The sequence below is a fragment of the Sphingomonas sp. S-NIH.Pt3_0716 genome, assembly GCF_003950715.1.
GTDB classification, from domain to species: Bacteria; Pseudomonadota; Alphaproteobacteria; order Sphingomonadales; family Sphingomonadaceae; genus Sphingobium; species Sphingobium yanoikuyae_A.
The window spans coordinates 114,147-224,670 of record NZ_QLJK01000001.1 but is presented as its reverse complement, the minus strand read 5'-3'; the positions used below and the strand labels follow the sequence as shown (position 1 = coordinate 224,670).

Annotated in this window: 115 protein-coding genes and 1 tRNA gene (2 of these 116 only partly in view); 74 read left to right on the top strand and 42 right to left on the bottom strand. The window is 65.3% G+C overall.

The genetic code is table 11. From position 1 onward, the window contains the following. On the bottom strand, positions 1–317 hold the 5' portion of the coding sequence (locus BRX37_RS01075) for an enoyl-CoA hydratase/isomerase family protein (protein ID WP_125985200.1). 445 nt of this gene lie to the left of the window's left edge; only the first 317 of its 762 coding nucleotides appear in the window; it begins with the start codon at positions 315–317; its stop codon lies off the left edge, out of view. Then, positions 314–982: an HAD family hydrolase gene (locus tag BRX37_RS01070; RefSeq protein WP_206434089.1), complete on the bottom strand. Its 669-nt coding sequence runs from the start codon at positions 980–982 to the stop codon at positions 314–316. Before BRX37_RS01070 ends, BRX37_RS01075 begins: the two co-directional genes overlap by 4 nt. A gap of 154 nt (positions 983–1,136) precedes the next feature. On the opposite strand from BRX37_RS01070, the gene glmU reads away from it, so the two are divergent. The 3 genes from glmU (at position 1,137) to glmS (ending at position 5,229) form a co-directional block, all read left to right on the top strand. Beyond that, positions 1,137–2,429 (top strand): bifunctional UDP-N-acetylglucosamine diphosphorylase/glucosamine-1-phosphate N-acetyltransferase GlmU, encoded by a 1,293-nt coding sequence (glmU, locus tag BRX37_RS01065; RefSeq protein ID WP_313229935.1) that lies wholly within the window; start codon positions 1,137–1,139, stop codon positions 2,427–2,429. Then, a complete protein-coding gene (locus BRX37_RS01060; protein ID WP_125985197.1) occupies positions 2,426–3,289 on the top strand; it encodes a metallophosphoesterase in 864 nt (287 codons plus the stop codon). The genes glmU and BRX37_RS01060 overlap by 4 nt, the downstream gene beginning before the upstream one ends. A gap of 116 nt (positions 3,290–3,405) precedes the next feature. After that, positions 3,406–5,229, top strand: a complete 1,824-nt coding sequence (gene glmS / locus BRX37_RS01055) for a glutamine--fructose-6-phosphate transaminase (isomerizing) (RefSeq protein ID WP_125985196.1) — start codon at positions 3,406–3,408, stop codon at positions 5,227–5,229. Here the strand turns inward: glmS and BRX37_RS01050 are convergent. The 3 genes from BRX37_RS01050 to BRX37_RS01040 all read right to left on the bottom strand — a co-directional run bounded on the left by BRX37_RS01050 (position 5,216) and on the right by BRX37_RS01040 (position 9,565). Then, a complete protein-coding gene (locus BRX37_RS01050) occupies positions 5,216–6,481 on the bottom strand; it encodes an MFS transporter (RefSeq protein ID WP_318276547.1) in 1,266 nt (421 codons plus the stop codon). The two genes, glmS and BRX37_RS01050, sit on opposite strands and share 14 nt — an antisense overlap. Positions 6,482–6,611: 130 nt before the next feature. Next, complete coding sequence (locus tag BRX37_RS01045; RefSeq protein ID WP_004211166.1) at positions 6,612–8,225, bottom strand: bifunctional GNAT family N-acetyltransferase/carbon-nitrogen hydrolase family protein; 1,614 nt, start codon at positions 8,223–8,225, stop codon at positions 6,612–6,614. A 119-nt stretch (positions 8,226–8,344) separates the two neighbouring features. Continuing rightward, positions 8,345–9,565, bottom strand: coding sequence for an NADP-dependent isocitrate dehydrogenase (locus BRX37_RS01040; protein ID WP_004211167.1), 1,221 nt, complete (start codon positions 9,563–9,565; stop codon positions 8,345–8,347). Positions 9,566–9,768: 203 nt separating this feature from the next. Between BRX37_RS01040 and BRX37_RS01035 the strand changes: the two genes are divergently transcribed. Beyond that, positions 9,769–10,503: a phosphatidylserine decarboxylase gene (locus BRX37_RS01035; protein WP_029547694.1), complete on the top strand. Its 735-nt coding sequence runs from the start codon at positions 9,769–9,771 to the stop codon at positions 10,501–10,503. Between the two features lie 50 nt (positions 10,504–10,553). Continuing rightward, positions 10,554–11,267 (top strand): CDP-alcohol phosphatidyltransferase family protein, encoded by a 714-nt coding sequence (locus tag BRX37_RS01030; RefSeq protein ID WP_051035757.1) that lies wholly within the window; start codon positions 10,554–10,556, stop codon positions 11,265–11,267. 14 nt (positions 11,268–11,281) lie between these two features. Here BRX37_RS01030 and BRX37_RS01025 read toward each other — a convergent pair whose 3' ends face one another. Next, positions 11,282–11,518, bottom strand: coding sequence for a hypothetical protein (locus BRX37_RS01025; protein ID WP_125985195.1), 237 nt, complete (start codon positions 11,516–11,518; stop codon positions 11,282–11,284). Positions 11,519–11,775: 257 nt separating this feature from the next. Between BRX37_RS01025 and rpsB the strand changes: the two genes are divergently transcribed. The 12 genes from rpsB (at position 11,776) to rpmE (ending at position 23,147) form a co-directional block, all read left to right on the top strand. Next, complete coding sequence (rpsB, locus tag BRX37_RS01020; protein WP_010337471.1) at positions 11,776–12,534, top strand: 30S ribosomal protein S2; 759 nt, start codon at positions 11,776–11,778, stop codon at positions 12,532–12,534. A 105-nt stretch (positions 12,535–12,639) separates the two neighbouring features. Next, the gene (gene tsf, locus BRX37_RS01015; protein ID WP_010337470.1) at positions 12,640–13,566 is read left to right on the top strand and encodes a translation elongation factor Ts; all 927 of its coding nucleotides are present in this window, start codon (positions 12,640–12,642) and stop codon (positions 13,564–13,566) included. A 226-nt stretch (positions 13,567–13,792) separates the two neighbouring features. After that, a complete protein-coding gene (pyrH, locus tag BRX37_RS01010; RefSeq protein ID WP_004211175.1) occupies positions 13,793–14,518 on the top strand; it encodes a UMP kinase in 726 nt (241 codons plus the stop codon). A 2-nt stretch (positions 14,519–14,520) separates the two neighbouring features. Next, positions 14,521–15,078 (top strand): ribosome recycling factor, encoded by a 558-nt coding sequence (gene frr, locus BRX37_RS01005; RefSeq protein ID WP_004211176.1) that lies wholly within the window; start codon positions 14,521–14,523, stop codon positions 15,076–15,078. 43 nt (positions 15,079–15,121) lie between these two features. Next, positions 15,122–15,862 (top strand): isoprenyl transferase, encoded by a 741-nt coding sequence (locus BRX37_RS01000; protein WP_010337468.1) that lies wholly within the window; start codon positions 15,122–15,124, stop codon positions 15,860–15,862. Positions 15,863–15,867: 5 nt separating this feature from the next. Further along, entirely contained in the window at positions 15,868–16,644 is a 777-nt protein-coding gene (locus BRX37_RS00995) for a phosphatidate cytidylyltransferase (RefSeq protein WP_069336797.1), read from the top strand. After that, the gene (locus tag BRX37_RS00990; RefSeq protein ID WP_125985194.1) at positions 16,644–17,801 is read left to right on the top strand and encodes a 1-deoxy-D-xylulose-5-phosphate reductoisomerase; all 1,158 of its coding nucleotides are present in this window, start codon (positions 16,644–16,646) and stop codon (positions 17,799–17,801) included. The genes BRX37_RS00995 and BRX37_RS00990 overlap by 1 nt, the downstream gene beginning before the upstream one ends. Beyond that, a complete protein-coding gene (gene rseP, locus BRX37_RS00985; RefSeq protein WP_017499846.1) occupies positions 17,798–18,931 on the top strand; it encodes an RIP metalloprotease RseP in 1,134 nt (377 codons plus the stop codon). Before BRX37_RS00990 ends, rseP begins: the two co-directional genes overlap by 4 nt. Before the next feature lie 88 nt (positions 18,932–19,019). Next, positions 19,020–21,656 (top strand): outer membrane protein assembly factor BamA, encoded by a 2,637-nt coding sequence (gene bamA / locus BRX37_RS00980; protein ID WP_125985193.1) that lies wholly within the window; start codon positions 19,020–19,022, stop codon positions 21,654–21,656. Beyond that, positions 21,656–22,324, top strand: a complete 669-nt coding sequence (locus tag BRX37_RS00975) for an OmpH family outer membrane protein (protein ID WP_004211184.1) — start codon at positions 21,656–21,658, stop codon at positions 22,322–22,324. The genes bamA and BRX37_RS00975 overlap by 1 nt, the downstream gene beginning before the upstream one ends. 4 nt (positions 22,325–22,328) lie before the next feature. After that, positions 22,329–22,808 carry a 3-hydroxyacyl-ACP dehydratase FabZ gene (fabZ, locus tag BRX37_RS00970; RefSeq protein WP_004211185.1) on the top strand — a complete coding sequence of 160 codons (480 nt, stop codon included), beginning with the start codon at positions 22,329–22,331 and terminating at the stop codon, positions 22,806–22,808. Positions 22,809–22,922: 114 nt separating this feature from the next. Continuing rightward, positions 22,923–23,147 carry a 50S ribosomal protein L31 gene (gene rpmE, locus BRX37_RS00965; RefSeq protein WP_004211187.1) on the top strand — a complete coding sequence of 75 codons (225 nt, stop codon included), beginning with the start codon at positions 22,923–22,925 and terminating at the stop codon, positions 23,145–23,147. A 441-nt stretch (positions 23,148–23,588) separates the two neighbouring features. Here rpmE and aroB read toward each other — a convergent pair whose 3' ends face one another. Together aroB and BRX37_RS00955 are read right to left on the bottom strand one after the other, a co-directional pair. Next, positions 23,589–24,698: a 3-dehydroquinate synthase gene (aroB, locus tag BRX37_RS00960; protein WP_125985192.1), complete on the bottom strand. Its 1,110-nt coding sequence runs from the start codon at positions 24,696–24,698 to the stop codon at positions 23,589–23,591. Further along, on the bottom strand, positions 24,689–25,237 hold the full coding sequence (locus BRX37_RS00955; protein WP_004211191.1) for a shikimate kinase: 549 nt from the start codon (positions 25,235–25,237) through the stop codon (positions 24,689–24,691). The genes aroB and BRX37_RS00955 overlap by 10 nt, the downstream gene beginning before the upstream one ends. 94 nt (positions 25,238–25,331) lie before the next feature. Between BRX37_RS00955 and BRX37_RS00950 the strand changes: the two genes are divergently transcribed. From BRX37_RS00950 to BRX37_RS00930, 5 genes are all read left to right on the top strand, one after another. After that, positions 25,332–25,517, top strand: coding sequence for a hypothetical protein (locus BRX37_RS00950; RefSeq protein ID WP_004211192.1), 186 nt, complete (start codon positions 25,332–25,334; stop codon positions 25,515–25,517). A gap of 5 nt (positions 25,518–25,522) precedes the next feature. After that, entirely contained in the window at positions 25,523–27,352 is a 1,830-nt protein-coding gene (locus tag BRX37_RS00945; protein WP_125985191.1) for a hypothetical protein, read from the top strand. Between the two features lie 14 nt (positions 27,353–27,366). Beyond that, entirely contained in the window at positions 27,367–28,296 is a 930-nt protein-coding gene (locus BRX37_RS00940; RefSeq protein ID WP_125985190.1) for a tyrosine recombinase, read from the top strand. 11 nt (positions 28,297–28,307) lie between these two features. Further along, positions 28,308–29,252, top strand: coding sequence for an acetyl-CoA carboxylase carboxyltransferase subunit alpha (locus BRX37_RS00935; RefSeq protein WP_004211198.1), 945 nt, complete (start codon positions 28,308–28,310; stop codon positions 29,250–29,252). Positions 29,253–29,332: 80 nt separating this feature from the next. Further along, positions 29,333–30,811: a M48 family metalloprotease gene (locus tag BRX37_RS00930; protein ID WP_125985189.1), complete on the top strand. Its 1,479-nt coding sequence runs from the start codon at positions 29,333–29,335 to the stop codon at positions 30,809–30,811. Positions 30,812–30,887: 76 nt separating this feature from the next. Here BRX37_RS00930 and BRX37_RS00925 read toward each other — a convergent pair whose 3' ends face one another. Both BRX37_RS00925 and BRX37_RS00920 read right to left on the bottom strand, forming a co-directional pair. Beyond that, positions 30,888–31,049: a Flp family type IVb pilin gene (locus BRX37_RS00925; RefSeq protein ID WP_004211201.1), complete on the bottom strand. Its 162-nt coding sequence runs from the start codon at positions 31,047–31,049 to the stop codon at positions 30,888–30,890. A 133-nt stretch (positions 31,050–31,182) separates the two neighbouring features. After that, positions 31,183–31,368 carry a Flp family type IVb pilin gene (locus BRX37_RS00920; RefSeq protein ID WP_048937848.1) on the bottom strand — a complete coding sequence of 62 codons (186 nt, stop codon included), beginning with the start codon at positions 31,366–31,368 and terminating at the stop codon, positions 31,183–31,185. An 80-nt stretch (positions 31,369–31,448) separates the two neighbouring features. Here BRX37_RS00920 and BRX37_RS00915 point away from each other — a divergent pair, with 80 nt between their 5' ends. After that, positions 31,449–31,856, top strand: coding sequence for a (deoxy)nucleoside triphosphate pyrophosphohydrolase (locus tag BRX37_RS00915; RefSeq protein ID WP_125985188.1), 408 nt, complete (start codon positions 31,449–31,451; stop codon positions 31,854–31,856). A 127-nt stretch (positions 31,857–31,983) separates the two neighbouring features. On the opposite strand, the gene bfr is transcribed toward BRX37_RS00915, so the two are convergent. The 3 genes from bfr to BRX37_RS00900 all read right to left on the bottom strand — a co-directional run bounded on the left by bfr (position 31,984) and on the right by BRX37_RS00900 (position 34,090). Further along, positions 31,984–32,463, bottom strand: a complete 480-nt coding sequence (gene bfr / locus BRX37_RS00910; RefSeq protein ID WP_004211204.1) for a bacterioferritin — start codon at positions 32,461–32,463, stop codon at positions 31,984–31,986. A 160-nt stretch (positions 32,464–32,623) separates the two neighbouring features. Further along, complete coding sequence (locus BRX37_RS00905) at positions 32,624–32,794, bottom strand: (2Fe-2S)-binding protein (RefSeq protein ID WP_004211205.1); 171 nt, start codon at positions 32,792–32,794, stop codon at positions 32,624–32,626. A gap of 54 nt (positions 32,795–32,848) precedes the next feature. After that, complete coding sequence (locus BRX37_RS00900) at positions 32,849–34,090, bottom strand: DUF418 domain-containing protein (RefSeq protein WP_125985187.1); 1,242 nt, start codon at positions 34,088–34,090, stop codon at positions 32,849–32,851. A gap of 57 nt (positions 34,091–34,147) precedes the next feature. On the opposite strand from BRX37_RS00900, the gene BRX37_RS00895 reads away from it, so the two are divergent. Beyond that, positions 34,148–34,921, top strand: coding sequence for a methyltransferase domain-containing protein (locus tag BRX37_RS00895; RefSeq protein WP_125985186.1), 774 nt, complete (start codon positions 34,148–34,150; stop codon positions 34,919–34,921). On the opposite strand, the gene BRX37_RS00890 is transcribed toward BRX37_RS00895, so the two are convergent. The 5 genes from BRX37_RS00890 to BRX37_RS00870 form a co-directional block, all read right to left on the bottom strand. Continuing rightward, complete coding sequence (locus BRX37_RS00890) at positions 34,879–36,549, bottom strand: glycoside hydrolase family 43 protein (RefSeq protein WP_125985185.1); 1,671 nt, start codon at positions 36,547–36,549, stop codon at positions 34,879–34,881. The genes BRX37_RS00895 and BRX37_RS00890 overlap by 43 nt on opposite strands. 112 nt (positions 36,550–36,661) lie before the next feature. Continuing rightward, positions 36,662–37,135, bottom strand: a complete 474-nt coding sequence (locus BRX37_RS00885) for a hypothetical protein (protein ID WP_125985184.1) — start codon at positions 37,133–37,135, stop codon at positions 36,662–36,664. Between the two features lie 90 nt (positions 37,136–37,225). Next, the gene (purL, locus tag BRX37_RS00880; RefSeq protein WP_125985183.1) at positions 37,226–39,403 is read right to left on the bottom strand and encodes a phosphoribosylformylglycinamidine synthase subunit PurL; all 2,178 of its coding nucleotides are present in this window, start codon (positions 39,401–39,403) and stop codon (positions 37,226–37,228) included. Positions 39,404–39,482: 79 nt separating this feature from the next. Further along, positions 39,483–39,818 carry a glycine zipper 2TM domain-containing protein gene (locus BRX37_RS00875; RefSeq protein WP_004211212.1) on the bottom strand — a complete coding sequence of 112 codons (336 nt, stop codon included), beginning with the start codon at positions 39,816–39,818 and terminating at the stop codon, positions 39,483–39,485. Between the two features lie 178 nt (positions 39,819–39,996). Beyond that, positions 39,997–40,380 carry a hypothetical protein gene (locus BRX37_RS00870; RefSeq protein ID WP_004211213.1) on the bottom strand — a complete coding sequence of 128 codons (384 nt, stop codon included), beginning with the start codon at positions 40,378–40,380 and terminating at the stop codon, positions 39,997–39,999. Between the two features lie 190 nt (positions 40,381–40,570). On the opposite strand from BRX37_RS00870, the gene BRX37_RS00865 reads away from it, so the two are divergent. The 5 genes from BRX37_RS00865 (at position 40,571) to queA (ending at position 44,206) form a co-directional block, all read left to right on the top strand. Then, positions 40,571–40,828 carry an exodeoxyribonuclease VII small subunit gene (locus BRX37_RS00865; protein ID WP_004211214.1) on the top strand — a complete coding sequence of 86 codons (258 nt, stop codon included), beginning with the start codon at positions 40,571–40,573 and terminating at the stop codon, positions 40,826–40,828. 8 nt (positions 40,829–40,836) lie between these two features. Then, positions 40,837–41,742, top strand: a complete 906-nt coding sequence (locus BRX37_RS00860) for a polyprenyl synthetase family protein (RefSeq protein ID WP_125985182.1) — start codon at positions 40,837–40,839, stop codon at positions 41,740–41,742. A gap of 3 nt (positions 41,743–41,745) precedes the next feature. Next, positions 41,746–42,258 (top strand): pantetheine-phosphate adenylyltransferase, encoded by a 513-nt coding sequence (coaD, locus tag BRX37_RS00855; protein WP_010337450.1) that lies wholly within the window; start codon positions 41,746–41,748, stop codon positions 42,256–42,258. Between the two features lie 120 nt (positions 42,259–42,378). Next, positions 42,379–43,152, top strand: coding sequence for a peptidylprolyl isomerase (locus BRX37_RS00850; RefSeq protein WP_004211219.1), 774 nt, complete (start codon positions 42,379–42,381; stop codon positions 43,150–43,152). Between the two features lie 25 nt (positions 43,153–43,177). Continuing rightward, positions 43,178–44,206, top strand: coding sequence for a tRNA preQ1(34) S-adenosylmethionine ribosyltransferase-isomerase QueA (gene queA / locus BRX37_RS00845; RefSeq protein ID WP_004211220.1), 1,029 nt, complete (start codon positions 43,178–43,180; stop codon positions 44,204–44,206). 10 nt (positions 44,207–44,216) lie between these two features. On the opposite strand, the gene BRX37_RS00840 is transcribed toward queA, so the two are convergent. Next, positions 44,217–45,716, bottom strand: coding sequence for a glycosyltransferase family 39 protein (locus BRX37_RS00840; RefSeq protein ID WP_164522381.1), 1,500 nt, complete (start codon positions 45,714–45,716; stop codon positions 44,217–44,219). Positions 45,717–45,921: 205 nt separating this feature from the next. Next, positions 45,922–47,040, bottom strand: coding sequence for a BamA/TamA family outer membrane protein (locus BRX37_RS00835; protein ID WP_318276546.1), 1,119 nt, complete (start codon positions 47,038–47,040; stop codon positions 45,922–45,924). 429 nt (positions 47,041–47,469) lie between these two features. Here BRX37_RS00835 and BRX37_RS00830 point away from each other — a divergent pair, with 429 nt between their 5' ends. Beyond that, positions 47,470–48,315, top strand: a complete 846-nt coding sequence (locus tag BRX37_RS00830) for a bestrophin-like domain (protein ID WP_125985179.1) — start codon at positions 47,470–47,472, stop codon at positions 48,313–48,315. Here the strand turns inward: BRX37_RS00830 and BRX37_RS00825 are convergent. Continuing rightward, positions 48,312–49,184: a LysR family transcriptional regulator gene (locus BRX37_RS00825; protein ID WP_125985178.1), complete on the bottom strand. Its 873-nt coding sequence runs from the start codon at positions 49,182–49,184 to the stop codon at positions 48,312–48,314. The two genes, BRX37_RS00830 and BRX37_RS00825, sit on opposite strands and share 4 nt — an antisense overlap. A gap of 85 nt (positions 49,185–49,269) precedes the next feature. Here BRX37_RS00825 and BRX37_RS00820 point away from each other — a divergent pair, with 85 nt between their 5' ends. Continuing rightward, complete coding sequence (locus BRX37_RS00820) at positions 49,270–50,415, top strand: isovaleryl-CoA dehydrogenase (protein WP_004211231.1); 1,146 nt, start codon at positions 49,270–49,272, stop codon at positions 50,413–50,415. Position 50,416: 1 nt separating this feature from the next. Here BRX37_RS00820 and BRX37_RS00815 read toward each other — a convergent pair whose 3' ends face one another. Continuing rightward, on the bottom strand, positions 50,417–50,755 hold the full coding sequence (locus tag BRX37_RS00815; RefSeq protein WP_069336771.1) for a DMT family protein: 339 nt from the start codon (positions 50,753–50,755) through the stop codon (positions 50,417–50,419). Positions 50,756–50,794: 39 nt separating this feature from the next. Between BRX37_RS00815 and BRX37_RS00810 the strand changes: the two genes are divergently transcribed. Then, positions 50,795–52,396, top strand: coding sequence for a carboxyl transferase domain-containing protein (locus BRX37_RS00810; protein ID WP_125985177.1), 1,602 nt, complete (start codon positions 50,795–50,797; stop codon positions 52,394–52,396). A 26-nt stretch (positions 52,397–52,422) separates the two neighbouring features. On the opposite strand, the gene BRX37_RS00805 is transcribed toward BRX37_RS00810, so the two are convergent. Next, positions 52,423–52,935 carry a DUF559 domain-containing protein gene (locus tag BRX37_RS00805; RefSeq protein WP_318276545.1) on the bottom strand — a complete coding sequence of 171 codons (513 nt, stop codon included), beginning with the start codon at positions 52,933–52,935 and terminating at the stop codon, positions 52,423–52,425. On the opposite strand from BRX37_RS00805, the gene BRX37_RS00800 reads away from it, so the two are divergent. The 3 genes from BRX37_RS00800 to BRX37_RS00790 all read left to right on the top strand — a co-directional run bounded on the left by BRX37_RS00800 (position 52,934) and on the right by BRX37_RS00790 (position 56,120). Then, entirely contained in the window at positions 52,934–54,775 is a 1,842-nt protein-coding gene (locus BRX37_RS00800; protein WP_125985176.1) for an acetyl/propionyl/methylcrotonyl-CoA carboxylase subunit alpha, read from the top strand. The two genes, BRX37_RS00805 and BRX37_RS00800, sit on opposite strands and share 2 nt — an antisense overlap. 62 nt (positions 54,776–54,837) lie before the next feature. Beyond that, a complete protein-coding gene (locus BRX37_RS00795) occupies positions 54,838–55,290 on the top strand; it encodes a MaoC family dehydratase (protein ID WP_007704598.1) in 453 nt (150 codons plus the stop codon). After that, positions 55,287–56,120: an HpcH/HpaI aldolase/citrate lyase family protein gene (locus tag BRX37_RS00790; protein ID WP_125985175.1), complete on the top strand. Its 834-nt coding sequence runs from the start codon at positions 55,287–55,289 to the stop codon at positions 56,118–56,120. Before BRX37_RS00795 ends, BRX37_RS00790 begins: the two co-directional genes overlap by 4 nt. 46 nt (positions 56,121–56,166) lie before the next feature. Here the strand turns inward: BRX37_RS00790 and BRX37_RS00785 are convergent, their stop codons facing one another. Then, a complete protein-coding gene (locus tag BRX37_RS00785) occupies positions 56,167–57,090 on the bottom strand; it encodes a DUF2171 domain-containing protein (RefSeq protein WP_037517711.1) in 924 nt (307 codons plus the stop codon). A 257-nt stretch (positions 57,091–57,347) separates the two neighbouring features. On the opposite strand from BRX37_RS00785, the gene BRX37_RS00780 reads away from it, so the two are divergent. Further along, positions 57,348–57,423: transfer RNA gene (locus BRX37_RS00780), tRNA-Ala, on the top strand. A gap of 121 nt (positions 57,424–57,544) precedes the next feature. Here BRX37_RS00780 and BRX37_RS00775 read toward each other — a convergent pair. The 6 genes from BRX37_RS00775 to BRX37_RS00750 form a co-directional block, all read right to left on the bottom strand. After that, entirely contained in the window at positions 57,545–58,441 is an 897-nt protein-coding gene (locus tag BRX37_RS00775; RefSeq protein WP_125985174.1) for an aldo/keto reductase, read from the bottom strand. Between the two features lie 93 nt (positions 58,442–58,534). Continuing rightward, entirely contained in the window at positions 58,535–59,095 is a 561-nt protein-coding gene (locus BRX37_RS00770) for a YkgJ family cysteine cluster protein (RefSeq protein ID WP_037491139.1), read from the bottom strand. 78 nt (positions 59,096–59,173) lie between these two features. Further along, on the bottom strand, positions 59,174–59,926 hold the full coding sequence (gene yaaA / locus BRX37_RS00765) for a peroxide stress protein YaaA (RefSeq protein WP_125985173.1): 753 nt from the start codon (positions 59,924–59,926) through the stop codon (positions 59,174–59,176). A gap of 81 nt (positions 59,927–60,007) precedes the next feature. After that, positions 60,008–61,597, bottom strand: a complete 1,590-nt coding sequence (locus BRX37_RS00760) for an alpha/beta hydrolase-fold protein (RefSeq protein ID WP_125985172.1) — start codon at positions 61,595–61,597, stop codon at positions 60,008–60,010. Next, complete coding sequence (locus BRX37_RS00755) at positions 61,597–62,082, bottom strand: hypothetical protein (RefSeq protein WP_125985171.1); 486 nt, start codon at positions 62,080–62,082, stop codon at positions 61,597–61,599. The genes BRX37_RS00760 and BRX37_RS00755 overlap by 1 nt, the downstream gene beginning before the upstream one ends. Positions 62,083–62,118: 36 nt before the next feature. Next, on the bottom strand, positions 62,119–62,964 hold the full coding sequence (locus tag BRX37_RS00750) for an oxidoreductase (protein ID WP_125985170.1): 846 nt from the start codon (positions 62,962–62,964) through the stop codon (positions 62,119–62,121). A 50-nt stretch (positions 62,965–63,014) separates the two neighbouring features. Between BRX37_RS00750 and BRX37_RS00745 the strand changes: the two genes are divergently transcribed. After that, positions 63,015–63,608 (top strand): TetR/AcrR family transcriptional regulator, encoded by a 594-nt coding sequence (locus BRX37_RS00745; RefSeq protein WP_125985169.1) that lies wholly within the window; start codon positions 63,015–63,017, stop codon positions 63,606–63,608. 28 nt (positions 63,609–63,636) lie between these two features. Here the strand turns inward: BRX37_RS00745 and BRX37_RS00740 are convergent, their stop codons facing one another. Then, on the bottom strand, positions 63,637–64,518 hold the full coding sequence (locus BRX37_RS00740) for a helix-turn-helix domain-containing protein (RefSeq protein ID WP_125985168.1): 882 nt from the start codon (positions 64,516–64,518) through the stop codon (positions 63,637–63,639). Between the two features lie 151 nt (positions 64,519–64,669). On the opposite strand from BRX37_RS00740, the gene pobA reads away from it, so the two are divergent. The 3 genes from pobA to BRX37_RS00725 are packed head-to-tail and all read left to right on the top strand — an operon-like array spanning position 64,670 to position 67,410. Further along, the gene (pobA, locus tag BRX37_RS00735) at positions 64,670–65,851 is read left to right on the top strand and encodes a 4-hydroxybenzoate 3-monooxygenase (protein WP_125985167.1); all 1,182 of its coding nucleotides are present in this window, start codon (positions 64,670–64,672) and stop codon (positions 65,849–65,851) included. 56 nt (positions 65,852–65,907) lie between these two features. Further along, complete coding sequence (locus BRX37_RS00730) at positions 65,908–66,678, top strand: NUDIX hydrolase (RefSeq protein WP_125985166.1); 771 nt, start codon at positions 65,908–65,910, stop codon at positions 66,676–66,678. A gap of 3 nt (positions 66,679–66,681) precedes the next feature. Continuing rightward, complete coding sequence (locus BRX37_RS00725; protein WP_125985165.1) at positions 66,682–67,410, top strand: extensin-like domain-containing protein; 729 nt, start codon at positions 66,682–66,684, stop codon at positions 67,408–67,410. Positions 67,411–67,429: 19 nt separating this feature from the next. Here BRX37_RS00725 and BRX37_RS00720 read toward each other — a convergent pair whose 3' ends face one another. The 3 genes from BRX37_RS00720 to BRX37_RS00710 all read right to left on the bottom strand — a co-directional run bounded on the left by BRX37_RS00720 (position 67,430) and on the right by BRX37_RS00710 (position 71,385). Beyond that, the gene (locus tag BRX37_RS00720; RefSeq protein WP_125985164.1) at positions 67,430–67,807 is read right to left on the bottom strand and encodes a hypothetical protein; all 378 of its coding nucleotides are present in this window, start codon (positions 67,805–67,807) and stop codon (positions 67,430–67,432) included. A gap of 103 nt (positions 67,808–67,910) precedes the next feature. Beyond that, complete coding sequence (gene trpE, locus BRX37_RS00715; RefSeq protein ID WP_125985163.1) at positions 67,911–69,434, bottom strand: anthranilate synthase component I; 1,524 nt, start codon at positions 69,432–69,434, stop codon at positions 67,911–67,913. 1 nt (position 69,435) lies between these two features. Beyond that, entirely contained in the window at positions 69,436–71,385 is a 1,950-nt protein-coding gene (locus tag BRX37_RS00710) for a peptidylprolyl isomerase (RefSeq protein ID WP_125985162.1), read from the bottom strand. A 211-nt stretch (positions 71,386–71,596) separates the two neighbouring features. Between BRX37_RS00710 and tpiA the strand changes: the two genes are divergently transcribed. The 3 genes from tpiA to pyrG all read left to right on the top strand — a co-directional run bounded on the left by tpiA (position 71,597) and on the right by pyrG (position 74,816). After that, positions 71,597–72,340: a triose-phosphate isomerase gene (gene tpiA / locus BRX37_RS00705; RefSeq protein ID WP_004211255.1), complete on the top strand. Its 744-nt coding sequence runs from the start codon at positions 71,597–71,599 to the stop codon at positions 72,338–72,340. Between the two features lie 376 nt (positions 72,341–72,716). After that, on the top strand, positions 72,717–73,094 hold the full coding sequence (gene secG / locus BRX37_RS00700) for a preprotein translocase subunit SecG (RefSeq protein ID WP_010337428.1): 378 nt from the start codon (positions 72,717–72,719) through the stop codon (positions 73,092–73,094). Positions 73,095–73,184: 90 nt separating this feature from the next. Further along, a complete protein-coding gene (gene pyrG / locus BRX37_RS00695) occupies positions 73,185–74,816 on the top strand; it encodes a CTP synthase (protein ID WP_010337427.1) in 1,632 nt (543 codons plus the stop codon). A gap of 131 nt (positions 74,817–74,947) precedes the next feature. On the opposite strand, the gene BRX37_RS00690 is transcribed toward pyrG, so the two are convergent. Continuing rightward, a complete protein-coding gene (locus BRX37_RS00690; protein ID WP_125985161.1) occupies positions 74,948–76,060 on the bottom strand; it encodes an NADH:flavin oxidoreductase/NADH oxidase in 1,113 nt (370 codons plus the stop codon). A gap of 199 nt (positions 76,061–76,259) precedes the next feature. Between BRX37_RS00690 and BRX37_RS00685 the strand changes: the two genes are divergently transcribed. Next, positions 76,260–78,785: a TonB-dependent receptor gene (locus BRX37_RS00685; protein WP_125985160.1), complete on the top strand. Its 2,526-nt coding sequence runs from the start codon at positions 76,260–76,262 to the stop codon at positions 78,783–78,785. Then, entirely contained in the window at positions 78,779–79,600 is an 822-nt protein-coding gene (locus BRX37_RS00680; RefSeq protein ID WP_125985159.1) for a YncE family protein, read from the top strand. Before BRX37_RS00685 ends, BRX37_RS00680 begins: the two co-directional genes overlap by 7 nt. A 6-nt stretch (positions 79,601–79,606) precedes the next feature. Here the strand turns inward: BRX37_RS00680 and BRX37_RS00675 are convergent, their stop codons facing one another. Together BRX37_RS00675 and BRX37_RS00670 are read right to left on the bottom strand one after the other, a co-directional pair. Beyond that, a complete protein-coding gene (locus BRX37_RS00675) occupies positions 79,607–80,293 on the bottom strand; it encodes a pentapeptide repeat-containing protein (protein ID WP_010337423.1) in 687 nt (228 codons plus the stop codon). Positions 80,294–80,301: 8 nt separating this feature from the next. After that, the gene (locus BRX37_RS00670) at positions 80,302–81,450 is read right to left on the bottom strand and encodes a PQQ-dependent sugar dehydrogenase (protein WP_125985158.1); all 1,149 of its coding nucleotides are present in this window, start codon (positions 81,448–81,450) and stop codon (positions 80,302–80,304) included. A 162-nt stretch (positions 81,451–81,612) separates the two neighbouring features. Between BRX37_RS00670 and BRX37_RS00665 the strand changes: the two genes are divergently transcribed. From BRX37_RS00665 to BRX37_RS00595, 15 genes are all read left to right on the top strand, one after another. Then, positions 81,613–82,728 (top strand): GNAT family N-acetyltransferase, encoded by a 1,116-nt coding sequence (locus BRX37_RS00665; RefSeq protein ID WP_125985157.1) that lies wholly within the window; start codon positions 81,613–81,615, stop codon positions 82,726–82,728. A 23-nt stretch (positions 82,729–82,751) separates the two neighbouring features. Then, on the top strand, positions 82,752–83,570 hold the full coding sequence (locus BRX37_RS00660; RefSeq protein WP_318276544.1) for a proline dehydrogenase: 819 nt from the start codon (positions 82,752–82,754) through the stop codon (positions 83,568–83,570). A gap of 145 nt (positions 83,571–83,715) precedes the next feature. After that, positions 83,716–84,240 carry a ribosome maturation protein RimP gene (rimP, locus tag BRX37_RS00655; protein WP_048937897.1) on the top strand — a complete coding sequence of 175 codons (525 nt, stop codon included), beginning with the start codon at positions 83,716–83,718 and terminating at the stop codon, positions 84,238–84,240. 13 nt (positions 84,241–84,253) lie between these two features. Continuing rightward, positions 84,254–85,828, top strand: a complete 1,575-nt coding sequence (nusA, locus tag BRX37_RS00650) for a transcription termination factor NusA (protein ID WP_004211271.1) — start codon at positions 84,254–84,256, stop codon at positions 85,826–85,828. A gap of 6 nt (positions 85,829–85,834) precedes the next feature. Further along, a complete protein-coding gene (locus BRX37_RS00645) occupies positions 85,835–86,068 on the top strand; it encodes a tautomerase family protein (protein WP_037517753.1) in 234 nt (77 codons plus the stop codon). A gap of 63 nt (positions 86,069–86,131) precedes the next feature. Further along, positions 86,132–86,845, top strand: a complete 714-nt coding sequence (locus BRX37_RS00640; RefSeq protein ID WP_010337417.1) for a DUF448 domain-containing protein — start codon at positions 86,132–86,134, stop codon at positions 86,843–86,845. 9 nt (positions 86,846–86,854) lie between these two features. Beyond that, positions 86,855–89,482, top strand: coding sequence for a translation initiation factor IF-2 (gene infB / locus BRX37_RS00635; RefSeq protein ID WP_125985155.1), 2,628 nt, complete (start codon positions 86,855–86,857; stop codon positions 89,480–89,482). A 79-nt stretch (positions 89,483–89,561) separates the two neighbouring features. Next, on the top strand, positions 89,562–89,813 hold the full coding sequence (locus BRX37_RS00630; protein WP_125985154.1) for a type II toxin-antitoxin system RelE family toxin: 252 nt from the start codon (positions 89,562–89,564) through the stop codon (positions 89,811–89,813). After that, complete coding sequence (locus BRX37_RS00625) at positions 89,810–90,184, top strand: helix-turn-helix domain-containing protein (protein WP_125985153.1); 375 nt, start codon at positions 89,810–89,812, stop codon at positions 90,182–90,184. Before BRX37_RS00630 ends, BRX37_RS00625 begins: the two co-directional genes overlap by 4 nt. Before the next feature lie 2 nt (positions 90,185–90,186). Beyond that, on the top strand, positions 90,187–90,588 hold the full coding sequence (gene rbfA, locus BRX37_RS00620) for a 30S ribosome-binding factor RbfA (protein WP_048939454.1): 402 nt from the start codon (positions 90,187–90,189) through the stop codon (positions 90,586–90,588). A 31-nt stretch (positions 90,589–90,619) separates the two neighbouring features. Continuing rightward, a complete protein-coding gene (locus tag BRX37_RS00615; RefSeq protein ID WP_125985152.1) occupies positions 90,620–90,889 on the top strand; it encodes an AbrB/MazE/SpoVT family DNA-binding domain-containing protein in 270 nt (89 codons plus the stop codon). Positions 90,890–90,912: 23 nt separating this feature from the next. Next, a complete protein-coding gene (locus BRX37_RS00610) occupies positions 90,913–91,278 on the top strand; it encodes a type II toxin-antitoxin system VapC family toxin (RefSeq protein WP_318276543.1) in 366 nt (121 codons plus the stop codon). A gap of 23 nt (positions 91,279–91,301) precedes the next feature. Next, positions 91,302–92,198, top strand: coding sequence for an alpha/beta hydrolase family protein (locus BRX37_RS00605; protein ID WP_125985150.1), 897 nt, complete (start codon positions 91,302–91,304; stop codon positions 92,196–92,198). A 9-nt stretch (positions 92,199–92,207) separates the two neighbouring features. After that, on the top strand, positions 92,208–92,786 hold the full coding sequence (locus BRX37_RS00600; protein ID WP_004211282.1) for a thymidine kinase: 579 nt from the start codon (positions 92,208–92,210) through the stop codon (positions 92,784–92,786). A 5-nt stretch (positions 92,787–92,791) separates the two neighbouring features. Next, complete coding sequence (locus BRX37_RS00595; protein ID WP_125985149.1) at positions 92,792–93,334, top strand: GNAT family N-acetyltransferase; 543 nt, start codon at positions 92,792–92,794, stop codon at positions 93,332–93,334. Positions 93,335–93,337: 3 nt separating this feature from the next. On the opposite strand, the gene BRX37_RS00590 is transcribed toward BRX37_RS00595, so the two are convergent. Beyond that, the gene (locus BRX37_RS00590) at positions 93,338–94,033 is read right to left on the bottom strand and encodes an HAD family hydrolase (RefSeq protein ID WP_037491156.1); all 696 of its coding nucleotides are present in this window, start codon (positions 94,031–94,033) and stop codon (positions 93,338–93,340) included. A 62-nt stretch (positions 94,034–94,095) separates the two neighbouring features. On the opposite strand from BRX37_RS00590, the gene truB reads away from it, so the two are divergent. From truB to BRX37_RS00540, 10 genes are all read left to right on the top strand, one after another. Further along, positions 94,096–95,004: a tRNA pseudouridine(55) synthase TruB gene (gene truB, locus BRX37_RS00585; RefSeq protein ID WP_125985148.1), complete on the top strand. Its 909-nt coding sequence runs from the start codon at positions 94,096–94,098 to the stop codon at positions 95,002–95,004. A gap of 17 nt (positions 95,005–95,021) precedes the next feature. Beyond that, on the top strand, positions 95,022–95,291 hold the full coding sequence (gene rpsO / locus BRX37_RS00580) for a 30S ribosomal protein S15 (protein ID WP_010337408.1): 270 nt from the start codon (positions 95,022–95,024) through the stop codon (positions 95,289–95,291). Between the two features lie 202 nt (positions 95,292–95,493). Next, positions 95,494–97,809, top strand: a complete 2,316-nt coding sequence (gene pnp, locus BRX37_RS00575; protein ID WP_125985147.1) for a polyribonucleotide nucleotidyltransferase — start codon at positions 95,494–95,496, stop codon at positions 97,807–97,809. Between the two features lie 146 nt (positions 97,810–97,955). Next, a complete protein-coding gene (locus BRX37_RS00570; RefSeq protein WP_125985146.1) occupies positions 97,956–98,975 on the top strand; it encodes a sensor histidine kinase in 1,020 nt (339 codons plus the stop codon). 67 nt (positions 98,976–99,042) lie between these two features. Then, a complete protein-coding gene (locus BRX37_RS00565; protein ID WP_037492082.1) occupies positions 99,043–99,831 on the top strand; it encodes an outer membrane protein assembly factor BamD in 789 nt (262 codons plus the stop codon). A gap of 52 nt (positions 99,832–99,883) precedes the next feature. Next, complete coding sequence (gene recN / locus BRX37_RS00560) at positions 99,884–101,545, top strand: DNA repair protein RecN (RefSeq protein ID WP_125985145.1); 1,662 nt, start codon at positions 99,884–99,886, stop codon at positions 101,543–101,545. A 141-nt stretch (positions 101,546–101,686) separates the two neighbouring features. Beyond that, the gene (locus BRX37_RS00555) at positions 101,687–102,061 is read left to right on the top strand and encodes a putative quinol monooxygenase (protein WP_037511323.1); all 375 of its coding nucleotides are present in this window, start codon (positions 101,687–101,689) and stop codon (positions 102,059–102,061) included. 21 nt (positions 102,062–102,082) lie between these two features. Continuing rightward, the gene (gene ligA / locus BRX37_RS00550) at positions 102,083–104,194 is read left to right on the top strand and encodes an NAD-dependent DNA ligase LigA (RefSeq protein WP_125985144.1); all 2,112 of its coding nucleotides are present in this window, start codon (positions 102,083–102,085) and stop codon (positions 104,192–104,194) included. A 114-nt stretch (positions 104,195–104,308) separates the two neighbouring features. Beyond that, positions 104,309–104,626 carry a hypothetical protein gene (locus BRX37_RS00545; protein ID WP_004211293.1) on the top strand — a complete coding sequence of 106 codons (318 nt, stop codon included), beginning with the start codon at positions 104,309–104,311 and terminating at the stop codon, positions 104,624–104,626. Between the two features lie 77 nt (positions 104,627–104,703). Then, positions 104,704–105,732 (top strand): acyltransferase family protein, encoded by a 1,029-nt coding sequence (locus BRX37_RS00540; protein ID WP_125985143.1) that lies wholly within the window; start codon positions 104,704–104,706, stop codon positions 105,730–105,732. Here BRX37_RS00540 and BRX37_RS00535 read toward each other — a convergent pair. Continuing rightward, positions 105,729–106,121: a winged helix-turn-helix transcriptional regulator gene (locus BRX37_RS00535; RefSeq protein WP_125985142.1), complete on the bottom strand. Its 393-nt coding sequence runs from the start codon at positions 106,119–106,121 to the stop codon at positions 105,729–105,731. The genes BRX37_RS00540 and BRX37_RS00535 overlap by 4 nt on opposite strands. 110 nt (positions 106,122–106,231) lie before the next feature. On the opposite strand from BRX37_RS00535, the gene BRX37_RS00530 reads away from it, so the two are divergent. After that, positions 106,232–106,843 carry an NAD(P)-dependent oxidoreductase gene (locus tag BRX37_RS00530; RefSeq protein WP_125985141.1) on the top strand — a complete coding sequence of 204 codons (612 nt, stop codon included), beginning with the start codon at positions 106,232–106,234 and terminating at the stop codon, positions 106,841–106,843. A 136-nt stretch (positions 106,844–106,979) separates the two neighbouring features. On the opposite strand, the gene yghU is transcribed toward BRX37_RS00530, so the two are convergent. The 3 genes from yghU to BRX37_RS26565 form a co-directional block, all read right to left on the bottom strand. Next, a complete protein-coding gene (gene yghU, locus BRX37_RS00525; protein ID WP_125985140.1) occupies positions 106,980–107,849 on the bottom strand; it encodes a glutathione-dependent disulfide-bond oxidoreductase in 870 nt (289 codons plus the stop codon). A gap of 97 nt (positions 107,850–107,946) precedes the next feature. Further along, on the bottom strand, positions 107,947–108,384 hold the full coding sequence (locus tag BRX37_RS00520; RefSeq protein ID WP_125985139.1) for a universal stress protein: 438 nt from the start codon (positions 108,382–108,384) through the stop codon (positions 107,947–107,949). Positions 108,385–108,509: 125 nt separating this feature from the next. Further along, complete coding sequence (locus BRX37_RS26565) at positions 108,510–108,836, bottom strand: hypothetical protein (RefSeq protein ID WP_164522380.1); 327 nt, start codon at positions 108,834–108,836, stop codon at positions 108,510–108,512. 44 nt (positions 108,837–108,880) lie between these two features. On the opposite strand from BRX37_RS26565, the gene BRX37_RS00515 reads away from it, so the two are divergent. The 3 genes from BRX37_RS00515 to groL all read left to right on the top strand — a co-directional run. Beyond that, on the top strand, positions 108,881–109,234 hold the full coding sequence (locus BRX37_RS00515) for a hypothetical protein (RefSeq protein WP_125985138.1): 354 nt from the start codon (positions 108,881–108,883) through the stop codon (positions 109,232–109,234). 697 nt (positions 109,235–109,931) lie between these two features. Next, complete coding sequence (gene groES, locus BRX37_RS00510; protein ID WP_004211301.1) at positions 109,932–110,219, top strand: co-chaperone GroES; 288 nt, start codon at positions 109,932–109,934, stop codon at positions 110,217–110,219. Between the two features lie 56 nt (positions 110,220–110,275). After that, a protein-coding gene (gene groL, locus BRX37_RS00505; protein ID WP_004211302.1) for a chaperonin GroEL crosses the window boundary here: on the top strand, positions 110,276–110,524 show its beginning. It continues 1,395 nt past the right edge of the window; the window shows 249 of its 1,644 coding nt (coding positions 1–249); it begins with the start codon at positions 110,276–110,278; its stop codon lies off the right edge, out of view.

The following is a 110,524-nucleotide window of genomic DNA, read 5'->3' as shown; positions in this document are numbered from 1 at the left end:
TCGCCGTCGATCGCCGCGATCACCGGCTTGTCGGCATGGGCCAGCGCATATTGGGTGGCGCGGATCGCGGCCTGGTTGGCGGCGCGCCAGTCAGCGTCGCCCGAGCAGGCGGCAAATTCGTTGATGTCGGCGCCCGCGCAGAACAGGCCGGGCGTGGCCGAAGCCAGGATCAGCACGCGGATATCCGCATCGGCCATGGCGTCGGCGACCAGATGGGGCAGCGCTTCCCACATCGCCTGGGTCATGGCGTTGCGGCGATCGGCCCGGTCGATCAGCAGCCGGGCGACCGTGCCGTCCCGCTCCAGGCGCAAGCTCATGCCGGCCAGGCTTCCAGCATCGGCACCAATTCGTCGAAATGGTGGATCACGCCGTCGGCCTCCAGATTTTCGACCGGACCGTCGAGGAAGCCGAAGCTGACCGCTATGCTGGGAATGCCGGCATTGCGGGCGCCGGCAATGTCGTTGATCGTGTCGCCCAGGAAGATGGTGCGGCCGCCACCGGCCCGCTCGATCATCGCATGGATCGGCGCCGGATCGGGCTTGGCAATGCCGACCGTGTCACCGGCCACGACCGAGGCGAAGCGTTCGAACAGGCCCAGTTGGTGCAGCAAGGGAATCGTGAAGCGCTCCGCCTTGTTGGTGCAGATGGCGAGCCGCACGCCGCGCTCCGCCAGCGCATCCAGCATTGCCATCATGCCGGGATAGGGCAGGGAGTAGAGCGCCAGATTCTGCTCATAATAATCGAGCAGGATCGGCAGCGTCTGGTCGAGGATCGCTTCGTCATAGCCGCCCGACGCGTCGAGCGCGCGCTGCAGCATCACCTTGGCACCCTTGCCCACGAAGGGCCGGATGGAATCGACCGGGAAGGGGGCTCGGCCGATCGTGCCGATCGCATAATTGACCGCCGCGGCCAGATCGCCGCTGGTGTCGAGCAGGGTGCCGTCGAGGTCGAAGCCGACAATGTCGAAGGATAAGCTTGCCATGGCATCGCCATGCCGCGTCGGCGGTGGCAATGGCAAGGCAAACATGGCAGAGAGCCGTGATATTCCAGACCACTTGAACGAAAAGGACGCGCTCGCCGTGACCGCACCTCGCCCCCTCGCAGTCGTCATCCTTGCCGCCGGGCAGGGCACAAGGATGAAGTCCGGCACGCACAAGGTGCTGCACCCGATTGCCGGGCGACCGATGCTGCTGCACCTGCTTGCCAGCGTCGCGGACCTGCTGCCCGAGCGGCAGGTGGTCGTGGTCGGCGCCGGCCGCGAGCAGGTGGAAAAGGCGGTCGAGGGCAGCGGCGTCGCCATCGCTGTGCAGGAACAGCAGCTTGGCACCGGTCATGCCGTGGCGCAGGCGCATGATGCGCTGGCGGGCTTCGCCGGCGACGTGCTGATCCTCTATGGCGACGTGCCGCTGGTCAGCGGCGCGACCATGAAGGCGATGCTCGATCGGTTGAGCCGGGGCGACGAGCCGCGCGCGGTGGTGCTGGGCTTCCGCCCGGATGATGCCGCCGCCTATGGCCGGATCATCGCCGATGGTCAGGGCATCATCGAGAAGATGGTCGAGTTTAAGGATGCGAGCGAGGCCGAGCGCGCCGTCACCCTGTGCAACAGCGGCCTGATGGCGGTGCGGGCGAGCGACCTGTTCGTGCTGCTCGACCAGATCGGCAACAACAATGCGGCCGGCGAATATTATCTGCCCGACATCATCATGCTGCCCGGCGCAAACAGCGCCGTGATCGAGACGGAAGCGTGGGAAGTGGCCGGCGTGAACAGCCGCGCCGAACTGGCCGGCGTCGAAGCCGTGTGGCAGGACCGCCGCCGGGCCGAGGCGATGCGCGAGGGCGTGACCCTGGTCGCGCCGCAGACCGTCTTCTTCGCGTACGACACGGTGCTGGGCCGCGACGTGACGGTCGAACCCAATGTCGTCTTCGGTCCGGGTGTCACCATCGCCGACAATGTCGTCATCCATGCCTTCTCGCATCTGGAAGGCGCGACCGTGGCCAGCGGCGCCGACATCGGCCCCTATGCCCGGCTGCGTCCGGGCGCTGACATCGGCCCCAAGGCAAAGGTCGGCAATTTCGTCGAGATCAAGAAGGCGCGCCTAGACGAAGGGGCGAAGGTAAATCACCTGTCCTATATCGGCGACGCCAGCGTCGGCGCGGCGGCCAATATCGGTGCGGGCACCATCACCTGTAACTATGACGGCTTCTTCAAATACAAGACGCAGATCGGGGCGGGCGCCTTCATCGGCTCCAACAGCGCGCTGGTCGCGCCGGCGACGATCGGCGATGGCGCCATCGTCGCGGCAGGCAGCGTCGTGACCAAGCCGGTTCCGGCCGACGCGTTGTGCCTCGTCCGCCCGCAGCAGGAAAGCAAGCCGGGCTGGGCGGCGGCGTTCCGCACCCGCATGCGCGAGCGGAAGGCGAAGGCTTGAGCTTCATCCGGCGCCGGCCGTTTCTGTCCGCTCTGCTGCTCCTGCTGCTGATCGCGGTGGCAGGGCCGCTCTGGCTGTTGATGAATGCGCGCGCCATGCCGGTCGTGCGGCGCGCCGAGGTCGTGCTGCCTTTCCCGGCGGGCGCGCCGCAGCAGTCGATCAGGGTCGCGCTGCTGACCGACACCCATCTGTCCGGGCCGGACAACAGCCCGGCGCGGATGGCGCGGATCGTGGCCCGGATCAACGGCCTCAAGCCGGATCTGATCCTGCTGGGCGGCGACTATATCGGCGACAATAAATGGGGCGCGACCTATGATGCGCGCCACGCAATCGCGCCCTTTGCCGGGCTGCGCGCGCCGATGGGCGTGGTCGCGGTGCTGGGCAATCATGACAGTCGCAGCAGGAAGAACCGGGTGGCGCTGAGCGCCGATGACTGGCAGCGCGCCTTTGCCGATCTGGGCATCACCCTGGTCCAGGATGGCGCCGTGCGCCGCGGGCCGCTGGCGATCGGCGGCCTCAAGGATATCTATACCCGCAAGCCCGACATACCCGATACGCTGAAGGCGATGCAGGACATTGGTGGCGCGCCGGTGATCCTGTCGCATGGACCCGACGTCTTCCCGTTGCTGCCCGATGCGCCATCGCTGACCCTGGTCGGCCATACCCATTGCGGGCAGGTGGCACTGCCCTTTGCGGGAATCGTTTATGTCCCCTCCAAATATGGCACCCGCTATGCCTGTGGCCGCTATCAGGATGGCAGGAAGGCGATGATCGTGTCCGGAGGGGTTGGCACCAGTGGCCTGCCTTTCCGCATGCTGGCGCAGCCCGACATCTGGCTAGTCACCATCCGGCCACGATGACATTCTTTTCATGGCTCAGCCATGGCGCTGTCGCCCGACCGGCATTAATGGCATGGCGACAAAGCTGTCCTATATGGACGCTATCTGACTAATCTGGTTCGGCGGGGCTTTCCACCATGTGCGGTATCATCGGAATTATTGGTAAGGATCAGGTCGCGGAACGACTGGTCGATGGCCTCAAGCGGCTGGAATATCGCGGCTATGACAGTGCCGGCGTCGCCACCGTGCATGACGGCCGGATCGATCGCCGCCGGGCCGAGGGCAAGCTCAACAATCTGGTCAAGGAACTGGCCGCCTCGCCGCTGGCCGGCACCACCGGCATAGCCCACACCCGCTGGGCGACCCATGGCGCGCCGACCACCAGCAACGCGCACCCGCATGCGACCGGCGAAGTGGCGCTGGTCCACAATGGCATCATCGAGAATTTCAAGCCGCTGCGCGACGAACTGATTGTCCGCGGCCGCACCTTCGACAGCCAGACCGACACCGAAGTGGTCGCCCATCTGGTCAGCGAACTGGTGGAGCAGGGCGTGGCGCCGAAGGAGGCCGTGGCGCAGGTGTTGCCGCGCCTGCACGGCGCATTCGCGCTGGCCATCCTGTTCAAGAGCCATCCCGACATGCTGATAGGCGCGCGCCTCGGCTCGCCGCTGGTCGTGGGCTATGGCGATGGCGAGACCTTCCTCGGCTCCGACGCGCTGGCGCTGGCGCCGCTGACCCAGCGCATCGCCTATCTGGACGAGGGCGACTGGGTCGTCATCACCAGGGACGGCGCCGAGATTTTCGACAAGGATAATAACCCGGTCGAACGGCCCGTCACCATTAGCGGTGTGTCCGGCGCGATGATCGACAAGGGCAATCATCGCCACTTCATGCAGAAGGAAATCTATGAGCAGCCGGTCGTCGTGGCCCAGACGCTCAAGGCCTATCTGCAGCGGATGGATGACCGCGTGTCGCTGCCGATCCCGGATTTCGACCTGTCGACCATTCGCCGCGTCACCATCGTCGCCTGCGGCACCAGCTTCTATGCCGGCATGGTCGCGCGCTACTGGTTCGAGCAGTTCGCCCGCGTGCCGGTCGATTTGGATTTCGCCTCCGAGTTCCGCTACCGCGAGCCGGTGATGGAGGAGGGCGGCCTGGCCCTCTTCATCAGCCAGTCGGGCGAAACCGCCGACACGCTTGCCGCGCTGCGCTATGCCCGCGCCCAGGGGCAAAAGATCGCCGTCGTCGTCAATGTGCCGACCAGCAGCATGGCGCGCGAGGCCGACCTGCTGCTGCCGACCCATGCCGGCCCGGAAATCGGCGTCGCCTCGACCAAGGCCTTCACCTGCCAGCTGGCCGTGCTCGCTGCCTTCGCCGCCAATCTGGCGCGGGCCAAGGGCAAGCTCAGCGCCAAGGACGAGAAGGAAATCGTCCGCCATCTCGCCGAAGCGCCCGCTGCGATCAACGGCGCGCTCGCCTATGACGAGGCGATCGAGGCGATGGCCCATCATATCGTCCCGGCGCGCGATGTCCTGTATCTCGGCCGCGGCACCGACTATCCCCTCGCGCTGGAAGGCGCTCTGAAGCTCAAGGAAATCAGCTATATCCATGCCGAGGGCTATGCCGCCGGCGAGATGAAGCACGGCCCGATCGCGCTGATCGACGAACTGGTGCCGGTGATCTGCATCGCGCCCAGCGGCCCCTTGTTCGAAAAGACCGTCAGCAACATGCAGGAAGTGCAGGCGCGCGGCGGCAAGGTGGTGCTGATTTCCGACTATGACGGCGTGCAGGCGGCGGGCGAAGGCAGCCTTGCCACCATCACCATGCCCAAGGTCCACCCGCTGATCGCGCCGATGGTCTATGCCGTGCCGGTGCAGTTGCTGGCCTATCATGTCGCCGTACTCAAGGGCACCGACGTCGATCAGCCGCGCAACCTAGCAAAGAGCGTCACGGTGGAGTGATCGACGTGCTCCGCATCGACCGGCCTGCACACAGGGCGGAGATGAGGAGCGCCGGAATCGCCGTCGCCGCGATCGCCGACAGCAACCGCCCGCCAAGAGCGAGGTCGGACAGGCTGCCGGCGATCAGCGGACCGATCGCGCAGAAGATCGAAACGACGAAGCTCCAGACCGCGAAGCTGCGTGCGCGCAGCGTGGCCGGCGTCAGATCCTGCAACATGGTCGGCACCAGCGCATTGGCGGTGCAGGTCAGGAACAGGAAGGCGGCGACCAGGATCAGCGCCTGATCGATCCGGCTGATCGAAAAGAGCAGTACGGCGCAGGGGATCGAGAGCAGCGCGCCTGCACCCATGATCAGCGGCCGGGCGGCAAGCCCCATGCGCCGGCCGAGCAGCCGGTCGAGGAAGCCGGCGACGGGCAGGCAGCCGATACTGGTCAGCAAGGTGATGATGCCCAGTGCCTGGCCGATCACGCGCATGTCGGCCTGGAAGCGCCGCTCCAGCGCCAGAGCGATCAGTGGATTGAGCGCCTGTACCGCGATCATCAGGCTGCCGGCCACGCCGACGAACAGGCCGACCGCCTGCCAGCGTTGCCGCAGGAACAGCAGCAGCGATGCCGATGCCGGACTGTCGTCGGCGGTGATGCCGCGCGGTGGATCAAAGGTCAGCAGGCCGACCGCGACCAGCGGGATGCCGGCGAGCGAAAGCAGCAGGATCGCCTTGCGCCAGGGTTCCAGCGCGAAGGCAAAGACCATGTCGGCCTGATGGACCAGTACGTCACCAAAATAGAAGCCAGCACTGGCGCCGGCGGCCATCAGCGCGGCGAAGGACAGGTTGGCGGCGACGCGGTGGCGATCGGCGACCAGATCGGGGATCATCGAATAGACGATCGGGATCATCGCGAATTCGGTGACGCCCGATGCCGCGAGGTCGATGAAGAAGAGGGGGAAGTTGGGCGCCAGAGCGCTTAGCGCCATCAGCGCGCTCCATCCGATGATGAGGCCGATCAGCACATGCTTGCGCGACATGCGGTCGGCCAGTCGGGCGATCGGTACCGCAATGGCACTCGCGACTAATATGCCCGCCAGCCCCTGAAGCGCGCCGATCGTTGCGTCACCGACGCCGAAGCTGGCCTGTATGTCGGCCAGCAGGACCGACTGGACGCCGCGATCGCTCATCTGCACGCCGGCGGTCACGCCCAGGAACAGCACCGTGAACAGGGCGCGGGCGGACCAGGATCGATCCAGAACCGCCAAAGGCGTGATCGGGGTGGCGGGTGCGATAAAAGCGATGACATGTCTCCCCAATGGGACCGCCGAGGCGGCAAGGGGAAAATGAAGCGCTTTTGACTCGCGTTCGCAATGGATTTGTCGGGAAAGCGGGGCGTCAGCCGCCGCCGGGCGAATTATGGCCGCCGGCCGGCACCGGGCCACCGCTGGGCGCGTGGCTGTGGTCGGGATTGCTGTCCCAGTCGATATGATAAAGGTCGAAGCGGCGGTCGCGCAGGTTGCGGACCGTGCCTTCGGCGCGCGCCCAACTGAGGTCGGCCAGATTGACGTCCGCCATGGTCAGCGTCTCGACATTCTCGCTCGCCTCGGCCGCGATGCCGTCGCGGGCGAAGGGCAGGTCGCACGGCGTCAGGATCGCGCTCTGGGCATATTGGATATCCATATTGTCGACGTTCGGCAGGTTGCCGACATTGCCCGACATCACGACATAGCATTGATTCTCGATCGCGCGGGCCTGCGCGCAATAGCGCACGCGCATATAGCCCAGGCGCGAGTCGGTGCAGAAGGGGACGAAGATGATGCGCGCGCCCTGGTCGACCAGGCGGCGGGCCAGTTCGGGAAATTCGCTGTCATAACAGATCAGCACGCCGATCGGGCCGCAGTCGGTCTGGATCACGTCGAGCGCGTCGCCGCCCTTGATGTTCCACCAGAAGGCCTCGTTGGGGGTCGGGTGGATCTTCTCCTGGGTGTGGACCGATCCGTCGCGCAGCGCGACATAGGCGATATTCTGGATGTCGCCATCGTCGGCGCGGGTCGGGTGCGATCCGCCGATGATGTTGATATTATATTCCAGCGCCATCCGCGTCAGTTCCTTGGTCAGGCGCGGGGTATAGCCGGTCAGCTTGTCGATCGCTTCGATCGGCGACAGTTTCTTGGTCTCGAACGAGAGCAGGGGCAGGGTGAACAGCTCGGGGAAGACGATGAAGTCCGAGCGATAATCGGCCGCCACGTCGACGAAATATTCGATGTTGCGCACGAACTCGTCGAAATCCTTCACCGCGCGAGCCTGGAGCTGGCAGGTGGCGAGGCGAACGCTTTCAACGCCGCGCGGCACCCGCATTTCCGGCGCCTCGTCCGGGTCGACATAGGGGTTGCGCCAGACCAGGTGCGCGGCATGTCCGTCCGACTGCTTGTCTTCGGGCAGGTAATTTTCCAGCACGCCCAGCGGCTCGAACTGGTTCTTCAACTGGAAGCTGATGACCTGGTCACGCAGCTTGCCGCTGACCACCTTTTCCAGATAGTCGGCCGGGCTGCCGGCGCGGCGCTTGGCACGGGCATAGCCGGGCATGCGGCCCGCAATGACGATGCCGTGCAGGTCCAGCTCCTCGGCCAGTTCCTTGCGCTCGTCATAGAGGCGCTGGCCGATGCGCAGCCCGCGCAGCTTGGGATCGACCGCCATTTCATAGCCATAAAGCCATTCGCCCGCGGCGCTGTGGCGGGTGCCGAAACCGTTGGCGGTGATCTCCTCCCAGTCATGATGGGAAAAGGCCATCGCCTTGCTGACGCGCATGGTGGCGCAATAGCCCACGACCTTGCTGTCATAGAGGGCGACGAAGCAGCCATTGGGGAAATTGTTGATCTGGCCGCGGATGGTGGCCAGCGAATAATTGGGCATGCCGGGATAGGCGCGGGCGATCAGCCGCTGGATGCCGCGCACATCGCCGGGCACCGCCGCCCGGACTTCCAGGCGCTTCTTGGCTGTCGTGGTCATGCTTTGCTCCCGTCGCATCAATCCGAAAAGGAAAAGGCGGCGCCGGGATGCGGCGCCGCCTCGTTCCGTTTCCGTATTGAAAGCTTCAGGAAGCGATCAGTTCCGGTAAAAAGCCTTTATCAGGCCCACTTGGCCATTTCGGCTTCCAGATTGACGCGGATCGCCTCGAAGAACTGCTCCGTGGTCATCCAGGCCTGATCCGGGCCGATCAGCAGGGCCAGATCCTTGGTCATCGCGCCGCCTTCGACGGTCTTGATGCAGACCTGCTCCAGCGTCTCGGCGAACTTCACGACGTCCGGCGTGTCGTCGAACTTGCCGCGGAACGACAGGCCCTGGGTCCAGGCGAAGATCGAGGCGATCGGGTTGGTCGAGGTCGCCTTGCCCTGCTGGTGCTGGCGATAGTGGCGGGTGACAGTGCCGTGCGCGGCTTCGGCTTCCACGGTCTTGCCGTCGGGCGACAGCAGAACCGAGGTCATCAGGCCGAGCGAGCCGAAGCCCTGGGCCACGGTGTCCGACTGGACGTCGCCGTCATAATTCTTGCAGGCCCAGACGAACTTGCCGCTCCACTTCAGCGCCGAAGCGACCATGTCGTCGATCAGGCGGTGTTCGTAGACGATGCCGGCCGCCTTGAACTTGTCGGCGAATTCGGCGTCGAACACTTCCTGGAACAGATCCTTGAAGCGGCCGTCATAGGCCTTGAGGATGGTGTTCTTGGTCGACAGATAGACGGGCCAGCCGCGGTTCAGGCCATAGTTGAAGCTGGCCTTGGCGAAATCGCGGATCGATTCGTCGAGATTGTACATGCCCATGGCAACGCCGGCGCTGGGGAATTCGAACACTTCATATTCGAGTTCCTCGCCATTGGTGCCGACCCACTTCATGGTCAGCGTGCCGGCGCCGGGCACCTTGAAATCGGTGGCCTTATACTGGTCGCCAAAGGCGTGACGGCCGACGACGATCGGGTCGGTCCAGCCCGGAACCAGGCGGGGGACATTCTTGATGACGATCGGTTCGCGGAACACGACGCCGCCCAGGATGTTGCGGATGGTGCCGTTGGGCGACTTCCACATCTTCTTGAGGCCGAATTCCTCGACGCGCGCTTCGTCGGGGGTGATGGTGGCGCACTTCACGCCGACGCCATATTCCTTGATCGCGTTGGCCGCGTCGATCGTGATCTGGTCGCTGGTCTCGTCGCGCTTCTCGACCGACAGGTCATAATATTTCAGGTCGACGTCGAGATAGGGGAGAATGAGGCGCTCACGGATCCATTCCCAGATGATGCGGGTCATTTCGTCGCCGTCGATTTCCACGACGGGGTTTTTCACCTTGATCTTCGCCATAGCGCCTATTCGCCTTCTTCTCTTGGGTGGAATTATGGGGACGCCCTACGGCCTGCGCCGCCAATGTTCAACCGTCCAGCGCCGGATTTCCGGCCGATCATGCGATGCATGCGCAATACTGTTGTGCGATGCGCGTTCATGCCGGGAGCCAAGGACGGGGATCGTCGTTGTCAGGATCAATGTCTCCCCCTAAAGACATGCCCATGGAAAATGACGAGATCACGATTGCCGCAGGCGGCAATGTCAAATGGCGCTTCCCCTCGGTCCATCCCGAAGGGGTGAAGTTCGGCGCGATCGCGGCTGCGATCACCGGCCTGTTCTTCGTGATGGGCTGGGAAATCATCGGCTGGCTGATGCTGATGGTCACCATCTGGGTGCTGGCCTTCTTCCGCGATCCGATCCGCGCCGTGCCACAGGATGAGGGTGCGATCATCGCCCCGGCGGATGGTCTGGTGACCTTGATCCAGCGCGTGCCGCCGCCGCGCGAGATGGCCGGGCCCGATGGCCTGGGCGATCAGCCGCTGATCCGCGTGTCGATCTTCATGAGCGTGTTCGACGTCCATATCAACCGCACCCCGATCGGCGGCACGGTGAAGGCCGTCACCTATATTTCCGGCAAGTTCCTCAACGCCGATCTCGACAAGGCGAGCGAGGATAATGAGCGCCAGCATATCCTGGTCGAGCGTCATGACGGCCTGCGCGTCGGCTTCACCCAGATTGCCGGCCTTGTCGCGCGCCGCATCGTGCCCTTCGTCAAGCCGGGCGACATGGTCGCCGCCGGCCAGCGCATCGGCCTCATCCGCTTTGGCAGCCGCGTCGACGTCTATCTGCCCGCCGGCACCGCGCCGCGCGTGATCCTGGGCCAGCGTACCGTCGCGGGCGAGACGATCCTGGGCCAGATCGGCGATCGCCGCGTGATTGCGGGCATCCAGCAGTGAGGCGGCGTCGCGCCGTTCCGCGCGGGCTGCGGCGCGGCATCACGCTGCGCATGCTGGCACCCAATGCGGTGACGGCGATGGCGCTGTGCTTCGGCCTCACCGGCGTGCGCTACGGCATTTCGGGCGAGTGGGAGCGGGCGGTATTGTCCATCCTGTTCGCCGGCGTGCTCGACGGGCTCGATGGCCGGATCGCCCGGATGCTGCGGGGCGAGAGCCGCTTTGGCGCCGAACTGGATTCGCTGTCCGATTCGATCGCCTTCGGTGTCGCGCCGGCGCTGATCCTCTATCTCTGGTCGCTGCACGCCATGCCGAAATTCGGCTGGATCTTCGCGCTGGCCCATGCCCTGTCCTGCGCGCTGCGCCTGGCGCGCTTCAACGCCAATATCGATGTGGAGGAGCAGCCGCACAAATCGGCCGGTTTCCTGACCGGCGTGCCGGCCCCGGCCGGCGCTGGCCTCACCTTCGTGCCGCTCTATCTGTGGATGGTGACGGGCGAAGAGATTTTCCGCGCCTGGTATGTGGTCGCGCCCTGGACCGCGTTCGTGGCCTTCCTGATGATCTCCAGCATCGCCACCTATAGCTGGTCGGCGCTGCGGCTGCGCAAGCGCATCCGGCTGGAACTCATCGCCTTTGTCGGCCTGCTGGCGGCGGCGCTGGCGACCCAGCCCTGGTTCACTCTGCTGCTGATCTGCGGCGTCTATGTGCTGCTGATCCCGTTCGGCATCCTGTCCTACGCCAAGGTGCGCAAGCAGCCTGTCGGCTGAGCCGGATGTCCTGTTCAGGCAGCGAGCACGCTGCCGGGCAGGGCGGGGGCGGACAGGGTGGCGCCGCGGGCCGGCTGGCGCACGCGGTTCCGCGTGATGCGGATATGGTAGACGGGCGGGGTCTGGGGAATCGGCTCGAACAGCAGGGCTGCCGCCATCTTCTGATGATAGAGCGCAAACATCCAGGCAATGGTGCCGACCGCCAGCAGGAAGGCGGCGGAGAAAATGGTCGCTGCAACAATGGTGAACATGGCCGCTGACTTTCTATCTTGCCATTTGCACGCTTAGGCTCACTATGTCGGTGCATACGGGCGTTTAGACTGTTTGTTCCATCTGTTCACTTTATGTTCTCATATTGAGAGCGAGTCAACCCCTTGCGCAACGGGGTTTTGGGCGTTAAAGGCGCGCCCATTCCACATGGGAATCGACATATCCGGTGCCGGACGGGTCTTTGAGACCATCCAAGGTTCCTGATTCCCAGAGGTAGCAACCGGAAGGAGAAATGATTATGGCGACCCCCGTCGTCACCATGCAGCAATTGATCGAGGCTGGCGCCCACTTCGGCCACCAGACCCACCGCTGGAACCCGCGGATGAAGCCGTATATCTTCGGCGACCGCAACGGCATCCACATCCTTGACCTGTCGCAGACCGTGCCGCTCTTCGCGCGCGCCCTCGACTTCGTGTCGGCCACCGTCGCCGGCGGCGGCAAGGTCCTGTTCGTCGGCACCAAGCGCCAGGCCCAGGATCCGATCGCCGAAGCCGCCCGCAAGTCGGGTCAGCACTTCGTCAACCATCGCTGGCTGGGCGGCATGCTCACCAACTGGAAGACCATCTCGGGCTCGATCAAGCGCCTGAAGACCCTCGAAGAGAAGCTGTCGGGCGATACCCACGGCTTCACCAAGAAGGAAGTCCTCCAGATGACCCGCGAGCGCGAGAAGCTGGAACTGTCGCTGGGCGGCATTCGCGACATGAACGGCATCCCCGATGTCATGTTCGTGATCGACGCCAACAAGGAAGAGCTGGCGATCAAGGAAGCCAACACCCTGGGTATCCCGGTTGTCGCCATCCTCGACTCGAACGTCTCGCCCGACGGCATCGCCTTCCCGGTTCCGGCGAACGATGACGCCAGCCGCGCCATCCGCCTCTACTGCGACGCCGTTGCCGCCGCCGCCACCAAGGGCAACCGTGGTGCGCAGCAGGCTTCGGGCATCGACCTGGGCGCTCTGGATGAGCCCGAGGCCGAAGAGGTCGTCGCGCAGGCCTGATCCGCGGTCTTCGAACTGCAAGAATGACAGGCTAGGGCGCGGTCCATTACGGAACGCGCCCTAGTGCTTATCTGATTAAACCCCTTTTGATTTAGGAGCCTCAACATGGCCGAGATTACCGCTGCCGCCGTCAAGGAACTGCGCGACCGTTCGGGCGCGGGCATGATGGATTGCAAGAAGGCCCTCACCGAAGCCAATGGCGACATCGAAGCGGCGACCGACTGGCTGCGCGCCAAGGGTCTGGCTGCTGCCCAGAAGAAGTCGAGCCGCACCGCTGCTGAAGGCCTGGTCGGCGTTGCCGTCGCCGGCACCAAGGGCGTTGCCGTCGAAGTGAACAGCGAAACCGACTTCGTTGCCAAGAACGACCAGTTCCAGGACTTCGTTCGCACCGTGTCGACCGTTGCGCTGGAATCGGGCGCGGCTGACGCCGAAGCCCTGTCGGCCCAGCCGCACCCCGCCGGCGGCACCATCGCCGAAAAGCTCGTCGCCAACATCGCCACCATCGGCGAAAACCAGAATCTGCGTCGCGTCGCTCACGTCGAAGTGACCGAAGGCGTCGTCGTGCCCTACGTGCACAACGCCGCTGCGCCGGGCCTCGGCAAGATCGGCGTGCTCGTCGCGCTCGAAGGCGATGCCCCCGCCGACGTTCTGGAGCCGCTGGGCAAGCAGCTGGCCATGCACATCGCCGCTGCCTTCCCGCTGGCCCTGTCGGCTGACGACATCGATCCGGCCCTGCTGGAGCGTGAGCGCGCGATCGCCGCTGAAAAGGCTGCCGAATCGGGCAAGCCCGCCGAAATCGTCGCCAAGATGGTCGACGGTGCGGTCGCCAAGTTCGCCAAGGAGCAGGCCCTGCTCTCGCAGCTGTTCGTGATGGACAACAAGACCCCGATCGCCGACGTCGTCGCCAAGGCGGCCAAGGATGCCGGCAAGTCGATCTCGCTCAAGTCCTATGTCCGCTTCCAGCTGGGCGAAGGCATCGAGAAGGAAGTCAGCGACTTCGCCGCCGAAGTGGCTGCTGCCGCCGGCGCCTGATCGTCGATCGAGTGACAAGCAAAGGGAAGGGGCGTCCTGCGGGGCGCCCTTTTTCTATGAGAGCATGGTGCGTTCGGCGGTCGGCGCCGGTCGGGCCGGGCGCCATCGGTGCCGCTTTCTCCATGAAGAGGCTGGAGCGCACGACAAACGCCCCTTGGCATCGCGCTTTACCGCCTCTAATGTCCCGGCCGCTTCCCCTGCCAACCATCAAGGATTCTTGCCCCACATGACCCGGCCAGCCTTCAAACGCATCCTGCTGAAATTGTCGGGCGAGGTGCTGATGGGGTCCGGCCAGTTCGGCATCGATCCCGAGACCGTCGATCGCGTCGCTGGCGAAATCGCCGCCGCGAAGGATGCGGGCTTCGAACTGTGCGTGGTCGTGGGTGGCGGCAACATCTTCCGCGGCCTTGCCGGCGCGGCCAAGGGCTTCGACCGCACCAGCGCCGACTATATGGGCATGCTGGCGACCGTGATGAACGCGCTGGCGGTGCAGAATGCGCTGGAGAAGATCGGCTGCGACACCCGCGTCCAGTCGGCCATTCCGATGGCGTCGGTGTGCGAACCCTATATCCGGCGCAAGGCCGTGCGCCACATGGAGAAGGGCCGGATCGTGATCTTCGCGGCGGGCACCGGCAATCCCTTCTTCACCACCGATACCACGGCGGCCCTGCGCGCGGCGGAAATGAACTGCGACGCGCTGTTCAAGGGCACCAGCGTCGATGGCATCTATGATGCCGATCCCAAGAAGGTGGCGGACGCCACCCGCTATGAGGCGATCAGCTTCGATCAGGTGCTGACCGACAATCTCAAGGTCATGGACGCCAGCGCGATCGCGCTGTGCCGTGAAAATCATATTCCCATCGTCGTCTTCAACATCCGCGAGGAAGGCAACCTGGCCAAGGTGCTGGCGGGTGAAGGCACCGCGACGATCGTGCAAAATCAGGAGCGCTAATAATGGCCCAGTATAACAAGTCCGACCTCGAACGCCGCATGGCCGGCGCAATCGAAGCGCTGAAGGGCGATCTCACCGGTCTGCGCACCGGCCGCGCCAATGTGCAACTGCTCGATCCCGTCATGGTCACCGTCTATGGCGCCAACATGCCGCTGAACCAGGTCGCCACCGTGTCGGCGCCCGAGCCGCGCATGCTGTCTGTCCAGGTGTGGGACAAGGCCAATGTCGGCCCCTGCGACAAGGCGATCCGCTCGGCGGGCCTCGGCCTCAACCCGATCGTCGACGGCCAGACGCTGCGCCTGCCGATCCCGGACCTCACCGAGGAACGCCGCAAGGAACTGGCCAAGCTCGCCAGCAAATATGCCGAAGGCGCGCGCGTCGCGGTCCGCAACGTTCGTCGCGACGGCATGGACAGCCTGAAGACCGACGAGAAGAAGGGCGAGATCAGCGAAGATGAGCGCAAGCGTCTGGAAACCGAAGTCCAGAAGCTGACCGACGCCACCATCGTGGATATCGACGCGGCCGCTTCGGCCAAGGAAAAGGAAATCCTCGGCCAGTAAGCCGGGGCTTTTCTTTCGCGGCCAAAGCACGCATTCCTATCTGATGGCCACACAAGCCAAGCCCGATCTTACCAGCGCTGCGCCTGCCCATGGTGCGCGCCATGTCGCCATCATCATGGACGGCAATGGCCGCTGGGCGAAGAAGCGGCTGTTGCCGCGCATCGCCGGCCATCGCGCCGGGGTGGAGGCGGTGCGCCGCGTCGCCCGCGCGGCGCAGGATATGGGCCTTGAATGCCTGACGCTCTACGCTTTCTCCTCGGAGAACTGGAAGCGTCCGGCGACCGAAGTGTCCGACCTGATGGGGCTGCTGCGCCATTTCATCCAGTCGGATATCGATGAGTTTCATGCCAATGGCGTGCGGCTGCGGGTGATCGGCAACTACAAGGCGCTGGAGCCTGGCCTGGTCGAGCTGATCGAAAGCGCGATGGCTCGCACCGCTGCCAACACTGGCCCGGTGATCGCGATCGCGCTCAACTATGGCGCGCAGGACGAGATGGTGCGCGCGGCGCAGCGTCTGGCGCAGCGGGTGGCGAGCGGTGAATTGTCGGCCGAGAATATCGGTATCGAGGCGATCGATGCCGAACTCTACACCGCCGACCTGCCGCCGCTCGACCTGCTGATCCGTACTTCGGGCGAACAGCGGCTCAGCAATTTCATGCTGTGGCAGGCGGCTTATGCCGAACTCTATTTTACCGATATGCTCTGGCCCGATTTCGATGGCCGGGCATTGGCGCAGGCGCTCGACGCCTTCCGCATGAGGGACCGCCGTTTCGGCGGACTGTGAGTAACATGTCGAGTGAATTGCGGACCCGCACGATCGTTGGCCTTGGCCTGATCGCCGTTGCCGTCGGCGCGCTGGTCTTTGGCGGCTTCGTCTTCTGGATGCTGCTGTCGATCGCCGGTGTGCTGATGATGGGCGAATGGGGCATGCTGACCGGCGCCTCGTCCGATCAGCGCAAGATGGCGATGTATGCCGTCTCGGTGCCGCTGGCGATCCTCTGCCCAGTGGCGGCGGGCGTGTCCTGGCTCGGTTTCGGCCTGATGATGGCCTCCTTCTTCTTCGTGCTGATCACCAGCCGCGCGATCAAGCTGGCGCTCGGCATTCTCTATATCTGTCTGCCGGTGATGGCGCTGCTGTTCCTGCGCGGGCAGGCGCCTGACAGCCATGGCCTGCTGCTCGCCTTCTGGGCGCTGGGCCTGGTCTGGGCGACCGATATCGGCGCCTATTTTGCCGGTCGCTCGATCGGCGGGCCCAAGCTGGCGCCGCGGGTCAGCCCGTCCAAGACCTGGTCGGGGCTGGGTGGCGGCGTGCTCGCGGCCCTGCTCACCGGCTTCCTTCTCTATCGTTTTGCCGACCTGCCGATCCAACTGGCGGCGGCAAGCGGCCTGCTCGCGGTCGCGGCGCAGCTTGGCGATCTGCTCGAAAGCGCGATGAAGCGCCGCGCCGGCGTCAAGGACAGCAGCAATCTCCTGCCCGGCCATGGCGGGGTGATGGACCGGCTCGACGGCGTGGTGGCGGCGGCGCCGCTCGCCGCCTTGCTCTATCTGGTCCTGGCGGGCGCCTGATGCGCAGCGTTTCCGTCTTCGGCGCCACCGGATCGGTCGGCATGTCGACGCTGGACCTGATCCAGCGCGAACCCGACGCCTATGCGGTCATCGCCCTGACCGCCAACCGCGATGTCGCTGGCCTCGCCGCCGCCGCGCGCGCGGTCGGTGCGAAGATCGCCGTGGTCGCGGACGAAGCCCAATATGGCGCGCTCAAGGATGCGCTCGCCGGATCGGGTGTCGAGGCGGCGGCGGGCGAGGGCGCGCTGGTCGATGCCGCGGCGGCGGGTGCCGACTGGACCATGGCCGCGATCGTCGGCTGCGCGGGCCTCAAGCCCACCATCGCCGCGCTGCAGGCCGGCGGCACGGTGGCGCTCGCCAACAAGGAATCGCTGGTGTCGGCCGGCGCGCTGATGATGCAGGCGGCGACCGCTTCGGGCGCGACGCTGCTGCCGGTGGACAGCGAGCATAATGCGATCTTCCAGTGCCTGGCCGGCAGCAGCCTGGACGATGTCGCCCGCATCATCCTGACCGCGAGCGGCGGACCGTTCCGCACGCTCGGCTATGAGGATATGCGCGCCATCACACCGGCGCAGGCGGTGGCTCATCCCAACTGGTCGATGGGCGCGAAGATCAGCGTCGATAGCGCGACGATGATGAACAAGGGGCTGGAACTGATCGAGGCGGCCCATCTCTTCCCGGTCGGGCTCGACCGGATCGAGATATTGGTCCACCCGCAATCGGTGATCCATTCGATGGTCGAATATCGCGACCGGTCCACTTTGGCACAGCTCGGCTCGCCCGACATGCGCATCCCGATCGCCCATGCGCTGGCCTGGCCGGCGCGGATTGCCACGCCCTGCCAGCCGCTCGACCTGGCCCGGATCGGCCGTCTGGACTTTGAAGCGCCCGACGACCGGCGTTTTCCCGCGCTGCGCCTGGCGCGCGCGGCGGCGCAGGCGGGTGACGCATCGGCCGCCATCCTCAACGCCGCCAACGAGGTCGCCGTGGCGGCCTTTCTGGCCGGCCGCATCGGCTTCCTTGATATCGCCATGATTGTGGAGGATGTTCTCAACCGCTATAGCGCGCCGATGCCTGCCTGCATGGACGATGTCCTGCACGCCGACGCAACGGCACGGGTTATGGCGGGTGATGTGATGGAAAGATTGACGGTTTGATCCACAATCCCGGTTTCCTGTTGACCATCTTGGCTTTCGTGGCGGTCATCGGGCCGCTCGTCTTCGTGCATGAACTGGGTCATTATCTGGTCGGACGCTGGTGCGGGGTGAAGGCGGAGGCCTTCTCGATCGGCTTCGGCCCGGAAATCGCCGCCTGGGTGGACAGGCGCGGCACCCGTTGGCGGCTCGCGGCGCTGCCGCTGGGCGGCTATGTCCGCTTCAAGGGCGACATGAACGCGGCCAGCCAGACCGATCCCAAATGGCTGGAAATGTCGGCGCAGGATCGCGCCGAAAGCTTCCCGGCCAAGCCGTTGTGGCAGCGCGCGGCGATCGTCGCCGCCGGCCCGGCGATCAATTTCCTCTTCGCCATCCTGATACTCGCCGCCTTCGCCTTCCTGCACGGTGAAAGCCGGACCCCGGCGGTCGCCGGCATGGTCCAGCCCGGCAGCGCCGCTGCCATGGCCGGCATCCAGCCGGGCGATCGCATCGTCTCGCTCAATGGTCGGGCGATGAGCACCTTCGACGATATCCGCCTTTATGCGCAGATCCGGCCCGGCGAACCGGTGACGATCCTGCTCGACCGCAAGGGGCAGGTGATCGAGAAGCAGGGCCATGTCGGTGCGGTCAGCGAAGATGACGGCTTTGGCAACAAATTCCGCATCGGACGTCTGGGCATCGCGCCGGGCGAACCGGTGATCGAACCGGTCAGCCTGTTGCGCGCGCCTGTGGTGGCGATCGAGCGCACCGGCCAGATCATCCGCACCATGGTGGAGACGCTGGGCCAGGTGATCGGCGGCGATCGTTCGGTCAAGGAGCTGGGCGGGCCGCTCAAGATCGCACAGGTGTCGGGACAGGCGGCGACGCTGGGGCTGGAGAGCTTCATCTTCTTTATCGCCCTCATCTCGATTAACTTGGGGTTCATCAACCTCTTGCCAATTCCCATGCTGGATGGCGGTCATCTGCTTTTCTATGGGGTGGAGGCAGTGCAGCGGCGGCCGGTGAGCCCGCAGGTGCAGGATTGGGCCTATCGGTCGGGTCTGGCGCTGCTGATGACGGTCATGTTGCTGGTGACCTTCAACGATTTGTCGTCTTTCGGATTGTGGGAGCGGCTGTCCGGCTTGATCGGCTGAGCCGCATCGGGCAGGGAAGGCGCGGTTCGGCGCCGTCTATTTCTGGCGAAACAGTTTTTTACTTTTTTGAGGTGAGCGGGTGACAGCGATGAACAGCAGCAAGGGCCAGCGTCCGATCATCGCGGCCCTGTTGGCCACGACGATGATTGCGGGCCTGTCGGCCGTGCCGGCGATGGCCCAGAATGCGGCCCCGGCAGCACCGGCGGCTGCGCCGATCGCGGCGTCCACGGCCAATACGCCCGAAGGCACGATCCGCAGCATCACCGTGACCGGCACCCAGCGTCTGGAGCAGGACACGGTCATGTCCTACACCAAGCTGCGCGTGGGCCAGGCCTTCAGCCAGGAATCGCTCGATCAGGCGCTGCGCGACCTGTATGAGACCGAACTCTTCGCCGACGTCCAGATCCGCAACGATGGCGGCGCGCTGACCGTCGAGGTGAAGGAAAACCCCGTCATCAACCGTATCGTCCTTGAAGGTAATAAGCGCCTGAAGGACGACAAGATCCGTCCCGAAATAAAACTGGCGCCGCGCCAGATCTATACCCGCTCCAAGGTCCGCGCCGACGTCGCCCGCATCGTCGAGCTGTATCGTCGTCAGGGCCGCTTTGCCGCGACGATCGAGCCCAAGATGGTCCAGCTGGACCAGAACCGCGTCGACATCGTGTTCGAAATCTCGGAAGGGCCCAAGTCCAAGGTCCGCCAGATCAACATCATCGGCAACGAGAAGTTCAAGGACGGCGAACTGCGCGGCCAGATGGTGACCAAGCAGTCGCGCTGGTTCCGCATCTTCTCGTCGGGCACCAGCTATGACCCGGATCGCCTGGCCTATGACCAGCAGAAGCTGCGCCAATTCTACCTGACCGAAGGCTATGCCGATTTCCGCGTGATCTCGGCCGTCGCGGAACTGACGCCTGACAAGCAGGACTTCATCATCACTTATGTGGTCGAGGAAGGGGATCGCTACAAGTTCGGCGACGTGAAGGTCGAGAGCGACATTCGCGACCTGTCGGGCGATGCGCTGACCCGCCGCCTGCCGATGAAGAAGGGCGACTGGTACAATGCCAAGCAGGTCGAGGACACGGTCGACACGCTGAGCGAAACCGCCGGCCTGTTCGGCTATGCCTTCGCCCAGGTCGAGCCCGACTTCAACCGGTCGAAGGACGACCTGACGATGGGGATCAACTTCCGCATCGCCAACGCCCCGCGCGTCTATGTCGAGCGCGTCGACATCAACGGCAACACGCTGACCCAGGATAAGGTCGTTCGCCGCGAATTCCGCCTGGCCGAAGGCGACGCCTTCAACAGCTTCCTCGTCAAGCGCTCGAAGGATCGCATCAACTCGCTCGGCTTCTTCCAGGAGAAGCTGGACATCGAGCAGAAGCCCGGCTCGGCGCCCGACCGCATCGTGCTGGAAACCAACGTCCAGGAAAAGTCGACCGGCGAACTCTCGCTCTCGGCCGGCTACTCCTCGCTCGAACGCTTCATCATCTCGGCGTCGATCACCCAGCGCAACTTCCGCGGCAAGGGCCAGGAACTGCGCACCTCGGTCAATTATTCGGCTTATTCCAAGTCGGTCGAAGTGGGCTTCACCGAGCCCTATTTCATGGACAAGAATATCGCGCTGGGTGGCGATATCTATCGTCGCGACCTCAACAGCTTCCGTTATCTCAGCAATAACGACCGCGACACCACCTATGAACAGACCACGACCGGCTTCCAGCTGCGTGCCGGCGTGCCGATCACCGAATATGTGTCGCTGGCGCTGCGCTACACGCTGAACTTCGACGACGTGACGCTGGACAAGGACACCTATTATACCGACGGCGTCTGCGACCCGCTGCTGGCCGGCCGCTATCTCTGCGATGCCATCGGCAAGCGCACGACCTCGTCGATCGGCTACTCGCTGATCTATGATACCCGTGACAACCGCATCCGTCCGACCCGTGGTCAGACCGTCACGCTCAGCCAGGACTTTGCCGGCCTGGGCGGCGACGTCCGCTACATCCGGACCCGCGCCAATGCTGCCAAATATTGGGGCCTGGGCGGCGGCTTCATCTTCTCGCTGACGGGGGAAGGCGGCTATATCCACAGCCTCCAGGGCACGCGCTATGACGCCACCGGCGCCGAAGTCGACCCGATCCGCCTGACCGACCGCTTCTTCCTGGGCGAACCGCAGATGCGCGGCTTCGACATTCGCGGCGTTGGTCCGCGCGTGAAGCGTTATTATCTGGTTTCGCAGACGAATGAGGACGGTTCCACCAGCTATGTTCGTCAGACCGGCAACAATAATGTGTCGGATGACGCGCTGGGTGGCCGCGTCTATTATATGGCCCGCGCCGAAATGGAGATTCCGCTGGGTTCGGGTGCCCGTGAAATGGGCCTGCGTCCGTCGATCTTCGCGGATGTCGGCGCCGTTGCCGGCCTGAAGAATCCGGGCACCATCAACTTTGCGGGCTATTGCTCCGACTCCACCGGTTCGCTGAGCACCGTCCGTGCGACCGGCACGGCGGCCAGCCCGGTCTGCCCTGTTGGCTATGACACCAAGAGCGGCATGTTCGAGGAAGATTATCTGGGCGACACGCTGAAACCGCGTCTGTCCGTGGGCTTCGGCGTCAACTGGAACTCGCCCTTCGGGCCGTTCCGCATCGACATCGCCAAGGCCCTGCTCAAGGAACCAGGGGACGACAACAAACTCATCACCTTCAACGTAGGGACTCAATTCTGATGAAGACGTTTATCAAGGCTCTGGCGCTCGGTATCGCGCCTGTCACCGCCATCGCTCTGACCGCAGCGCCGGCCGCTGCCCAGTCGAAACAGGGCATCGCCGTCGTCGATCTGCAGCGCGCGGTTGCCACCAGCGCGGCCTATTCGACCGCCCGCACCCAGATCCAGACCACCTACAAGGCGCAGATCGACAGCTTCACCGCGCGCAAGACCGCGATCGACACCGATCTCAAGACCAAGGGCGACGCCCTGCAGGCTGCCCTGAAGGCGGCCGGCGGCAAGCCGACCCCGGCGATCGAAACCCAGTATCAGCAGTTCCAGCAGTCGCAGCAGACCGCGCAGGCCGAACTGCAGCGCCTGGGCCAGCCGATCGCGCTCGCCAACGCCTATGTCGAGGAACAGATCACCGCCAAGCTGTCGGACGCGCTGAAGGCCGCCATGACCAAGGCGAAGGTCGACCTGGTCCTGTCGCCCGACGCGACCGTGTCCTATCAGCCGACCGTCGACATCACCGCCGCGGTCGTGACCGAACTCAACACGCTGGTGCCCAGCGTTGGCATCACCCCGCCCGCCGGCTGGCAGCCGGGCGGTCGTCAGGGCCAGGCTGCGGCCCCGGCCGCTGCCGCTCCGGCCCCCGCCAACCCGGCGCAGGCGCCCAAGTCGCGCTGATAAGATGACCGGAGAGGTTGATAACAAGGAAGCCCGTGGCCCGATGGATATCCGTCGGGTCATGGCTGCCCTGCCGCATCGCTACCCGATGCTGCTGGTAGATCGCGTGGCGTCGCTGGTGCCGAGCCAGTCGATCCACGCGATCAAGGCGGTGTCGATGAACGAGCCCTTCTTCCAGGGGCATTTCCCCGGCCGGCCGATCATGCCGGGCGTGCTGATCGTCGAGGCCATGGCCCAGGCGGCCGGCGTGCTGGTGGTCGATTCGCTGGGGCTCGCGGATTCGGGCAAGCTCGTCTATTTCATGAGCATCGACGGCGCGAAGTTCCGGACGCCTGTGGAGCCGGGCTGCCTGCTCGACCTGCATGTCGAAGTGACGCAGATGCGCGGCGCGGTCTGCAAGTTCGCCGGCCGTGCGCTGATCGACGGCAAGCTGGCGGCGGAAGCCAATTTCGTCGCGATGATCGCCGATCCGCCCAAGGACTGAGCGAAGGCACATCCTTTTCCTTGCTTTGGCGCGCCGAAAACGCTAACGGCGCGCCTTCGCATTTTATCGCATCCATAGCCGGTCGGAACCGGCACACACACGGAGCAAGACGCCATGAAGGCCGATACCCACCCCGATTACCACTTCATCACCGTCCAGATGACCGACGGCACCACGTTCCAGACCCGCTCGACTTGGGGCAAGGAAGGCGACACGATGGCGCTCGACATCGATCCCAAGTCGCACCCGGCCTGGACCGGTGGCAACCGCCAGCTGGACACCGGTGGCCAGGTTGCGCGCTTCAACAAGCGCTTTGGCGGCCTGACGCTGAAGAAGTAATCGGCCTTTCACAGGCACGATATCGAAAGGGCGCCCCACCGGGCGCCCTTTTTTGTGCCTGAACTCGATGCGCACGGCACAAAAAAAAGGGCCTCCAGCTAAAAGCTGGAGGCCGAGGTTCAGGGGAGGATCAGCGGCGACAGAGGGGGATCTGCAAGGGGATGCCGCTGACAAGGACTGGTCTAGCCCGCAAATGCTGCGGGCGAATGTCCCGATTATTACCGAGGCCGATCGGTGCTGAAATGTCGGGACAAGGCGATATTTCTCCCCTCCCTTTCAGGGAGGGGGCGGGGGTGGGTGCGCCGCGTCAGCGGCGCTCCACGGTCGATAGGGAGGAAGCTCGCTGCGCTCGCTACCCACCCCAACCCCTCCCTGGGAGGGAGGGGCGGTAATTGCCTGCTGTGTAAGAGGCCCTGGTCAGGCGCCCGCGCGCCGCCCTCGTCAGGCGCCGGCGCGGTCCGCGTCGAGGAACGCCGCAACATCGTCCAGCACGACATCCTTCGACAGGAAGGTCTGGCCGATGCCGCGCGCCAGCAGGAAGGGCAGGGTGCCCGCCGCCATCTTCTTGTCGTGCAGCATATGCGCCACCAGCGCCGCGCCGTCGGCGGTCACATGGGCGCTGGCCAGGTCATGGGGCAGGCCGATCGCCTTCAGATGCGCGGTCACCCGTTCCGCATCCTGCGCGCTGCACAGGCCAAGGCGCGCCGAGTAGCGGAAGGCGAGCGCCATGCCGGCGGCCACGCCCTCGCCATGGAGCAGCGTGTCGGAAAAGCCGGTATCGGCCTCCAGCGCATGGCCGAAGGTGTGGCCAAGGTTCAGCAGTGCCCGGCGGCCGGTCGTCTCGCGCTCATCATCGGCGACGATCGCCGCCTTGGCGCGCACGCTGCGCTCGATCGCATAGGTGCGGGCTTCCGCGTCGCCGGCCAGCAGCCGGTCGGCATTGGCCTCGCACCAGGCGAAGAAGTCGGGATCGTCGATCAGGCCATATTTGACCACCTCGGCATAGCCGGCGCGGGTTTCGCGCAGCGGCAGGCTGTCGAGCACCGACGGGTCGATCAGCACCAGGCTGGGCTGGTAGAAGCTGCCGATCAGATTCTTGCCGGCGCGCGCGTTGATCGCGGTCTTGCCGCCGACCGAGCTGTCGACCTGCGCCAGCAGGGTGGTGGGCACCTGCACGAAATGGCAGCCGCGCTTCAGGATGGACGACGCAAAGCCGACCAGGTCGCCGATTACGCCGCCGCCCAGCGCGATCACATGGTCGCCACGCTCGATCTCCAGCGCCAGCAGCGCGTCGAGCAGTTCCTCCAGATGGCGCCAGCTCTTGGTCTGTTCGCCCGCCGGCAGGATGATCGGTTCGATTACGATATTGGCGCGGCGCAGGCTGGCGTCGAGCCGGGGCAGTTGCGCCGCCGCAACATGGGTGTCGGTGACGACCACCAGCCGCCCGCCACGGGCATAGCGCGCCAGATGGTCGGCCGCACGGTCGAGCGCGCCCTGTTCGATGACGATGTCATAGCTGCGTGCGCCCAGCGCGACGGGGACTAGTGCCATGCGGATAGCTGCTCCAGGATGCGGTCGACGGCGACCTCGTGCGGCGCGGCGATGCTCTTCACATGGATCGGCGCCAGCGCGTAGATGGGGTTGCGGACCGCCGCCAGCTCGGTCAGCACGATGCGCGGATCGCGATCCTTCAGCAGCGGGCGCCCCTCGCGGCGGGAAACACGGTCGACCAGTACCTCGATATCGGCATCCAGCCAGATGGTGGTGGCATGGTCCAGGATCAGCGCGCGGGTCTCGTCCTGCATGAAGGCGCCGCCGCCGGTCGCGATCACCTTGGGCACGCCGTCCATCAGCCGGGCGATCACCCGGCGCTCGCCATCGCGGAAATGGGCCTCGCCATAGCGGGCGAAGATCTCGCTCACGCTCATGCCGGCGGCCCGTTCAATCTCTTCATCGGCATCGACGAAGCTCAGGCCCAGGCGCGCGGCAAGGCGCCGGCCGACGGTGGATTTGCCCACGCCCATCATGCCGATCAGCACGATCGGGCCGCGCTTGGCTTTGCTCTCCGGGAATTTGCTGTTTCGCTGCATGGCGAGGGGGGCTATACAGCCAGCCGTCGCTGAGGCAAACGCAACTTTCCCCTGTCGTCCGGCAAACATCGCCGGGCCAGCCGCAGAAGAGACCATGAAGAATAATCGTTCCCTGAGCAGTTTCGAAGGCGGTTCGCGCCGTCGCACCCGTCTGCCGATCCTTCCGATCGCGGCGGTGTTGGTTCTTGTCCTGCTGATCGGCGTGCTCTGGTCGCGCGGTGGCGAGCAGCCGCAACAGCCCGTCGAGAAGGTCATCCCGGCCGAGAAACTGGGTCAGTAAGCCGCATGAGCCGCCTGCGGGGGAATGCGAAATGGGCGCTGGGCAGCTTTGCGCTCGCCCTGGCACTGCCGGTCGTCGCGCAGCAGGCGCCCGAATCGCTGCTGCCGCCCGGCTTTGGTGATCCGGCCCCGGCGCCGACCCCCACGCCCGCGCAGCCGGCCCGTCCGGCATCGCCCGCACCGGTCGTCCCGACCGTGCCGGTCACGCCGTCGCCGTCGGGCGAAATCGTCCAGCCGCTGGACCTGTCGCTCGCCAATGCGGTGGACAATGCCGCCGAGGCGATGAGCGCGGACGAACTGGCCGCTGAAAAGGCCAAATATGACCTGCCGCAGAGCGCCCGGCGCTCGCTCGACCGCATCGGTCCGCTGACGCCGGCCACGCGCGGCATGGAGCCCGACGCCTTCGGCGCGGAATATGGCCCCTATCTCGCCACGCTGATGAAGCAGACCCATGCGCCGATCCTGTCGCGCTGGGCCTCCATCCTGCTGCGGCGCGCGCTGCTCAGCGCCACAAACACGCCGCGCGGCATCAATGGCGCCGACTGGGCGGCCGAGCGCGCCTGGCTGCTGCTGCGCATGGGCGAGGCGGATAGCGCCCGGCTGCTGGTGCAGAGCGTCGATCCCGACAAATATACGCCGCGTCTCTACGCGATCGCGATGCAGACCTATCTGGCGACCGCCGATCCGGCTGGCCTGTGCCCGCTGTCGGCGGGCGCGCTGCGCACCAGCAAGGAACCGGGCTGGGACATGACGCGGGCGATCTGCCCCGCGCTGTCGGGGGATCAGGGTTCGGCCAGCGCTGCACTCAATCAGGCCCAGCGCAAGGGCGTGGTGCGCGGCATCGATTATCGCCTGGCCGAAAAGATGGTCGGCGCGGGCTTCAACGCGCGTCGTTCGGTCAAGATCGAATGGGACGGCGTCGATGGCCTCACCGCCTGGCGCTATGGCCTGGCGACGGCGCTCAACGTGCCGATCCCCGACGACATGTTCGGTAGCGTCGGCCCGCACGTTCGCGCCTGGGAAGCCCGCGCGCCGGCGCTGACCGCCGTGCGTCGCTTGCCGGGCAGCGAAGTCGCGGCGCGACTGGGCGTCTTCTCCAGCGAGGCGCTGGTCAATTTCTATGCTGAGTTGGGCAGCGAAGGCGATCTTGCGTCCGATCTGGCCGATCGCGTCGATGCGCTGCGCAATGCCTATTCCGGGCCGACCTCTGGTGCCCGCATCCAGGCGATGCAGACGCTGTGGCGCGACAATGGCGCGCCCGACTATGTCGGCCTGATCGCCACGGCCCGCGCTGCCGCTGCGCTGCCCGTGTCGCAGGCCGATGCGCGCGATGCCGCCAATCTGGTCGCGGCGATGCTGACAGCCGGCTATGATCGCAATGCGGCCCGCTGGGCACAGGCGATCGGCCAGATCGATGGCGATGGCGCGCAGGATTTCTGGGCGTTGCTCGCGGTCGGCGCCCCCAGCACGGTCGTCGACAGCGGCAGCAGCCGCATCTCCAGCTATGTCGGCGATGCCGGCCCTGAAAAGGGACGGATGCTGATCGCCGCACTGGCGGGCCTGTCGCGCCTGTCGGCCAATGATGCGGCCGCGCTGGCGCAGGATAATGGCTTCACCCTGGCCGCCAACAGCCGCTGGGCGCGTGCGATCGACGCCGCCGCGCAGCGGGGCGAGAAGGCGACCGTGGCGCTGCTCGCTGCCGTCGGCATGCAGGGTCGCGACTGGCATCGCCTGCCGCCCGGTCATCTCTATCATGTGGTGGCGGCGCTGCATCGCGTCGGGCTGGACCCGGAGGCGCGGATGATCGCGGCCGAGGCCCTGACCCGCCTGTCCTGACCCGGTCCGGGGCGATGGATGATGATGCCGTCCTGATCGACCGCTTTCTCGAAATGATGGCGGCGGAACGGGGCGCGTCGCGCAACACGCTGCTCGCCTATCGCACCGACCTTCAGGGGGCGGGGGATATTGTCGGCGGGCTTGCCGCCGCCAGCCAGGATGCGCTTGGCCGCCTCGCCGGCGAATGGGCGCCGCTCGCGGCCTCCACCGTGGCGCGCAAGGCGTCCGCGCTGCGCGCCTTCTACGCTTTTCTGGAGGAGGAGGGGCTGCGCGCCGACAATCCCGGCGCGGCATTGCCCCGGCCGGTCACACGCCGGCCGCTGCCCAAGATATTGTCGTCGCAGGAAGTTGATTCGCTCTTTGCCCTGATCGCGCAGCGGGTGGAGACGGCGCATCCCGCGCCGCTCGACCTGCGGCTCTCGGCGCTGATTGAACTTCTCTATGGCTCGGGCCTGCGCGCGACCGAACTGGTCTCGCTGCCGCGCAAGGCGCTGGCGGTCGATCGCCCCTTCCTCATCATCAGGGGCAAGGGTGCGCGCGAACGGCTGGTGCCGATCTCCGACCGCGCCCGTGCCGCCGTCGCGACCTGGCTCACCCATGTCCCGGCGGACAGCCTCTGGCTTTTTCCCTCGGGCAAGAGCCATGTCAGCCGCATTCGCCTCTATCAGCTGGTGAAGCAACTGGCCGCGGCGGCCGGCATCGCGCCCGAGCGGGTCAGCCCCCATGTGCTGCGCCACGCCTTTGCCACCCATTTGCTGGAGGGCGGGGCGGACCTGCGCGCGCTGCAATCGATGCTGGGCCATGCCGATATCGGCACGACGCAAATCTACACCCATGTCGACAGCCGTCGGCTGGTCGAACTGGTCAACAGCCGGCACCCGCTGGCCGGCATGCAAGCCAGGATCGCGCATCCCCGCGTTGACGGCGACGCGTCCGCGCCTTAACGCCATCCGCCATGGTAAGCTTTCTCGAATTTGAAAAGCCGGTCGCAGAGCTGGAAGCCCGCATCATCGAACTGCGCCAGACGGCCTCCGTCGGCGACATCGACATTAGTGGCGAGATCAACACGCTGGAACAGCGTGCCGACAAGATGCTGTCGGACATCTATGCCAAGCTGACGCCCTGGCAGAAGACGCAGGTGGCCCGCCACCCCGAACGCCCGCACTTCAAGGATTATGTCGCGGGCATGTTCGACAATTTCATGCCGCTGGCCGGCGACCGCGCCTTTGCCGACGATCAGGCGATCATCGGCGGCTTCGCGACGCTGGGCGAGCGCAAGGTCATGGTCATCGGCCATGAAAAGGGCGACGACACCGCCAGCCGCGTCCGCCACAATTTCGGCATGGCCAAGCCCGAAGGCTATCGCAAGGCGATCCGCCTGATGGAACTGGCTGATCGTTTCGGCCTGCCGGTCGTCACTTTGGTCGACACCTCGGGCGCCTTTCCAGGCGTCCAGGCCGAAGAACGCGGCCAGGCCGAAGCCATTGCCCGTTCGACCGAAGCCTGTCTGGCGCTTGGCGTCCCCATGGTCGCGGCCGTGGTGGGTGAGGGCGGCTCGGGCGGCGCAGTGGCGCTGGCCGCGGCCAATCGCGTGCTGATGTTCGAACATGCCGTCTATTCGGTGATCTCGCCCGAAGGTTGCGCCTCGATCCTGTGGCGCACCGCCGACAAGGCCAGCGATGCGGCGACCGCGATGCAGGTCACGGCGCAGCATTTGAAGGGCCTGGGCGTGATCGACCGTATCGTCGTAGAGCCAGTGGGCGGCGCCCATCGCGAGCCGGTGCAGGCGATCGCCAACCTGGGTGCAGCCATTGGCGAGGAACTGGACGCGCTGTCCGGCCTCGAACCGCAGGCGCTGCGCACCGATCGCGCCGACAAGTTCCTGGCCATCGGTATCTGACGTCAATTTCCCGGAACAGCATCCTGTCCTCGCTCGTTACGGCACGGTAACAGGGGCAGGGTGTCAAGGATGGGAATGGAATGAATCGGACATGGTTGTCGGCCGGCCTTGGCGTCGGCCTGATCGTCGCGGGCGTGGCGCCGGCGGTGCTGGGGCAGCAGCGGGCGATTCGCACCGTCTCCTCGATCAGCGCGCAGGACAAGGCATCGGGTGCCAAGCAGCATCCCGAACTGCTCAAGGAATTTGGCGGCGCCTATGTCGGGCCGCAGGCGCGCTATGTGGAAACGGTCGGACGCCGCATCGCGGTCCAGTCCGGCCTCTCCAACGCGCAGGGCGATTTCACCGTCACCCTGCTCAATTCCCCGGTCAACAACGCCTTCGCCATCCCCGGCGGCTATGTCTATGTCACGCGCCAGCTAATGGCGCTGATGAATGACGAGGCGCAACTGGCCGGCGTGCTGGGCCATGAAGTCGGCCATGTCGCGGCCCAGCATGGCCAGCGGCGCCAGCAGGCGGCGCAGCGCAACGCGATTGGCGGCGCGCTGCTGCAGGTGCTGACCGGCGCCTTGCTGGGCGATTCGGCGCTGGGTGGCGTGCTGCAGCAGGGGATCGGCACCGGCAGCCAGCTTCTGACCCTCAAATTCTCGCGCAGCCAGGAATATGAGGCGGACGATCTGGGCATCCGCTACCTCGCCTCGGCCGGCTATGATCCCCGTGCGCTGTCGGACATGCTGGCCTCGCTGGCGGCGCAGACCAGCCTGGACCAGCGGGTTTCGGGTGACGCGCGCTCCATGCCCGAATGGGCCAGCACCCATCCCGATCCGGGCGAGCGCGTCGATCGGGCGGCGCAGATGGCGTCACGCACCGGCGCGACCAGCACGCTGCGCAACCGCGACGCCTTCCTGACGGCGCTCAATGGCGTCCTCTATGGCGACGATCCCAAACAGGGCGTGATCGATGGCAGCCGTTTCCGCCATCCCGACCTGCGCCTGTCCTTCACCGCACCCTCGGGCTTCGGCATGGAAAATGGCGCGGACGCGGTCAGCATCACCGGTTCGGGCGGCCAGGCGCAGTTTGGCGGCATGGCCTATAATGGCAATCTGTCGACCTATATCGATTCGGTGCTCAAGCGACTCGCGGGCAATGCCGGCGCCCCGCCTGCAGGCGATGTGCAGCGCACGACGATCAACGGCCTGCCGGCCGCCTGGCGCACGGTGCGCGCGAACACCAAGTCGGGTCAGATCGACGCCACCGTCTTCGCCTATGATTTCGGCGGCGGAAAGGCCTATCATTTCCTGCTGCTGACCCCGGCGGGCAAGGGCATCGGTCCGTTCGACTCGATGGTCCGTTCGGTCCAGCGCCTCTCGGCGCAGGAGGCGGCGGCGATCAAGCCACGCCGGGTCAATCTGGTGACCGTCAAGGCGGGCGACACCTTCCAGTCGCTTGGCCGCCGCATGGCCTATAGCGATTTTCCGCTGGAACGCTTCCTGGTGCTGAACGCCCTCAACGAACGCTCCGTGCTCAAGCCGGGCGATCGGGTGAAGATCGTCACCTGGTAAGATTCGGCAGACTCCAGGCAAAGAAAAAGGGCGGCGGAATTGCTTCCGCCGCCCTTTTCTAACATCGGTTTCGAGCTTACTTCAGGTTGCCCGAAACGTTGTTGAAGGTGCTGCCCAGCTTCGAGCCCAGGCTGGTCATGGCGCCGATGGCGGCCACGGCGATCAGAGCGGCGATCAGGCCGTATTCGATGGCGGTCGCGCCCTTTTCGTTCTTCAGCATCTTGCGAATGAACTGCATGTGATGTCTCCTTGACAAACGTTACGTTAAACTACCCGGCCGCCCCGCTTTGGATTAGGTCAGCGAAGACCTCTCTAGATTGGCTCGGTTGAGAAAAGTTTAATGCGGAAAGTGGCGTGTCAGAATTTGTTGGTTAATGCTTGGTAACTTCTTCGGCGACGTTGTTCCACATGCCGGTGGTTCGTGTCGCGACGTTGTTCAGTGCCGCGATCATGGCCAGCACGATCATCGCGATGATCAGGCCATATTCGACCGCGGTTGCCCCCCGCTCACATCGCGAAAGCGCGGATTTCGTGACGAATTCGATGATCGCGCGCATATGACCCCGCTTGGCTACAGACACTCCACGATCGGTGTGTAAAGCAGCCACGGTTAACAAAGCCCTTGCAAGGGAGCGTTATGCAGAGTTTTACCCCGTTTCTGGTCGTCGCCGTCGCCCTGATCGATGCCGATGGGCGCGTTTTGGTGCAGCAACGGCCACCCGGAAAGCCGATGGCGGACCTGTGGGAGTTCCCCGGTGGCAAGGTGGAGCGCGGCGAAACGCCCGAGGCGGCGCTTGTGCGCGAACTGGAGGAGGAACTGGGTATCCGCACCCATGAAAGCTGCCTCGCGCCCGCGACCTTCGCCAGCGCGCCGCTGGAGAACAAACATCTGCTGCTGTTGCTCTATGTCTGCCGCAAATGGGAAGGGATGCCCGAAGCGCGCCATGCCACCGCGCTGCAATGGGTGCGGCCTGCGCAAATGTATGCGCTCGACATGCCACCGGCCGACCTGCCGCTGATCGGCATTCTCGACGCGCTCATCTGACGGGAAATCCGGCTCTGCACCGATGGTGCAGGGGCAGGCCATAAAGGGCGGGGGAAGGGCGATGCGCACCTTCCCCCGCAGCCTGTAACGGGGGCGACCGCCGGACAGCCGGCCCCGCGCGTCAGTCTCAGTCTTCCTTGGCCTTGCTCTGCAGCTGGACATAATTCTGGATGCCCATGCGCTCGATCATCTCGAACTGGGTTTCCAGCGTGTCGACATGCTCTTCCTCGCTTTCGAGGATATACTGGAACAGGTCGCGGCTGACGAAGTCCTTGATCGACTCGCAATAGGCGATGGCGTCGCGCAGCACCGGCAGCGCCTCATATTCCAGCTCCAGGTCCGCCTTCAGGATTTCCTCGACGGTCTCGCCGATCTTCAGGCGGCCGAGCAGCTGGAAATTGGGCAGGCCGTCAAGGAACAGGATGCGCTCCGCCACCTTGTCGGCGTGCTTCATCTCGTCGATCGATTCCTCATATTCGAACTTGGCGAGCTTCTCGATGCCCCAGTGATTGAGGATGCGATAGTGGAGGAAATATTGGTTGATCGCGGTCAACTCGTTCTTGAGGACCTCGTTCAGATAATCGATAACCTTCTGGTCGCCCTTCATGGCGCTATGCTCCGGCTGTTATTGGGAATGCCGGACATATAAAGGTTTCGCATCCGATTGTTAAGCCGGAAAGGCGCAGAAAACCGCCATTTTTCAGGCAGCTATTGCGTGGTGTTCGCGATTGTCAGGGGCCTTTTACTGCGCCTGCTTCGCAATCTATTCAGGCCGTCGCGCGCTCTGCTGCGATGATCGTGCGGGCATAGCCGACACATTGGCCGCACTTGGGGCGGCGGCCGAAACGGGCATAGGCGCTACAGGGGGTATCGGCACCATCGCGCGCCGCTTCCCGCAGATCCTTTTCGCGAATGGCATTGCAAACACAGACGACCATTGGATTCTCCTGACCCGTGAAATAGGCCAGATGCTAATGGATCGCAATAGAAGATCATGGGTTCCTGCGAATCTTTTGCAGTTTTCCCCGTTGCAGGCTGCGCCATACCCATTCGGCCGGACCCATCGCGAATCGGTCGAGCCAGGGCTTGGACCACAGCAGCATGACCGCCCAGACGGCGATAAGGAAGAGCGGAAAGGCTGCCGGGCGCACCTGTCCGAACAGCCCCAGGCCCCAGCCATAGAAGATCGCCGTCATGATGAGGCTGGTGCCCAGATAATTGCTGAGCGCCATGCGCCCGGTCGCGGCGATCCGGCCGACCAGCCAATGATCGCGATGCCGCGCCAGCAGCCAAAGGATCAGCGCTGCCCAGCCGACCGCCAGCGGGATGCGGAAGGGGAAGGACCATAGCAGAGCGGTCGAAAAGGCGGTCAGCGGCGCAAAGCCGCTCGCCACCACCCAGATGGTCAGGGCGATCATCGGCACCAGCCCGATCAGGAAGCAGTGGCGCGCGGTCTGCTTATATTGCTCGGCGGGCCAGCGCCCGATCAGGAAGCCGCCTTTCAGCATCGCCATGCCCAGCAGCATGAAGCCCAGCGTGTCGAGGCCGGTGAAGAGGAAGGTCCACAGCCAGTCGCCGATGAAGCCGGTGAGGTGATGGCGCACGATCCCGCCGAAGCTGCCGGTATAGATGGCGATATCCTGCTGGATGATCGGGCTGCTAGGGTCGGACAGGCCGGCGAGGAAGCTGTCCAGCCCCTCGCGCGTCGCGGCGGCGCCGGGCGCGGCGGCGGCATGGGCCCAGCCATAGAGGCTGGCGATGAAAGCACCGCAGATCAGGAAATGGATCAGGAAGGCGAGGAACGCCCATTTGACCAGCGCCAGCGGCTCCTTCTGGGCAAAGAGCAGGGCGATGGTGCCGACCACCGCATAGGTCACCAAAATGTCGCCCCACCAGAGCAGGATATGGTGGAGGAGGCCGATCGCCAGCAGCCAGAAGCCGCGGACCAGTTGCGCCCGCGTGCCGTCGCGCCCGGCCATTTCCTCCCGGTCGATCAGCAGCAGCATCGATGCGCCGAACAGCAGCGAGAACAGCCCGCGCATCTTGCCGTCGACCAGGATCAGGCTGCTTGCCCAGAAGGCGATGTCGCCCGCCGACATCGGCCCGGCCGCCACCGGATTGAAATAGGCGTTCTGCGGCAGCGCGAAGGCGGTGATGTTCATCCACAATATGCCCATCACCGCGCAGCCGCGCAGCACGTCCATGGCGGGGATACGGGGCGATGCGGCGGTCATGCGGGCAATCCTTGAAGATGCTGGCCATCGGGGCATTGGTCTGTCATGCGCCTAGCCATGAATGATGGCCGCAAGCAACGGATAAGCGAGTCCTTCGGCGCGGCGGCCGACCGGTATGACGATCATGCCGGGCCGCAGCGGACGGCTGCAGCTTTGGTCGCAGACATTGCCCAGCGGCAAAGCCCCGAAGGCGTCGCGCGCATCCTGGAAATCGGTTGCGGCACCGGCCTGCTCACGCGCGACATCCAGGCCCGCTGGCCCGGCGCGGAACTGGTCGCCACGGACATCTCGCCAAAGATGCTCGACCGCGCGGCATCGGCCGGACTGGTCGCCGGCACCTTCCTCGCGATGGATGGGGAGGCGCCCTCGTTCGAGGGCGAATGGTTCGACCTCATCCTATCCAGCCTTGCCTTCCAATGGTTTGACGACCTGCCCGCCGCGATCGCGCGGCTGGTGGCGCTGCTCCGCCCCGGCGGCAGCCTCATCTTCTCGACCATGGGGCAGGGCAGCTTTGCCAATTGGCGCGCTGCCCATGCGACCTGCGATCTGACGCCAGGCGTCCCCGCCTATCCCTCGCTCGACGCGCTGCGCGCGATGCTGGCGGCCTATGGCGACGCCTTCGCCTTTGACGAGACCGTCCTGCTGGAAGGACAGGGCGCCCGTGCGCTGATCGGCCATCTCAAGGGGATCGGCGCGGTGGTGCCGGACGAGGGGCGTCGGCCGCTGTCCCCCGCTGCGCTGCGCCGGGTGATGGCCGCCTATGACGAGGCGGGCGGCCGCGACGTCTATCAGTTGCTGATCGGCCGGGTGACGCGCGCGGACCAGGCATAGGGGCCGATCAACGTGCCGACGAAACCGCCAGCTTCATGGGTGCTGAGGAAGCGGATATCGACATCGCGCGCCAGCACTGTCTCCCGCCCGTCGACGCCATAAGCGAAGCGCGCCGTGCCGCCATCGAAGTCCATCGTCAGGCGGACGGGCTTGGCCGGGTCGACCGGCGCGGCAGCGACCAGCCTGTCACGATCTTTGTCCTCGCGCAGCATCAGGGCGATCTGCGGTTTTCCGCCCTTCTGCGTCACGCCAAAGAATAAAAAGGATCGGTCGGATTGCACCGCCGCCAGCCCCGCCAGATCCCCCTCCGTCTCCGGCCGATAGGTCAGGTCCGTGCTGATGGTCGCGACATGATGCTGCTGGCGCCGCCCGACAAAGGCCGGGGCGCCGCTGAGGTCACCCAGCGCGGTCGCGCGGTCCAGCACCAGCGCGCCCGCCTCCAGTCGGTAAAGTGGTGCCTTGGGCGTCCGCAGTCCGATCCAGTCCATGCTAAGGCGCGGCCCATCGAACCGGTCGCGATAGGCAAAATTGCCGCTGGTCGGCGGCGCATCCGCATCGCGCACCGGCAGGGCCGGGCGCTTCGCCATATAGGGAATGGCCTTGCCGGCGTCCAATATATGCGGCCAGCCATCGCGCCATTCGACCGGCAGCAGAAAGGTCTCGCGCCCGATATTGTAGAGGTCGGGGCCATAGGGGCGAGTGGCGAGGAAGGTTGCCCACCAGTCACCCGCCTGCGTCTGCACCAGCTTGGCATGGCCGGCCGATGTCACCGGATGGGGGCGGGCCGGGTCCAGGCTGCGCTGGCTCAGGATCGGATTGCCGGCATAGGGAGTGAAGGGGCCGCGCAGGTCGCGGGCGCGGAACACCACTTCGCTATGCTGGTCGCCGGTGCCGCCCTCGGCTGCGATCAGATAATAGAAACCCTCGCGCTTCAGCAGATGCGGTCCCTCGATCCAGGACGGCTTCTGGCGGATGTCGACGCCGCCATTGACGATCTGCGTCGCCGCGCCGGTCATTGCGAGTGCGTGCCAGTCAAATTCCTGCACCCAGATCGCCCGATGCCCCTCATAGCGGGGCGGCTCGGCCGGCGCGCGATTATTGACGATGAAGGCGCGCTCGCCTTCCCAGTAAATCGACGGATCAATCCCCTCGAACGGCAGCCAGTGCGGTTTCGACCATGGCCCGGCCGCGTCCTTTGCGGTCATCACGAAATTGCCGCCGCAATCGACGCAGGTGCCGACAAGGTAGAAAAGCCCGTCATGGAAGGAGATGTCGGGCGCGAACATGCCGCGCGAACTGCGCAGGCCGCTGAAATCAAACTGGTCGGGCCGGTCGATCGCATTGCCGATCTGGCGCCAATGGACCATGTCGGTTGACCGGAAGACCGGCAGCCCCGGATAGTGGGCGAAGGAGGAGTTGACGAGATAATAGCTCTCGCCGACCCGCGTGATCGATGGATCGGGATAATAGCCCGACAGGATCGGGTTGCGATAGTCGTCCGGGCCGGGCGTCACCTGTTCCTGGGCGCGGCCGTCATAGCGGAAATCGCTGAAACGGGCGGGGCCTGCCAGGGCCGGGCCGGCGATGGCGGCCAGCAACAGCAAGGCGGCACGACGGGTCTTGCGCATATCCTCTCCTCCCATTTTTGCGGAGCATAGGAGAGAGGAATTGATAGCGCTATCAAAAATCCAGCCCTGCTGAGGCAAACGGGCCTGGATATGTCAATTTCGCTGTCACTATCTATCGTCGGCGCCCGGCCGCGATGAAGGCGATCGGCAGGCCGACCAGGATGCAGTGGGAGAAGAGCTGGTTGCTGATATTCCAGGCGATCCGCCCGATCGGCAGCGCGGCATAGGCGGCGGGCAACCACATGGCAGGCCAGCGCCACGGCCGCACGATCCAGTACATGATCGCCCAGAGCAGCAGGCCATAGAGCAGGCCGGCGACGACCGGATGGCGGCGCAGGGCAGGGCGCCGCTGCGCGATCAGCATATAGGCGCCCGCCATGCAGGCCATGATCGCGAAATGGACGGCCAGGCCGGCAATCGCCCATAGCCAGGCGGGGTCGCCCCGCGCGCGATCGCCCAGCGGGCCGCTCGCGACAAATTGCAGCACCGCATGCGGCGCCGTGCCTGCCATGCCGGCAAAGACGAAGGCGGAAAATATGTCGAGTGTGCCGGCAACCAAGGTTGCCCGGATGATCCTCTCGCGCATGGTGCGCTCCCCATTTTCTCGGGGTGGATCATGACAGATTGCGATGAATTTGTCCCGCCGGATGCGCTGCACCCGGCGGGACGGAAAGATTTAGAGTTCGCTGTCCATCAGCGCCGGGAAGAAGCCCTCATGCGCGGTGCGCAGCGCGTCGATCGACACGCCCGCCACGCTGTCGCCGCTGACGGTGCCGATCTTGACCGCGCCCGCAATCTCGACGCCGGCCGGCGCCGTGACGACATAGCGACTCTGGTCTTCGCCGAACGCCGAAGCGGTGGTCAGCGCCACGTCCAGCGTCGCGCCGATCTTGCCGGCCAGCGCCATCTCCGCGATCGTGACGATCAGGCCACCGTCGGAAATGTCATGCACGGCATTGACCGTGCCGACCACCACCAGCGCGCGGACGGCGTCGCCATTGGCGCGCTCGACCGCCAGGTCGACCTTGGGCGCATCACCCGCTTCGCGGCCGGCAATCTCGCGCAGCCAGATCGACTGGCCCAGATGCGTGCCTTCGCCACCGACCAGCCAGATCGCGTCGCCTTCATTCTTGAACGCCACGGTCGCCATCACGTCGATGTCGGCCAGCAGGCCGATGCCGCCGATCGCCGGGGTCGGCAGGATCGCCGAGCCACCGCCGGTCGCCTTGGATTCATTGTAGAGGCTGACATTGCCCGACACGATCGGGAAGTCGAACGCGCGGCAGGCGTCGCCCATGCCCTCCAGGCAGCCGGTCAGTTGCGCCATGATCTCGGGGCGCTGCGGATTGGCGAAGTTGAGGCAGTTGGTGACCGCCAGCGGGGTCGATCCGACCGCGCTCAGGTTGCGATAGCATTCCGCGATTGCCTGCTTGCCGCCTTCATAGGGATCGGCATAGCAATAGCGCGGGGTGCAGTCGGTGCTGATGGCAATGCCCTTGCTGCTGCCATGGACGCGGACCACCGCGGCGTCGCCGCCTGGGCGCTGCACCGTGTCGGCGCCGACCATGTGATCGTACTGCTCCCAGATCCAGCGACGGCTGGCGATGTCGGGGCTGCCCATCAGCGTGACGAGGTCCGCGCCGATGTCGGCGCTTTCGGCGATCTCGCCCAGCGGCTCGACCTTCGACCAGATCTTATACTCGTCCTTCGGCATCGAGGGACGGTCATAGAGCGGCGCATCGTCGGCCAGCGGCGCGAGCGGAATATCGCAGACGATCTCGCCCTTATGCTCCAGCACCATGCGGCCGGTGTCGGTGACATGGCCGATGACGGCGAAGTCGAGTTCCCACTTCCGGAAGATCGCCTCGGCAAAGGCTTCGCGGCCGGGCTTGAGCACCATGAGCATGCGCTCCTGGCTTTCCGACAGCATCATCTCATAGGTGGTCATGCCGGTTTCGCGCTGCGGCACGTCATCCATCTTGAGGTGCAGGCCGACGCCGCCCTTCGACGCCATTTCGACGCTCGAGGAGGTGAGGCCGGCGGCGCCCATGTCCTGGATCGCGACGATCGCGTCCGACGCCATCAGTTCCAGGCACGCCTCGATCAGCAGCTTTTCGGTGAAGGGGTCGCCGACCTGGACGGTGGGGCGCTTCTCTTCGCTGTCCTCGCCGAAATCGGCCGACGCCATGGTCGCGCCATGGATGCCGTCGCGGCCGGTCTTGGAACCGACATAGACGATCGGGTTGCCGACGCCGCTGGCGGCCGAATAGAAGATCTTGTCGGTGTCGGCGATGCCGACGGTCATCGCATTGACCAGGATATTGCCGTCATAGGCCGGGTGGAAATTTACCTCGCCGCCCACGGTCGGCACGCCGACGCAATTGCCGTAGCCGCCAATGCCATGGACCACTCCGCTGATGAGATGCTTCATCTTGGGATGGTCGGGGCGGCCGAAGCGGAGCGCGTTCATGTTGGCCACCGGGCGGGCACCCATGGTGAACACGTCGCGCAGAATGCCGCCGACGCCGGTCGCGGCGCCCTGATAGGGTTCGATGTAGCTGGGGTGGTTGTGGCTTTCCATCTTGAAGATGGCGGCCTGGCCATCGCCGATGTCGACCACGCCGGCATTCTCGCCGGGGCCACAGATCACCTGCGGGCCCTTGGTGGGCAGCTTCATCAGGTGGATCTTGGAGGATTTATACGAGCAGTGCTCGGACCACATGACCGAAAAGATCCCGAGTTCCGTCAGGTTCGGCTCGCGGCCGATCGCCTTCAGGACGCGATCATATTCTTCGGGGGACAGACCGTGCTCGGCAACGATCTGCGGGGTGATCTGGGGGGCGCTGCTGGACATGAGCGCGCCTTTAGACGCGTGGCGCGGGATTCACAATGGGGAGGCGGCGGCCAAGTCATGGCCACCGCCCTTAAGTCGCTTAGCAGCTGCTGTTGCGGTCGATCGCGCGGCCGGCCAGGGCGCCAGCGCCAGCGCCGACGACGGTGCCGGTGGTGCGATCGCCGCGGGTGTCGACCGCGCGACCCAGCAGGGCACCGGCAACGCCGCCCAGCAGCAGGCCGGTGGTGCCGCCCGACTTACGGCAGCGATAGTCACCGCGATAGCCGCGACGGTCGGAATAGCGACCATGGTCATAATGGCGGTCGCCACGGTGCCAGCCACGATCATGGCCGCGGGCGAAGGAGGTCGCCGGAACGGCGGTGGCGACGGTTGCGGTCGCCAGGGCCATGGCGATCAGGCTCTTCTTGAAGTTCATGGGTCATCTCCTCGACCTGTTTATCTCTGGTACGAGGCTGTTCTGCCACCGGCTGGCTGGCAACATCCTGAACCGGCACGTTATCTGTCGTTCAGGAAAGGCACCGGGCATGAAAAAAGGGCCGGTTCCTAGGGAAGAACCGGCCCCTGTCAGAAAAAAGACTCAGGCAATGCTGCGATCAGACGTGGCAGGCCTGCGCCGACTTGCCGGGGACGGTGATCGTCACGTCGTTGCCCGAACCCTTGACCTCATAACCACCTTCGGCGGTGAAGGGCTGGCCGGCTTCGGCCGCCTTCAGCATGGTGGGCGCGCCATTCTTTTCGGTGCGCAGGATCGCGCTCTTGTCGTCGCTCATATAGTCGACGAAGAACAGGCTGTTGTCCTTGCAGCGGAACTGCTTGTTGGCCTTGACCGACGGCGGCAGCTCGACCGGCGCGGCGTTGGCAAGCTGGGCAGCCATCGGATCGGCGGGGCCGCCGACGACTTCGGGTTCGTCACTCTTGTTGCAGGCCGACAGCATGGTCAGGCCGGCAACGGCGATGAGGGGGAGATAATATTTCATAGCGATCCTTTTATGTGCGCTTGCAACATTGTGCGTCAACGCAAAACTGCCCGAATTCCGCCACGCCTGTGCAGCGACGTCATGACGTTTGCGTGACAGCGGCGGGATTGACCCACTATTGAGCGGCCTTAGGTCTGCTGCCATGTCATCCGCGCTTGACCCCGTGGACAGGGGCGGTCAATGCAGGCGCATGGCTGAGGAAAATACCCCGCAAAAGGATCTGTCCCAATTGTCGTTCGAGGATGCGCTGCGCGCACTCGAATCGATCGTCCGCCGGCTGGAAAGCGGCGATGTCCCGCTCGATGAGTCGATCTCGCTCTATGCCCAGGGCGAAGAACTGCGCAAGCGCTGCACCGAGCGGCTGCAGGCGGCCGAGGCGCGCATCAGCAAGCTGACCGTCGATGCCGGCGGCGCCATCACCGGCGCCCAGCCGTTCGGCGCGGATTGACCCACTGCATGGAACGGAGCGCGGCAGGTGCGCTGGTCGCCGCCCGTGCGGCAACGGTCGCGGCCGATATCGACCGGGCGTTCGACGCGCTGCTGGCGATCCCGGACGATCCGCGCCATCGCCTCTATGAAGCGATGCGCCATGCCGCGATCGGGGGTGGCAAGCGACTGCGGCCGCTGCTGGTGCAGGCGACCTGCGACCTGTTCAACATTTCCCGCGAATCCGCGCTGCGCGTCGGTCTCGCGATCGAATGCATCCATGTCTATTCGCTGGTGCATGACGATCTGCCGGCGATGGACAATGACGATATGCGGCGCGGCAAGCCGACCGTCCACAAGGCGTTCGATGAAGCGACCGCGATCCTGGCCGGCGATTGCCTCCATGACCTTGCTTTCGAAATCCTCGCCGACGAACAGACCCATCCCGATGCCTTCGTCCGCATCGACCTCGTAAAGGCGCTGGCCGTCGCCAGCGGCCCGGCCGGCATGGCGGGCGGGCAGATGATGGACCTAGAGGCGGAAAAGACCCGCTTCGATCTCGCCACCGTCACCCGGCTGCAAAATCTCAAGACCGGCGCGCTGATCGGCTTCTGCGTCGATGCGGCCGCCATCATGGCGCGCATCCCGGTCGATGCGCGCACGGGCCTGCATGGCTATGCCCGCGACATCGGCCTCGCCTTCCAGATTGCCGACGACCTGCTCGATGTGGAGGGCGACGCGGCCCTCGCCGGCAAGGCGCTGGGCAAGGATGCCGCCGCCGGCAAGGAAACCTTCGTCTCGCTCCTGGGGGTAGACCGGGCGCGGGAACAGGGGCGTCTGCTCGTTGAACAGGCCAAGGCGCACCTGCACGGCCATGGCGCGGAGGCGGACCTGCTGCGCGCCATTGCCGACTATATTGTGGAGAGGGACCGCTAGATCATGAGCAAGTCGCGTATCGGTGTCTATCCCGGCACCTTCGATCCCATCACCCTTGGCCATATGGACATCATTCGCCGCGGCGCGAAGCTGGTCGACAAGCTGGTGATCGGCGTCACCACCAACATCAGCAAGTCGCCCATGTTTTCCGACGAGGAGCGGCTGGACATGGTTCGCCGCGAATGTGCGGACATCGACACCGAAATCGTCGTCACCGGCTTCAACTCGCTGTTGATGGACTTTGCCGAATCGCAGGGGGCCAGCGTGATCATCCGGGGCCTGCGCGCCGTCGCCGACTTCGAATATGAATATCAGATGGCGGGCATGAACCAGCAGATCAACAGCCGGGTCGAAACCGTCTTCCTGATGGCCGACGTCTCTTTGCAGCCGATCGCGTCGCGGCTGGTCAAGGAAATCGCCCTCTATGGCGGGCCGATCCATAAGTTCGTCAGTCCCGCTGTGCGCGAGGAGGTGGAGGCGCGGGTTGCCGCGCTCGGCCTCAAGGGGCAGGGCTAGGAACGGATTGTCGCCAATGTTGCCGTCTCGTTTCAGCCCGCGTTCAGTTGCCAATCCCGATCAGGGCGCTATCAGGACGGCTTGACCTTCCCGGGCAAGATCTAAGGAAAGCTTATTCGCATGCGTTTCACTTCCGCGCTCAAGACCGTGGCGATCGGTTTCGCCCTCACCGCGTCCAGCGTGGCCTTCGCCCAGGGTGGCGGCGGTGGCGGCGGCGGTGCCGAGGAAATGAAGAAGGCGGAGACCGCTGCGAAGGCGGAGCAGAATGCCAAGTCGCTGGGCGCCCAGCTGACGCCGCAGCTGCCGCCGGCGACCATCCCGGCCGACCCGCAGAATATCTGGGATCTCGACCTGTCGAGCGGCGGCCGCGTGCGCATTCAGCTGCGCCCGGACATCGCCCCCAACCATGTCGAGCGGATCAAGGAACTGACCCGCCAGGGCTTCTACAATGGCCTGAAGTTCCATCGCGTGATTCCTGGCTTCATGGCCCAGGGCGGCGATCCCAAGGGGGACGGAACCGGCGGTTCGACGCTGCCCGACCTCAAGGCCGAGTTCAACCCGATGCCGCATCTGCGCGGTACCCTGTCGATGGCCCGCGCCCAGAGCGAGGACAGCGCCAATAGCCAGTTCTTCATCGTGCTGCTGCCGCGCATGCAGCTCGACAAGAAATATACCGTTTTCGGCCGCGTGATCGAAGGCATGCAATATGTCGACGCGATCCATGAGGGCGAACCGCCGGCCGACCCGACCGTGATCCTGCAGGCCTCGATCGAGAGCGACGGCAAGCCGCCGGTGCTGGCACCGCCGCCCCCGCCGCCGGCGCCCGAACCCGCAGCGCTGCCGTCGAAGAAGCCGGCTGCCCCGGCCAAGAAGCCGGCCCCCAAGAAGAAGTGAGTTTGCGCCCGGAAGGGCCATCGTCATGCGTGTAGACCTGTTCGATTTCGATCTGCCGGCGGAGAATATCGCGCTCCGTCCGGCCAGCCCGCGCGATTCGGCGCGCCTTCTGCTCGTGCCCGGCGACGGCGCGATGGAGGATCGCATCGTGCGCGACCTGCCATCGCTGCTGCGCGCGGGCGATGTGCTGGTCTTCAACGACACTCGCGTCATTCCCGCCCAGCTCGAAGGGATGCGGGGCGAGGCGCGGATCGGCGCGACCCTGCACAAGCGGCTGGGCTTGCGCCAGTGGCAGGCCTTTCTGCGCAATGCCAAGCGGGTGCGGGATGGCGACCGGATCGATTTCGGTGCCGGCGTCACCGCAATCGCCGGCCCGCGCGACGAGGATGGCGGCGTTACTCTCGATTTCGAGGGCGAGGAACCGGTCGAGATTCTGCTGGAGCGGGCCGGGCGCATGCCGCTGCCGCCCTATATCGCCAGCAAACGCGCCACCGACGAGCGTGACCGCAGCGATTACCAGACCATGTTCGCGCGCGAGGATGGCGCGGTCGCCGCCCCCACCGCCGCGCTGCACTTCACGCCCGACCTCACCGCCGCACTGGCGCAGGCCGGTGTGCTGACCGAAACGCTGACCCTGCATGTCGGCGCGGGCACCTTCCTGCCGGTCAAGGCGGACGATACCGACGACCATCGCATGCATGCCGAATGGGGGCGGATCGATCAGGACACGGCCGATCGCCTGAACGCCGCGCGCGCGGCTGGCGGCCGGATCATCGCGGTCGGCACCACCTCGCTGCGCCTGCTCGAAAGCGCGACCGGCGAGGATGGCGTGATCCGCCCCTTCGCCGACGAAACCCGCATCTTCATCACGCCCGGCTACCGCTTCCGCGCGATCGACGGGCTGATGACCAATTTTCACCTGCCCAAATCGACCCTGTTCATGCTGGTAAGCGCCTTGATGGGCCGCGATCGGATGCAACAGGTCTACGCCCATGCGATCGCCACTGGCTATCGCTTCTACAGCTATGGGGACTCTTCGCTGCTGCTGCCGTGACGGCGATCGGTCATTGATCCGCTCGTTTGACGCAGGCGATGCTGCCGACAATGTCGGTGCGGGTGCCGCGGTTGCAGTGCCAGGACGGGTCATCCTGCAATGTCGGCGGATGGTCCTTGGCGGCCGAACGATAATGGGCATTATATAGCCAGATCAGCGCGGGGCGGCCGTTTATGGCATGGGCGCGCAATATTGCGTTCGGATCGGCCCTGCGGTCCACGACCAGCGGTTCCACTGGCAGGTCCATTCCGGCCCGTGTCAGGAAATAGCCGCCGATGGCTGCAAGCGATGCGCGATCCATGATCTTTGCCGAGGGCGAATCCCATAGGAACAGGACGCGGTCGGGCCGTTCCGCGCGGATGAAGTCGCTGCCCTGTTCATAGCCGTAGATCGTTCGGTCGCCCAGTTCGGTCCGCATCAGCGTTGGGTTGAGGACGGGCACCATGAAGGCGAAAGCCATGCCCAGTGCGGCATGAACGGGACGCGGCGTGCGCTGGATCAACAGGGTCAGGCCCAGCATCGCGCTTGGCACCAGTGGCACCAGATAACGGTCGGTCAGGGACGGCTGGAATAGGCTGACCAGGATCGCAATGGCAAAGCCGATCACCGCCGTCAGTGCCGTCAGCGGCAACGGGTCGCTGCCGCTCGATAGGATATCGGATTGCCGGCGCCGCATATGGATCGTCGCGACGATGACAAGCGCGATGACCGCGAACAGGGCGACGATATTCTGCGCGCCCAGGACGAAGGCCAGGTTGAGCATCGCTCGGGACAGGCTGGTAGGATCATACCAGGCGACATCGTCGCGCGCATAGTCTGCCAGCCGGGGCAGATGATAGGCGAACCAGCAAAGGCCCGGTGTCGCCACGATCATCGCCGGCCACATCCGCGCCAGGTTCAGGCGATGTCGGTACAGCAGCACCAGTATCTGGCCCAGGATCAGGACGGCGGCATAATAATGGGTGAGGAACATCAGTGTTCCAAGCCCGACCCAGAGCATCGCCCAGCGCAGCGTCAATCGCTCAAGCAGATGCGCGACGGTCAGGCAGGATGCGGTCGACAGCATCATCATCAGGCCATAGCCGCGTGCGTCCACCATGATGCCCAGATTGGGCGGCCACAGAAAGAGGAGGGCGGCCCATGTCCAGGCGCCGGTGCGACCGAGCGTGCGCGGGCGCCAGAGCAGCGGCAACAGGGCGGCGGCGAGGACGAACAGGATGGAGGGGAGGCGCAGCATCAGATTGCTGTCGCCGAACAGCGTCACCCAGCCTGTCAGCAGCAGATAATAGAGTGGCGGATTGCAATCGAGCCAGGCCTCGCGCCAGAAGGACGACCAGTCCGGTCGCGTCGCGATCATCCCGCTCCAGGTTTCATCGAGCCACAATGGGGTCGTGTTCGCCAAGCTTAAGCGCATGCCGACCAGATAGAGGGCGCCAAGGAGGAAGAAACTGCCGGTCAGCAGGATGATCGGTGTCGCGGGCAACCGGCGCGCGGCGGAAGTTTCGGGCAAGATCGGATCCTCGGATGAATTGCGAGGACAGTGATTTGCCATGGTTAATATATGGATAAGTGAAGGCGGGCTTCGTGGTCGGGGGTGGTGTCGCGGCCAGCGAGGATGGTGTGATCCGCCCTTTCGCCGAGGAAAGCCGCACCTTGGTCGCGTGGCGCTATCGGTTCATTCCTCGCTGCTGCTGCCGCAAGGTTGAACCTGGTGGCTAGAAGGCCTCCGCAATCCCGACATAGACGGCATGATCGTCCTTTCCCGCCGCAAGGTCGACGCGCAACTGTACGTCATTGCTGCGGAAAGGGCGATAGCGCAGGCCTATGCCGCCGGCCGGCAGCAGCTTGCCCTTGTCGATGATCGTGCCGGCCGATGGCGCGATGCCGCCCAGCCCGACAAAGGCGGTCGCGCCCCAACGGCCGCTGACATGCTGGCGCCATTCGGCCTGCGTCGCCCAACTGGCCTTATCGCGATAGCGACCGGTGACATAGCCGCGCAGATCGTTGTTCGCGCCGAACAGGCACAGATCATAATAAGGGGCGTTGCCCCCGGCGGCACATAGCGCGCCCCGCAGTGCGATCACCGTGCCGGCGCCGATCGGCAGATAGCTGTTGGCGGCCATCTGCAACTTGTCATGGCTATAGCTGTCGCCCAGGGCGCGCAGGCCGAACAGCCAGTTGGCGCTCAACATCACGCCGCGATGCGGTTGGGTAGCGCTGTCGCGCGTATCATAGGCAAAGCTCGGGCCGATCGCGGACAGATTGCTGTTCATGGCGTCCGGCGGCGGCGCCGGCAAGGATTCGGCCTCCGCCTCTTTCAGCCGCGCGTCGGTGGTGCGCAGGCGGTAGCGGATGCCGGCATAGCCGCGCGGGAAGACGCGCATCAACGCCTGCAGGTCGATGTTGAACTGCTTGCTGTCGATTTCGCGATGGACGCCGTCATCGCCCGCAGCCGCGCCGATCCCATAATAGTCGTTGCGATCGTCGATATAGGAGAGGCTGGCGCTGAAGCGCAGCCGATCCTTGTCGAACGACATGGAATGAAAGGCGCAGACGCCCCTGGTCCCGCGGGAGGTGTAGATGATGCCGCCGGCACTGATCCACTGCTGGGGCGCGGCATTGGGATTGTAGAAGGCGATGGCACCTGCGGCGAGGCCGGTGCCGGTTGCCGGATTGGACAGCGGCACGGGCGCGAAGAGGATTTGAGGCTTGCGGGTGGTGGAGGGCGCCGTGCTGCCTTCAGCGGGCAGGGCGCGTGACAGGCTGTTCGCATCGGTCTCGCTCTGGGCCGTCGCCATGCCCGCTGACAGGCTGGGGACGGACGCAAGCACCACGCATCCGAGGCGATAGCGCCGGATCATACCGGGGCCTGTGGGAGAGGCGGGCGGATGGCCATGCTCTATCCATCCCTCATCTCTGGCAGAGGAGCCATCGGGACAAACACTGAAGCATGGCCGGCGATCTTGCGCAGATTCAAGGCAAAGCCGTCGAATTGCGCCGTGACATTCGGGGGAATGCGATCGGACGGATGCAGGGCAGGGCAGGGCAGGGCAGGGCAGGGCAGGGCAGGGCATGCGCAAGCGACTGAAATGGCAATACCCCCACATGTCGATCGCTTTGCGCTCTCGCCTGACTATCGTCATGGAAAGCCGGCGTCGGCCGGTCACCACTAGGGATAATCCCTGAGCCATGCCGGTGTTTCGCCCGATGGCTCCCGGCCCCCCAAACGGCACATGTTGCCTCCGATAGACTGAGGGGGTCATATGGCCAATCTGGCGGAATTTCTGGACAAGCTGCCCATCCTGCTGGTCGGGTTTCTGATGCTGGCGACCATGACGCTGACGGCGACGGCCGGCTATGTCCTGCGGCAGCGGGTGCGCCGGCTGTTGACGCACAAGGGCGCCACGGAGGAAAATGGGGCGGAAGGCTATATCGTCTCTGCCGTGATCGGTCTGGTTGCGCTGTTGCTGGGCTTCACCTTTGCGCTGGCGGTCGGCCGGTTCGAAACGCGTCGGGCGCTGGTGCTGCAGGAAGCCAATGCCATCGGCACCAGCTATCTGCGGGTCCAGGGCCTGCCCGAACCGCATCGCACGCGGATGTCGCAGATATTGGTCAACTACACCAATAATCGCGTCGAACTGGGCACGGCCAGCCCCGACAAGATGGCGCCCTTGATCGTCGCCAGCGATCGACTGCTGGTCGAGCTATGGGCCGGCACGCTGGCGGCGACCGATGCGATCGGCAATTCCGCGCTGGCCTCCTCGCTCCATTCGACCGTCAACGAAGTGATCGACATGGACAGCGCGCGCAAGGCGGCGCGCAAGGTGCGGGTGCCGGGCGAGGTGTTCCTGGCGCTATGGGTCTATATCGCGGTGACTGCGGGGATGCTGGGCTATGCCCGGTCGGAAACACAGGGGCGGATGCTGGCGGGCATATTATTCCTGCTCTTCACCATGTCCTACATGCTGATCATCGACATCGACCGGCCGGCGGGCGGCAATATCGTCGAAAGCCAGGGGCCGATGATCGAACTGCGCAAGACGCTGAAACAGCAGCCGCCCGGCACCTTCGACATCTGGCGCAAGCCGGTCGTGGAGCCAGCGATCTAGGCGCAACGAAATGCCGCCGCCAATGCGCGCAGCATCGGCGGTGGCGTCTCGCGCAGGGTGGCGGCGCGCGGGCCATGGAGCAGGCCGATCGTCCGCCGTTCGCCAAAATCGCGTAATTTGGCGCGCGCCATGCCGGGCCATTCATAGCTCAGCGGCATCACCGTGACGCCCAGGCCCGCCGCCACCATCTGCATCACCCGCTCGTCATTTGTCGACCGATAGGCGAAATGCGGGCGGATGCCGCGATCGACGAAATAGCGGCTGGTCGCCGACAGCGCCTCGCAATGACGGCGCACGATCATCGTCTCGCCAGCCAGTTCTTCCGCCGCGATCGCCTCTCGCCCGGCGAGGCGATGGTCGGCGGGCAGGGCCAGGCCATAGCCTTCCTCGGCCCATATCTGCGCCGCATAGCGGTCCTCCGCGCCCGGCCGCACCAGGGTCAGTGCCACGTCGATCCGCTCGGCATCCAGTCGCCCGAGCAGTTCGCGCTCCGACCCTGGAATGAATTCCACCCGGCCGCGCGCCTCGGCCGGGCAGGCGGCGACCGCTGCCGCCACCGGCGCCCCGGCGATGCTGGTCAGCAGGCCGATGCGCAGCGTCTGGATTTCGGCCGTCTGCGCGCCCGCCTGTTCGGCCAGGTTGAACTCGCGCTCGATCCGCCGCGCGTGGCTCAGCAGGCGACTGCCGGCCTCGGTCAGTTCGACCCGCTGGTTGCTACGCAGGAACAGTGGCGCGCCGACCGCCTGTTCCAGCTTGGCGACGCCGACCGACAGGGTCGGTTGCGACACCAGGCAATGCGCCGCCGCACGGGAGAAATTGCCCTGGTCCACGACCGCCAGGAAATAGCGCAGCAGATAGCGTTCGATCATAGATGGAAACTATACACTCCTGCCCGTGGTTTCAATTTTTCCCTTGCCGCGTTCAGGACTAGGGTGCGGCGCAGGAGAGATGCCAATGACCGACTTCGATTTCGCCCTGGGCGAGCATGCGGACATGATCCGCGAAAGCACCGCCCGTTTTGCCGCCGATCATATCGCCCCGCTGGCGGCTGAGATCGACGCCAAGGACTGGTTCCCCCGCGACCTGTGGCCCGCCATGGGCGCGCTTGGCCTGCACGGCATCACCGTGGACGAGGCGGATGGCGGCCTGGGCCTGGGCTATCTGGAGCATGTGGTGGCGCAGGAGGAAGTGGCACGAGCCTCCGCCTCCATAGGTCTCAGCTATGGCGCGCACTCAAACCTCTGCGTCAACCAGATCCGCCGCTGGGGCAATGACGCGCAGAAGGCGCGCTATCTGCCCAAGCTGATTTCCGGCGAGCATGTCGGCAGCCTTGCCATGTCGGAGGCCGGCGCCGGGTCCGATGTCGTGTCGATGAAGCTGAAGGCCGAGAAGAAGGGTGATCGCTACGTCCTCAACGGCACCAAATTCTGGATCACCAACGCGACCGAGGCGGACACGCTGGTCGTCTATGCCAAGACCGGCGAGGGCTCCAAGGGCATCACGACCTTCCTGATCGAGAAGGGCTTTGCCGGCTTCTCGATCGGCCAGAAGATCGACAAGGTCGGCATGCGCGGCAGTCCGACCGCCGAACTGGTGTTCGACGATTGCGAAGTGCCCGAAGAGAATATCATGGGGCCGCTCAACGGCGGCGCGGGCGTGCTGATGTCGGGCCTCGACTATGAGCGCACCGTGCTCGCCGGCATCCAGCTCGGCATCATGCAGGCCTGTCTCGACACGGTGCTGCCCTATGTTCGCGAGCGCAGGCAGTTCGGAAAGCCCATCGGCGCGTTCCAGCTGATGCAGGCCAAGGTCGCCGACATGTATGTCGCGCTCAACAGCGCGCGCGCCTATGTCTATGCCGTGGCGCGTGCCTGCGACGCAGGCAAGACCACGCGTTTCGATGCGGCCGGCGCCATCCTGCTGGCCAGCGAGAATGCGATGAAGGTCGCGCTGGAAGCGGTGCAGGCGCTGGGCGGCGCGGGCTATACTAGGGACTGGCCGGTCGAACGCTATATGCGCGACGCCAAGCTGCTCGATATCGGCGCCGGCACCAACGAGATCCGCCGGATGCTGATTGGCCGGGAATTAATTGGGGCGTGATTCAGCTCCGCCCCACGAACAGGAAGCCGACCGCCGCCATAATGCAGGCAAAGGCCGCCGCGTGGCGCCAGTGGAGCGGTTCGCCCAGCACCGTCACCATGAAGATGCCGAAGATCACGAGGGCGATGGCTTCCTGCGCGATCTTGAGTTGTCCGGCGGACCAGCCATGGGCAAAGCCGATGCGGTTGGCGGGCACCGCCAGGCAATATTCGACGAAGGCAATCGCCCAGCTGATCAGGATGACCAGCATCAGCGGTTTGTTCATGCCGCCCCTGAGGTGCCAGTACCAGGCGGTGGTCATGAACAGGTTGGAGAGGATGAGGAGAATGATGGTGGGCATATCTGCTCTGTGGCACGCGGACGCCGGGAAGGCGAGGGCATGAGCGCACCCGTATTGGACAGCAAGCTGTCGCCCGATGGCGAAAGCTTCCGTGCCAATGCCGCGCATAATCGTGCGCTGGCGGAGGAATTGCGCAGCAAGGTTGCCGACGCGGCGTTGGGCGGATCGCCGGCGGCGCGCGACAAGCACACCGGGCGCGGCAAGCTGCTGCCGCGTGATCGCGTCGAACGGCTGCTCGATCCCGGCTCGCCTTTCCTGGAGATTGGCCAGCTCGCCGCCAATGGCCAATATGGCGACGAGGTGCCGGGCGCCGGCATGATCGCCGGCATCGGCCGGGTGTCGGGGCGGCAGGTGATGATCGCCTGCAACGACGCCACGGTGAAGGGCGGCACTTACTATCCCGTCACGGTGAAGAAGCATTTGCGTGCGCAGGAAATCGCGCTCGAAAACCGGCTGCCCTGCGTCTATCTGGTCGACAGTGGCGGCGCCAACCTGCCCAACCAGGCGGAGGTCTTCCCCGACCGCGACCATTTCGGCCGCATCTTCTATAATCAGGCGAACCTGTCGGCGCGCGGCATTCCGCAGATCGCCTGCGTCATGGGCAGCTGCACCGCCGGTGGCGCCTATGTCCCGGCCATGTCGGACGAGACGGTGATCGTCCGCAACCAGGGCACCATCTTCCTCGCCGGCCCGCCGCTGGTGCAGGCGGCGACGGGCGAGGTCATCAGCGCCGAGGATCTGGGCGGCGGCGACCTGCATGGCCGCAAGTCCGGCGTGGTCGATCATGTCGCGGACAATGACGAGCATGCGCTGTCGATCGTGCGCGACATCGTCTCGACCCTGCAGCCCGACCGCCAGAGCGACCTCAACCTGCGCGACCCGCGTCCGCCCAAGTTCGATCCGGCCGATCTCTATGGCATCATCCCCCAGGATGTGCGCGCGCCCTATGATGTGCGCGAAGTGATTGCGCGGATCGTCGATGGTAGCGAATTTCACGAGTTCAAGCCGCTCTACGGCACCACGCTCGTCTGCGGCTTCGCCCATATCTGGGGCATGCCGGTGGCGATCCTGGCGAACAACGGCGTGCTGTTCAGCGAAAGCGCGCAGAAGGGCGCCCATTTCATCGAACTGGCCTGCCAGCGGCGCGTACCCTTGCTCTTCCTCCAGAATATTTCCGGCTTCATGGTCGGTGGCAAATATGAGGCGGAAGGGATCGCAAAGCATGGCGCCAAGCTGGTGACGGCGGTGGCCACGGCGCAGGTGCCCAAGATCACCGTGCTGATCGGCGGCAGCTTCGGCGCGGGCAATTATGGCATGTGTGGCCGCGCCTATCAGCCGCGCTTCCTCTTCACCTGGCCCAATGCCCGCATCAGCGTGATGGGTGGCGAGCAGGCGGCGAGCGTGCTGGCGACCGTCCACCGCGACGGCGCCAAATGGACGCCGGAAGAGGCCGAAGCCTTCAAGGCGCCGGTGCGCCAGAAATATGAGGATGAAGGTAATCCCTATTTCGCGACTTCGCGCCTGTGGGACGATGGCGTGATCGACCCGGCCCAGACACGGGATGTGCTGGGGTTGGCCTTCGCCGCCGCCTTGAACGCGCCGGTGGAGGAACGCGCCCAGTTCGGTGTGTTCCGGATGTGATCGGGGTGGAGGCGATGCTGCCCCTCTCATTCCTCCCTGAGCTTGTCTCGGGGAGGGGGACCGCCCGGCGCAGCCGGGTGGTGGAGGGGCAGGCGCGCGTGCGCCTCCGCGACGATCCCCGTCATGACGGCATCGAGGTCATTCAGCACATCGCGCGCCGCGATACGCAGCGTAGCGATCCCCGCCGCCGCGAACCATGCATCGCGCGCAGCGTCATGGCGCAGTCTTGCGCCATCATCATGCCCGCTTCCATCGATCTCGATCGCCAGGCGGGCGTCGATGCAATAGTAGTCGAGGATATAGGCGCCGCTTGGATGCTGGCGACGAAATTTCAGTCCGCCCGGTCGCTGCCGCAACGCTTGCCAGATCAATATTTCGGGCAGGGACATCGTTCGCCGCAACTGCCGCGCCGTTCGCGTCGCGCGCTTTCCTGCCTTGGGCGCCCGGTCTCTCAGCATCGCACCATTACCCCTCCACCATGCTTCGCTTGGTCCCCCTCCCCGAGACAAGCTCGGGGAGGAATAACCGGAGATGTCCATGCTTGAATCCCTCCTCATCGCCAATCGGGGCGAAATTGCCTGTCGCATCATCCGCACCGCGCGGCGGCTGGGTATCCGCACGATCGCGGTCTATTCCGATGCCGACGCCGACGCGCTGCATGTGCGCGAAGCGGATGAGGCTGTGCATATCGGCCCATCGCCGGTGCGCGAATCCTATCTGGTCGGCGAGCGCATCATCGCGACAGCGAAAGCGACAGGGGCGCAGGCGATTCACCCCGGCTATGGCTTCCTGTCGGAAAATGCCGAATTTGCGCAGGCGGTGATCGATGCGGGGCTGATCTGGGTCGGCCCCAACCCGTCCTCCATCACCGCCATGGGTCTGAAAGACGCGGCCAAGACACTGATGCAGGATGCCGGCGTGCCCACCACGCCGGGCTATCTGGGCGAAGACCAGTCGCCCGAGCGGCTGGCGGCGGAGGCGGACGCGATAGGCTATCCTGTCCTCATCAAGGCGGTGGCCGGTGGCGGCGGCAAGGGGATGCGCAAGGTCGATGCCGCGGCCGACTTCGCCGACGCCTTGCTGTCCTGCCGGCGCGAGGCGGCGTCCAGCTTCGGCAACGATCAGGTGCTGCTGGAAAAATGGATCACCAATCCGCGCCATATCGAGGTGCAGGTGTTTGGCGACAAGCATGGCCATGTCGTCCATCTGTTCGAGCGCGACTGTTCGCTCCAGCGCCGCCACCAGAAGGTGATCGAGGAAGCACCCGCGCCGGGCATGGATGAAGCGACCCGCGCGGCCGTGTGTCAGGCGGCGGTCAATGCGGCCAAGGCGGTCGACTATGTCGGCGCCGGCACGATCGAGTTCATCGCCGATGGCTCGGATGGGCTGTGCGCCGATCGCATCTGGTTCATGGAAATGAACACCCGGCTTCAGGTCGAACATCCCGTGACCGAGGAGATTACCGGCCAGGATCTGGTCGAATGGCAGTTGCGGGTCGCGTCGGGTGAACCGCTACCGCGGACGCAGGATCAGCTGTCGATCAATGGCTGGGCGATGGAAGCGCGCCTCTATGCCGAGGATCCGGCCAAGGGCTTCCTGCCTTCGATCGGTACGCTCGATACGTTCGAACTGGGCGGCGGTGCGCGCATCGATACCGGCGTCGAGGAAGGGGCGGCCATTTCGCCCTATCATGACCCGATGATCGCCAAGGTCATCGCCCATGGCGACACGCGCGACGCGGCGCGGCTGCGGCTGGCGGCGGCGCTTGATGATACGGTGATCTGGCCGCTGCGCACCAATGCGGGCTTTCTGGTCAAGGCGCTGGAGAATGCGGATTTCGCGGCGGCCCGGCTCGACACCGGCCTGATTGCGCGGGAGGGCGATGCGCTGTTGCCGCCGGCCGATCCGTCCGATGCGGCACTGGCCGATGCGGCAGCGGCGCTGACGCCGGGCGGGGCGCTGGCGGGCTTCCGCCTCAATGCGCGGGTCCGGGCGGAGGCGAGTTTCCTGCTGAACGGCCATCCCCATGCCGTGCGCTATGATCCGCGTCTGGGCGACGCCCGGCCGTTGGAGGATGTGCTGATTGCCGAGGGCGGGCAGGTCTGGGAAATGACGCCCTGGCGCGTCGCCGGTGGCGCCGGTGGCGCGGCATCTGACGGCGCGATCCTGTCGCCCATGCCCGGCCGCATCATTGCCGTGGCGGTGACGGCCGGACAGACGGTGACCAAGAGACAGAAGCTGCTGACGCTCGAAGCGATGAAGATGGAGCATAGCCTGGTCGCGCCGTTCGACGGCGTGGTTGCCGAACTCAACGCGGCCGAGGGCGGGCAGGTGAGCGAAGGCGTATTGCTGGCCCGGATCGATCATGGCGAAGGTTGAGCCGATCCGGCTTCATGGAATGATAATTGCACTATCGTGCATATTTGTATAGAGGGCGATACATGGCGGGCAGGCATTTTGACGAATGGCAGGTGGGCGACCGGATCGCGCATGAATTGCGCCGCACGGTGACCGAGACCGACAATCTGCTGTTCACCACCATGACCCATAATCCCCAGCCGCTGCATCTGGACGCCGAGGCGGCCAAGGCCTCGGAATTCGGCCAGATCCTGGTCAACGGCACCTTCAGCTTCGCGCTGATGATCGGCCTTTCGGTGGGCGACACCACCATGGGCACGCTGGTCGCGAACCTGGGCTATGACAAGCTGGTCATGCCCAAGCCGGTGTTCATCGGCGACACACTGCGCTGCGAGACCGAGGTCACAGACCTCAAGGAAAGCCGCTCGCGCCCCGAGGCCGGCATCGTCACCTTCACCCATCGCCTGCTCAACCAGCGGGACGAGATTGTCTGCCAGTGCCTGCGCATGGCGTTGCTCAAGAAGAGGTCTGCATGAAACTCCGCTCGCTGCTCTTTGTGCCGGGCGATCGCCCCGAACGGTTCGACAAGGCGGCGGCGAGCGGCGCGGATGCGATCATCCTCGACCTGGAGGATTCGGTCGCGCCCGAGCGCAAGGGCTATGCCCGTGATGCGATCGCCGGCTGGCTGGCGGAGGCGCGCAATTGCACCGCCTTCGTCCGGGTCAATCCGCTGGAGGGCGGGCAGACCGCCGACGATCTGGCCATCATCCTGCCGGCGGCGCCCGACGGCATCATGCTGCCCAAGGCGGAAGGGGCGGCCAGCATCCTGGCGCTGGAGGAACTGGCCGGGGCAGGGCGGCTGCCGCCGATCCTGCCCATCGCCACGGAAACGCCCGCCGCCCTGTTCGAGCTTGGCAGCTATCGCGGCGTGCGTGATCGGCTGGCCGGCCTCACCTGGGGCGCGGAGGATCTGCCCGCCTCGATCGGCGCTACCAGCGCGCGGGAGGCCGATGGCCGCTATACCGCGCCGATCGAGATGGCGCGCAGCCTGACCCTGTTCGCGGCCCATGCCGCCGGTGTCGCGGCGATCGACACGGTCTTCCCGCGGATCGACGCGATGGATGATCTGGCCGCCTATGTCGGCCGGGCGCGGCGCGACGGCTTTACCGGCATGATGGCGATCCATCCGGTTCAGGTCGCGGCGATCAATGCCGGCTTTACTCCGACCCCGGCGGAGGTCGATCATGCCCGCGCGGTGGTCGATGCCTTTGCCGCCAATCCGGGTGCCGGGGTGTTGAAGCTGGACGGCAAGATGATCGATCGCCCGCATCTGGTGCAGGCCCAGCGCGTGCTGGCCGCCATATGAAAAAGGCCCGGCATCGCGGCCGGGCCTCTCATTTCACCGTCCCGATTTAGCGGTAACGGCTCTTTTCATAATTGGTCGACGATCCGGCGCCATAGGTGCCGCGGGTATCGTCGCGATCGCCGAACAGCGCCTGCTGTTCGCGCTCGATGCGCCAGGCGTGCTGCGCTTCGTCCGCGCTCTTTTCCAGCGTCACCTTGGTCGCATCGACCGACTTGATCCAGGAGGAGGGGATGGAGTGGTGGACACCGCCGGCATCGCTGTCGCTCTTGGTCAGGATGATGCGGTCGCCGCGCAGCTTGTCGACGGTGCCGACATGTTCGCCATCGCTGCCGACCACTTCCATATGCTCGCGCACCTGCGTCACCGCCTGGCGCTGCTCGCCGCGACGGGTGCGCCATGTACCGAACTCGCTGTTGAAGCGATCGCGATGTTCGCGCTGATATTCGGCATAGTCGCGGTCCAGTTCGTCGATCCGCTGCTGGCGCCAGCTATAATAGTTGCTGTCATGATGCGCGCCATAGTCCTGCTGCGGCCCGAAGGCGCGGTTGCGATAGCCATGGTCCTCGCTGCCATAGCCGCTGCGCTCCCCGGTATAGGGGGCAAAGCCACGGCCGGGCAGATAGTCGCTGCGTGCGGCCGAGGCATAGCCAAGCCGGCTCGACTGGTCGCGCGGGTCGCCATAGGGGCGGTTATAATATTCGTCATATTCGCGGCGGCGCTCCGCCTCGTCATCGCCGAACCAGCTGCGAATCTCGTCGCCCGCCCGGTCGAAGAAGCCGCGCTCGTCGGGGTCATAGCCCTGGGGGTAGGGGCGGGCACCCGGCCCGCTGAACTGGCCGCGCATGCCGTATCGATAGGCGCGCTCGTCGCGTGGCGCCCTGTACCGATCATTGTAACGGTCGTTGCCGCGATCCCAGTCGGTCGAATAGCGATCATCGCCGCCATAGCGGCGTCCGCCTTGATAACCCATGGTCCGTCTCCTTGTGCTTGTCGGAGGATCGCGCCCTCCGGTGGTGCGTGCGTGTTGCACCGACAGGCCATCAATGGGTGGCGCGGCCCATCGTTCCGGGCGTTACGGGCGGGTAACGTCGCGCCTTTCAACCGCCCTGCCGAAGGCGGAAAGGGCCGATTTCCGGTGCGCTTGATCGAGATCAGGAAAGGCCGTTATTTTTTGCGCAAAAGACCGTTGCAAGGCGAAAATCCCTCGCCTATAGGCAGCCCACCTTTGGGGCCTTAGCTCAGCTGGGAGAGCGCGTCGTTCGCAATGACGAGGTCAGGGGTTCGATCCCCCTAGGCTCCACCATTTCCCTTCGAAATGAACGAACTGTTCCGTGTGGCATTGGCTGTGCGGACCGGACGCCACCGGCCGGCGCACCCCATGATCATCGGACAGCATGGCAAGATCGCGATCCTGCACCGGCGGATCAGGGCAGCCTTTCTCCCATCGACGCTTCGAGTACCGCATACCATTCGGCGCGGGTCCATTCGACCTTGAAGGCATCGATGCTGCGGGCAATGCGGGCAGCAGACTGGCTGCCGACAATGGGAATCGGGCGCGCGGGATGCGCCATGATCCAGGACAGGGCGGCGGCGGTGATATCGACGCCATAGCGCTCGCCCTGATCTGCAAGCATCACAGCGGCCGGGTGCAGCGCCTTGGCGAGGCGACCACCACCCAGCGGCGACCAGGCCAGAACCGCCATGTCGCGCGCCATCGCCTGATCGAGCGTGCCGTCATGGAGCGGCGCCGTGCGCAGCGCGGAAAATTCAGGCTGGGTGCTGACGATCGGCAGGTCGAGAAAGGTCTGGAGCGCGTCGAGTTCATGAATCGCATAGTTGGACACGCCGATCGCGCGCACCTTGCCGGCTTCGACCATGCGGGTCAGGCTGGCGGCGACTTCCTGCGGATGGGTCAGGAAATCGCGGCGATGGATCTGGTAGAGATCGACCCGGTCGATGCCCATTCGCGTCAAGGACGCATCGATGGCCTCGGCAAGATAGTCTGCGCCGCTATTATAGGGGATGCCCGGCCGGATGCCGCCCTTGGTGGCGATGATCATGCGGTGCCGCAGTTCAGGGGCGTCCGCCAATATCTGGCCGAACAGCGTTTCGGCCGATCCGAAACCGGCGGGTGTGTCGCAGCCATAGATGTCCGCCGTGTCGAGCAGGGTGATGCCGGCGTCCAGTGCCGCCTCCACCCTGGCGCGGGCCTCGGCGATATCCTCGCCGGCCAGGCGCCACATGCCCCAGGCGATCGGAAAGACGGAAATGCCGCTCTTGCCGAGCGGACGTGGTTCGGCGGAGAGGCGCAGCGTCGTCATGGATCGATCAATGGCACAAGCGATGTGCCGGCGGTAGGGGCCATCCGCGTCCCACATGACCGGCCGGGCGACCGGCGCTTGCCGGGGCCGGTGTCACGCCCTGGATGAAAAGCTCATGTAACGCGCGCGCCAGGCGGCGACTTCGGCGCGCAGGTGGGCGGGGGCCGCATCCCCCGACAGGACGAGGGCCGCGACCTCATTGTCGGGGTGCATCAACATCTTCCGCGATCCGTCGCTGAACCAGACGGGCACCAGCTGATCGCAAAGACTGTCGAGGATCGCGCCGGCCATGCCATTCTCGATCGCAGCGCTGCCGGGCAGCATGCGAACCATGATCGATACGCCTTCGAAGCAGTTGCGCGGTTCGCGGACGAAATCGATCGACGCCAGGATGCCGGACCGGTCCGGACGGGCTTCATCGGGCATGGCCTGGACCCGGCGCCATGCGCAAAACCATGTCCGGCAGATATGCGGGCGCACCGCATGGATGCTGCATCCCTGCTCGCCCAGATGCGCGCAGGGCGCGCCCGCCGCTTTCTTGAAATCGGGCGTGTCGACGGTCAGAATGGTGCAGCACATGGTGCAATCGCCGCAGGACCGGTCAGGGATGACAGGGCCCAGCAGAGCGGTTTCCAGATCTGTATCCATGTGCATCCGGGCGGGGTGCCTTGGCCTTGTCGGGAATGCAAGCGGCATCATGCGCGCCGCCTCGCGGCAGATGCCCTGCGCCGGTCAGGCGCGCATGAAGCGCCAATGGTCGGCGTCGCTCTCGGCCGGATCGAAGCGATATCCGTCGCTGTCGAACCCCTGCATGGCCTCGACATCGGCGACATGATGTTCGCACATCCAGCGCGCCATCATGCCGCGTGCCCGCTTCGCGTTGAAGCTCACGAAGCGCGGGCCGTTCGGCCCCCGCTCGCGAAAATCGACATGGATCACGCGCAGGCCGTCCAGCCTGTTCTCCACCGCCGCGAAATATTCCTGGCTGGCCAGGTTGAGGACGACGCCCGACCCCTCTTCCGCGGCCTGCGCGCGCAGCAGCGCGGCGATGCGATCGCCCCACCAGTCGGTCAGCTTCTTGTGCCGCGGTGCCCAGCGCGTGCCCATTTCCAGCCGATAGGGACGGATCGCATCCAGCGGACGCAGCAGCCCGTAAAGGCCGGACAGCATGCGCACATGATCCTGCGCAAAGGCCACCGCCGCCTCGTCCAGCGTGTCCACTTCGAAACCGGAATAGACGTCGCCGGCAAAGGCATAGAGCGCCTGCCGTTCGGGCAGGTCGGCAAAGTCCCGGAACCGGTCGGCATTGAGCTTGGCCAGACGCGGCGAGATATGCATCAGTTCCGCCAGCCGTTTCTGCGAAAGATTGGCGGCCGACTTGGCGAGCCCGCGCGCTTCCTCGGCGAAATGCGGCGTGGTAACGGCAAGGGGCGGCAGCGCGCGCTCGAAGTCGAGCGTCTTGGCGGGAGAGAGCAGAACGATCATGCCCCGCGCGGTAGCCGCGCCTCGTCCGGGCGTCAAACCGGAGCGCGCCTTACACCCTCCCGCCCGCCAGCAGATTTCGCTTCAGCGGCCGCCTGTGGCCCCTGATGGCCGCGCCACCGCATACATGGCCTGCGCCATTTCCCGGTAATAGGCGTTGCGATCGCCGTCCCGTGCATAGACTTCGTTGATGCTGTGCGACGCGCCGGGGACATAGATGAACTCTGCCCGTCCACCCACCTTGCGGAACGCGGCCTCCAGATCATGGACGGCGCCGTCGAGATAATAGGAATCGGCGGTCCCGACCACGACATGGACCTTGCCCTCCAGATCATGGCGCAGGCGTGGCCATTGGGTCTCGATCCGGTGGCCGATATCATAATTGTCCCGCCAATAGGCCGCGACCTGCGCATCGACTGCGCCCGTCACCCGATCGAAGAGCGGCGCCGGCGTCCCGTCCGCGCGGCGCGGCGAGAAGGTCCAGTCGAAGGATCGCAACTGGCCGCCGTCCCGGCCCAGCACCGTCTCGATCCCCGCTGCCTGCGCGATCGTCGTCTTCACCGCGCCATGGGCGCGCTCCAGCGGACGGGCCACGCCCTGGGCATCGTGATACATGTTCGCGCCCGGCTGATAGAGGTCGACCCCGATGAAGTGCCGGAAATCCACTGGATCGGGTGACGAGGCCCAGCTTCCACCGAAGAAGGCGGGATAGCGCACCATCGCCCAGAGCGCGAACCAGCCGCCCGAACTATGGCCGGTCAGGAAGCGGCCCGAGGGCATGGCATCCATCCGATAGCGGCTTTCGAGCGCCGGGATGATCTCGCGCGTCAGCGCTTCGCCCCAGGGACCATTATTGACGCTGTCGGCAAATTCGGTCGTGCCGGTGGGCGAGGCGAAGTCCAGCGTCACCCAGATCATCGGCGGAATGGCCTTTGTTTCCATCAGGTGCCAGATGCGCGACAATTGCTGCCCGTCCACCCGGTGATTGGTGCCGAACGCACCGGCCGTATAGACCGTGGGATAGGTGACGCGGCCATGGGGATCATAGCCCGGCGGGGTCAGCACCCAGGCGGCGACACTCTGCGGCGTGCCGCGAAAGCGGGTCAGTACTTTCGATACGACCTGTTCGTCGTGCAGATGCGGGCGCGACGCAGTGATCTGCTCGGCGGCGCGCGGCGGCAGGCCGGTGACGTCGAACTGCGCGGGCGCCGGCGGCCATTTGTGATCCAGCGCAATCGATGGCCTGGCGCCTAGCGTCAGGCGCAACGTCACCACCTTCGAGACCAGGTCGCCCGGCCCCCGCCCGCCATAATTATAATCACCGTCGCGATCGAGCACGACCTGCACCCGATAGTCCCCCGGCGCCAGTCCCGCCAATCCCTTGGGAAACGCGCCTTCCCCGGCATCGATGCTGATCGTGCGATCAGGCCCGAAACTGGCGACATCGCGGCCCGCCACGAAGATGCGGGCGTCGTCGGGGCCATAGATGTCGATATCCTCGCTCTTGCCATTGTCGGCGCTCAGCGGTGCCGCAAAGAGCAGCAACCGTCCCGATGCGTCGTCGCCCAGCGCAGCCGGCAGGCTGATATCGAAACGCGTTTCGGGTGCCGCAGCGCCGATCAGCGCCAGCCCAGACAGGGGAAGTGCAAGCAAGCGGGCCATTGCATTAGTCATCAGGATATCCTGCCATTTTGCCGGCGCAGGGCAATCAACTGGGCGGCAAGGCCCAGGATCAGCATCGCCAGAAGCGCCGCCTGCGATCCCAGCAGCAAGGGCGACTTGAGGTCGGTGACGAGAGGATGACCATCCGGCACGCGGCGCAGGATTTCGGTCACGGTCGGCACCATCAGCAGAAACGCCGTGAGACTGAGAAAAACCGTCTCCAGATAGCGCCGCGCCCGCCCGAGAAAGCGGATATTGTCCACGCCATAGCCGGCGATCAGCAGCAGGATCGTCACCGTGCCGATGCCGTAGCTGACGGGCTGATGCGCCACCAGGAACACGGTGCCGGCACCGATCAGCATGAAGATGAGATAGGCGATGCCCGGTGCCGTTCGCGGCATGATCCGGCCATGGCGCGCGAACATAAAGGCGGCCAGCGGAATGGCGGGCAGGCTGCCGAGCGTATGGACCCAGCCCAGAGGCGTTATTCCAAACATGGTCTATGTCTTTCTGTTGGCGGGGGATCGCCGCGCTTATGCGGCAAAGCTGGTGGAGCGGGACAATGCGCGCCATTGCGCGATCTCTGCTTCCATGGCGGCCATCTTGCCTTCGACCAGGCCCAGCGCATCGTCGCCCAGGAACAGGCGCGTCGGCGGTGCCGGCGCCTCCACCAGCGCCAGCAAGGCCTGCGCCGCGCGCGCGGGATCACCCGGCTGCTGCCCGCTCTTGGCCTGACGCGCCGCCCTTATCGGGTCCATGACCGCGTCATAGTCGGCGATGCTGCGCGGCGTGCGGTCCATCGACCGCCCGGCCCAGTCGGTGCGGAACTGGCCGGGCGCCAGCGCCGTCACATGGATGCCGAACGGCGCCACTTCCTTGCCCAGCGCTTCGGAAATCCCCTCCAGCGCGAACTTGCTGCCGCAATAGAAGCTGATGCCGGGCATGGTGATGAACCCGCCCATGGAGGTGATGTTGACGATATGCCCGCGCCGCCTTTCGCGCATGCCGGGCAGTACCGCCTTCATCATTGCCACCGGGCCGAACACATTGGCCGCGAACTGGCGCTGCAGATCGTCGATCGACGATTCCTCCAGCACGCCCTCATGACCATAGCCCGCATTGTTCACCAGCACGTCGACCGACCCGGCGCGCCGCTCGGCGTCCGCCACGGCATCCGCAATCGCGTCAAGATGCGTCACGTCCAGCAACAGCGGATGCGCCCGACCGGGCGCGAGCGCCGCAAAGGCTTGGGCATCCTTGGGGTTCCGCACGGTCCCGACGACGGCATGGCCGGCGTCCAGCGCGCCCTCGGCAAAGGCCCGGCCCAGGCCGGAACTGACGCCGGTAATCAGGAAAGTCTTGGGGATCAGCGCCGACATGGCCTACTCCATGATTTGAACATCAACTATATCATGATATAGATAGCAACATGACGTCCATCAAGCCCCCCTCGACCGGTTCGCGTGGTGAACCCGTGCGCAATCGTGTGATCGACGCGGCCGAACGCCTGCTGCGCGACGGCAAGGCGGAATTTTCGATGCGCGATCTGGCGACCGAAGCGGGCGTCAGTTTCGCCACGCCGTTCAACCAGTTCGGCAGCAAGGCCGCGATCATGCACGCCCTGTCGGCGCGGCGGATCGCCACCGCGACCCAACGCTTCGCGGACAAGCCGCGGCTCGACGATGCCGGCCGGCGCGTGCTGCTGGCGGTCGCCACGGTGGTCGAGCTGATGCTGGAAGAACCGCGCGTGAACCGGGCGGTGATGGGGTGGCTCGGCACGCCGGGGCCGACCCATGGCGAAGTGCTGGCGCAGTCCACCGCGCTGTGGACCCTGGCGATCGGTGCTGGCGAAGGCCTGGTTGAAGGACACACGGCGCTGCCCGCCCTGGCACGGCATCTGGCCTTCGGCTTTCGCGGTGTGCTGTCCTTCTGGACCGCGGGCGAGCTATCGGACGAGGAACTTGCCGCCAATGCCCGCGACGTGGCGAACGCCTTGCTGGGCAGCGCAGCCAGGCAGGCCTGATCGCCAAGCCCAGAGCGGGCGGCGCGCCTTATCCGTTCGCGCCCTGCTGGGCCTCGCGATAGGCGCGGGCGGACAGGCCCATGTTGCGCTGGAAGAAGCGGCTGAAATAGGCCGGGTCGGCAAAGCCGATCGAAAAGCCGATCTCGGCAATCGACAGGTTGGAATAGAGCAAGGCCCGTTGCGCTTCGAGCAGGGTGCGCTGGTCCAGCATCTGCGTCGGCGATCGTCCCGCCATCCGCGCGCAGGCGACGCGTAGCGCGGTCTGGCTGACGCCCAGCGCGGCGGCATGGACCGACACCGGTTCGCGCAGGCGGAAGCGCTGCTCGATCCGTTCGCGCAGCCGCGCGACGATCGACGCATGCGGTCCGGCGCGCGGGGCGGCATGGACGGCGGCGCTGCGATGGCGCAGTGCCGTCACCAGCAGCGAAAGCATCGCCGCATCGACCGCCGCCCGGTGGCCCGGCGCTGACCAGCTGAGTTCGCGCATCAGATCGGCCACCAGCCGCTCGACCGGCGGCAATTGCGCCGCGCTCATCTCGATCGCGTCGGGCCGCTCGAACAGGCCGGTCAGTTCCGGGCCATGGCGGCCCAGATCCTGCAGATAGGCGTCCGCCATGGTGATGACGAAGCCGGCGGTTTCCTCCAGCCATTTGAAGCCATGCACGGCGGTGGCCGGCACCAGCAGGAAGCTGGGCGCGACGAAGCGTAGCTCCGCTCCATCCGCCTCCATCGCGCCGCCGCCCGAGGTGATGAGGAAGATATGGCTCAGCTCGCTATGGGCATGCGGTTTGATCGTCCATTCGCTGGGACGTGAACGATCGTCCAGGGTTTCGACATGGACGAAGCCCTCCGCCACCAGCCTGTGGGGCTCCCCATAAAGATAGAAGGTCGGGAAGGACTGTTTCGACATTGGGCATGGTCCCGTCGGGATGCGCTGAGGCTGATGAATTGTCCAATTAATAGGCTGGTGCGCCCATGTCCATCGCCGGCCGTGCGGATAGGGTAGCCGCATCGGACAAACAGGGGCGCCGTCAGCGCGCCCGGATCATGAGAGGATGCGAATGCGCACCAGCATAGCCATTATCGGCGCCGGCCCGGCCGGCATGTTCCTGGCCCATCTGCTCGCGGCGGAGGGCATTGCTGCCGTCGTGCTGGAACGGCGCGACCGGGCCTATGTCGAGGGGCGGGTGCGTGCCGGCGTGCTGGAACAGGTGACGACCGACCTGATGCATCGGCTGGGCCTTGGCGACCGGCTCGATCGCGAGGGGCTGGTCCATGGCGGCACCCAGATTTCGCTCGACGGTTCGCTGTTCCGCATCGACATGGCGGCGCTGACCGGCGGCAGCGCCGTCACCGTCTATGGCCAGCAGGAGGTGATGCACGACCTGTTCGAGGCAGCGCCGGAGCGCGGCGTCGAGATCGTCTGGAATGCGCAGGATGTGACGCTTGAGGGGCTGGACGGCGATCACCCGGTGGTCCGCTGGCGCCAGGATGGCGTCGCGCAGGAATTGCAATGCGACTATGTCGTCGGCTGCGACGGCTATCATGGCGTCAGCCGCAACAGCATTCCCGCCCATGTGCTGCGCACGTTCGAGCGTGTCTATCCGTTCGGCTGGCTCGGCATATTGGCCGATGTGCCACCCGCCGACCATGAACTCATCTACGCCAATCATGAGCGCGGCTTCGCGCTCGCCTCGATGCGCTCGCCCACGCGCAGCCGCTATTATATCCAGTGCGGCCTCGACGAGCAGGTCGAGGACTGGTCCGACGATCGTTTCTGGAACGAGCTTTGCCTGCGCCTTGGCCCCGACGCCGCATCGCGCGTCACCCGCGGGCCGAGTTTCGAGAAGTCGATCGCACCGCTGCGCTCCTTCGTGTCGGAACCGATGCGCTGGGGCCGGCTGTTCCTGGCCGGCGATGCTGCCCATATCGTGCCGCCGACCGGCGCCAAGGGGCTCAACCTCGCCGCGTCGGACGTCATCATGCTGAGCGATGCGCTGGTCGACCATTATCGCGGCGGATCGGATGCCGGGCTGGACGGCTATTCCGCCCGCGCTCTGGCGCGCGTGTGGAAGGCGGAGCGCTTTTCCTGGTGGTTCACCTCGATCACCCACCGCTTCCCCGACATGGACGGTTTTGCCCGCCGCATCCAGGCGGCCGAGATCGACTATATTCGCGGGTCGCAGGCGGCGCAGCGCACGCTGGCGGAAAATTATGTCGGCCTTCCGCTGATGGCTGCCTGACGCCTCTGGCCGGGGCGGGGCTTTACCGCCCCGCCGGATGCAGCCTAGACCGGGGCATGAGCGAAGAGAATGACGCGGGGCGCCCCGCAGCGACGATCGTGATCGTGCGCGACCGGCCGGGCGCCGCGCCTGACCTGCTGATGATGGAACGGGCCGCGACCATGGCCTTTGCCGCTGGTGCGCTGGTCTTTCCGGGCGGTGGCGTCGACGATAGCGACCGGGCGCTGGCCGCCAGTATGTCCGGCGATCTGGCCAGTGATGAGGTCGCTGCGCGGATCGCGGCCATTCGCGAGACGATCGAGGAAAGCGGCCTGGGCGTCGGTCTGGCGGGGTCTGTCGATGCCGCCACCGTGTCGGCGATTCGCGCGGGCCTGCTCGGCGGGGCGTCGCTCGGCGATCTTCTGGCGCCGCGCGGCATCGCCCTGGCGCTGGATACGCTGGTGCCGTTCGCCCGCTGGCACCCGTCTGCACGGGAAAAGGCGATCCGCGTCTATGACACCCGCTTCTATCTCGCCCGCGCGCCACTGGGGCAGGAGGCAAGCGTCGACGCGACCGAGAATGTCCGCCTGTTCTGGAGCAGCGCCGCCGCGACCATCGCCCGCGCCGATGGCGGCGACGGGCATGTCATCTTCCCGACCCGCCGCAATCTGGAACGGCTGGCGCAATATGACAGTTTCGACGCGCTCGCCGCCCATGCCCGCAGCATCCCGGTGGAAAAGGTGCGCCCCTGGTTCGAGGAGCGCGACGGCGAGCCGCATCTCTGCATCCCGGCGCACCTCGGCTATCCGGTCACGTCGGAACCAATGCGGCAGGTCCGGCGTGGTTAGGGGATGCGCCGCCTTCATCTGACCCTTCGTGCCCTTGTCATTGTCGCTGTCATCCTTGGCCTGCTCTGGGTCGGATACGCGCTGCTGCGCCAGCGGCCGCAGGATCTGCCCTGGACCAGGCTGGACCTGTCCCAGCCGGTCGGCCTGTTCACCGGTCGCAAGCTTGCCGTCCTGACCGGCGACCGGGCGCAATGTCTGGCGCTGCTCGACCGGGCCGGCATTGCCTATACGGCGATGAAGCCGGGCGGGGGCGAAGGGCAGTGCGGCTATGCCGACGCGGTCCGGCTGAAGGCGGAAAAGGGCATGATCACATTGTCACCCGCCGGGGTGGCGCCATCCTGTCCGGTGGTCGCTGCCCTGCGCGTCTGGGAATGGCAGGTGGTGCAGCCCGCTGCCCAGCGCCTGTTCGGCCAGCCGGTGCGCTCCATCACCCATTTCGGTTCCTATAGCTGCCGGCGCATGTATGGCCGCAGCCAGGGGGACTTCAGCGAACATGCCACGGCCGATGCGATCGATGTCGCGGGCTTCGTGCTGGCCGATGGCCACCGGATCAGCGTGGTCGGCGACTGGAAGGGAGGGGGCAAGGACGCCACCTTCCTGCGCGACGTGCGCGATGGCGCCTGCGACCTGTTCTCGACCGTGCTCTCGCCCGACTATAATGCCGCCCATCGCGACCATTTCCACCTCGACCAGGCGGAACGCGGCGCGACGGGCTGGCGGGCCTGTCGTTAGGGGCACATGTTGGCTTGAATTAAGGCTGAACCTTCCCAGCTAGCCCGGCATCGAACAACGCCTCGACAAAGGCGCGTAGCGATTGCGCATTCTCAATGGCCGTGAAGCATATGCTCATGTTCCGACCATCACTGGACGGTAAATATTCTCCGATCCAGCCCTTCGAAATACCGATGTCCATGGCATGGGCTGCCTGTTCCGGACTTCCATCAAATCGGACTGAACGCTCGCTGCTGGCATCGATCATCGCCAACATCTTTTCCTGTCGGCGCTTTCTGGTGATTGAAAGCATTTTTGACAGGATACCAATGCCAAGAACGGAGATCAGGAAAAGCAGGAGAAAGCCATCCACGCCGAAGAAGTGAGCGCCGGTTACGCCGATACCAACCCATATCACGATGCTCAGCGCTGCGATGCCGATCCGCTTGAGTATGGCTATCCTCCTCGAATGATATTTTTCTTCGTTATGACCCTATCGAATGATCTTATGTCAGAATGGTTTACTGTCCGTAGCCGGCTTGCTTGGCGAGGCTGACGGCTTCGCGCGCGGCGGCGAGCAGGGCGCCGCTCTTGGCCTCGCATTCGCGCTGCTCATATTCGGCGGTCGAATCGGCGACGATGCCGGCGCCAGCCTGGACGTGCATCACGCCATCCTTCAGCACGGCGGTGCGCAGCACGATGCAGCTGTCCATATTGCCGTCCGGCCCGAAATAGCCGACGCCGCCGGCATAGGCGCCGCGCGTTTCCGGCTCCAGTTCGGCGATGATCTCGCAGGCGCGGACCTTGGGCGCGCCCGACACGGTGCCGGCGGGGAAGCCCGCGAACAGCGCGTCGATCGCATCCTTTTCGGGCGCCAGACGGCCGACCACGTTCGACACGATGTGCATCACATGGCTGTAGAATTCGACCGTATAGCTTTCCGTCACGGTGACGCTGCCGGCACTGGCGACGCGGCCGACATCGTTACGGCCCAAATCCAGCAGCATCAGATGCTCGGCCCGTTCCTTGGGATCGTCGAGCAGGCTGGCGCGGTTGGCGGCGTCTTCCACCGCATTCTTGCCGCGCGGGCGGGTGCCGGCGATCGGCCGGATCGTCACTTCGCCATCGCGGGCGCGGACCAGGATTTCCGGGCTGGACCCGATCAGCGCAAAGCCGGGCAGGTCGAGATAATAGAGGAAGGGCGACGGGTTGATCCGGCGCAGCGCGCGATAGAGCGCGATCGGCGGCAGGGTGAAGGGGCTGGTGAAGCGCTGCGCCAGCACCACCTGAAAGATGTCGCCCGCGACAATATAGTCCTTGGCGCGGTCGACCATCTGCGCGTAGCGGCCCGGTTCCAGCACCGGCGTCACGTCGATCTCGGCAATGTCGGCCGGGGCGGGCACGGCCGGCAGCGGCGCGGCCAGGCGGGCGGCGGTCGCGTCGATCCGCTCCAGCGCCTGCGCGATCGCCTTTTCCGCGTCGGCGGCCTGATCCTTCCATACCGGGGCGACCAGGAACAGGGCGTCGGCCAGGCGATCGAACACCAGGATGACGGTCGGCCGCACGAACAGCATGTCCGGCAGGGCGATGTCGTTGGCGGCGGGGCGGGGCAGCTTTTCGACCAGGCCCACAGTCTCATAGCCGAAATAGCCGACCAGACAGGCGAGCGCGGCCGGCAGGGCGGGGTCCAGATCGGCGCGGCATTCAGCGACCAGCGCGCGCAGCGCCTGCAACGCATCCTGTTCGGCCGGGACGAAAGCGTCGCGATCGGTCGCCCATTGGCGGTTGATCTCGCCCTTTGCCCCCTCGGCGCGATAGACGAGGTCGGGGGCGAGGCCGATCAGGCTGTAGCGGCCACGCACCGCGCCGCCCTCGACCGATTCCAGCAGGAAGTCGCCGCGGTCCGGCTCGAACAGCTTGAGCGCAGCGGAGATCGGCGTGTCGGTGTCGGCGATCTGCCGCCGCCACACCAGACCCGAACAGCCCTGTGCCAGTGCGGCGCGAGCGACGGCCGTGCCGTCCACCATTCCCCCCTGCGCCACCATCTTACTGCTCGCCGCTATTGGTGGCGGACAGCGCCTTCTGGGCTTCGGCCACGGCGTTCGCCTTGCGGGTCACGCCCATGTCCTTCTCGATCGCGCGCTCGAACTGGGCGCCATATTCCTCGCCCACGACGTCGCCCAGCTGGGTGCGGACCTGGTTCAGCAATTCGGGCTGACCGGCGGCGTCGCCACGCTTGATGGCGTTCAATTGCACCACGAAAGTGCCGCGATCCTGGCCGATCGGCAGGGTTTTCACGCTGTTGGCGGCCATCGAGAAGAGGATGGCGATTTCCGCCGGCGGGCGCTGCTGACCGCGCATCAGGTCGGCGCGACGGCCACCCACCACCTGCGGCGCCGGCAGCTTGACGCCGGCCTGGGCCAGCGCATCGGCGAGCTTGGTGCCCTTGGCGACCTTGGCGCGGATGTCTTCGGCGACCTTTTGCGCCTTCTCATAGCCCTGGCTCAGCTTATACTGGGCCACGACCAGCGGCTTGATCTTGGCGAGCGGCGGCGGGGCGGGGGCGACGATGTCGCCCGGCGCGGCCAGCGCATAGCGCTTGTCGGCGGTGATCGGCACCAGCTGGGCATCATCGTCGGCGCTCATCGCGAAGACGGGGGCCAGCAGCGGCTGCAGGTCGCTGTTGGGCTGATAGGTCTCGTCCTCGACCTGCTTGCCGCTCGACACGAGCAGCGGCGAGGTTTCCAGCTTCAGGCCATTATCCTTCGCGACTTCCTCGAAGGTGCCGCCATTGGCGATCTGATCCTCGATCTTGCCGGTGAAGTCGGTCAGCAGCTGCTTTTCCTTCTGGGTGCGCAGCGTGGCGATGATCTCATCGCGCACCGAAGCCAGCGCACGGGCCGGGACATTGTTGAGCGCGGTGACGCGCAGCACGATCCAGCCGAGCGAACCACGGACCGGGCCGACCAGTTCGCCCTGCTTGGCGGCAAAGGCGGCGTCGGCGACCGACTTGGACGCGGTGGCGGCCAGCGCCTCGCGGCTCTGATCGGTCAGGGTCGACACGGCAAGGCCCGCACCCTGCGCCGCGGCGGCCAGCGTCTTGCCGGCCTTCACCTGGTCGGCGATCGCCTTGGCGCCCGCCTGGGTCGGCAGCACCAGCTGTTCGACGCTGCGATTTTCCTTGGCGGCATAGGCCGCCTTGTTCTGGTTGTAGGCGGCGGTGATTTCCGCCTCGGTCGGCTGGGCCGCCTGGGCGAAACGCTCGCTGTCGATCACGGCATAGCGGATGCGGCGCTGTTCCGGGATGGTGTAGCGCGCGGCATTCTTCTTGTAGAAATCGGCGACCTGCGCGTCGGTCGGCTCCTTGGCGTCCAGGAAGGCGGCGGCCGGGATCGCGGCGATCGTGCCCTGGCGTTCTTCCAGCAGCAGCGACGCATAGGGCAGCGCCACGCTATCGGGCAGCTTCACGCCCAGGCCGACCGGGGCCAGCAGCTGGCGCTGCAGGATTTCACGGCTGATATCGTCGCGCAGCGACTGTTCGCTGATCCGCTCGCGCTGCAGCAGGGCGCGGAAATTATCCTGGCTGAAATTGCCGGCCGCGTCCTGGAAGGCGGGGATCTGCGCGATCTGCGCATCGACCAGCCGCTTGCTGATATGGACGCCCTGATCGCTGGCGAACTGCTTGAGCGTCAGCGCCGCGACCAGCTGGTCAAAGACCTGCTTGCCGCCACCCTGGGCAAAGAAATCGCCGATCTGCATGCCGGGATTTTCGCGGCGCGCATTTTCGAACACGCGCTGGATGCGGTCCTGCAGTTCGCTCATGCGCAGCTTGGAACCGCCGGCCTTGGCGACGGTGTCGCCGCCGCCCAGGCCGGTCCCGAACTTGCCGCTGGAAATGTCGCCCAGGATGAACGCCGCCGCGATCAACCCCAGAAAGAGGATCGCGAAAAAGGCGCCGAATTTGGAACGGATGAAACTGCGGAAGACAGAGAGCATGAGAATGTCCGGTTTTTATGCGGCGATATGGCGGCCCGCTTTAGGGGCGGATCGACCCGGCGGCAAGTGCGGCCGTGGCGGACGGTCTGGACAAATGCTGCATCGCCGTCCATCGGCTTGATTGCCTGAAAGCGGAACCAGGAGACGCGGTGCATGCCGTGGGGACCCGCTGCGGGCACGTGCAGCAATAATCACAAGGGGACTTGGACCGATGAGCAGGCGCAAGCTGGTGGTCGGCAACTGGAAGATGAACGGGATGCGCGCGCATCTCGACGAGGTGGAGGCGATCGGCAAGCTCGCCGCGCAGCATCCGGCGGTGGAAGTCGGGCTTTGCCTGCCGGCCACTTTGATCATGGCCGGGTCGCAGCTGAAGGGCGCAGCCTTCATCGGCGCCCAGAACTGCCATATGGAATTGAGCGGCGCCTATACCGGCTCGCTGTCGGCCGAGATGCTGATCGAGGCGGGGGCGACCTGGGTCATCACCGGCCATAGCGAACGGCGCGAGACGCGCGGCGAGACCAACGCCGATGTCGCCGCCAAGTCGGTCGCCGCCCATGCCGCGGGCATGAAGGTGATCCTGTGCGTCGGCGAAACGCTCGCCGTGCGCGATGCGGGCGATGCCGACGAAGTGGTCACCGCCCAGTTGCTCGCCTCTCTGCCCGAAGGCGCAAGCGCCGACTGGCTGGCCGTCGCCTATGAACCCATCTGGGCGATCGGCACCGGCCGCATTCCGACGCTGGAGGCGATCCAGTCGATGCACGCCACCCTGCGCGCCGCGCTCGCGAGCCGGATCGGCCAGGAGCAGGCCGACGCCATGCGCATCCTCTATGGCGGATCGATGAACGGCGACAATGCCGCCGAGATCATCGCCCTGCCGGACGTCGATGGCGGCCTGGTCGGCGGCGCCAGCCTGTCGGCCGCCAAGTTCGAACCGGTGATCGCCGCCGCGGACTGATGCCGAACGCCCTCTCTTCGCACGGAAGAGGGGGCATTCTGGCTTGATGCGAGTCGGGCTCGGTGCTGGCTGTGCGTTGAAGGGGCGGGCTATCTTCACTCCGTTCGCCCTGAGCGAAGTCGAAGGGCGCTGCTGAGCGAAGGCGAAGCTATTGCCTCGCTCCGCTCGGCCGAGGGCTTCGACTTCGCTCAGCCCGAACGGTTCTTTCACTGTCCAGACTTGATTATATGGGCCATTGCAAGCCAGCCGCGGCACCCTCCGCACGCGCCCTCATCCATGCCTTCGTTCATATCGACAGGCTCGCCGGTTGCCCCGGCGGCCCATCATCGCTATGTGCGCGCTAACGCATTCCTTCATTGGACAGAAAAGAACCCGCATGTTCACCTTCCTTCTCGTCGTGCAGGCGATCGTCGCTGCCCTGCTGGTCACCGTCATTCTGATGCAGAAGTCGGAAGGTGGCGGTCTGGGCGTCGGTGGCAGCCCGGCCGGGCTGATGTCGGCGCGCGGCGCGGCGGATTTCCTGACGCGTTCGACCACGATCCTGGCGACCATCTTCGTCCTGCTGTCGATCACCCTGGCGGTCATCGCCTCGGTCCGTCATGCAGGCGGCGACATCGACACCTCGCTGGTCAAGTCGGCCCCCGCCACGCAGGCCCCGGCGCCCGCGACCGGCAGCGCCGACCCGCTGGCCGGTGCGGCCAGTGCCGCCGGCAATGGTTCGGCAGCGAACGGCGCAGTTCCGCTCGCTAACTGACCTTTTCGTCGTTCATCGCCATATTTTTTGCGAGCGTGCGGATTCGCGCGCTTGCTCAACTCGTTTGTATAAGGCTAAGCCTCTTCTCCCATGACGCGGTATATTTTCATCACCGGCGGCGTGGTCTCCTCGCTTGGTAAGGGCCTCATGGCCGCATCCTTGGCAGCGCTGTTGCAGGCGCGGGGCTATCGCGTGCGAATCCGGAAATTCGACCCCTATCTCAACGTCGATCCGGGCACGATGTCGCCCTATCAGCATGGCGAAGTCTATGTGACCGACGACGGGGCGGAAACCGACCTCGATCTTGGCCATTATGAACGCTTTACCGGCGTGTCGGCGCGCCAGTCGGACAATGTCACGCAGGGCCGGGTCTATCAGACCATCATCCAGCGCGAACGGCGCGGCGACTATCTGGGCGCGACTGTCCAGGTCATCCCGCACGTCACCGACGAGATCAAGGCGTTCGCCACGGCGGAGACCGACGATCTCGACTTCGTGCTGTGCGAAATCGGCGGCACCGTCGGCGACATCGAATCGCTGCCCTTCATGGAAGCGATTCGCCAGCTCCATAATGATCTGGATCGCGGCCAGTCGATCTTCGTCCATGTGACCCTGGTGCCCTATCTCGCGGCGGCCGGCGAACTGAAGACCAAGCCGACCCAGCATAGCGTGCGCGAGCTGACCTCGCTCGGCATCCAGCCCGACATCCTGCTGTGCCGCGCCGAGCATCCGCTGCCCGAGAGCGAGCGCAAGAAGATCGCGCTCTTCTGCAACGTTCGCCCCGAGGCGGTCATTCCGGCGCTCGACGCCAAGAGCATCTATGCCGTGCCCGAGCAATATCATGCCGAGGGTCTCGACAATGAAGTGCTGCGCGCCTTTGGCATCACCGATGCGCCCGCACCGTCGATGGACCGCTGGACCGACATCATGGATCGCCAGCTGAACCCCGAGGGTGAAGTGACGATCGGCGTGGTCGGCAAATATGTCGGCCTGCTCGACGCCTACAAGTCGCTGCACGAAGCGCTGCACCATGGCGGCCTCGCCAATCGGGTGAAGGTCAACATCAAGTGGATCGACGCCGAACTGTTCGAGAAGGGCGACGACCTCGCCGCCAGCCTCGAACCGATGCACGGCATCCTCGTCCCCGGCGGCTTCGGCGTGCGCGGGTCGGAAGGCAAGATCGCGTCGGTCAAGTTCGCGCGCGAACGCGACGTGCCCTTCTTCGGTATTTGCCTGGGCATGCAGATGGCCTGCATCGAGGGCGCGCGGAACACGGCGGGGATCGAGAATGCCTCGACCACCGAGTTCGGCGAGACCAGCGAGCCGGTCGTCGGCCTCATCACCGAATGGATGAGCAAGGAAGGCCTGCAGAAGCGCACTGCCGAGACCGATCTGGGCGGCACCATGCGTCTGGGCGCCTATCCGGCCAAGCTTGCGGGCAACAGCGTCGTCGCCGGTATCTATGGCAGCAACGACATCAGCGAGCGTCACCGCCACCGCTATGAAGTCAATGCCGGCTATCGCGAACCGCTGGAAAAGGGCGGCCTGATCTTCTCGGGCATGTCGCCGGACGGCACGCTGCCCGAAATCGTCGAGCGGCCCGACCATCCCTGGTTCGTGGGCGTGCAGTTTCACCCGGAACTCAAGTCCAAGCCGTTCGACCCGCACCCGCTGTTCGCCAGCTTCATCGAAGCGGCGGTCAAGCAGAGCCGGTTGGTATAAAGCGTTTTCGAAGCAGGCGGGGTCGCCTGCTGACTCGGAAAACGCGCAAAATAAGAGCTGGAACAGTCGAACCGATACAATCGGATCGGCTGTTCCAAGAAAAGCGGGGCCGAAAGGCCCCGTTTTTCGTTTCAGCCCTTCGGTGCGTCGAACAGGTGCCGATACTGGCGCGGCTGGCAGCGCAGATATTGCGGCGCGGCCTTCACCGATGCGCCCAGATGCGCGGCGGCGTGCCAGGGCCAGCGCGGATCATAGAGAATGGTGCGGGCGATCGCGATCAGGTCCGCGTCGCCGGTGCCGATGATCGCCTCCGCCTGCTCGAAATCGGTGATCAGGCCGACGGCGATCACCGGCATGTCGACCGCCTGCTTGACCGCGCGGGCCAGCGGCACCTGATAGCTGGGGCCGACCGGAATATCCTGCCGCGGGTCGAGGCCGCCGCTCGACACATGGATGGCGCTGCAGCCGCGCGCCTCCAGTGCTTTGGCGAAAGCGATCGTCTGTTCGATGTTCCAGCCGCCCTCGACCCAGTCGGTGCCGGATACGCGCATGGTCACCGGCTTGTGCGCCGGGAACGCGGCGCGCACCGCGTCGAAAATCTCCAGCGGCAGGCGCATCCGCTTTTCCAGGCTGCCGCCATAATCATCGTCGCGCTGGTTGGAGAGCGGCGAGAGGAACTGGTGCAGCAGATAGCCATGGGCGCCGTGCAACTGCACCGCATCGATACCGATCGCGTCGGCGCGCTTTGCCGCCGCGACGAAGGCGTCGCGCAGCCGGTCGATCCCGGCCTTGTCCAGCGCCATCGGCGCGTTGGTGCCGGGCGTGAAGGGCAGGGCGGAGGGGGCGACCGTCTGCCAGCCATTGACCGCATCGGGCGCGATCTGCGCGCCGCCCTTCCATGGCACTTCGGTAGATGCCTTGCGCCCGGCATGGCCGAGCTGAATCGCGATGGGCATGTCGCTGTGGCGCCGCACGCCGTCCAGCACGCGCTGCATCGCCGCCTGCGTCGCATCGTCCCACAGGCCGACATCGGCATGGCTGATCCGCCCTTCGGGCAGCACGGCGGTCGCCTCGATCGTCAGCAGCGCCGCGCCGGACAGGGCAAGCTGGCCGAGATGGATGAGGTGCCAGTCGTTCATCGCGCCATCGACGGCGGAATATTGGCACATCGGCGCAATCACGATGCGGTTGTCGAGGGCAAGGCCGCCGACATCGAAAGGCTGGAACAGCTTGGGAGCGCTCATGCAGGTCTCCAGAAGGGGGAGAGGGGAGAAGGTCCGCAACATAGGTAATGGACCGGGCGCTCGAAAGGGGCGGCAGCGCGCATCCGCAAAAGGCCGACGACATCAAAGCGTCACGCATCCGTCATGACAGTGCAGTGCATTGGAAATGTTGCTGTCTTGCAACCTTTCTAGTCGCACCCCGACAAGAGGGGACTCGATCATGACCAAGCTATTGCCCTGTTCCATCAGCCTGTTCGCACTTGCGATCGCCGGCACAGCCCAAGCGCAGGACGCCGCGCCCGAGGAGGCCGGCGGCATCGTCGTCACTGGCCAGCGGGCGCAGCAGCAGCGCGCGATCGATGAAAAACGTGCCGCGCTCGGTCTGGTCGAAGTTACCGCCTCGGACGAGCTGGGCCAGCTGCCCGACAAGAATGTGGCCGAGGCGGTCGAGCGCCTGCCCGGCGTCGGCGTCCAATATGATCAGGGCGAGGGGCGCTATGTCGCGGTGCGCGGCGTGCCCTCCAGCCTCAACGGCTATACGCTCAACGGCTTCGAGATCGGCAATCCCGACGGCAATACCCGCGCTTTGCCGCTCGACATATTGTCGGGCCAGTTGCTCAACCGGGTTGAGGTGGCGAAGGTCAAGACCGCCGACCTCACCGGCCAGGGTATCGGCGCGACCATCAACCTCGTCACCCAGACCGCGTTCGATTTCGACAAGCCCTTCATCTTCCAGGCGAACGGCCAGGTCGGCTGGCAGCAGACCTACAAGGATGACAATCCGATCAAGGGCGACGTCACCGTCGGTGCCCGCTTCGGCGCGGACCAGCAGTTCGGCATCCTGCTGGGCGCCAGCTATTCCGACCGCACCTATGGCAGTGACGGCATCTATCCCGACGATCAGGCCGCGCGGGGCGGCGTGCCGATCAACATCAAATATACCGACTATCGGCTGAAGCGCGAACGGATCGGCGCGGCCGGATCGCTCGACTGGCATGGCGATCGCGTCCAGCTCTATGTCCGCGGCGTCTATTCCAAATTCACCGAGGATGAATATCGCCAGCGCTTCCGCCTCGATTTCTCCGATATCGACTGGGACGCCAACGGCCTGACCGGTGTGGCATCGACCAGCGAGCAGCGCTCCGACCTGCGCACCGAATATAAGGAAAAGTCGGTCCTGTCCTTCATGGCCGGCGGCAAGGCGGACCTGAGCGACGACTGGTCGCTCGATTTCGGCGCGGCGCGTACCCGCAACGAGGTGATCGAGCCCAACCAGCTCTGGCAGTTCCGGGGCAATCCCGGCGCGGTCGCGGTCGACTTCACCGACAAGCTGTTCACCGCCGTTCCGGTCAATGGCTATCTCTCGCCCTCGGCGCTCGGCTTCCGTCAATATACCGAGCAGGACGAATATGGGCTGGAGAAGATCTGGCAGGGCCGGCTCGACCTGACCGGCAAGCTGCCGGCGATCGGTCAGAACAGTTTCGTCAAAATCGGCGCCAATGGGCGCTGGACCGACAAGAGCTTCGATTCCGCCAATGATGTCTATACCCGCGGCACCGCTGCCAATCGCTTCACCCTCGATGGTCTGGCCGGCGACGCCGTCACCGTCAATCTGGGCAATGGTCACACCTATCTGCTGTCGCCCGCGATCGACGAGGATCTGATCAAGGCCTATACCAGCGGCAGGCTGGGCGGTCCGCAGTTCGTGCTGGATCAGGCGACCTCGCTCGCCAACCAGACGCTGGGCGATTTCAGCCTGCAGGAAAATGTCTTTGCCGGTTATGGCATGGCCAATCTCGACTTCGGCGCCATTTCGGTCACGGCCGGTCTGCGCGTCGAGCGCACCGAACTCGACATCACCGGCTATCTGCTGGAGGCTGATGTGGTGATGCCGACCAGCGGCAAGCGCCATTATATCAACTGGCTGCCCAGCCTGGTGGTGCGCATCATGCCCACCGACGACACCGTGTTCCGCCTGGCTTATTCGCGCAGCGTCGGCCGGCCGCAATATAGCGACCTGTCACCCGGCGGCGAGGTCAGCTCGGAAGGGGAGGGCGAGCTCAGCGTCAGTTCGGGCAATCCCGCGCTCAAGCCCTATGTCGCCGACGCGATCGACATGACCGGCGAATATTATTTCGCGCCCGGCGGCCTGCTGACGCTCGGCGCCTTCGCCAAGTTCATCCAGAACCCGATCTTCACCCAGAATTATACGGTTCTGAATGGCAGCTTCGGCGGCCAGAGCTATGACCGGATCGACTATAGCCAGACCCTCAATGCCGATCGCGGCGACATCATCGGCGTCGAGGCCGCCTATCAGCAGCAGTTCAGCTTCCTGCCCGGCATCCTTTCCGGTTTCGGCGTCAACCTCAACATCGCGCTGATCCAGTCGAGCCTGGGCATGCCCGATCGCGGCACGATCCGCTTCCCCGAGCAATCCAACCTGCTCTGGGGCGCGCAGCTCTTCTACCAGAAGGGGATTGTCGAAGGCTCGATCGCCTATCACCATACCGGCCGGGCGCTGATCGCTGCCGGAGACGAGGCCTTGACCGACAATTATAATGACGATCTGCGCCGGCTCGATGCCAAGGTCAGCGTCGACATCACGAAGAATGTGCGGGTCTTCGCCGAGGCACAGAATCTGACCGATGAGCCGACCCGCCAATATCAGGCCGGCAATCGCGACTGGGTGACGCAAAATGAGCGCTATGGCCGCACCTTCTTCGTCGGGGGATCGCTGAAATGGTAAGGCTGGCCCTAATAGGAGCCGGGTTGCTGGCGCTGGCCGGCGCGGCGGTCGCGCAGCAGGCGACGGAGGCCCCGTCGCCGCCGCCATCTCCCGTCAGCCTGCGGATCAAGGCATCGGAGGCGCATCAGGGTGCGGCATCGGATGGCACCCATGTCTATGCGATCGACAATGACCGGATCGGCAAATATCGAATCGCCGACGGCCAGCGCGTGGCGCAGTGGCAGGGGGAACGCCGCCTCTATCCGCACATGAACAGTTGCACCGTGGTCGGCACCGAACTGGTCTGTGCCGCGTCCAACTATCCTGCCGTGCCGCAGACCAGCGCGGTCGAGATTTTCGACACGAAGACGCTGAAGCATGTCCGCAGTGTCAGCCTGGGCTTTGGCCCCGGATCGCTGACGGTGATGGATCGGCATGCCGGCAAATGGTGGGCGGTCTTCGCCAATTATGAGGGCAAGGGCGGCGAGCCGGGGCGCGATTATCGCTATACGCTGCTGGTGCGGATGGACGACGCCTTCCGGGCGGAGGCAAGCTGGGCGTTCCCGGCCGACGTGCTGGCCCGCTTCGCGCCCAAAAGCTGTTCCGGCCTTAGCTGGGGCGCAGACGGCCTGATCTACGCCACCGGGCATGACTGGCCCGAAGTCTATGCGCTGAAACTGCCCGAGGCGGGATCGGTGCTGGAGCATGTCGGCACGATCGGCATTGCCACGCCGGGCCAGGCGATCGACTGGGATCCCAAGGCGCCGCGCCGCCTCTGGTCGATCGGCCGGGGTGCTGGCGAGATGGTGGCGAGCGAGATGCCGCCGGTTCGATAGGACGGCTCAGCGCACCTTCAACCCCAGTTCGGCGAGCAGTTCGCCGGCCTGGTCGCGTGAGATGGTCGCGCCGCGAAAGCGGCTGGCATCGCCCAGATGGACGCCGCCTATATCCGCGCCGCGCAGGTCGGCGCCCTCGAAACGGGCACCGTCCAGCATCGCCTCGCGCAGGCTGCAGCCTTCGAAACTGGTCATGCGGAAATCGCATTTGCGCAGGTCCGCCTGCGAAAAATCGATGCGGCTCAGCCGTTGCTTGCGGAAGGACAGGCCGGGCAGGCGCGCGTCGATCAGCAGGCATTCCGCCATGTCGATTTCCAGCGCACGCAGGTCCGACAGGTCGGCGCCGGTCAGCTTGCACTGGGCCAGCCGTGCGCCCTCCAGCCGCGCCCGCCGCAGCACGACATTGTTGAAGTCGCATCCGGTCAGCACCGCGTCGCTGAGATCGCAGCCGGTGAAATTCGCGCCGCCGCCCCGGCAGCCCTGCCAGCGGGTGCGCTCCAGCATGGCGCCGGCCAGATCGGCGTTGCGCAGGTTGCAGCGCTCGAACTGCCAACCGGTAAGGTCGAGCTGCGCCAACTCCGCCGCCTCCAGATCGCAGTCGATCAGGGCGTGGGGCGTGCCCGCCAGGGCCATGATGTCGGCGCGCGCCAGTTGCTGCCCGTTGCGCGCGGGCAGGGCATCCATGTCGGTCATGCCGCTATCTATGCCTTGGGCGTCAGCTTGAGCAGGCGGCCCTGCGACTTGCCGCCATCCTCCAGCAGCCACAGCGCGCCGTCCGGCCCTTGTTCGACCTCGCGAATGCGGGCACCCATGTCCCACTGGTCGGCCTTTTCCGCATTCTCGCCGTCCAGCTTCACCCGCACCAGCGACTGGCTCGACAGGCCGCCGATGAACAGCGATCCCTTCCATTGCGGGAACAGGTCGCCCGAATAATAGATCAGGCCGCCCGGCGAGATCACCGGATTCCACCAGACCTTCGGTGCCTCATAGCCGTCGCCGGGCTTGTGATCGGGAATGTCGCGGCCGTCATAATGATCGCCGTTCGACACGCGCGGATAGCCATAGTTGAGGCCCGGCTTGATCAAATTGACTTCGTCGCCGCCCTTGGGGCCCATTTCCTGTTCCCACAGGCGCCCGTCCTTGTCGAAGGCGATGCCGAGCAGATTGCGATGGCCATAGGACCAGACCGCCGGGTTGAAGCCCTTGGCGGCCAGCGGATTGCCCGCCGCCGGCGTGCCGTCCAGATTGAGGCGTAGCACCTTGCCCAGGGTCGATTTGGGATCCTGCGCCGGTTCGAACTTCTGTCGCTCGCCATTGGTGAAGAAGAGATATTTGCCATCGGGCGAGAAGGCGATGCGGCCCGAATAATGGCCATTGCCCTCGACATAGTCGCTGGCACGGAAAATGACCTTCACGTCCGCCAGCCTGGTCGTGCCGTCGCTCGCCTGGTCGAAGATGCCGGTGGCCAGCGCCACGCCCTTGCCGCCGGCACGATCACCCTGGCCCACTTCGGAAAAGCTGAAATAGACCTTCTTGTCCTGCGCGAATGTGGGGGAGGGGACGATGTCCATCAACGCGCCCTGACCCTCGCTGTCGACCTTGGGGATGCCGGCGACCGGGATCTTGGTGCCGCTCTTCGGATCGAACAGGATCATCTCACCGGCCTTTTCGGTGATCAGCATCCGCCCGTCGGGCAGGAAGGTCATCGCCCAGGGCGATTCGAAATCGGCGATCACCGATGTCTTGAACGGCTTTTCCCCGGCGGTCGTACCGGCATTCTGGCCGGTCGCATTGTCCGCCGAACAGGCCAGCAGGGCGAGGGGGAGAGTGACGGCCATCACGCGCAGCATGGGAAACTCCTGTTATAATATTCGCGGGGGAAAGCCGATTATTCGGCGGGGGTTCCATGCCCGCATCCTCCACCGGATGCGGGCATGGATGCAAGCCTCATCGGCGATAGGCCGATTTCTTAAGCTTCTGCCGCTAGAGACCGGGGCGGCAAGAGGGGGAATATGGTGCTGCACGGCGTATCGGATTTCGATGCTGCGTGCGCGCAGGCAGGCGCCTTGCGCGTCGAGCCGCTATGCCTTGCCGACGCGCTGGATTCGACCGCGCTTGCCCGCGCCTGGGAAAGGCTGGAGGCACGCGCCGACTGGCCGACCCAGACCCGCCTGTTCGCCGTCACGCTGAACGACCTGATTGCGGCTGGGCCAAGCCGCATCATGACGGTCTGGGCGGGCGCCGATCTGGTCGCGCTGCTGCCGCTGTGCCGCGATGCCGGCGCGCTGGCCCGCTGGCGGATGATCGGCGCGCGCGAAACCTATGAGCCGGGCGACATGCTGTGCAACGGGACGGCGGCCGCCGATGCGCTGGCCGGCGCGATCGCGCATTTGCCGCATCCCTTGCTGATCGATCGCATTTCTGCCGGATCGCCGCTGATCCCTGCACTGGCGCGGGCGGTGCGGCGGCGCGGCCGGCTGGTCGTGCGGCCGGCCATGGCCTGTCCCCATATCGCGCTGGATGAGGGCTGGCGCGACCCGGAAAGCCGCTTCAACGCCGGCCGCCGCTCCGACTTCCGTCGTGCTCGGCGCAAGGCGGAAGGGTGCGGCCTGCTCCAGTGCGAGACGCTGGCGCCGGAGGCCGATAATTTCGACGCCCTGTTCGACGAGGCTGTCGCGGTCGAGGCGCTGGGCTGGAAGAGCGAGGCGGGCACCGCCATCGCCACTGACCCGCGCCAGGCGGCGATCTTCCGCGCTTTCTTCCGCGCGGTGGCGCAGCGCGGCGACCTGCGCATCTCCTTCCTGCGGATCGACGGCCGCGCCATCGCGATGCAGATGGCGGTGCTGTGGAACGGCCGCTACTGGCTGTTCAAGATCGGCCATGATGCGGCCTTCAACGCCTGTTCGCCGGGCGGGTTGCTGATGCTCCATACCATCGGCTGGGCGGCGCAGGCGCGGCTGCACAGTTTCGAATTTCTCGGCGTTGCCGAACCCTGGATTCGCAAGCTCTGGACCCAGGCGGAGCATGACTGCGTCCAGTTGCGCACCTATCCCTATAATCTGCGCGGCGCGGCGGCCTTTGCGGCGGACGCTATTGTCTGGTCGCGGCAACGGCTGTTGCGGCGGTGAGGGGCGGGGCGGCCTGGCGCCTGTTGCGGGACACGCGTTATGCCCTGCCTGGCGCGCTGGGCCGGGTCATTCCGGCACCCGACGCCCCCCATGCCGTGGCGATCGCCCGGCAACAGGCGCGCGCCGGCGCTGCCACCACGATCGGTTATTTCGAAGGGGCGGGGGGTGATCCCTCGTCGATCATGGCCGCCTATGCGCGGGTGGCACAGCGGGCGCGCGGCCTTGACCTCAGCCTGTCGGTGAAGGCGCCGCCGCTGCGTTTCGATCCGGTCAGCCTGCGCGAACTGGCGCAGATTGCGCGCCAGTCCGGCCTGTCGCTGGTGTTCGATGCCCATGGCCCGCAGGATGCGGACGAGACGCTGGCGGCGGTCGAACGGCTTCTGCCCGACTTTCCCGAAACCGGCATCGTCCTGCCCGCCCGCTGGCAGCGCAGTCAGACCGACGCGGTGCGACTGCGCGACAGCCGCGCGCCGGTCCGTATCGTGCGCGGGGAGTGGCCCGATCCGGCGGGCGATGCCGTCGATCCCGATGCCGCCTATCTGACACTGGTCGAGGCGCTGGCCGGCCGCGCGGCGCCGGTCGCGATCGCCACCCATCGCCCCGCGCTGGCCGACCGGGCGCTGGCCCTGCTGCGCGAGGCCGGCACGCCGTGCAGCCTGGAGCAGTTGCGGGGCCTTCCGGGCCGTCGCTGCCGGGCGGTGGCGCGGGGGCAGGGGGTGCCGGTTCGCCTCTATGTGCCCTTCGGTCCCGGCTGGATTCCCTATGCGCTGGACCGGGCGCTGGCCCGGCCCTATCTGCTGGCGTGGATGTGGCGCGACTGGACGGGGCGCGCAGACCCCTGAAATAGCGGATTTTACGAAACATGTTGCAGGTCATTGGCAACCTGCCTATATGGATATTGCTTCCTTACATCGTCACACATGTCAGGGTCGCAGGCACCAAGCCTGCGGCGGCAACAAGCAGACCTGTCTATTTTCTGGAGTATCCATGGCGGACATCGCCGAACTGACCGCATTGATCGAGCCCGAGGTAAAGGCCCTGGGGTTCGACCTCGTGCGCATCAAGCTGTTCGGATCGGGCGACGAATATACGCTGCAGATCATGGCCGAAGACCCGAAGACCAAGCAGTTGGTCATCGAGGATTGCGCCGCGATCTCGCGCCGCCTGTCCGACGTGATGGATGAAGTCGACCCGATCGAGGAAGCCTATCGTCTGGAAGTCAGCTCGCCCGGTATCGACCGGCCGCTGACCCGCCTGCACGATTTTCTCGAATGGGCGGGCCATGAGGCGAAGATTTCCGCGACCGAAGTGGTCGAGGGGCGCAAGAGCTTCCGTGGCATCCTCAAGGGCGTCGAGGGCGAGGATATCCTGTTCCAGGATGCCAAGGCCGGCGATGTCACCATCCCGTTCGCGCTGGTCGGCGATGCCAAGCTGATGCTGACCGATGCACTGATTTCTGCTACCATGCCGCTCTCCTCCGATGGGGCGGACGAGTTCGAAACCGAGGAATAAGGGTTTTATCGTCATGGCCAACGCCATTTCCGCCAATAAGGCCGAGCTGATCGCGATTGCAAACAGCGTCGCCAGCGAGAAGATGATCGACAAGGCGATCGTCATCGAGGCGATGGAAGATGCGATCCAGCGCGCCGCCCGTGCCCGTTACGGCGCCGAGAATGACATCCGTGCCAAGCTGGACCCGGACAGCGGCGACCTGCGCCTGTGGCGCGTCGTCGAAGTCGTCGAGGTGGTCGAGGATTATTTCAAGCAGGTCGACCTCAAGCAGGCCGCCAAGCTGAAGAAGGACGCCGTGGTCGGCGACTTCATCGTCGATCCGCTGCCCGCGATCGACCTGGGCCGTATCGACGCCCAGTCGGCCAAGCAGGTGATCTTCCAGAAGGTCCGCGACGCCGAGCGTGAACGTCAGTTCGACGAGTTCAAGGACCGCGTGGGTGAAATCATCACCGGCGTCGTCAAGTCGGTCGAATTCGGCCATGTCGTCGTCAATCTGGGCCGCGCCGAAGGCGTGATCCGCCGCGACCAGCAGATCCCGCGCGAAGTCGTTCGCGTCGGCGACCGCATCCGTTCGGTCGTGCTGAACGTGCGCCGCGAAAATCGCGGTCCGCAGATTTTCCTCAGCCGTGCGCACCCCGAATTCATGAAGAAGCTGTTCGCGCAGGAAGTCCCCGAAATCTACGACGGCGTCATCACCATCATGGCCGCCGCCCGCGATCCGGGTTCGCGCGCCAAGATCGGCGTCATCAGCCGTGACAGCAGCATCGATCCGGTCGGTGCCTGCGTCGGCATGAAGGGCAGCCGCGTCCAGGCCGTCGTGCAGGAAATGCAGGGCGAAAAGATCGACATCATCCCCTGGTCGGAAGATACCGCGACTTTCGTCGTCAACGCGCTGCAGCCGGCCCAGGTCGCCCGCGTCGTCATCGACGAGGAAGAAGAGCGCATCGAAGTCGTCGTGCCCGACGATCAGCTGTCGCTCGCCATCGGCCGCCGCGGCCAGAATGTCCGCCTCGCCAGCCAGCTGACCGGCAAGGCGATCGACATCATGACCGAGGCCGACGCCAGCGAGAAGCGCCAGAAGGAATTCGTCAGCCGTTCGGAAATGTTCCAGAACGAGCTGGACGTGGACGAGACGCTGTCGCAGCTGCTGGTCGCCGAAGGCTTTGGCGAACTGGAAGAAGTCGCCTATGTCAGCGTCGAGGAACTGGCCGGGATCGAAGGCTTCGACGAGGATCTGGCTGCCGAGCTGCAGAGCCGCGCGCAGGAAGCGCTCGACCGTCGCGAACAGGCTGCCCGTGAAGAGCGTCAGGCGCTGGGCGTCGAGGACGCGCTGGCCGACATGCCGCACCTCACCGAAGCGATGCTGGTCACGCTCGGCAAGGCCGGCGTCAAGACGCTCGACGATCTCGCCGATCTGGCCACCGACGAACTGGTGCAGAAGAAGCGCGTCGATCAGCGTCGTCGCAAGTCGGACAGCGGCAATGAGGACAAGGGCGGCATCCTGGCTGCCTATGGCCTGAGCGATGAGCAGGGCAATGAGATCATCATGGCCGCCCGCGCCCACTGGTTCGAAGGCGAGGAAGCGTAAGCCAACATGCCTTTCGTCGACATCCGCCTGGCCGGTAGCGCGACTCGCGAGCAGAAAGCCGCGATCGTTGCTGACGTCACCCAGTCGCTCGTGGAGCGGCTGGGAAAGCCGGCGGCTGCCGTCCAGATCGTGATCTCGGAAGTCTCGACCGAAAATTATGCGGCCGGCGGTCAGTTGATCGCCGACCGCGCCCTTTCTCCAGCCAGGGAGGACGCCAATGCTGCGGACACTCCCCGATGAGAGAATAAGCCTACTCGACAGCGTTGGTCTTGCCCTTTTGTCCGTTTTGGCGGAGGGGCGCGCATGACCGAACGCAAATGCATATTGAGCGGCGATCGCGCCGATCCCGAAACGCTGATCCGCCTGGCCATCGGCCCTGAAGGGCAGGTGATGCCGGACGTCCGCGCCAAGGCGCCGGGCCGGGGCGCCTGGATCGGCGTGTCGCGGGCCGAGCTGGAAACGGCGCTGGCCAAGGGCAAGCTCAAGGGCGCGCTCGCCCGCGCCTTCAAGGAAGGCGCTCTTGAAATTCCCGACAATCTTCCCGATCTGGTAGAGGCCGGGCTGCGGCAGGATCTGCTCAGCCGCCTGGGGCTGGAGGCTCGCGCCTCCATGCTGCTGACCGGATCGGAAAAGATCGACGTCGCATGCCGCAAGGGCATGGTGAAAATGCTGCTCCATGCCGCCGATGCGGGCACGGACGGCAATCGAAAACTGGACCAGGCCTTGCGCGTGGGACAGGAAGCGGAAGGCACGGATCTTGCGGGCATCGTCTTGCCTGTGGACCGGCACGCCCTATCTATGGCAATGGGGCGCGACAATGTCGTCCATATCGCGGTGACCGACTCGCGGGCGACAGTGCGCCTGCGTGCGGCTCTGGGCCGCTTGGAAAGCTATCTGGGATGCGCTACCGGGGCGCCGGTGCATGGGGAGCAGGACTCCGCCGATGCGCAGGCGCATGAGGCTGCATGGAATGATGCGTCGGCGGCTGCGCCGGCTGATGATGATGTGAAGGGTTAAACATAGTCGATGAGTGACAGCAACGAAGACAAGCCGGTTCTGGGCCGCAAGCCGCTGGGGATCAAGCGCACGGTCGAGTCCGGTCAGGTGCAGCAGCAGTTCAGCCATGGCCGCAAGAACACGGTCGTGGTTGAGGTGAAGCGGCGCCGCGTCCCCATGGGCAAGCCGGGTGAAAGCACCGGCGCTGCGCCCGCTGCTGCGCCCCAGGCTGATCCGACGCCGGCCGCGCCCGCAGCGCCGGCCGCACCCCGTCCCGCCGCGCCTGCGCCGCAGCAGCGCGCGCCGCAGCCCGCCCCCGTGCGCCAGGCGCCGCCGCAGAGCCTGATGTCGCGTCAGGAACTGCAGGCCAAGCTGCTGCGCGAGGCCGAGGAAGCCCGCATGGCCGCGCTGGAAGATGCGCGCCGCCGTGAGGATGCTGCGCGCCTTGCCGCCAGCGAGGAAGAAAAGCGCCGCGCCGAGGAAAATCGCCAAGCTGCCGAAAATGCCGAGGTCGAGGCCGCCAAGGCTGCCGAAGCCGCCGAGCAGGCCAAGGTCGCCGAAGCCGCCAAGCCGGCTGCGCCGGTCGAGGCCCCGGCCGCGCCGGCTGCTGCAGCCGAGCCTGCCGCTGCCGCCCCGGCTGCGCCCGCCGCACCGGCCACCACCAGCTCGACCATGCCGCCGCCGCGCCGCTTCACCCCGGTCGCGCCGGTCAAGCGCCCCGAACCGGCGAAGCCCGATCGTGCCAAGCGCAACGATGACAATCGCCGCCAGTCCGGCAAGCTGACCGTCACCCGCGCGCTTGCGGACGACGACAGCGCCCGTGCCCGCAGCCTCGCCGCGCTCAAGCGTGCGCGCGAGAAGGAACGTCGTGCCCATTATTCGGGCGGCAGCCAGCCGCGCGAGAAGCAGAGCCGCGACGTCGTGGTGCCCGAAAGCATCACCGTGCAGGAACTGGCCAACCGTATGGCCGAAAAGGGCGCGGACCTGGTCAAGGCCCTGTTCAAGATGGGCACCGCCGTCACGCTCAACCAGCCGATCGATCAGGATACGGCGGAGCTGCTGGTCGAGGAATTCGGCCACCGCATCCAGCGCGTGTCGGATGCCGACGTTGAAATCGGCATGGAAGGCGAGGCTGACGCACCCGAAACGCTCAAGCCCCGTGCGCCCGTCGTCACGATCATGGGCCATGTCGATCATGGCAAGACCTCGCTGCTCGACGCGCTGCGCGGCACCGACGTGGTGGCCGGCGAAAGCGGCGGCATCACCCAGCATATCGGCGCCTATCAGGTGAAGACGAAGAGCGGTGATCTCATCACCTTCCTCGACACGCCGGGTCACGAAGCCTTCTCGGAAATGCGTGCCCGTGGCGCGAACGTCACCGACATCGTCATCCTCGTGGTGGCGGCCGATGACGGCCTGATGCCGCAGACGATCGAAGCCATCAACCACACCAAGGCTGCTGGCGTGCCGATGATCGTCGCGATCAACAAGTGCGACAAGCCCGACGCCAACCCGCAGAAGGTGCGTGAGCGCCTGCTGAGCGAGGAAATCGTGGTCGAGGACATGGGCGGTGACGTCCAGGACGTGGAAGTGTCGGCGCTCAAGAAGACCGGCCTTGACGAACTGATCACCAAGATCCTGCTCCAGGCCGAGGTCATGGAACTGACCGCCAACCCCGATCGCGACGCTGAAGGCAATGTGATCGAGGCACAGCTCGACAAGGGCCGTGGTGCGGTTGCGACCGTGCTGGTCCGCAAGGGCACGCTGAAGATCGGCGACACCTTCGTCATCGGTTCGGAAAGCGGCAAGGTCCGCGCGATGATCAACGACAAGGGCCAGCAGGTTAAGGTCGCTGGTCCCTCGACCCCGGTCGAGGTTCTGGGTCTGTCGGGCGTGCCGATGGCCGGTGACCAGCTCACCGTCGTCGAGAATGAGGCCCGCGCCCGCGAAGTCGCTGCCTATCGTCAGGAACAGGCGACCAAGAAGCGCACCACGGCTGCCCCGACCAGCTTCGAGCATATGTTCTCGGCGCTGAACACCAAGGTCATCGAATATCCGGTGGTGGTGAAGGGCGACGTGCAGGGTTCGGTCGAAGCGATCGTGTCCTCGCTCAACCGTATCTCGACCGACGAGATCAAGGTCCGCATCCTGCATTCGGGTGTCGGCGCGATCACCGAAAGCGACGTCACGCTGGCCGCTGCCAGCCGCGCGCCGCTGATCGGCTTCAACGTCCGTCCCAACGCCAAGGCCCGTCAGCTCGCCGAACGCGAGAAGATCAGCCTGCGTTACTATGACGTGATCTACGACCTGCTTGAGGAAGTTCGCGGCGAAATGGCTGGCCAGCTCGCCCCCGAACGGATCGAGACGATCGTCGGCCGCGCCGAGGTGCTGCAGGTCTTCCCGGCCGGCAAGAAGGACAAGGCCGCCGGTCTGCTCGTGCTCGACGGCATCATCCGCAAGGGTCTGGCCGCGCGCCTCACCCGCGACGATGTCATCGTGTCGCGCACCAACATCGCGTCGCTGCGTCGCTTCAAGGACGATGTCTCCGAAGTCCGCGCCGGCATGGAGTGCGGTGCGGTCCTGCAGGACACCAACGACATCAAGCCGGGCGACACGCTCGAACTGTTCGAAGTCGAAGAGCGCGCACGCACGCTGTGAGTTACAGAAGGCCGGTCGAGGAATTTAGCTGTGAGCTAAATTTCTTGACCGGCCTTTGTCGTGCCTATAATTTGCGGATGTGGATATCCGCTTCTCGAAGACGGCGATGAGAGCGCTGCTGCGATCGAACAAACGAACGCTTATTCGGCAGAAGATTGACGAGTTGGCGAGCGATCCCGCATCGCTTGATGCCAATGTCAAACGCCTGCAGGGGCGTCCTGAATATCGGTTGCGGGTTCAGGACTGGCGCGTGATTTTCCGTCTCGATCAGGATATTCTGTGGATTGACGATATAGCGCCGCGCGGATCGGCTTATGAGGTGAACCCATGACCGTTCAAATTGTCGAGATCGCGGGCCAGAAGATCGCGATGCTGCCGATTGAGGATTATCAACGGCTTGTCGAGATCGCGGAGGATAAGGCTGACACGGTAGCAGCTGCAGAGGCTGAGGCGCGCCGCGATGAGGGCGAGGAATATCTTCCCGCGAAAGTGGTCGATGGAATGATGGCCGGGGAAAGCCCTTTACGCGCATGGCGAAAACATCGGGGCTTAACGCTGAAAGTTTTGGCGGAACGGGTGGGCTCGACACATGCCCATCTCAGTAATGTAGAACGCAATAAGAGAAGCGCGAATGTGGAACTCTGGCGCAAGCTGGCCATGGAGTTGAATGTTTCGCTCGACGATATGTTTTTTAAGGTCTGACTATGGCTCAACAACAATCCGAAGGCCCCTCTGTCCGCCTGCTGCGCGTCGGCGAACAGGTGCGCCATGTCCTTTCCGACATTCTCCAGCGCGGTGACGTGCATGACGATGTGCTGAGCCAGCATGTGGTCAGCGTCACCGAAGTGCGCATGTCGCCCGACCTGCGCCACGCCACCGTCTTCATCAAATCGCTGCTCGGCAAGGATGAGGAAGCGGTGCTCAAGGCGCTGCGCACCAACACCGCCTATCTCCAGCGCGAAGTCGCGCACCGCATCCGCCTCAAATATGCGGCGAAGCTCAAATTCCTGTCGGACGAAAGCTTCGACGAGGGCAGCCATATCGACAAGCTGCTCCGCGATCCCAAGGTTGCCCGCGACCTGGAGCAGGATGAGAGCGAAGATTGACTCATGGCGCGGTAAGACGCATCTTACCGCCATGAACGCCAAGACCACCCTGTCGGCCAAAGGCCAGGTCGTCATCCCCAAGGATGTCCGCGATCAGCTGGGTCTTGCGCCGGGGCAGGTGCTGGATGTCGTGCCGATGGGCGGCGGCATATTGTTGAAGCCCCAGCACAAGAAGTCCGGCCGCAGCTTTGACGAGATCATGGTCGGGATCAGGGCGCGCTACCAGCATCAAGGCCCGCCGGTTTCCGTCGAGGAGATGGACGAGGCTGTCGCGCAGATGTTTCGAGACCGGAAGGATTGATGGTAGCAGCCATCGACACGAATGTGCTGGTGCGGTTCCTGACCGGGGACGATCTTGCGCAGGCGGCGGTGGCGGCGGACCGGATCAGCCTGGGATTCGTGTTGCTTCCGACCGTCGCTGTCGAAACCGAATGGGTATTGCGTGCCGGCTATAGTTGGCCGCGCGAACGGATCGAAGCCGCATTCCGGGACGTCATCGACCTGCCCGAAGCGATCGGATTGCCTGCCAATATGGATTGGGTGCTGGATCGCTTCGCTGCGGGCGCAGACTTTGCCGACATGATGCATCTGTCCATGGCTGGCGACGCGGATGCCTTTGTGACATTCGACCAGCGGATCGAAAAACGGGCAGGGGATTCCCCGCCCGTTGCCGTCATTACCTTGGCATAAGAATTCAAGAACGGGGAATTATCATGCGGGCTTTCTGGCTGTCCTGTGCGCTTCTGTCCTGTGCGGCTACGCCCGCCATCGCCCGTGAACCCGCCATCCATCCCGCTGTCACTACCGATCCGGCGCCCGACGCCGCCAACCCGGCGCGGATGGACGCGTTCGTCATTCCCTCGGGCGAGGGGGCGATGAATGCGGTCATGTATGTCGCTTCGGGCAGCGGCGTGCATCCGACCCTGCTGCTGCTCCACGGCTTTCCGGGGAATGAGCAGAAACTGGATCTGGCCCAGGCCGCGCGCCGCGCCGGCTGGAATGTCCTGACCCTCCATTATCGCGGATCATGGGGCAGCCCCGGCATCTTCTCCTTCACCAACGCGGCGGAAGATGCGTTCAACGCGCTGCTGTTCCTGGAGGAAGCGTCGACCGTCGCCAAATATCGTATCGACACCAGCGCGATCGTGGTCGCCGGGCACAGCATGGGCGGCTTCATGGCGGCGGAGGCGGCGGCCGCAGAACCGCGCGTCGCCGGGCTGTTCCTGATCGATCCCTGGGATCCGGCCCAGACCGTCGCGTCGCTGGCGACGCCACAGGGCGAGGCGGGCTGGAAGGCGGAGGTGGCGGGCGACCTGCCGCCGCTGTCGGGCGCCAGCTATGAAAGCCTGACCGCCGAGATCAAGGGCGATGCGCAGAAGTTCGACCTTGGCCGCAAGCTGGTCGGCTATGGCCGCCGGCCGCTGACCATCATCGGCGCGGACCGGGGGATTGGCGCGATGGCGCGCAAGGTCGGGGCGGACGCCCAGTCGGCCAATCCCAACACCCGCCTGATGGTCTGGCCGACCGATCACAGTTTCTCCGACAAGCGGATCGCGCTCGCCGATGCGCTGGTGCGTTTCCTGGCTGGCGTTGCGCCCACGCTGCGCTAAAGCGCGGCCATGGCGAAGCTCTATTTCTACTATAGCTCGATGAATGCGGGCAAATCGACGACCCTGCTGCAATCGAGCTTCAACTATCAGGAGCGCGGCATGGCGACGATGCTGTGGACGGCGGCGGTCGACGATCGCTTCGGCCATGGCCGGATCGCCTCGCGGATCGGGCTGGAGGCACAGGCGCATCTGTTCGAGCCGGGCGTCGACATGCTGGCCGCCATCGCTGCCCAGCATGACGCGACGCCACTGTCCTGCGTGCTGGTGGACGAGGCGCAGTTCCTGACCCGCGATCAGGTCTGGCAACTCGCCGCCGTCAGCGACAGCCTCGGCATTCCCGTTCTCTGCTACGGCCTGCGCACCGATTTCCAGGGGGAATTGTTCGAGGGCAGCGCCCATCTGCTGGGCCTGGCCGACGCGCTGACCGAGATCAAGACGGTTTGCGACTGTGGCCGCAAGGCGACGATGAACCTGCGCGTCGATGCATCGGGCCGCGCGATCCGCCAGGGCGCCCAGACCGAGATTGGCGGCAATGACCGTTATGTCGCGCTGTGCCGTCGCCATTTTGTCGAGCAGATGCGCGGATGAGCCGGATGGACGATTTGCTGGCGCCGATCGACGCGCCCGGCCTCCATCTGGAGCAACTGGCCGAGCATCATCGCGAAGCGCTGCGCGCCATCTGCCCGGTCGACGATCCGGTCTGGGAGATTTATCCCGTGCGCTTTGCTGGACCGGATTTCGATGCCGCCTTCGACGCGACGCTGACCAGCGCAGACCGCAATGCCTTCCTGATCTTGGCGGATGGCCAGCCGGTCGGCATGTCGGGCTACCTCAATGTCCATCCCGCCGACAATGCGCTGGAAATCGGCCTCACCTATATGACGCCGGCCACCCGCGGCACCGGTCTCAATAGCCGGATCAAGCCCTTGCTGATCGGCCGGGCGCTGGCCTGCGGTTTCCATCGCATCGAACTTCGGGTCGACGCCCGCAACATCCGCTCGCAAAAGGCGGTGGAGAAGCTGGGCGCCGTGCGCGAGGGCGTGCTGCGCAAGCAGCGCATCACCTGGACCGGTCATGTCCGCGACACGGTGATCTATTCGATCCTCGCCGACGAATGGGCTGCCCGCGCCGCCTGAACTTCAGTTGATGCCGGCAATCCAGTCGGGCAGTTCGCCCAATCGTTCCAGCTGGGTATAGCGGGCCGCGCCGATCGGCGGCTGCGCCCGCTCATGCGACCAGGCGCCCTCCTGCGGGATGAATGCTGCCCACGCCCCGGCCTCCAGCGCCGGCAATATGTCCGACCGCATCGAATCGCCGGCCATCACCGCCTGTTCGGGGGCGATGCCATGGCGGGCGAACAGGGTGCGGAAGGTGTCGACCTTCTTGTCGCTGACGATCTCGATCCCGGAAAACAGGTCGCCCAGGCCCGACGCCGCCAGCTTGCTTTCCTGGTGCAGCAGGTCGCCCTTGGTCACCAGCACCAGCGGGCCGATGTCCGCCAGTCGCTCCAGCGTCTCTTCCACCCCGTCGAACAGCTCGACCGGATGGGCCAGCAGCGCGCGGCCCGCCGCCAATATGTCCTGGATCATTGCGGTCGACAGTTGATCGCCGGCCAGCTCCACCGCCGCCTCGATCATCGACAGGGTAAAGCCCTTGGCGCCATAGCCATAGAGCGGCAGGTTGCGGATCTCGCAGGCGATCAGTCGTTCGCGCGTCACATCGACATCGGCAAAGGGCTGCAACATGTCGGTCAGCGCGTCTTGGGTCGCGTTGAAATGGCGCATATTGTGCCACAGCGTATCGTCGGCATCGAGGCAGATGAGCTTGATCGTCATGGGGGCGGGAATAGCGCATTAAAGGCTGACACGCCAAGGCGGGACATATAAGGCCCGCCGCCATGCACGGTTGGCTTATCCTCGACAAACCCCATGGCCTTGGCTCGACCCAGGCGGTCAGCGCAGTGAAGCGCGCGCTGCGGACCCAGCGCGAGGTCCTGGGCGGCACGGAGAAATGGAAGGTCGGCCATGGCGGCACGCTCGATCCGCTGGCGACCGGGGTGCTGCCGATCGCGATCGGCGAGGCGACCAAGCTCGCCGGCCGGATGCTCGACAGCGACAAGATCTACGACTTCACCATCGCCTTTGGCGCGCAGACCGATACGCTCGATCTGGAGGGGAAGGTCATCGCGCAAAGCGATGTGCGCCCGACGCTGGCGCAGCTGGAGGCGGTGCTGCCGCGCTTCACCGGCCCCATCGAACAGGCGCCGCCGGCCTATAGCGCGATCCTGATCGACGGCCAGCGCGCCTATGACCTCGCCCGCAAGGGGGAGGAAGTGGAGATGAAGACGCGATCGGTGACGATCCATGCGCTGGCGATCGCGGGGCAGGAACAGGAGGAGGGCGCGCTCGCCTCCGTCACCCTGCGTGCCCATGTCTCCAAGGGCACCTATATCCGCTCCCTTGCCCGCGACATCGCGCTGGCGCTCGGCACGGTCGGCCATGTCACCATGTTGAGGCGGATCAAGGCCGGGCCCTTCACCCTGGAAACCGCGATTTCGCTGGACAAACTGGACGAAGCTGCTAGGGGCGGCGACATCGGCGAGCTTATGCTCCCGTTGACGGCAGGGCTGGACGATATCCCGGCTCTTGCAGTCTCTCCCGATGAAGCATTGGCACTCCGACAGGGGAAGATGCTCATGGGGAAACCGCACACCGGTCTCCTGCTGGCGATGTTGGGCGATACGCCCGTCGCGCTGGTGGAGTCCAGTGGCCCGGAAATCCGGGTGGTGCGCGGCTTCAATCTCTAGATACGAAAGGAAGCCCGATGTCGATCACTGCAGAGCGCAAGGAAGCGCTGATCAAGGAACATGCCCGCGTCGAAGGCGACACCGGTTCGCCGGAAGTCCAGGTTGCGATCCTGTCGGAGCGCATCTCGAACCTGACCGAGCATTTCAAGGGTCACCACAAGGATAACCACAGCCGTCGCGGCCTGCTGATGCTGGTCAACAAGCGTCGTTCGCTGCTGGACTATCTGAAGAAGAAGGATGCGGCTCGCTACACCGACCTCATCACCAAGCTGGGCCTGCGCAAGTAAGCCTGCTAATAAGGGACGGCCCCATTCGGGGCCGTTTCCGATTCTAACGGACGTCCTTTTGGGGATGTCATTCGGGACGGGCGCAATCCGGCGCCCCGTTTCGTTTCAGGGGCCACACGATGCTCCACAACCGCCGCGGACCGGTTTCGTCCGCATATGAGGCCCCGCCCGGCAATAGGGCCAGGTGGGCAAAGGAACATATATGTTCGATGTAAAGAAAGTTTCGATCGAGCTGGCCGGCAAGACGCTGACCCTCGAAACCGGCCGGATCGCGCGTCAGGCCGACGCCGCCGTGCTGGCAACCTATGGCGAAACCGTGGTGCTGTGCGCCGTGACCGCCGCCAAGTCGGTGAAGGATGGCCAGGACTTCTTCCCGCTGACCGTTCACTATCAGGAAAAATATTCGGCCGCCGGCCGCATTCCGGGTGGCTTCTTCAAGCGTGAGCGTGGCGCCACCGAGAAGGAAACCCTGGTTTCGCGCCTGATCGATCGTCCGATCCGTCCGCTCTTCCCCGAAGGCTTCTACAACGAAATCAACGTCATCGCCCAGGTGATGTCGTTCGATGGCGAGAGCGAGCCCGACATCGTCGCGATGATCGCTGCTTCCGCTGCCCTGACCCTGTCGGGCGTGCCCTTCATGGGCCCGATCGGCGCTGCCCGCGTCGGTTACAAGGATGGCGAATATCAGCTGAACCCGTCGCTGGACGAAGTGAAGACCGGCGAACTCGACCTGGTCGTCGCTGCCACCAGCAACGCCGTGATGATGGTCGAATCCGAAGCCAAGGAACTGTCGGAAGACGTCATGCTTGGCGCCGTCCTGTTCGCCCATGAAGCGAGCAAGAAGGTCGTCGACGCGATCATCCAGCTGGCCGAAAAGGCCGCCAAGGATCCGTGGGAAATGGCCAAGGGCGACGATCTCGGCGCGCTGAAGAGCAAGCTCAAGGATCTGATCGGTGGCGACATCGCCGCCGCCTACAAGCTGACCGACAAGTCGGCCCGCTCGAACGCCCTGAACGAAGCCCGCGCCAAGGCGAAGGCGATGTTCACGGAAGACGGCCTCGACGCCCAGACCGTGATGGCCGGCATCAAGCTGACCAAGAAGCTGGAAGCCGAGATCGTGCGTGGCGCCATCCTGAAGGACGGCCAGCGCATCGACGGCCGCACCACCACCCAGATCCGTCCGATCGAGGCGATGGTCGGCTTCCTGCCGCGCACCCATGGTTCGGCCCTGTTCACCCGTGGCGAGACGCAGGCGATCTGCACCACCACGCTGGGCACCAAGGACGCCGAGCAGATGATCGACGGCCTGACCGGCCTGCACTATGAAAACTTCATGCTGCACTACAACTTCCCGCCCTATTCGGTCGGTGAAGTGGGCCGCTTCGGTGCGCCGGGTCGTCGTGAAGTCGGCCATGGCAAGCTCGCCTGGCGTGCGCTGCACCCGGTGCTGCCGACCAAGGACGAATTCCCCTACACCATCCGCGTTCTCTCGGACATCACCGAGTCGAACGGTTCCTCGTCGATGGCCACCGTCTGCGGTGGTTCGCTCTCGATGATGGACGCGGGCGTTCCGCTCAAGCGTCCGGTGTCGGGCATCGCCATGGGTCTGATCCTGGAAGGCAGCGACTTCGCCGTCATCTCGGACATTCTGGGTGATGAAGATCACCTCGGCGACATGGACTTCAAGGTCGCTGGCACGGAAGCCGGCATCACCACCATGCAGATGGACATCAAGGTTGCCGGCATCACGCAGGAAATCTTCGAGACCGCGCTGCGCCAGGCCAAGGAAGGTCGCGCCCACATCCTGGGTGAGATGAACAAGGCCCTGTCCTCGACCCGCACCGAACTGTCGGCGCACGCCCCGCGCATCGAGACGATCCAGATCGACAAGTCGAAGATCCGTGACGTCATCGGCACCGGCGGCAAGGTCATCCGCGAGATCGTCGCCGAAACCGGCGCCAAGGTCGACATCGACGACGAAGGCATCATCAAGATTTCGTCGTCCGACACCGCCCAGATCGAAGCTGCCAAGAAGTGGATTCTGGGCATCGTCGAGGAAGCGGAAGTCGGCAAGATCTACACCGGCAAGGTCGTCAACATCGTCGACTTCGGTGCGTTCGTGAACTTCATGGGTGGCAAGGACGGCCTCGTCCACGTCAGCGAAATGAAGAATGAGCGCGTCGAAAAGCCGACCGACGTCGTGTCGGAAGGCCAGGAAGTGAAGGTCAAGGTTCTCGAGATCGATCCGCGCGGCAAGGTTCGCCTGTCGATGCGCGTCGTCGACCAGGAAACCGGCGAGGAACTGGAAGACACCCGTCCGGCCCGCGAACCGCGTGAACCGCGCGGCGATCGTGGTGATCGCGGCGATCGTGGTCGCGGCCCGCGCCGTGACGGCGGCGACCGTGGCGGTCGTGGTGGCGATCGTGGCCCGCGCCGCGACCGTGGCCCGCGCAGCGAAGGCAAGGGCGACGATGACGGCTCCAACGCCGGCCTGCCCGACTTCCTGACCCAGGACTGATCGGCAGCATCATCGCTGACAGGAAAATGGGGCGTCCGGCTTGGCCGGGCGCCCTTTTTCGTGACGAATCCCGTCAGGGCTGATTTCGATCAAGGCGCGGGGGGCGACATCTGATACGGTCGCGTCACGGTTCCGGGGGAATGTCCATGCAACGCAGCAATGAGCGGTTTGTCGAGCGCCTGCCGCTCGTGCTTCCAAGACCGGTCTATGGCTATGCGCTGAGCCTGCTGCTCTGCCTGCTCGCTTGGCTTGCGCGTGTCGCAGCGGAAACGCTGCTGCCGGTCGGCTATCCCTTCGTCACCTTCTTCCCGGCGGTCATCCTCTCCTCCTTCCTGTTCGGGGTGCGGCCGGGCATCTTCGCCGCCGTCATCGGCGGGCTGCTGTCCTGGTATTGCTTCATCCCGCCCTTCTATGCGCTGGCCTTCAATCCCGGCGTCGCCATGGCGCTGATCTTCTACACGATGGTCGTGGCCGTCGACATATTGCTCATCCACTTCATGCAGCGCGCCAATTTCAACCTGGCCGTGGAGCGGGAGCGCAGCCGCGCTCTGGCCGAGAATCGCGAATTATTGTTCCGCGAACTCCAGCACCGCGTGTCGAACAATCTTCAGGTAGTGGCCGCCATGCTCTCGCTTCAGCGGCGCCAGATCGACAATGATGTCGCCCGTCGCGCGCTGGACGATGCGGCCGCCCGCCTCGCCCTGATCGGCAAGATCAGCCGCGCCCTCTATGATCCATCGGGGCAGGGACAGGATCTGCGTGGCTTCATGGTCATGCTCTGCGCCGATATCGTCGATGCGTCGGGCCGCACCGATATCGATTGCACCATCTGCGCGCCCGATGGCCTGTCGCTCGAACCCGATGTCATCGTGCCGCTGGCGCTGATCGTGGCGGAATCGGTCAGCAATGCGATCGAACATGGCCTGCCCGATCGCGCCGGCCGCGTCGCGGTGACGCTGGAGCAGCAGGCGGACGGCGCGCTTCACCTGCGCATCGTCGACGACGGGCGCGGCCTGCCGGACGGGACCATGCCCGACGGGCCGACCAGCATCGGCCTGCGCATCGCCGTCGCGCTGGCGCAGCAGCTTGGCGGCCGCTTCCGGCTGGAACCCGCGCCGGATGGCGGCGCCATGGCCTGCCTCGACCTGCCGCACCAGACGCGCTGACACGGCTTAACGTTCTGCAACATTCTGGCGCTTGGCGACGGCGATCCGCTCGGCTATGACCCGGCGCATGCTGACGAAAACCCTGACGCGCATCGGCGCGGCCACCACTCTGGTCCTGATCGCCTCGCCTGTGCTGACCGGCTGCTCCACATCGAAGAACAAGGCCGACACCCTCTACGTCGCCCGCGACGTGTCGACCCTCTACAACAGCGGCAAGGCCCGCCTCGATCGCGGCCAGTACAAGCTCGCCGCCGCGCTGTTCGATGAGGTCGAGCGCCAGCATCCCTATTCGCCCTGGGCGCGCCGCGCGCAGCTCATGTCGGCGTTCAGCTATTATATGAACCGCGACTATCCGGAATCGATCGCGGCCTCGCAGCGCTTCCTGTCGATCCACACCGGCAACAAGGACGCGCCCTACGCTTATTATCTGATCGCGCTGTGCTATTATGAGCAGATTGCCGACGTTACCCGCGACCAGAAGATCACGCAGCAGGCGATGGATGCGCTGGGCGAACTGATCCGCCGCTATCCCGACACCCGTTATGCCGCCGACGCCCGTCTGAAGGTCGACCTGGTGAATGACCACCTCGCCGGCAAGGAAATGGAGCTGGGCCGCTTCTACCAGCGCCGGGGCCAGTGGCTCGCCGCCACGCTGCGCTTCCGCACCGTGATCGACAAGTTCCAGACCACCACCCACACGCCCGAAGCGCTGGAGCGTCTGGTCGAATCCTATCTCTCGCTCGGCATTCCGGCCGAAGCGCAGAAGGCCGCCGCCGTGCTGGGCCGCAACTATCCCGGCACCAAATGGTATGAGCGCAGCTACAAGCTGATGCAGCAGCATCCGGTCAAGAGCTGAGGCGCACGCTTTATTTGTTCCCCTTTTGTGCGATGGCAGGTAGACAGGCGCCATGCTGACCTCGCTTGCCATCCGCAATGTCGTGCTGATCGAGGCGCTGGACCTGGAGTTCGGCGCCGGCCTGTCCGTCCTCACCGGTGAAACCGGCGCGGGCAAGTCGATCTTGCTCGATTCGCTGGGGCTGGCGCTCGGCGCCCGCGCCGACAGCGGCCTCGTCCGGGCAGGGGAGGCGCAGGCCAGCGTCACCGCCAGCTTCGATCCGCCGCCCGCCGGCCATCGCGCCGCGCTGCTGCTGGCCGACAATGGCATCGAGATCGATCCGGGTGAACCGCTGCTGATCCGCCGCACGGTCAAGGCCGACGGCGGCAGCCGCGCCTTCATCAACGACCAGGCCTGTTCTGCCGCGCTGCTGCGCGATCTGGGCGGCGCGCTGGTCGAGATCCACGGCCAGCATGACGATCGCGGCCTGCTCAACGCCCGCGGCCACCGCGCCCTGCTCGACACCTATGGCCGTTGCGAGGCGGAGGCGGTCGCCACCGCTCATGCCGCCTGGCGCGCCGCCGCCACCGATCTGGCGCAGGCGCGCGACACTGTCGCCAATGCCGCGCGCGACCGCGACTATCTCGACCATGCCGTCGCCGAACTGTCGAAATTCGCGCCCGAGGCCGGCGAGGAAGCGACCCTGGCGGAGGAGCGCGCGACCATGCAGAAGGGCGCGCGCCTGTCCGATGACCTGTCCGCCGTCACCGATTGCCTGACCGGCTCGGATGGCGGCCTCGCCCAGTTGCGGCAGGCGGCCCGCCGGCTTGACCGGATCGCGGGCGAATATGAACCGCTCTCCGCCGTGCTGGAGGCGCTGGACCGCGCCGTGATCGAAGCGGGCGAGGCGGAGGACAAGCTCGCGGAAGCCGCCGAGGCGCTGAGCTTCGATCCCGCCCGGCTGGACGCGATCGAGACCCGGCTGTTCGACCTGCGTGGCCTGGCCCGCAAGCATCAGGTCGCGCCCGACGATCTCGCCGCGCTGCGTGACGAGATGGCTGCGCGCCTCGCCGCGATCGAGGGTGGGGAGGAGCATATCGCCGCGCTCGAAGCCGATGTCGCGCAAAAGGCCGCAACCTATCGCGCCGCTGCCCAGGCGCTGTCGGCCGAACGCCAACTCGCCGCAGGCCGGCTCGATGCGGCGGTCGCGGGCGAACTGGCGCCGCTGAAGCTCGACGCCGCCCGCTTCCGCACCGTCGTAGCCCCGCTCGAAGAAGGGCAATGGAGCGGCGCCGGCATGGACCGGGTCGAGTTCGAGATTTCGACCAATCCCGGTGCCCCCTTCGCGCCGCTCGCCAAGATCGCCTCGGGCGGGGAACTGTCCCGCTTCATCCTCGCGCTCAAGGTTGCGCTGGCGGAGCGGGGCGGGGCCGACACGCTGATCTTCGACGAGATTGACCGGGGCGTCGGCGGCGCGGTGGCCGATGCGATCGGCGAGCGCCTGTCGCGCCTGGCACAGAGCAACCAGATCCTGGTCGTCACCCACAGCCCGCAGGTCGCGGCGCGCGGCGCCGGCCATATGCTGATCGCGAAATCGAGCGACGGCACGGTGACGCGCACCGGCGTCCATGCGCTGAGCGATGGCGAACGCCGCGAGGAAATCGCCCGCATGCTCTCCGGCGCGGAAATCACCGCTGAAGCCCGCGCACAGGCGGAACGGCTGCTGGAAGCTTGAGGCTTGCCAATTCGCGCGTTTCACATACCGTTCGGGCTGAGCGAAGTCGAAGCCTTCACCTGAGCGAAGCGAAGGCGCCTCGCTCCGCTCGGCGCGTCCTTCGACTTCGCTCAGGACGAACGGAGGGGATAGGATAGCCGCATGACCCATAATCGCAGAGACATGCTCGGCCTCACCGCCGCGACGCTGGCCGCAACGGCCATCCCCGCCGCTGCGCAGGAGGCAAAGCCGCGCTACGGCCTGATCGGCCAGATGCTCAGCACGCCGGGCAAGCGCGACGAACTGGTCGGTTATCTCAAGGATGCGATCGGCGCGATGCCCGGCTGCCTCTCCTATGTCGTCGCGCTCGACACCGCCAATCCCGACGCGCTCTGGATCACCGAGGTCTGGGACAGCCGCGAAAGCCACGCCGCCTCGCTGAAACTCCCCGCCGTCCGCGCTGCCATCGCCAAGGCGCGCCCGATCATCGCCGGCTTTCCCCAGCATTTTGAAACCGTGCCGGTGGCGGGAATCTGAAGTGGGCGTTAAGGCATCCCCATGACCGATCCCGCCAGCCTTACCGAAGCCGAAGCCGCCAACCGCCTGATGCGCCTTGCCAGGGAGGTGGCGAAGCATAACCGCCTCTATCATGACCAGGACGCGCCGGAGATCAGCGACGCGGACTATGACGCGCTGATCCGCGAGAACAACGCGCTCGAAGCGGCCTTCCCGCATTTGATCCGCGCCGACTCGCCCAATGCGCAGGTCGGCGCTGCCGCCACCTCGGCACTGAAGAAGGTGCCGCACGCGGTCCGCATGATGAGCCTCGACAATGGCTTTGCCGACGAGGATATCGCCGAGTTCGCCGCCCGCGTCCGCCGCTTCCTGGCGCTGGCCGAGGATGCGCCGGTGGCGATGACCGCCGAACCGAAGATCGATGGCCTGTCCTGTTCGCTACGCTATGAGCAGGGCGAATTGGTGCTGGCCGCGACCCGTGGCGACGGCACCACGGGCGAGGATGTCACCGCCAATGTCCGCACCATCGCCGACATCCCTGAGCGGCTGACCGGCGAAGCCATCCCCGACCTGTTCGAGATACGGGGCGAGGTCTATATGGCCAAGGCGGATTTCGTCGCGCTCAACCAGCGGCTGCTGGACGAGGCGGAGGATGCCGACAAGGCGCGCCAGTTCGCCAATCCGCGCAACGCGGCCGCCGGATCGCTGCGCCAGAAGGACGCCAGCGTCACCGCCAGCCGCCCCTTACGTTTCCTGGCCCATGGCTGGGGCGCCCATAGCGCGCTGCCCGCCGACACCCAGTTGGGCGTGATGCAGGCCATCGCGAGCTGGGGCCTGCCGGTGTCCGACATGCTGGTCTGCGTCGATAGCATCGACGCGATTCTGGCCCATTATCGCGCGATCGAGCGCGCGCGGGCCGACCTGCCCTTCGACATTGACGGCGTCGTTTACAAGGTCGACCGGCTCGACTGGCAGCAGCGGCTCGGCTTCGTGGCCAAGGCGCCGCGCTGGGCGATCGCCCATAAATTCCCGGCCGAACGCGCCCAGACCACGCTGGAGGCGATCGACATCCAGGTCGGCCGCACCGGCAAGCTGACCCCAGTAGGCCGCCTGACCCCGGTGACGGTCGGCGGCGTCGTCGTTTCCAATGTCACGCTCCACAATGCCGACGAGATCGAACGGCTGGGCGTGCGGCCGGGCGACCGCGTCGTCGTCCAGCGCGCCGGCGACGTCATCCCGCAGGTGGTCGACAATCTCACCCGCGACGAGGTGCGTGAACCCTTTCCCTTCCCCACCCACTGCCCGGTCTGCGGATCGGAAGCGGTGCGCGAGGAGGGGGAAGTAGATTATCGCTGCACCGGCGGCCTGATCTGCGCCGCCCAGCGGTTCGAGCGGCTGCGCCATTTCGTCAGCCGCGCCGCGCTCGATATCGAGGGGCTGGGCGAAAAGACGATCGAGGAATTTCTCGATCTTGGCTGGATCAAGGAGCCGGCCGACATTTTCCGCCTGCGCACCCATGCCGGCGAATTGCTGGGGCGTGAGGGCTGGAAGGAAAAGTCGGTCGACAATCTGCTCGCCGCGATCGAGGCGAAGCGCGCGCCAGACGCCGCCAAGCTGCTGTTCGGCCTTGGCATCCGCCATATCGGCGCCGTCACCGCGCGCGATCTGCTGAAACGCTACACCACGCTTCCCGCGCTGCGCACCCTGGCGGACGAGATCATCGCCCTGCGCGATCAGGACTATGAGACGCAGGCCAAGAAGGACAAGGCGATCGCCGAGCATATCGGGGTCGAGAATGTCGGCGCCGCCGTCGGCCATGCGCTCGCCGATTTCTTCCACGAACCCCATAATGTCGAGGCATGGAACGATCTGCTAAGCGAAGTGTCGCCGCCCGATTATGTCGTCGAGACCACCGCCAGCGCCGTTACCGGCAAGATCGTCGTCTTCACCGGCAAGCTCGAAACCATGAGCCGCGACGAGGCCAAGGCGCAAGCAGAGCGCCTGGGTGCCAAGGCGGCGGGATCGGTCAGCGCCAAGACCGACCTGGTTGTCGCCGGTCCCGGCGCGGGATCGAAGCTCAAGCAGGCGACCGCGCTCGGCATCGAGGTGATCAGCGAACAAGACTGGGCTGACATCGTCAGGGCGGCAGGCTAGAGCATTTTCGAAGCAGATGGTATCATCTGCTGGCTCGGAAAATGCGGAAAATAAAAGGAAAGTAGAGCATAATCCATTCAGAATGAATGGATTATGCTCTATAGGGCGATCATCATGTCAAACAGCAACAACAGTGGCACCGTCCTGGTCGATGGCGCGCATTATGATTGGGAAGTGCGGCGCGAACCGCAATGGAGCGATGCGGATGGCTGGCGCGGCATGACCGTCGCCCTGCAGCAGCAGGGGACGCAGCGCGGCGCGGTGCTGGAATTTCCGCCGCCCAAGCGCCTGCTCAAAGGACTGGCCCGCGGCCGGCTCCAGATCAACGACGCCATCGTCGCGCGCGGCGTGCGCGCGGCGCTGGCGGCCGGCTGGGAACCGGAATCGCGCGGCAAGCCGATGCAGTTCATGGTCGACGCCGACGGCAATTGATGCCGGCGCCCCGGCGCGGGCGCTATCGTTCACGCAAATTTACCCAATCTTATCGCGTGGGGGCGTAGGGCAGGGGGATGATGGGGCAGGGTCGGACGCGATTGCAGGAACTGGACGCGCTGCGTGGCATCGCGGCCTTTTCCGTGCTGCTCTTCCATTATTTCAACATCTATCCCAAGCTCTTCCCGCAAGGGCATCGCCTGCCGCCCTTGTTCGAACATGGCGGCTATGGCGTGCTGCTCTTCTTCGCCATTTCCGGCTTCGTCATCGCCTTCTCGCTGGAAGGGACGCGCAGCGCCGCCGATTTCGCGGTCAAGCGCTTCGCCCGGCTTTTCCCGGTCTATTGGGCGGCAATGGCGCTCTCGATCGGCATCGTCCTGCTGCTCGGCGCTGGCCAGCTGCTGCCGCCCGCCTGGGTGATCCCGGTCAACATGACGATGCTGCAGGGCTATTTCTATCTGCCTGCGGTCGACGGCGTCTACTGGACGCTGGGCGTCGAACTCGCCTTCTATTGCTGCATGCTGGCGATCTGGATGGGGCGCGGCTTTGCCCGGCTCGAATGGCTGCTGCTCGGCTGGCTCGCGATCAAGGCCGCGATCGCCGGCTGGCACGCGATGCCCAGCCGCCTCGTCATGCTGCTGGTACTCGACTATATCCCCTTCTTCATCATCGGCATGCTCTTCTACCGCATCTGGTCGGGCCATCGTCGCTGGGGCCAGCAGGCGCCCTTCTTCGTGGCGGCGCTGGCAACGATCGCCTGGGCCGATACGCGCGAATATCTGGTCGCGGCGCTGCTGGTGATGGCGATCTTTGCCGCGATGCTGCGCGGCTGGCTGCCCTTCCTGCGCCATCGGCTGCTGCTCTGGCTGGGCGCGATCAGCTATGCGCTCTACCTCATCCATCATAATGCCGGGCTGGCGATCATGAACCTGGTCGACCGCGCCGGCCTGTCGACCTGGATCGGCCTGCTGCTGGCAACCGCGGCCTCGCTGTTGCTGGCAAGCGCGCTCACCTATGGCGTCGAGCGTCCCGCCGCCCGCCGCATCAACCGCTGGTGGCGCGACCGCACCGCATCACAGGGCCAGCGCGCCACCCAGGCCGGTTAGGCGGCCTCGACCTCGCGCGCGTCATGCGCCCGGCGCGCGTCCATGATCGCGCCGACATGGCCCTCGGCCCAGCGGGTGATCTGGTCCAATATGCCGATCAGCCCCTGCGCCATCTCGGTCAGCCGATATTCCACCGTCACCGGCACCGTGGGATAGGCCGCGCGGCTCACCAGCCCGTCGCGCTCCAGGCTTTTCAATGTCTGCGACAGCATCTTCTGCGAGATCGCGCCGATCCGCCGGCGCAGATCGTTGAACCGCACCGGCCCGTCCTTCAATGTCAGCATCACCAGCACCGCCCATTTGTCGCCGATCCGGTCCAGCACATGGCGGGTCGGACAATCGGGATCATAGGCGTCGCCGATCCGGGGCAGGGGCGTGGGCGCAGTCATGGCAGGCGGTATCCTCGGTGTAACCAGGTGATGGCAAAGTGCCTTCTTGCGATCATGATATCCTAATCGCTATCTGGTTTCCATTGGTAACTACCCATGGAGAATGGAACATGAAGATCGCGATCATCGGCGGCAGCGGCCGGGCAGGGCGGGAAATCAGCGCGGAACTGGCCCGCCGCGGCCATCAGGTGACGGCGATCTCGCGCCATCCCGAAAATGCGGTGCAGGACGCCGGCGTCACCGCCGTCGCCGGCGACGTCAACGATGCCGCCGCGCTCAGCGCGCTGCTTGCTGGCCATGATGCGGTGGTGAGCGCCGTCATGTTCGCCGACACCGATCCGGCCTCGCTGGTCGGCGCGGTGCGCGCGTCGGGCGTGGCCCGCTATCTGGTGGTCGGCGGCGCCGGCAGCCTGGAGGTCGCGCCGGGCGTCAAGCTGATCGACACGCCGGAATTCCCCGAAGCCTACAAGGCCGAAGCCGGCCGGGGCGGCGCTTTCCTCGCCTATCTGCGCGGCGTCGAGGATCTCGACTGGACCTTCCTCTCGCCCTCCGCCCTGTTCTTCGTCGGCGATCGCAAAGGGCATTTCCGCCTCGGCACCGACCAGTTGCTGGTCGATGGCGAGGGCAATAGCAGCATTTCCTATGCCGACTATGCCATCGCACTCGCCGACGAGATCGAAACGCCCAAGCACATCCGGCAGCGCTTCACTGTAGGCTATTGATGAAATTCCTCCCCAAGCTTGGCTTGGGGAGGGGGACCGCCGCAGGCGGTGGAGGGGCCAGTGCGTGACCGCGCATCTTCGCCCCTCCGCCCGTGCTTCCCGTTTCTCGACAGGCTCGAAACGAACGGAATGGGTGTCAGGCCACCCCCTCCAGCTTGTCCTGCGTCTTCGTGGCAAAGTCGCCGGCGTCATGCCGCTCGTGCAACTGATCCTCCAGCGGCCCGTTGGTCTTGTTGACGATCCGCCCGCGCTTCACCGCCGGGCGCGCATCGATCTGCTTCGCCCAACGCAGCACATGGATATAGCTGCCCGCGTCCAGAAACTCCGCCGCGCCATAGACCCGGTTCAGCAGCACACCCGCATACCAGGGCCAGATCGCGATGTCGGCGATCGAATATTCGTCACCCGCCAGATAGTCATTCTCCGCCAGATGCCGGTCCAGCACGTCCAGCTGCCGCTTCACTTCCATCGTGTAGCGGTTGATCGGATATTCGTATTTTTCCGGGGCATAGGCGAAGAAATGGCCAAAGCCGCCGCCCAGGATCGGCGCGCTGCCCATCTGCCAGAACAGCCAGCTCAGCGCCGCGGTGCGCTTGACCGGATCGGTCGGCAGGAACTTGCCGAACTTCTCGGCCAGATAGAGCAGGATCGCGCCGGATTCGAACACGCGCTGCGGCGGCGACACGCTATGGTCCATCAGCGCGGGGATCTTGCTGTTGGGATTGACGTCGACAAAGCCGCTGCCGAACTGGTCGCCATCGCCGATGCGGATCAGCCAGGCATCATATTCGGCCTGCGTAACGCCCGCCTCCAGCAATTCCTCCAGCAGGATCGTCACCTTCTGCCCATTGGGCGTGCCCAGCGAATAGAGCTGGAGCGGATGCGGGCCGACCGGCAATGGCTTGTCATGGGTGGCGCCGGCGATCGGCCGGTTGATATTGGCAAAGGCGCCGCCCTTGTCCTTGTCCCAAATCCAGACGGCGGGCGGGGTATAGCTGTCGGTCATGCGGGCATCGCTCCGATAAATCTCTGATGCCCGGCAGGTAGGAACGGCGCCTGCCCGCCGCAACCGAGCGCCGCTCAACCCCTGTTGATTATTTCTGCTATTCGGGTGCCTGCGTCCGCACCACGAGCACGCTGACCGGCGACTGGTGAATGATCGCCGACGCATTGGACCCCAGCAACTTGGATGTGAGCGAGGGCTGGTGCGATCCGATCACCACCAGGTCGGCCTTCAGCCGCGCCGCCTCGCTCAGCACCTCGTCGCGCACCCGCCCGCGCCGGGTGAGGAAATGGGTGCGATCGGGCGCCAGCCCGGCCTCGCTCGCCCATGCCTTCATCGCCGCCAGCGCATCGCGCTCCTCATTCTCGTCGAAACTGCCGTCCAGCAGTTCGGAATAGCGGGTCGGCAGATAATAGCGGACATAGAGCAGATGGACGACGCCCTGCTTCCCCGCCACATTGGCCGCGCCGGCAATGGCGGCACGGGCGAGGTCGGGGGCGTTGACATCGACGGCGGCGACGATCGTGGCATAGGACATGGCGCTCTCCTCTTATCGCTTATGCGCCGTCCAACCACTGACGCGCGCGCGGGATGCCCCAGCCATCAAAGATTCCCGACGCGACATGAATAAGGACATGCCGCAATCTCCGGGCAATGGGGGCGCTAGGTCCGTTCCGCCCTCACTTCATTCCTCTCGGGCAAGAAGGAGATGGCCCGAATGATCCAGCCAACAGATAATAGAGCGAAGGCCAGTAGGATGCTGACGAAGCCGCCGGGCATGAGAATCTCATACATCGCTTGTCGCGCATGATCGAAAGACTCTGCCGCTGGGCGCGGGCGAATGAGCAGGCCGCTGACGATCATCGCGCAACTGGCTACCAGAAGCGCCCAGCCTGCAAAGATTTGCGATGCGCCAGTGGGACGGTTCGTTGACGCTTTCTCCATAGCGCTTTGGTTTCCTCGTCTTACTTTGTTCCAATTGATTCTCATGCCATCGAGATGAGATAACGACCATTGCAACAGTAGGAAATTCCATGTTGGCAATTATCGTTATGAACCTGTTTGTTGGGGCTGGCGTCGCTGCAGCGGAGCCGAGCATGCCGGCTCCAGGAAATCTTGCAAAGGAACTCTATTATGCCAGCGCTGCAGCTAGCGGCAGTGGGCTGTGCGATCGGACACTAGCGGCTCGGCTGGAAGAAAAATTTGATCGCCGTTTCGGGAGTCGGATACGCGCGCTGACGGAAATACATGAGGCCAAATATGGCCGTGATCCGGATTTTATCGTCATAAGTTCGTGCCGTCAGGGATCTGGTTTTGGTTCTGCAAAAACGATGAGAGAGTTCGAGATTAGGCTGAGAGGCCTTGAGCAGAAATATGGCGGCTATTGATCCTTGTGCGTTTCCGGGGGGAGGCAAAGCAGGTTGGTTCGGCTGATTTGCTGTTGGGGCTCATGCTTGATGGGAAACATGGCGTCCCAAACATCCTCTGTCCTACATGCCCGATTTCCGATCTACCCTTGGCGATGGACCAGCGCCTTTCTTCGCATCGCCGCCTTTGCCTCGGCTGTCGCCCGATCGACGCGCGGCAGGGGCCTATGTGTCGCGTCACCGTCGCTTCGCCGCCGCATGACGGGCGCGCGTCACTGACCCACGCCCCCATGCCCCCGACGCGCGGCAGGCGCGTAGTCGATGCGTTCCCGGCGCGTTGGCGGTGCAAAGACCCCGGAAACCCCGTTTACACTGTGAACTTCGACAGGCGCGTGTCCCGATCCCGTCGCCTGTCGCGTCGTAATCCCCGTGCGGTCCGTCGCGCCCGGCATGACGGGGCGGGGCGATTGCGCTATGGCCTGCGCGTCGGTCCGATCGATCCCCGATCCATCGGGACGGCGAAAATTTTTATCCCGTCCCGCCCTTGACCGGCGAAACGACTTTTCCATATGCATGCCGCTAGCACTCTCCATCTGCGAGTGCTAACAATGAGAGAGTTCATCGGGAGAAGGACAAGGCGGGGCACAATATCGCACGGGGACATTCCTCTTGCGGGCCGCGCCGGACCCATCCCAGCACAAAGGGAAAGGCAATCATCATGGCATTCCGTCCGTTGCATGACCGCGTTCTCGTTCGCCGCATTGAAGCGGAAGCGAAGACGGCCGGTGGCATCATCATCCCCGACACCGCCAAGGAAAAGCCGCAGGAAGGCGAAATCGTCTCCGTCGGTTCGGGTTCGAAGGCCGAAGACGGCAAGGTCACGCCGCTGGACGTCAAGGCCGGCGATCGCGTGCTGTTCGGCAAGTGGTCGGGCACCGAAGTCAAGGTCGACGGTGAAGACCTGCTCATCATGAAGGAATCGGACATTCTGGGTATTGTCGCCTAAGCGATTTCCGGAATTTCGGTTTTCCATTTTTCCCTATTTTTCGAAGGAATTAGATCATGGCAGCGAAGGACGTAAAGTTTTCGCGTGACGCTCGTGAGCGCATCCTGCGCGGCGTCGACATCCTGGCCGACGCGGTCAAGGTGACCCTGGGTCCGAAGGGCCGCAACGTCGTCATCGACAAGAGCTTCGGCGCCCCCCGCATCACCAAGGACGGCGTCAGCGTCGCCAAGGAAATCGAACTGAAGGACAAGTTCGAGAATATGGGCGCCCAGATGGTCCGCGAAGTTGCTTCGAAGACCAACGAC

What these genes read in the sequence shown, in the direction of transcription:
- BRX37_RS00795 (WP_007704598.1), top strand. Translation starts at nt 54,838, where the DNA reads ATGGCGGGCAGGCATTTTGACGAATGGCAGGTGGGCGACCGGATCGCG.
- rpsO (WP_010337408.1), top strand. Translation starts at nt 95,022, where the DNA reads ATGTCGATCACTGCAGAGCGCAAGGAAGCGCTGATCAAGGAACATGCC.
- BRX37_RS00605 (WP_125985150.1), top strand. Translation starts at nt 91,302, where the DNA reads ATGCGGGCTTTCTGGCTGTCCTGTGCGCTTCTGTCCTGTGCGGCTACG.
- BRX37_RS00565 (WP_037492082.1), top strand. Translation starts at nt 99,043, where the DNA reads ATGCTGACGAAAACCCTGACGCGCATCGGCGCGGCCACCACTCTGGTC.
- BRX37_RS00830 (WP_125985179.1), top strand. Translation starts at nt 47,470, where the DNA reads ATGGCCAATCTGGCGGAATTTCTGGACAAGCTGCCCATCCTGCTGGTC.
- BRX37_RS00640 (WP_010337417.1), top strand. Translation starts at nt 86,132, where the DNA reads ATGACCGAACGCAAATGCATATTGAGCGGCGATCGCGCCGATCCCGAA.
- infB (WP_125985155.1), top strand. Translation starts at nt 86,855, where the DNA reads ATGAGTGACAGCAACGAAGACAAGCCGGTTCTGGGCCGCAAGCCGCTG.
- BRX37_RS00950 (WP_004211192.1), top strand. Translation starts at nt 25,332, where the DNA reads ATGAAGAATAATCGTTCCCTGAGCAGTTTCGAAGGCGGTTCGCGCCGT.
- BRX37_RS00800 (WP_125985176.1), top strand. Translation starts at nt 52,934, where the DNA reads ATGCTTGAATCCCTCCTCATCGCCAATCGGGGCGAAATTGCCTGTCGC.
- purL (WP_125985183.1), bottom strand. Translation starts at nt 39,403, where the DNA reads ATGTCCAGCAGCGCCCCCCAGATCACCCCGCAGATCGTTGCCGAGCAC.
- BRX37_RS00875 (WP_004211212.1), bottom strand. Translation starts at nt 39,818, where the DNA reads ATGAACTTCAAGAAGAGCCTGATCGCCATGGCCCTGGCGACCGCAACC.
- BRX37_RS00935 (WP_004211198.1), top strand. Translation starts at nt 28,308, where the DNA reads ATGGTAAGCTTTCTCGAATTTGAAAAGCCGGTCGCAGAGCTGGAAGCC.
- rimP (WP_048937897.1), top strand. Translation starts at nt 83,716, where the DNA reads ATGGCGGACATCGCCGAACTGACCGCATTGATCGAGCCCGAGGTAAAG.
- BRX37_RS00515 (WP_125985138.1), top strand. Translation starts at nt 108,881, where the DNA reads ATGTTGGCAATTATCGTTATGAACCTGTTTGTTGGGGCTGGCGTCGCT.
- BRX37_RS00625 (WP_125985153.1), top strand. Translation starts at nt 89,810, where the DNA reads ATGACCGTTCAAATTGTCGAGATCGCGGGCCAGAAGATCGCGATGCTG.
- trpE (WP_125985163.1), bottom strand. Translation starts at nt 69,434, where the DNA reads ATGGTGGCGCAGGGGGGAATGGTGGACGGCACGGCCGTCGCTCGCGCC.
- BRX37_RS00930 (WP_125985189.1), top strand. Translation starts at nt 29,333, where the DNA reads ATGAATCGGACATGGTTGTCGGCCGGCCTTGGCGTCGGCCTGATCGTC.
- queA (WP_004211220.1), top strand. Translation starts at nt 43,178, where the DNA reads ATGCGTGTAGACCTGTTCGATTTCGATCTGCCGGCGGAGAATATCGCG.
- coaD (WP_010337450.1), top strand. Translation starts at nt 41,746, where the DNA reads ATGAGCAAGTCGCGTATCGGTGTCTATCCCGGCACCTTCGATCCCATC.
- pobA (WP_125985167.1), top strand. Translation starts at nt 64,670, where the DNA reads ATGCGCACCAGCATAGCCATTATCGGCGCCGGCCCGGCCGGCATGTTC.
- BRX37_RS00740 (WP_125985168.1), bottom strand. Translation starts at nt 64,518, where the DNA reads ATGTCGAAACAGTCCTTCCCGACCTTCTATCTTTATGGGGAGCCCCAC.
- rpsB (WP_010337471.1), top strand. Translation starts at nt 11,776, where the DNA reads ATGGCGACCCCCGTCGTCACCATGCAGCAATTGATCGAGGCTGGCGCC.
- BRX37_RS00805 (WP_318276545.1), bottom strand. Translation starts at nt 52,935, where the DNA reads ATGGACATCTCCGGTTATTCCTCCCCGAGCTTGTCTCGGGGAGGGGGA.
- yghU (WP_125985140.1), bottom strand. Translation starts at nt 107,849, where the DNA reads ATGACCGACAGCTATACCCCGCCCGCCGTCTGGATTTGGGACAAGGAC.
- BRX37_RS00825 (WP_125985178.1), bottom strand. Translation starts at nt 49,184, where the DNA reads ATGATCGAACGCTATCTGCTGCGCTATTTCCTGGCGGTCGTGGACCAG.
- BRX37_RS01070 (WP_206434089.1), bottom strand. Translation starts at nt 982, where the DNA reads ATGGCAAGCTTATCCTTCGACATTGTCGGCTTCGACCTCGACGGCACC.
- BRX37_RS01000 (WP_010337468.1), top strand. Translation starts at nt 15,122, where the DNA reads ATGGCCACACAAGCCAAGCCCGATCTTACCAGCGCTGCGCCTGCCCAT.
- BRX37_RS00750 (WP_125985170.1), bottom strand. Translation starts at nt 62,964, where the DNA reads ATGTCGGCGCTGATCCCCAAGACTTTCCTGATTACCGGCGTCAGTTCC.
- BRX37_RS00885 (WP_125985184.1), bottom strand. Translation starts at nt 37,135, where the DNA reads ATGCGCGAGAGGATCATCCGGGCAACCTTGGTTGCCGGCACACTCGAC.
- BRX37_RS00915 (WP_125985188.1), top strand. Translation starts at nt 31,449, where the DNA reads ATGCAGAGTTTTACCCCGTTTCTGGTCGTCGCCGTCGCCCTGATCGAT.
- bamA (WP_125985193.1), top strand. Translation starts at nt 19,020, where the DNA reads ATGAACAGCAGCAAGGGCCAGCGTCCGATCATCGCGGCCCTGTTGGCC.
- tsf (WP_010337470.1), top strand. Translation starts at nt 12,640, where the DNA reads ATGGCCGAGATTACCGCTGCCGCCGTCAAGGAACTGCGCGACCGTTCG.
- BRX37_RS00680 (WP_125985159.1), top strand. Translation starts at nt 78,779, where the DNA reads ATGGTAAGGCTGGCCCTAATAGGAGCCGGGTTGCTGGCGCTGGCCGGC.
- BRX37_RS01040 (WP_004211167.1), bottom strand. Translation starts at nt 9,565, where the DNA reads ATGGCGAAGATCAAGGTGAAAAACCCCGTCGTGGAAATCGACGGCGAC.
- bfr (WP_004211204.1), bottom strand. Translation starts at nt 32,463, where the DNA reads ATGAAGGGCGACCAGAAGGTTATCGATTATCTGAACGAGGTCCTCAAG.
- BRX37_RS00790 (WP_125985175.1), top strand. Translation starts at nt 55,287, where the DNA reads ATGAAACTCCGCTCGCTGCTCTTTGTGCCGGGCGATCGCCCCGAACGG.
- BRX37_RS00690 (WP_125985161.1), bottom strand. Translation starts at nt 76,060, where the DNA reads ATGAGCGCTCCCAAGCTGTTCCAGCCTTTCGATGTCGGCGGCCTTGCC.
- BRX37_RS01030 (WP_051035757.1), top strand. Translation starts at nt 10,554, where the DNA reads ATGCTGGCACCCAATGCGGTGACGGCGATGGCGCTGTGCTTCGGCCTC.
- BRX37_RS00645 (WP_037517753.1), top strand. Translation starts at nt 85,835, where the DNA reads ATGCCTTTCGTCGACATCCGCCTGGCCGGTAGCGCGACTCGCGAGCAG.
- BRX37_RS00865 (WP_004211214.1), top strand. Translation starts at nt 40,571, where the DNA reads ATGGCTGAGGAAAATACCCCGCAAAAGGATCTGTCCCAATTGTCGTTC.
- BRX37_RS00770 (WP_037491139.1), bottom strand. Translation starts at nt 59,095, where the DNA reads ATGCACATGGATACAGATCTGGAAACCGCTCTGCTGGGCCCTGTCATC.
- BRX37_RS00940 (WP_125985190.1), top strand. Translation starts at nt 27,367, where the DNA reads ATGGATGATGATGCCGTCCTGATCGACCGCTTTCTCGAAATGATGGCG.
- BRX37_RS00850 (WP_004211219.1), top strand. Translation starts at nt 42,379, where the DNA reads ATGCGTTTCACTTCCGCGCTCAAGACCGTGGCGATCGGTTTCGCCCTC.
- BRX37_RS00530 (WP_125985141.1), top strand. Translation starts at nt 106,232, where the DNA reads ATGAAGATCGCGATCATCGGCGGCAGCGGCCGGGCAGGGCGGGAAATC.
- BRX37_RS00760 (WP_125985172.1), bottom strand. Translation starts at nt 61,597, where the DNA reads ATGACTAATGCAATGGCCCGCTTGCTTGCACTTCCCCTGTCTGGGCTG.
- BRX37_RS00590 (WP_037491156.1), bottom strand. Translation starts at nt 94,033, where the DNA reads ATGACGATCAAGCTCATCTGCCTCGATGCCGACGATACGCTGTGGCAC.
- BRX37_RS00555 (WP_037511323.1), top strand. Translation starts at nt 101,687, where the DNA reads ATGACCCATAATCGCAGAGACATGCTCGGCCTCACCGCCGCGACGCTG.
- yaaA (WP_125985173.1), bottom strand. Translation starts at nt 59,926, where the DNA reads ATGATCGTTCTGCTCTCTCCCGCCAAGACGCTCGACTTCGAGCGCGCG.
- BRX37_RS00990 (WP_125985194.1), top strand. Translation starts at nt 16,644, where the DNA reads ATGCGCAGCGTTTCCGTCTTCGGCGCCACCGGATCGGTCGGCATGTCG.
- BRX37_RS00755 (WP_125985171.1), bottom strand. Translation starts at nt 62,082, where the DNA reads ATGTTTGGAATAACGCCTCTGGGCTGGGTCCATACGCTCGGCAGCCTG.
- pnp (WP_125985147.1), top strand. Translation starts at nt 95,494, where the DNA reads ATGTTCGATGTAAAGAAAGTTTCGATCGAGCTGGCCGGCAAGACGCTG.
- aroB (WP_125985192.1), bottom strand. Translation starts at nt 24,698, where the DNA reads ATGGCACTAGTCCCCGTCGCGCTGGGCGCACGCAGCTATGACATCGTC.
- BRX37_RS00820 (WP_004211231.1), top strand. Translation starts at nt 49,270, where the DNA reads ATGACCGACTTCGATTTCGCCCTGGGCGAGCATGCGGACATGATCCGC.
- BRX37_RS00570 (WP_125985146.1), top strand. Translation starts at nt 97,956, where the DNA reads ATGCAACGCAGCAATGAGCGGTTTGTCGAGCGCCTGCCGCTCGTGCTT.
- BRX37_RS00540 (WP_125985143.1), top strand. Translation starts at nt 104,704, where the DNA reads ATGATGGGGCAGGGTCGGACGCGATTGCAGGAACTGGACGCGCTGCGT.
- BRX37_RS00535 (WP_125985142.1), bottom strand. Translation starts at nt 106,121, where the DNA reads ATGACTGCGCCCACGCCCCTGCCCCGGATCGGCGACGCCTATGATCCC.
- BRX37_RS00665 (WP_125985157.1), top strand. Translation starts at nt 81,613, where the DNA reads ATGGTGCTGCACGGCGTATCGGATTTCGATGCTGCGTGCGCGCAGGCA.
- BRX37_RS00920 (WP_048937848.1), bottom strand. Translation starts at nt 31,368, where the DNA reads ATGCGCGCGATCATCGAATTCGTCACGAAATCCGCGCTTTCGCGATGT.
- BRX37_RS00615 (WP_125985152.1), top strand. Translation starts at nt 90,620, where the DNA reads ATGAACGCCAAGACCACCCTGTCGGCCAAAGGCCAGGTCGTCATCCCC.
- BRX37_RS01035 (WP_029547694.1), top strand. Translation starts at nt 9,769, where the DNA reads ATGGAAAATGACGAGATCACGATTGCCGCAGGCGGCAATGTCAAATGG.
- BRX37_RS00925 (WP_004211201.1), bottom strand. Translation starts at nt 31,049, where the DNA reads ATGCAGTTCATTCGCAAGATGCTGAAGAACGAAAAGGGCGCGACCGCC.
- truB (WP_125985148.1), top strand. Translation starts at nt 94,096, where the DNA reads ATGCACGGTTGGCTTATCCTCGACAAACCCCATGGCCTTGGCTCGACC.
- BRX37_RS00675 (WP_010337423.1), bottom strand. Translation starts at nt 80,293, where the DNA reads ATGACCGACATGGATGCCCTGCCCGCGCGCAACGGGCAGCAACTGGCG.
- ligA (WP_125985144.1), top strand. Translation starts at nt 102,083, where the DNA reads ATGACCGATCCCGCCAGCCTTACCGAAGCCGAAGCCGCCAACCGCCTG.
- BRX37_RS00545 (WP_004211293.1), top strand. Translation starts at nt 104,309, where the DNA reads ATGTCAAACAGCAACAACAGTGGCACCGTCCTGGTCGATGGCGCGCAT.
- BRX37_RS00810 (WP_125985177.1), top strand. Translation starts at nt 50,795, where the DNA reads ATGAGCGCACCCGTATTGGACAGCAAGCTGTCGCCCGATGGCGAAAGC.
- BRX37_RS00860 (WP_125985182.1), top strand. Translation starts at nt 40,837, where the DNA reads ATGGAACGGAGCGCGGCAGGTGCGCTGGTCGCCGCCCGTGCGGCAACG.
- BRX37_RS00955 (WP_004211191.1), bottom strand. Translation starts at nt 25,237, where the DNA reads ATGCAGCGAAACAGCAAATTCCCGGAGAGCAAAGCCAAGCGCGGCCCG.
- BRX37_RS00815 (WP_069336771.1), bottom strand. Translation starts at nt 50,755, where the DNA reads ATGCCCACCATCATTCTCCTCATCCTCTCCAACCTGTTCATGACCACC.
- groES (WP_004211301.1), top strand. Translation starts at nt 109,932, where the DNA reads ATGGCATTCCGTCCGTTGCATGACCGCGTTCTCGTTCGCCGCATTGAA.
- nusA (WP_004211271.1), top strand. Translation starts at nt 84,254, where the DNA reads ATGGCCAACGCCATTTCCGCCAATAAGGCCGAGCTGATCGCGATTGCA.
- pyrG (WP_010337427.1), top strand. Translation starts at nt 73,185, where the DNA reads ATGACGCGGTATATTTTCATCACCGGCGGCGTGGTCTCCTCGCTTGGT.
- BRX37_RS00900 (WP_125985187.1), bottom strand. Translation starts at nt 34,090, where the DNA reads ATGACCGCCGCATCGCCCCGTATCCCCGCCATGGACGTGCTGCGCGGC.
- BRX37_RS00595 (WP_125985149.1), top strand. Translation starts at nt 92,792, where the DNA reads ATGGACGATTTGCTGGCGCCGATCGACGCGCCCGGCCTCCATCTGGAG.
- rpmE (WP_004211187.1), top strand. Translation starts at nt 22,923, where the DNA reads ATGAAGGCCGATACCCACCCCGATTACCACTTCATCACCGTCCAGATG.
- BRX37_RS01025 (WP_125985195.1), bottom strand. Translation starts at nt 11,518, where the DNA reads ATGTTCACCATTGTTGCAGCGACCATTTTCTCCGCCGCCTTCCTGCTG.
- BRX37_RS00890 (WP_125985185.1), bottom strand. Translation starts at nt 36,549, where the DNA reads ATGCGCAAGACCCGTCGTGCCGCCTTGCTGTTGCTGGCCGCCATCGCC.
- BRX37_RS26565 (WP_164522380.1), bottom strand. Translation starts at nt 108,836, where the DNA reads ATGAGAATCAATTGGAACAAAGTAAGACGAGGAAACCAAAGCGCTATG.
- BRX37_RS00600 (WP_004211282.1), top strand. Translation starts at nt 92,208, where the DNA reads ATGGCGAAGCTCTATTTCTACTATAGCTCGATGAATGCGGGCAAATCG.
- frr (WP_004211176.1), top strand. Translation starts at nt 14,521, where the DNA reads ATGGCCCAGTATAACAAGTCCGACCTCGAACGCCGCATGGCCGGCGCA.
- rbfA (WP_048939454.1), top strand. Translation starts at nt 90,187, where the DNA reads ATGGCTCAACAACAATCCGAAGGCCCCTCTGTCCGCCTGCTGCGCGTC.
- BRX37_RS00710 (WP_125985162.1), bottom strand. Translation starts at nt 71,385, where the DNA reads ATGCTCTCTGTCTTCCGCAGTTTCATCCGTTCCAAATTCGGCGCCTTT.
- recN (WP_125985145.1), top strand. Translation starts at nt 99,884, where the DNA reads ATGCTGACCTCGCTTGCCATCCGCAATGTCGTGCTGATCGAGGCGCTG.
- BRX37_RS00745 (WP_125985169.1), top strand. Translation starts at nt 63,015, where the DNA reads ATGACGTCCATCAAGCCCCCCTCGACCGGTTCGCGTGGTGAACCCGTG.
- glmS (WP_125985196.1), top strand. Translation starts at nt 3,406, where the DNA reads ATGTGCGGTATCATCGGAATTATTGGTAAGGATCAGGTCGCGGAACGA.
- BRX37_RS00730 (WP_125985166.1), top strand. Translation starts at nt 65,908, where the DNA reads ATGAGCGAAGAGAATGACGCGGGGCGCCCCGCAGCGACGATCGTGATC.
- BRX37_RS00895 (WP_125985186.1), top strand. Translation starts at nt 34,148, where the DNA reads ATGAATGATGGCCGCAAGCAACGGATAAGCGAGTCCTTCGGCGCGGCG.
- secG (WP_010337428.1), top strand. Translation starts at nt 72,717, where the DNA reads ATGTTCACCTTCCTTCTCGTCGTGCAGGCGATCGTCGCTGCCCTGCTG.
- BRX37_RS00945 (WP_125985191.1), top strand. Translation starts at nt 25,523, where the DNA reads ATGAGCCGCCTGCGGGGGAATGCGAAATGGGCGCTGGGCAGCTTTGCG.
- BRX37_RS00670 (WP_125985158.1), bottom strand. Translation starts at nt 81,450, where the DNA reads ATGCTGCGCGTGATGGCCGTCACTCTCCCCCTCGCCCTGCTGGCCTGT.
- BRX37_RS00905 (WP_004211205.1), bottom strand. Translation starts at nt 32,794, where the DNA reads ATGGTCGTCTGTGTTTGCAATGCCATTCGCGAAAAGGATCTGCGGGAA.
- BRX37_RS00870 (WP_004211213.1), bottom strand. Translation starts at nt 40,380, where the DNA reads ATGAAATATTATCTCCCCCTCATCGCCGTTGCCGGCCTGACCATGCTG.
- BRX37_RS00520 (WP_125985139.1), bottom strand. Translation starts at nt 108,384, where the DNA reads ATGTCCTATGCCACGATCGTCGCCGCCGTCGATGTCAACGCCCCCGAC.
- BRX37_RS00685 (WP_125985160.1), top strand. Translation starts at nt 76,260, where the DNA reads ATGACCAAGCTATTGCCCTGTTCCATCAGCCTGTTCGCACTTGCGATC.
- BRX37_RS00785 (WP_037517711.1), bottom strand. Translation starts at nt 57,090, where the DNA reads ATGGGTTATCAAGGCGGACGCCGCTATGGCGGCGATGATCGCTATTCG.
- BRX37_RS00725 (WP_125985165.1), top strand. Translation starts at nt 66,682, where the DNA reads ATGCGCCGCCTTCATCTGACCCTTCGTGCCCTTGTCATTGTCGCTGTC.
- tpiA (WP_004211255.1), top strand. Translation starts at nt 71,597, where the DNA reads ATGAGCAGGCGCAAGCTGGTGGTCGGCAACTGGAAGATGAACGGGATG.
- BRX37_RS00975 (WP_004211184.1), top strand. Translation starts at nt 21,656, where the DNA reads ATGAAGACGTTTATCAAGGCTCTGGCGCTCGGTATCGCGCCTGTCACC.
- BRX37_RS00995 (WP_069336797.1), top strand. Translation starts at nt 15,868, where the DNA reads ATGTCGAGTGAATTGCGGACCCGCACGATCGTTGGCCTTGGCCTGATC.
- glmU (WP_313229935.1), top strand. Translation starts at nt 1,137, where the DNA reads ATGAAGTCCGGCACGCACAAGGTGCTGCACCCGATTGCCGGGCGACCG.
- pyrH (WP_004211175.1), top strand. Translation starts at nt 13,793, where the DNA reads ATGACCCGGCCAGCCTTCAAACGCATCCTGCTGAAATTGTCGGGCGAG.
- BRX37_RS01045 (WP_004211166.1), bottom strand. Translation starts at nt 8,225, where the DNA reads ATGACCACGACAGCCAAGAAGCGCCTGGAAGTCCGGGCGGCGGTGCCC.
- fabZ (WP_004211185.1), top strand. Translation starts at nt 22,329, where the DNA reads ATGACCGGAGAGGTTGATAACAAGGAAGCCCGTGGCCCGATGGATATC.
- BRX37_RS00775 (WP_125985174.1), bottom strand. Translation starts at nt 58,441, where the DNA reads ATGACGACGCTGCGCCTCTCCGCCGAACCACGTCCGCTCGGCAAGAGC.